At 52.6% G+C, this 115,343-nt stretch carries 100 protein-coding genes and 5 pseudogenes (2 of these 105 only partly in view); 38 read left to right on the top strand and 67 right to left on the bottom strand.

Going from position 1 to position 115,343, the window contains the following annotated elements:
* Positions 1-111, bottom strand: partial view of an O-acetylserine/cysteine exporter gene (gene eamA, locus SOM82_RS09975; protein ID WP_320459457.1) — the beginning only. Its footprint begins 789 nt before the window's first position; only the first 111 of its 900 coding nucleotides appear in the window; its start codon is at positions 109-111; the stop codon falls past the left edge of the window.
* 191 nt (positions 112-302) lie between these two features.
* Between eamA and ydeE the strand changes: the two genes are divergently transcribed.
* Positions 303-1,496, top strand: a complete 1,194-nt coding sequence (gene ydeE, locus SOM82_RS09970) for an efflux MFS transporter YdeE (RefSeq protein WP_320459456.1) — start codon at positions 303-305, stop codon at positions 1,494-1,496.
* A 33-nt stretch (positions 1,497-1,529) separates the two neighbouring features.
* Here the strand turns inward: ydeE and zinT are convergent, their stop codons facing one another.
* The 8 genes from zinT to SOM82_RS09930 form a co-directional block, all read right to left on the bottom strand.
* Positions 1,530-2,171 carry a metal-binding protein ZinT gene (zinT, locus tag SOM82_RS09965; RefSeq protein ID WP_320459455.1) on the bottom strand — a complete coding sequence of 214 codons (642 nt, stop codon included), beginning with the start codon at positions 2,169-2,171 and terminating at the stop codon, positions 1,530-1,532.
* A 77-nt stretch (positions 2,172-2,248) separates the two neighbouring features.
* Positions 2,249-2,947, bottom strand: coding sequence for an urea ABC transporter ATP-binding subunit UrtE (urtE, locus tag SOM82_RS09960; RefSeq protein WP_154125407.1), 699 nt, complete (start codon positions 2,945-2,947; stop codon positions 2,249-2,251).
* Between the two features lie 9 nt (positions 2,948-2,956).
* Entirely contained in the window at positions 2,957-3,754 is a 798-nt protein-coding gene (urtD, locus tag SOM82_RS09955; protein WP_154125406.1) for an urea ABC transporter ATP-binding protein UrtD, read from the bottom strand.
* Complete coding sequence (gene urtC / locus SOM82_RS09950) at positions 3,754-4,827, bottom strand: urea ABC transporter permease subunit UrtC (protein WP_320459454.1); 1,074 nt, start codon at positions 4,825-4,827, stop codon at positions 3,754-3,756. The genes urtD and urtC overlap by 1 nt, the downstream gene beginning before the upstream one ends.
* Entirely contained in the window at positions 4,827-6,401 is a 1,575-nt protein-coding gene (urtB, locus tag SOM82_RS09945; RefSeq protein ID WP_320459453.1) for an urea ABC transporter permease subunit UrtB, read from the bottom strand. The genes urtC and urtB overlap by 1 nt, the downstream gene beginning before the upstream one ends.
* 21 nt (positions 6,402-6,422) lie before the next feature.
* Entirely contained in the window at positions 6,423-7,694 is a 1,272-nt protein-coding gene (gene urtA / locus SOM82_RS09940) for an urea ABC transporter substrate-binding protein (RefSeq protein ID WP_320459452.1), read from the bottom strand.
* 248 nt (positions 7,695-7,942) lie between these two features.
* Complete coding sequence (locus SOM82_RS09935) at positions 7,943-9,046, bottom strand: cobalamin-independent methionine synthase II family protein (protein WP_154125402.1); 1,104 nt, start codon at positions 9,044-9,046, stop codon at positions 7,943-7,945.
* A 160-nt stretch (positions 9,047-9,206) separates the two neighbouring features.
* The gene (locus tag SOM82_RS09930) at positions 9,207-9,605 is read right to left on the bottom strand and encodes a rhodanese-like domain-containing protein (RefSeq protein WP_320459451.1); all 399 of its coding nucleotides are present in this window, start codon (positions 9,603-9,605) and stop codon (positions 9,207-9,209) included.
* A 73-nt stretch (positions 9,606-9,678) separates the two neighbouring features.
* Between SOM82_RS09930 and ftrA the strand changes: the two genes are divergently transcribed.
* Entirely contained in the window at positions 9,679-10,701 is a 1,023-nt protein-coding gene (gene ftrA / locus SOM82_RS09925; protein WP_320459616.1) for a transcriptional regulator FtrA, read from the top strand.
* 174 nt (positions 10,702-10,875) lie between these two features.
* On the opposite strand, the gene SOM82_RS09920 is transcribed toward ftrA, so the two are convergent.
* Complete coding sequence (locus tag SOM82_RS09920) at positions 10,876-11,253, bottom strand: hypothetical protein (RefSeq protein WP_320459615.1); 378 nt, start codon at positions 11,251-11,253, stop codon at positions 10,876-10,878.
* 192 nt (positions 11,254-11,445) lie between these two features.
* Here SOM82_RS09920 and SOM82_RS09915 point away from each other — a divergent pair, with 192 nt between their 5' ends.
* Positions 11,446-11,676 carry a DUF2554 family protein gene (locus SOM82_RS09915; RefSeq protein ID WP_320459450.1) on the top strand — a complete coding sequence of 77 codons (231 nt, stop codon included), beginning with the start codon at positions 11,446-11,448 and terminating at the stop codon, positions 11,674-11,676.
* On the opposite strand, the gene SOM82_RS09910 is transcribed toward SOM82_RS09915, so the two are convergent.
* Complete coding sequence (locus tag SOM82_RS09910; protein ID WP_320459449.1) at positions 11,677-13,641, bottom strand: peptidase U32 family protein; 1,965 nt, start codon at positions 13,639-13,641, stop codon at positions 11,677-11,679. It lies immediately after the preceding gene.
* 80 nt (positions 13,642-13,721) lie between these two features.
* Positions 13,722-14,249: a helix-turn-helix domain-containing protein gene (locus tag SOM82_RS09905; RefSeq protein ID WP_320459448.1), complete on the bottom strand. Its 528-nt coding sequence runs from the start codon at positions 14,247-14,249 to the stop codon at positions 13,722-13,724.
* A 92-nt stretch (positions 14,250-14,341) separates the two neighbouring features.
* On the opposite strand from SOM82_RS09905, the gene SOM82_RS09900 reads away from it, so the two are divergent.
* Entirely contained in the window at positions 14,342-15,508 is a 1,167-nt protein-coding gene (locus SOM82_RS09900) for a benzoate/H(+) symporter BenE family transporter (protein WP_501083562.1), read from the top strand.
* On the opposite strand, the gene SOM82_RS09895 is transcribed toward SOM82_RS09900, so the two are convergent.
* Positions 15,488-16,360: a helix-turn-helix domain-containing protein gene (locus tag SOM82_RS09895; RefSeq protein ID WP_320459447.1), complete on the bottom strand. Its 873-nt coding sequence runs from the start codon at positions 16,358-16,360 to the stop codon at positions 15,488-15,490. The two genes, SOM82_RS09900 and SOM82_RS09895, sit on opposite strands and share 21 nt — an antisense overlap.
* Before the next feature lie 171 nt (positions 16,361-16,531).
* Here SOM82_RS09895 and SOM82_RS09890 point away from each other — a divergent pair, with 171 nt between their 5' ends.
* Positions 16,532-17,428 (top strand): DMT family transporter, encoded by an 897-nt coding sequence (locus SOM82_RS09890; RefSeq protein ID WP_320459446.1) that lies wholly within the window; start codon positions 16,532-16,534, stop codon positions 17,426-17,428.
* 32 nt (positions 17,429-17,460) lie between these two features.
* Here the strand turns inward: SOM82_RS09890 and SOM82_RS09885 are convergent, their stop codons facing one another.
* The 3 genes from SOM82_RS09885 to tehA all read right to left on the bottom strand — a co-directional run bounded on the left by SOM82_RS09885 (position 17,461) and on the right by tehA (position 19,952).
* Positions 17,461-18,135: a DUF3313 domain-containing protein gene (locus SOM82_RS09885; RefSeq protein WP_320459445.1), complete on the bottom strand. Its 675-nt coding sequence runs from the start codon at positions 18,133-18,135 to the stop codon at positions 17,461-17,463.
* A 219-nt stretch (positions 18,136-18,354) separates the two neighbouring features.
* Positions 18,355-18,951: a tellurite resistance methyltransferase TehB gene (tehB, locus tag SOM82_RS09880; RefSeq protein WP_154125392.1), complete on the bottom strand. Its 597-nt coding sequence runs from the start codon at positions 18,949-18,951 to the stop codon at positions 18,355-18,357.
* Positions 18,948-19,952, bottom strand: a complete 1,005-nt coding sequence (tehA, locus tag SOM82_RS09875; RefSeq protein ID WP_320459444.1) for a dicarboxylate transporter/tellurite-resistance protein TehA — start codon at positions 19,950-19,952, stop codon at positions 18,948-18,950. Before tehA ends, tehB begins: the two co-directional genes overlap by 4 nt.
* Before the next feature lie 122 nt (positions 19,953-20,074).
* Between tehA and ydcK the strand changes: the two genes are divergently transcribed.
* Entirely contained in the window at positions 20,075-21,055 is a 981-nt protein-coding gene (ydcK, locus tag SOM82_RS09870) for a YdcK family protein (RefSeq protein ID WP_320459443.1), read from the top strand.
* On the opposite strand, the gene rimL is transcribed toward ydcK, so the two are convergent.
* The 4 genes from rimL to SOM82_RS09850 form a co-directional block, all read right to left on the bottom strand.
* Positions 21,050-21,589 (bottom strand): 50S ribosomal protein L7/L12-serine acetyltransferase, encoded by a 540-nt coding sequence (rimL, locus tag SOM82_RS09865; RefSeq protein ID WP_320459613.1) that lies wholly within the window; start codon positions 21,587-21,589, stop codon positions 21,050-21,052. The genes ydcK and rimL overlap by 6 nt on opposite strands.
* A gap of 52 nt (positions 21,590-21,641) precedes the next feature.
* Entirely contained in the window at positions 21,642-23,297 is a 1,656-nt protein-coding gene (locus tag SOM82_RS09860) for a glucan biosynthesis protein D (RefSeq protein WP_320459442.1), read from the bottom strand.
* Between the two features lie 305 nt (positions 23,298-23,602).
* A complete protein-coding gene (locus SOM82_RS09855) occupies positions 23,603-24,376 on the bottom strand; it encodes an ABC transporter substrate-binding protein (protein ID WP_320459441.1) in 774 nt (257 codons plus the stop codon).
* 11 nt (positions 24,377-24,387) lie between these two features.
* Positions 24,388-25,557, bottom strand: a complete 1,170-nt coding sequence (locus tag SOM82_RS09850) for a pyridoxal phosphate-dependent aminotransferase (RefSeq protein WP_154125905.1) — start codon at positions 25,555-25,557, stop codon at positions 24,388-24,390.
* 444 nt (positions 25,558-26,001) lie between these two features.
* On the opposite strand from SOM82_RS09850, the gene ompC reads away from it, so the two are divergent.
* Together ompC and SOM82_RS09840 are read left to right on the top strand one after the other, a co-directional pair.
* Positions 26,002-27,138 (top strand): porin OmpC, encoded by a 1,137-nt coding sequence (ompC, locus tag SOM82_RS09845; protein ID WP_320459440.1) that lies wholly within the window; start codon positions 26,002-26,004, stop codon positions 27,136-27,138.
* Positions 27,139-27,251: 113 nt separating this feature from the next.
* The gene (locus SOM82_RS09840) at positions 27,252-28,118 is read left to right on the top strand and encodes a LysR substrate-binding domain-containing protein (protein WP_320459439.1); all 867 of its coding nucleotides are present in this window, start codon (positions 27,252-27,254) and stop codon (positions 28,116-28,118) included.
* Here SOM82_RS09840 and SOM82_RS09835 read toward each other — a convergent pair.
* The gene (locus tag SOM82_RS09835; protein WP_320459438.1) at positions 28,081-29,589 is read right to left on the bottom strand and encodes a carboxylesterase/lipase family protein; all 1,509 of its coding nucleotides are present in this window, start codon (positions 29,587-29,589) and stop codon (positions 28,081-28,083) included. The two genes, SOM82_RS09840 and SOM82_RS09835, sit on opposite strands and share 38 nt — an antisense overlap.
* A 42-nt stretch (positions 29,590-29,631) precedes the next feature.
* Positions 29,632-30,975, bottom strand: coding sequence for a 2-oxoadipate dioxygenase/decarboxylase HglS (gene hglS, locus SOM82_RS09830; protein ID WP_320459437.1), 1,344 nt, complete (start codon positions 30,973-30,975; stop codon positions 29,632-29,634).
* A gap of 271 nt (positions 30,976-31,246) precedes the next feature.
* Here hglS and SOM82_RS09825 point away from each other — a divergent pair, with 271 nt between their 5' ends.
* Together SOM82_RS09825 and SOM82_RS09820 are read left to right on the top strand one after the other, a co-directional pair.
* Positions 31,247-32,170 (top strand): LysR substrate-binding domain-containing protein, encoded by a 924-nt coding sequence (locus SOM82_RS09825; RefSeq protein WP_154125382.1) that lies wholly within the window; start codon positions 31,247-31,249, stop codon positions 32,168-32,170.
* A gap of 289 nt (positions 32,171-32,459) precedes the next feature.
* Complete coding sequence (locus SOM82_RS09820) at positions 32,460-34,844, top strand: membrane-bound PQQ-dependent dehydrogenase, glucose/quinate/shikimate family (protein WP_320459436.1); 2,385 nt, start codon at positions 32,460-32,462, stop codon at positions 34,842-34,844.
* Positions 34,845-34,884: 40 nt separating this feature from the next.
* On the opposite strand, the gene SOM82_RS09815 is transcribed toward SOM82_RS09820, so the two are convergent.
* From SOM82_RS09815 to SOM82_RS09805, 3 genes are all read right to left on the bottom strand, one after another.
* A complete protein-coding gene (locus SOM82_RS09815; RefSeq protein ID WP_320459435.1) occupies positions 34,885-36,576 on the bottom strand; it encodes a methyl-accepting chemotaxis protein in 1,692 nt (563 codons plus the stop codon).
* Between the two features lie 158 nt (positions 36,577-36,734).
* The gene (locus SOM82_RS09810) at positions 36,735-37,853 is read right to left on the bottom strand and encodes an S-(hydroxymethyl)glutathione dehydrogenase/class III alcohol dehydrogenase (protein WP_320459434.1); all 1,119 of its coding nucleotides are present in this window, start codon (positions 37,851-37,853) and stop codon (positions 36,735-36,737) included.
* Positions 37,854-37,882: 29 nt separating this feature from the next.
* Positions 37,883-38,158 (bottom strand): metal/formaldehyde-sensitive transcriptional repressor, encoded by a 276-nt coding sequence (locus tag SOM82_RS09805; RefSeq protein WP_032610935.1) that lies wholly within the window; start codon positions 38,156-38,158, stop codon positions 37,883-37,885.
* Between the two features lie 450 nt (positions 38,159-38,608).
* On the opposite strand from SOM82_RS09805, the gene SOM82_RS09800 reads away from it, so the two are divergent.
* Together SOM82_RS09800 and SOM82_RS09795 are read left to right on the top strand one after the other, a co-directional pair.
* Positions 38,609-39,058, top strand: a complete 450-nt coding sequence (locus tag SOM82_RS09800; protein ID WP_320459433.1) for an STM2901 family protein — start codon at positions 38,609-38,611, stop codon at positions 39,056-39,058.
* Positions 39,058-39,390 (top strand): DUF1493 family protein, encoded by a 333-nt coding sequence (locus tag SOM82_RS09795; RefSeq protein WP_320459432.1) that lies wholly within the window; start codon positions 39,058-39,060, stop codon positions 39,388-39,390. Before SOM82_RS09800 ends, SOM82_RS09795 begins: the two co-directional genes overlap by 1 nt.
* Positions 39,391-39,442: 52 nt before the next feature.
* Here the strand turns inward: SOM82_RS09795 and SOM82_RS09790 are convergent.
* The 5 genes and pseudogenes from SOM82_RS09790 to SOM82_RS09770 form a co-directional block, all read right to left on the bottom strand.
* Positions 39,443-39,550, bottom strand: a pseudogene (locus SOM82_RS09790) (tail fiber assembly protein); the annotation flags it as partial.
* Between the two features lie 165 nt (positions 39,551-39,715).
* Positions 39,716-41,041: an MFS transporter gene (locus SOM82_RS09785; RefSeq protein WP_320459431.1), complete on the bottom strand. Its 1,326-nt coding sequence runs from the start codon at positions 41,039-41,041 to the stop codon at positions 39,716-39,718.
* 24 nt (positions 41,042-41,065) lie between these two features.
* On the bottom strand, positions 41,066-42,046 hold the full coding sequence (locus tag SOM82_RS09780; RefSeq protein WP_320459430.1) for an NAD-dependent epimerase/dehydratase family protein: 981 nt from the start codon (positions 42,044-42,046) through the stop codon (positions 41,066-41,068).
* Positions 42,047-42,221: 175 nt separating this feature from the next.
* A complete protein-coding gene (gene cybB / locus SOM82_RS09775) occupies positions 42,222-42,752 on the bottom strand; it encodes a cytochrome b561 (RefSeq protein ID WP_320459429.1) in 531 nt (176 codons plus the stop codon).
* 80 nt (positions 42,753-42,832) lie between these two features.
* Positions 42,833-43,018 (bottom strand): hypothetical protein, encoded by a 186-nt coding sequence (locus tag SOM82_RS09770; RefSeq protein WP_320459428.1) that lies wholly within the window; start codon positions 43,016-43,018, stop codon positions 42,833-42,835.
* A 214-nt stretch (positions 43,019-43,232) separates the two neighbouring features.
* Here SOM82_RS09770 and SOM82_RS09765 point away from each other — a divergent pair, with 214 nt between their 5' ends.
* Positions 43,233-43,511 carry a hypothetical protein gene (locus SOM82_RS09765; RefSeq protein ID WP_320459427.1) on the top strand — a complete coding sequence of 93 codons (279 nt, stop codon included), beginning with the start codon at positions 43,233-43,235 and terminating at the stop codon, positions 43,509-43,511.
* A gap of 12 nt (positions 43,512-43,523) precedes the next feature.
* Positions 43,524-44,021, top strand: coding sequence for a DUF4225 domain-containing protein (locus SOM82_RS09760; RefSeq protein WP_320459612.1), 498 nt, complete (start codon positions 43,524-43,526; stop codon positions 44,019-44,021).
* A 2-nt stretch (positions 44,022-44,023) separates the two neighbouring features.
* Here the strand turns inward: SOM82_RS09760 and SOM82_RS09755 are convergent, their stop codons facing one another.
* Positions 44,024-44,335, bottom strand: a complete 312-nt coding sequence (locus SOM82_RS09755) for a hypothetical protein (RefSeq protein WP_320459426.1) — start codon at positions 44,333-44,335, stop codon at positions 44,024-44,026.
* A gap of 458 nt (positions 44,336-44,793) precedes the next feature.
* Between SOM82_RS09755 and gap the strand changes: the two genes are divergently transcribed.
* Positions 44,794-45,795, top strand: coding sequence for a type I glyceraldehyde-3-phosphate dehydrogenase (gap, locus tag SOM82_RS09750; RefSeq protein ID WP_320459425.1), 1,002 nt, complete (start codon positions 44,794-44,796; stop codon positions 45,793-45,795).
* Positions 45,796-45,900: 105 nt separating this feature from the next.
* Positions 45,901-46,827: an alpha/beta hydrolase gene (locus SOM82_RS09745; RefSeq protein ID WP_320459424.1), complete on the top strand. Its 927-nt coding sequence runs from the start codon at positions 45,901-45,903 to the stop codon at positions 46,825-46,827.
* A 99-nt stretch (positions 46,828-46,926) separates the two neighbouring features.
* On the opposite strand, the gene aldA is transcribed toward SOM82_RS09745, so the two are convergent.
* Entirely contained in the window at positions 46,927-48,366 is a 1,440-nt protein-coding gene (aldA, locus tag SOM82_RS09740; protein WP_320459423.1) for an aldehyde dehydrogenase, read from the bottom strand.
* A gap of 197 nt (positions 48,367-48,563) precedes the next feature.
* Positions 48,564-49,358: a YdcF family protein gene (locus tag SOM82_RS09735; RefSeq protein WP_320459422.1), complete on the bottom strand. Its 795-nt coding sequence runs from the start codon at positions 49,356-49,358 to the stop codon at positions 48,564-48,566.
* Positions 49,359-49,604: 246 nt separating this feature from the next.
* On the opposite strand from SOM82_RS09735, the gene SOM82_RS09730 reads away from it, so the two are divergent.
* From SOM82_RS09730 to SOM82_RS09720, 3 genes are read left to right on the top strand one after another with little or no spacing between them, the layout of a single operon-like run.
* Positions 49,605-51,257 (top strand): MFS transporter, encoded by a 1,653-nt coding sequence (locus tag SOM82_RS09730; protein ID WP_414672102.1) that lies wholly within the window; start codon positions 49,605-49,607, stop codon positions 51,255-51,257.
* Positions 51,258-51,302: 45 nt separating this feature from the next.
* On the top strand, positions 51,303-52,385 hold the full coding sequence (locus SOM82_RS09725; protein ID WP_154125369.1) for an HlyD family secretion protein: 1,083 nt from the start codon (positions 51,303-51,305) through the stop codon (positions 52,383-52,385).
* A complete protein-coding gene (locus tag SOM82_RS09720; protein WP_320459421.1) occupies positions 52,382-53,812 on the top strand; it encodes an efflux transporter outer membrane subunit in 1,431 nt (476 codons plus the stop codon). Before SOM82_RS09725 ends, SOM82_RS09720 begins: the two co-directional genes overlap by 4 nt.
* A 500-nt stretch (positions 53,813-54,312) precedes the next feature.
* On the opposite strand, the gene hrpA is transcribed toward SOM82_RS09720, so the two are convergent.
* Positions 54,313-58,215 carry an ATP-dependent RNA helicase HrpA gene (gene hrpA, locus SOM82_RS09715; protein ID WP_320459420.1) on the bottom strand — a complete coding sequence of 1,301 codons (3,903 nt, stop codon included), beginning with the start codon at positions 58,213-58,215 and terminating at the stop codon, positions 54,313-54,315.
* A 202-nt stretch (positions 58,216-58,417) separates the two neighbouring features.
* Here hrpA and azoR point away from each other — a divergent pair, with 202 nt between their 5' ends.
* Complete coding sequence (gene azoR, locus SOM82_RS09710) at positions 58,418-59,023, top strand: FMN-dependent NADH-azoreductase (protein WP_320459419.1); 606 nt, start codon at positions 58,418-58,420, stop codon at positions 59,021-59,023.
* 85 nt (positions 59,024-59,108) lie between these two features.
* Here the strand turns inward: azoR and SOM82_RS09705 are convergent, their stop codons facing one another.
* From SOM82_RS09705 to tssH, 18 genes are all read right to left on the bottom strand, one after another.
* Positions 59,109-59,795, bottom strand: a complete 687-nt coding sequence (locus SOM82_RS09705; RefSeq protein ID WP_320459418.1) for a hypothetical protein — start codon at positions 59,793-59,795, stop codon at positions 59,109-59,111.
* A gap of 20 nt (positions 59,796-59,815) precedes the next feature.
* Entirely contained in the window at positions 59,816-60,310 is a 495-nt protein-coding gene (locus SOM82_RS09700; RefSeq protein WP_320459417.1) for a type VI secretion system baseplate subunit TssE, read from the bottom strand.
* Positions 60,303-61,118 (bottom strand): type VI secretion system accessory protein TagJ, encoded by an 816-nt coding sequence (locus SOM82_RS09695; protein ID WP_320459416.1) that lies wholly within the window; start codon positions 61,116-61,118, stop codon positions 60,303-60,305. Before SOM82_RS09695 ends, SOM82_RS09700 begins: the two co-directional genes overlap by 8 nt.
* Positions 61,119-61,138: 20 nt before the next feature.
* Positions 61,139-61,939: a TagK domain-containing protein gene (locus tag SOM82_RS09690; RefSeq protein WP_320459415.1), complete on the bottom strand. Its 801-nt coding sequence runs from the start codon at positions 61,937-61,939 to the stop codon at positions 61,139-61,141.
* A 5-nt stretch (positions 61,940-61,944) separates the two neighbouring features.
* A complete protein-coding gene (locus SOM82_RS09685; RefSeq protein ID WP_154125361.1) occupies positions 61,945-62,205 on the bottom strand; it encodes a PAAR domain-containing protein in 261 nt (86 codons plus the stop codon).
* Positions 62,206-62,334: 129 nt separating this feature from the next.
* Positions 62,335-65,010, bottom strand: coding sequence for a type VI secretion system Vgr family protein (locus SOM82_RS09680; protein ID WP_320459610.1), 2,676 nt, complete (start codon positions 65,008-65,010; stop codon positions 62,335-62,337).
* Between the two features lie 183 nt (positions 65,011-65,193).
* Positions 65,194-69,006, bottom strand: a complete 3,813-nt coding sequence (gene tssM / locus SOM82_RS09675; protein ID WP_320459414.1) for a type VI secretion system membrane subunit TssM — start codon at positions 69,004-69,006, stop codon at positions 65,194-65,196.
* A gap of 14 nt (positions 69,007-69,020) precedes the next feature.
* Positions 69,021-70,373, bottom strand: a complete 1,353-nt coding sequence (tssL, locus tag SOM82_RS09670) for a type VI secretion system protein TssL, long form (RefSeq protein ID WP_320459413.1) — start codon at positions 70,371-70,373, stop codon at positions 69,021-69,023.
* Entirely contained in the window at positions 70,373-71,719 is a 1,347-nt protein-coding gene (gene tssK, locus SOM82_RS09665; protein ID WP_320459412.1) for a type VI secretion system baseplate subunit TssK, read from the bottom strand. Before tssK ends, tssL begins: the two co-directional genes overlap by 1 nt.
* 3 nt (positions 71,720-71,722) lie before the next feature.
* Positions 71,723-72,247: a type VI secretion system lipoprotein TssJ gene (gene tssJ / locus SOM82_RS09660; protein ID WP_154125357.1), complete on the bottom strand. Its 525-nt coding sequence runs from the start codon at positions 72,245-72,247 to the stop codon at positions 71,723-71,725.
* 125 nt (positions 72,248-72,372) lie between these two features.
* A complete protein-coding gene (locus SOM82_RS09655; protein WP_154125356.1) occupies positions 72,373-72,858 on the bottom strand; it encodes an Hcp family type VI secretion system effector in 486 nt (161 codons plus the stop codon).
* 145 nt (positions 72,859-73,003) lie between these two features.
* Positions 73,004-74,494 (bottom strand): type VI secretion system contractile sheath large subunit, encoded by a 1,491-nt coding sequence (tssC, locus tag SOM82_RS09650; RefSeq protein ID WP_414672105.1) that lies wholly within the window; start codon positions 74,492-74,494, stop codon positions 73,004-73,006.
* Positions 74,495-74,523: 29 nt separating this feature from the next.
* Complete coding sequence (gene tssB, locus SOM82_RS09645; RefSeq protein ID WP_154125354.1) at positions 74,524-75,057, bottom strand: type VI secretion system contractile sheath small subunit; 534 nt, start codon at positions 75,055-75,057, stop codon at positions 74,524-74,526.
* Between the two features lie 150 nt (positions 75,058-75,207).
* A complete protein-coding gene (locus SOM82_RS09640; protein WP_320459411.1) occupies positions 75,208-75,792 on the bottom strand; it encodes a fimbrial protein in 585 nt (194 codons plus the stop codon).
* Complete coding sequence (locus SOM82_RS09635; RefSeq protein WP_320459410.1) at positions 75,777-78,371, bottom strand: fimbria/pilus outer membrane usher protein; 2,595 nt, start codon at positions 78,369-78,371, stop codon at positions 75,777-75,779. Before SOM82_RS09635 ends, SOM82_RS09640 begins: the two co-directional genes overlap by 16 nt.
* Positions 78,372-78,459: 88 nt before the next feature.
* A complete protein-coding gene (locus SOM82_RS09630) occupies positions 78,460-79,227 on the bottom strand; it encodes a fimbria/pilus periplasmic chaperone (RefSeq protein WP_320459409.1) in 768 nt (255 codons plus the stop codon).
* Between the two features lie 59 nt (positions 79,228-79,286).
* Positions 79,287-79,835, bottom strand: coding sequence for a fimbrial protein (locus SOM82_RS09625; RefSeq protein ID WP_320459408.1), 549 nt, complete (start codon positions 79,833-79,835; stop codon positions 79,287-79,289).
* Between the two features lie 108 nt (positions 79,836-79,943).
* A complete protein-coding gene (gene tssH, locus SOM82_RS09620; RefSeq protein WP_320459407.1) occupies positions 79,944-82,583 on the bottom strand; it encodes a type VI secretion system ATPase TssH in 2,640 nt (879 codons plus the stop codon).
* A gap of 450 nt (positions 82,584-83,033) precedes the next feature.
* On the opposite strand from tssH, the gene tssF reads away from it, so the two are divergent.
* Genes tssF through SOM82_RS09580 form a run of 8 tightly spaced genes read left to right on the top strand, consistent with a single transcriptional unit; the run spans position 83,034 to position 92,019 of the window.
* A complete protein-coding gene (tssF, locus tag SOM82_RS09615) occupies positions 83,034-84,917 on the top strand; it encodes a type VI secretion system baseplate subunit TssF (RefSeq protein ID WP_320459406.1) in 1,884 nt (627 codons plus the stop codon).
* Positions 84,914-85,930 carry a type VI secretion system baseplate subunit TssG gene (tssG, locus tag SOM82_RS09610; RefSeq protein WP_320459405.1) on the top strand — a complete coding sequence of 339 codons (1,017 nt, stop codon included), beginning with the start codon at positions 84,914-84,916 and terminating at the stop codon, positions 85,928-85,930. The genes tssF and tssG overlap by 4 nt, the downstream gene beginning before the upstream one ends.
* A gap of 52 nt (positions 85,931-85,982) precedes the next feature.
* The gene (locus tag SOM82_RS09605) at positions 85,983-87,011 is read left to right on the top strand and encodes a type VI secretion system protein TssA (protein WP_320459404.1); all 1,029 of its coding nucleotides are present in this window, start codon (positions 85,983-85,985) and stop codon (positions 87,009-87,011) included.
* Positions 87,011-88,030, top strand: a complete 1,020-nt coding sequence (locus SOM82_RS09600) for a fimbrial protein (RefSeq protein ID WP_320459403.1) — start codon at positions 87,011-87,013, stop codon at positions 88,028-88,030. Before SOM82_RS09605 ends, SOM82_RS09600 begins: the two co-directional genes overlap by 1 nt.
* A gap of 14 nt (positions 88,031-88,044) precedes the next feature.
* Positions 88,045-89,397: a GlcNAc-transferase family protein gene (locus SOM82_RS09595; protein ID WP_320459402.1), complete on the top strand. Its 1,353-nt coding sequence runs from the start codon at positions 88,045-88,047 to the stop codon at positions 89,395-89,397.
* Entirely contained in the window at positions 89,391-89,927 is a 537-nt protein-coding gene (locus SOM82_RS09590; protein WP_154125345.1) for a hypothetical protein, read from the top strand. The genes SOM82_RS09595 and SOM82_RS09590 overlap by 7 nt, the downstream gene beginning before the upstream one ends.
* 1 nt (position 89,928) lies before the next feature.
* Positions 89,929-91,548, top strand: coding sequence for an OmpA family protein (locus SOM82_RS09585; RefSeq protein ID WP_320459401.1), 1,620 nt, complete (start codon positions 89,929-89,931; stop codon positions 91,546-91,548).
* The gene (locus SOM82_RS09580) at positions 91,549-92,019 is read left to right on the top strand and encodes a DcrB-related protein (protein WP_154125343.1); all 471 of its coding nucleotides are present in this window, start codon (positions 91,549-91,551) and stop codon (positions 92,017-92,019) included.
* Positions 92,020-92,059: 40 nt separating this feature from the next.
* On the opposite strand, the gene SOM82_RS09575 is transcribed toward SOM82_RS09580, so the two are convergent.
* Entirely contained in the window at positions 92,060-92,614 is a 555-nt protein-coding gene (locus SOM82_RS09575) for a LuxR C-terminal-related transcriptional regulator (RefSeq protein WP_501083561.1), read from the bottom strand.
* A 562-nt stretch (positions 92,615-93,176) separates the two neighbouring features.
* On the opposite strand from SOM82_RS09575, the gene SOM82_RS09570 reads away from it, so the two are divergent.
* Positions 93,177-93,347, top strand: a complete 171-nt coding sequence (locus tag SOM82_RS09570; protein WP_320459399.1) for a YnfU family zinc-binding protein — start codon at positions 93,177-93,179, stop codon at positions 93,345-93,347.
* A 144-nt stretch (positions 93,348-93,491) separates the two neighbouring features.
* Here SOM82_RS09570 and SOM82_RS09565 read toward each other — a convergent pair whose 3' ends face one another.
* Positions 93,492-93,707 carry a cold shock domain-containing protein gene (locus SOM82_RS09565; protein ID WP_154125341.1) on the bottom strand — a complete coding sequence of 72 codons (216 nt, stop codon included), beginning with the start codon at positions 93,705-93,707 and terminating at the stop codon, positions 93,492-93,494.
* Between the two features lie 302 nt (positions 93,708-94,009).
* Here SOM82_RS09565 and cspH point away from each other — a divergent pair, with 302 nt between their 5' ends.
* On the top strand, positions 94,010-94,222 hold the full coding sequence (cspH, locus tag SOM82_RS09560; RefSeq protein WP_154125340.1) for a cold shock-like protein CspH: 213 nt from the start codon (positions 94,010-94,012) through the stop codon (positions 94,220-94,222).
* Here cspH and SOM82_RS09555 read toward each other — a convergent pair.
* The 5 genes and pseudogenes from SOM82_RS09555 to SOM82_RS09535 all read right to left on the bottom strand — a co-directional run.
* Positions 94,219-94,460: pseudogene (locus SOM82_RS09555) on the bottom strand (phenylacetic acid degradation protein PaaY); the annotation flags it as partial. The gene cspH and the pseudogene SOM82_RS09555 sit on opposite strands and share 4 nt — an antisense overlap.
* Complete coding sequence (locus SOM82_RS09550; RefSeq protein ID WP_320459398.1) at positions 94,457-94,777, bottom strand: YdbL family probable chaperone protein; 321 nt, start codon at positions 94,775-94,777, stop codon at positions 94,457-94,459. The pseudogene SOM82_RS09555 and the gene SOM82_RS09550, both read right to left, overlap by 4 nt.
* Positions 94,778-94,784: 7 nt before the next feature.
* On the bottom strand, positions 94,785-94,976 hold the full coding sequence (locus tag SOM82_RS09545; protein ID WP_154125338.1) for a YnbE family lipoprotein: 192 nt from the start codon (positions 94,974-94,976) through the stop codon (positions 94,785-94,787).
* Positions 94,973-97,612 carry a YdbH family protein gene (locus SOM82_RS09540; RefSeq protein ID WP_320459397.1) on the bottom strand — a complete coding sequence of 880 codons (2,640 nt, stop codon included), beginning with the start codon at positions 97,610-97,612 and terminating at the stop codon, positions 94,973-94,975. Before SOM82_RS09540 ends, SOM82_RS09545 begins: the two co-directional genes overlap by 4 nt.
* A gap of 684 nt (positions 97,613-98,296) precedes the next feature.
* The gene (locus tag SOM82_RS09535) at positions 98,297-98,677 is read right to left on the bottom strand and encodes a hypothetical protein (protein WP_320459396.1); all 381 of its coding nucleotides are present in this window, start codon (positions 98,675-98,677) and stop codon (positions 98,297-98,299) included.
* A 614-nt stretch (positions 98,678-99,291) separates the two neighbouring features.
* Between SOM82_RS09535 and SOM82_RS09530 the strand changes: the two genes are divergently transcribed.
* Positions 99,292-100,281 (top strand): 2-hydroxyacid dehydrogenase, encoded by a 990-nt coding sequence (locus SOM82_RS09530; protein ID WP_320459395.1) that lies wholly within the window; start codon positions 99,292-99,294, stop codon positions 100,279-100,281.
* Positions 100,282-100,334: 53 nt separating this feature from the next.
* Here the strand turns inward: SOM82_RS09530 and dcp are convergent, their stop codons facing one another.
* Positions 100,335-102,374 (bottom strand): peptidyl-dipeptidase Dcp, encoded by a 2,040-nt coding sequence (dcp, locus tag SOM82_RS09525; protein WP_320459394.1) that lies wholly within the window; start codon positions 102,372-102,374, stop codon positions 100,335-100,337.
* Positions 102,375-102,528: 154 nt separating this feature from the next.
* On the opposite strand from dcp, the gene ydfG reads away from it, so the two are divergent.
* Both ydfG and SOM82_RS09515 read left to right on the top strand, forming a co-directional pair.
* Positions 102,529-103,275 (top strand): bifunctional NADP-dependent 3-hydroxy acid dehydrogenase/3-hydroxypropionate dehydrogenase YdfG, encoded by a 747-nt coding sequence (gene ydfG / locus SOM82_RS09520; protein WP_154125334.1) that lies wholly within the window; start codon positions 102,529-102,531, stop codon positions 103,273-103,275.
* Positions 103,276-103,365: 90 nt separating this feature from the next.
* Positions 103,366-104,052: a GntR family transcriptional regulator gene (locus SOM82_RS09515; RefSeq protein ID WP_154125333.1), complete on the top strand. Its 687-nt coding sequence runs from the start codon at positions 103,366-103,368 to the stop codon at positions 104,050-104,052.
* Between the two features lie 44 nt (positions 104,053-104,096).
* Here the strand turns inward: SOM82_RS09515 and SOM82_RS09510 are convergent, their stop codons facing one another.
* Positions 104,097-104,528 carry a universal stress protein gene (locus SOM82_RS09510; RefSeq protein ID WP_154125332.1) on the bottom strand — a complete coding sequence of 144 codons (432 nt, stop codon included), beginning with the start codon at positions 104,526-104,528 and terminating at the stop codon, positions 104,097-104,099.
* Positions 104,529-104,815: 287 nt separating this feature from the next.
* Between SOM82_RS09510 and ydfZ the strand changes: the two genes are divergently transcribed.
* Positions 104,816-105,019 carry a putative selenium delivery protein YdfZ gene (gene ydfZ / locus SOM82_RS09505; protein WP_154125331.1) on the top strand — a complete coding sequence of 68 codons (204 nt, stop codon included), beginning with the start codon at positions 104,816-104,818 and terminating at the stop codon, positions 105,017-105,019.
* Between the two features lie 44 nt (positions 105,020-105,063).
* On the opposite strand, the gene SOM82_RS09500 is transcribed toward ydfZ, so the two are convergent.
* The 4 genes and pseudogenes from SOM82_RS09500 to SOM82_RS09485 form a co-directional block, all read right to left on the bottom strand.
* Positions 105,064-106,527, bottom strand: a complete 1,464-nt coding sequence (locus SOM82_RS09500; RefSeq protein WP_320459393.1) for a mannitol dehydrogenase family protein — start codon at positions 106,525-106,527, stop codon at positions 105,064-105,066.
* 347 nt (positions 106,528-106,874) lie between these two features.
* A pseudogene (locus SOM82_RS09495) lies at positions 106,875-107,042 on the bottom strand (DNA polymerase V subunit UmuC); the annotation flags it as partial.
* Positions 107,002-107,151 (bottom strand): annotated as a pseudogene (locus SOM82_RS09490) (transposase); the annotation flags it as partial. The pseudogenes SOM82_RS09495 and SOM82_RS09490, both read right to left, overlap by 41 nt.
* A gap of 78 nt (positions 107,152-107,229) precedes the next feature.
* Entirely contained in the window at positions 107,230-108,582 is a 1,353-nt protein-coding gene (locus SOM82_RS09485) for a YncE family protein (RefSeq protein WP_320459392.1), read from the bottom strand.
* A 504-nt stretch (positions 108,583-109,086) separates the two neighbouring features.
* Here SOM82_RS09485 and SOM82_RS09480 point away from each other — a divergent pair.
* Complete coding sequence (locus SOM82_RS09480; protein ID WP_320459391.1) at positions 109,087-109,431, top strand: S24 family peptidase; 345 nt, start codon at positions 109,087-109,089, stop codon at positions 109,429-109,431.
* Positions 109,432-109,433: 2 nt separating this feature from the next.
* Complete coding sequence (umuC, locus tag SOM82_RS09475) at positions 109,434-110,696, top strand: translesion error-prone DNA polymerase V subunit UmuC (protein ID WP_320459390.1); 1,263 nt, start codon at positions 109,434-109,436, stop codon at positions 110,694-110,696.
* Between the two features lie 226 nt (positions 110,697-110,922).
* Here umuC and SOM82_RS09470 read toward each other — a convergent pair.
* Together SOM82_RS09470 and umuD are read right to left on the bottom strand one after the other, a co-directional pair.
* Positions 110,923-111,030 (bottom strand): annotated as a pseudogene (locus SOM82_RS09470) (Y-family DNA polymerase); the annotation flags it as partial.
* Positions 111,031-111,032: 2 nt separating this feature from the next.
* Complete coding sequence (gene umuD, locus SOM82_RS09465) at positions 111,033-111,452, bottom strand: translesion error-prone DNA polymerase V autoproteolytic subunit (protein WP_320459389.1); 420 nt, start codon at positions 111,450-111,452, stop codon at positions 111,033-111,035.
* Positions 111,453-111,755: 303 nt separating this feature from the next.
* On the opposite strand from umuD, the gene SOM82_RS09460 reads away from it, so the two are divergent.
* Positions 111,756-111,920 (top strand): YnfU family zinc-binding protein, encoded by a 165-nt coding sequence (locus tag SOM82_RS09460; protein WP_320459388.1) that lies wholly within the window; start codon positions 111,756-111,758, stop codon positions 111,918-111,920.
* 157 nt (positions 111,921-112,077) lie between these two features.
* A protein-coding gene (locus SOM82_RS09455; RefSeq protein ID WP_320459387.1) for a GH36-type glycosyl hydrolase domain-containing protein crosses the window boundary here: on the top strand, positions 112,078-115,343 show its beginning. 5,317 nt of this gene lie beyond the right edge of the window; only the first 3,266 of its 8,583 coding nucleotides appear in the window; its start codon is at positions 112,078-112,080; its stop codon lies beyond the right edge, outside the window.

Here is a 115,343-nt window from a genome sequence, read left to right as displayed (position 1 = left end):
ACCGGCCAGCATCAGCGGCGGCATGTTATGCAAACCCACCTTGATGACCACAAAATTGAGTCCCCATACCACGACCACCAGCAACGCCAGTAGCCCGTCTTTACGCGTCATACTCAGCCCCGATTATTAAATTTATGTAAACCAATTCAAGGTAACGAAAAAAACAGCGGAGGAAAAGATCATTAATAATGGCAGTCAGGCGAAGCACTTACGGATAAATTAGGTGCTATACAAGCCACTTATGTCGTGATACTCCTGATAAGACACAACAAAAAAAGCATAAGCATTTGTCGGGCAGGAACATGAAATCATCTCTCAGGCGCTCCACCGCAGCGCTGCTGGCGTCGTCATTGTTATTAACCATCGGTCGTGGCGCAACATTACCGTTTATGACCATTTATCTCACCCGTGTTTATAACATGAGCGTCGAGAATATCGGCTACGCCCTGACGGTGGCGCTAACCATTGGCGTGGTTTTCAGCATGGGATTTGGCATTCTCGCGGATAAATTCGACAAAAAACGCTATATGCTGATTTCGATTTTGGCCTTTATCGCCGGTTTTGTGGCCATCCCGCTGGTGGATAATGTCACCCTGGTGGTACTGTTTTTTGCCCTGATCAACTGCGCGTACTCCGTGTTCTCCACCGTGCTGAAGGCCTGGTTCGCCGATGTGCTGACGCCGGGAGAAAAAGCGCGGGTCTTCTCACTCAACTACAGTTTTCTGAATATCGGCTGGACGGTGGGCCCGCCCATTGGCACGCTGCTGGTGATGTACAGCCTGCAACTGCCGTTCTGGCTGGCAGCCTTCTGCGCCGCGCTGCCGCTGGTTTTTATCCAGGTGTACGTGCAAAAGAGTATTGCGGCAGACAGTGACAACGTCACTGTTCCGTGGCAGCCCTCGGTGCTGCTGCGCGACCGGGCGCTGTTCTGGTACACGCTTTCCGGATTACTGGCCTCCTACGTGGGCGGTTCGTTCGCCAGCTGTATTTCTCAGTATGTGTTGGCTGCGGATTACGACAGCGACTTTGCGCAAAAAGTGGTGGCGGTCGTGCTCCCGGTCAACGCCGCCGTGGTGGTGTCGCTGCAGTATTTCATTGGCCGTAAAATCTCCGCCAGCAATATTCGCCCGCTCATGGCGCTGGGAACGCTCTTCTTCCTGCTGGGTCTGGGTGGGTTTATGTTCTCGGGCAGCAACCTGGTTTACTGGGGAATCGCGTCGGCGGTGTTCACCATCGGAGAGATAATATATGCGCCAGGCGAATATATGTTGATTGATAACATCGCCCCGCCGGGGATGAAAGCGAGCTATTTCTCCGCGCAGGCGCTGGGATGGCTGGGCGCGGCCGCTAACCCGATGATCACCGGCATCATTCTGACCCATCTGCCGCACTGGTCGCTGTTTGCCATTATGATGGCGGCGATTGTGATTGCCTGGCTCATGATCTTGCGCGGAATGAGCGTAAAATCGTGGCCACAGGCTGCGAAAACCGCATAAAAGAAAAGGCGAGAGATTCTCGCCTTTTTGCTTTTAGTGGTGAAGCATCTCGTCCACGACCTGCGCTTTATACATCTCATTAGGATAATAGGTCGGCCAGTTATCCATCTCTTTCAGCAAGGCTTCATGCGACGTATTGCCCATAAAAATGTGGAAATGCGCTGACTGGCGCGGGGCGATGGTGTGATCGCTGAACTGGACAAATTTCGGGGCTTTAGAGCCGGTATCTTTACACTCAAACAGATAACGCACGCCTTTTTTACCGGAAGCATAGGTCAGGATCTGATAGCCGCTGTAATCATAGCGGCAGCTCGCCACCGTTTTACCGGAGCGGAATTCCATCACGTTATTTTCAATGGCGATGGTATCGACAGTGGTCTCGTACCCTTTGCGGTAGTACGCCTTGACCTCATCGAACGATTTGGCGGGATCCTTTTGCGCTTTCTGTTTAAATACCGGGTCCAGCGAGCCATCCACCAGGAAAGGATAAACAGACTGCCAGATGCCATCCCAGTCGGAAAGTTGACGATCTTTCACATCTTTATCTGCAAAAACCCCGTTCGCCGCTTTCTCTTCAGCCTCGGTCATCTGATGGCCGTGCGAGTGGGCGAACAGTTGACCGCTAATCAGCAGCATTCCCAGAGTCATTGCAAATTTTCCACTATGTGCAGCCAAAATAAAATCCTCACTCCGTTTAAGAAAGTGAGGATGTTATAATATAACATATCGGAAAACAACCGCTTCGATCGCCATTAAATGGCCACCAGCGCGCGAACCCCCTCTTGCTCCATATGCTCTCCGCGCCCGCGCTGAATAATGCTGCCACGCGACATCAGCAGATAGTTATCCGCCAGTTCGGCGGCAAAATCGTAGAATTGCTCCACCAGTAAAATCGCCATATCTCCGCGACTGGCAAGCTGACGGATGACCACTCCGATCTCTTTAATCACCGAAGGCTGAATCCCTTCCGTCGGTTCATCGAGGATCAACAGCTGCGGGCGACTCGCCAGCGCGCGGCCTATTGCCAGCTGCTGCTGTTGCCCCCCGGAGAGATCGCCTCCGCGCCGGTGCTTCATCTCTTTCAGTACCGGGAACAGTTGCCAGATATCGTCCGGCACGCTTTTCGCCTCCCGGGCCGGAAAGCGCGACAGGCCGAGCAGCAGATTTTCTTCAACCGTTAAACGCGGAAAAATCTCGCGCCCCTGCGGCACATAAGCCACGCCGGACTGCACGCGGTGATGCGGCTTTGCGTGGGTGATCTTTTTTCCCTGCCAGACTATCTCGCCGCTGCGCGCCGGGATCAGCCCCATCAGGCATTTCAGTAACGTCGTTTTACCCACGCCGTTACGCCCCAGTAAACAGGTGACCTCACCGCCTGGCGCATCAAAGCTCACGCCGCGCAAAATATGGCTGCCGCCGTAATACTGATTCAGTTCGTTAACCTGTAGCATCAAGGCTCCTTAGCGTCCCAGATAAACGTCGATAACCTGCTCATTCGCCTGCACTTCCCGCAGCGATCCCTCTGCCAGCACGCGCCCCTGGTGCAGAACCGTGACGTGATCGGCAATGGTTTCGACAAACCCCATATCGTGCTCGACCACCATCAGAGAGTGTTTTCCCGCCAGAGTGCGAAAAAGCTCTGCGGAATACTCGGTCTCGGCGTCCGTCATCCCGGCGGCAGGCTCATCGAGCAACAGTAAATGTGGCTCCTGCACCAACAGCATGCCGATTTCCAGAAACTGTTTCTGCCCGTGAGAAAGCATGCCGGCGCGCCGATCACGCTCGGCGCTCAGGCGCAGCAGCGATAACATCTCGTTGATGCGATCCCCCTGCTCAGAGGTCAGCCGGGCGCGCAAACTCGCCCACACTGATTTATCGCCTTTCATCGCCAGCTCCAGGTTTTCCCATACCGTCAGCGCTTCAAACACCGTGGGTTTCTGGAACTTGCGACCGATCCCCTGACGCGCAATCGCGGCCGGATCCAGACCGGTCAAATCAATGGACTGATCGTAAATCGCCCGGCCACTTTGCGGCCGCGTTTTACCGGTGATCACGTCCATCAGCGTGGTTTTTCCGGCCCCGTTTGGACCAATCACACAGCGTAACTCTCCGACGCCGATATTCAGCGACAGATCGGTGAGCGCCTGAAAACCGTCAAAATTGACGTTGATCGCCTCAAGCTGAAGAACGGGATCGGTCTGTTCCCGAAAGCGGTCTCCGGGTAGCTGGCGGGTAAAAAGGCCTTCTGCTGGCTGCATTATTTCTCTCCCTTACGAAAAAGCCCGTACACGCCGCGCGGTAAAAACAGCGTAACGGCGATAAACATCGCCCCTAAAAACAGCTGCCAGTATTCCGGCATGGCGACGGTGAAATAGCTTTTCGCGCCGTTGACCAGCGCCGCGCCTATCACCGGCCCGACGAGCGTTCCGCGTCCGCCTAATGCCACCCAGATCGCCGCTTCGATGGAGTTGGTGGGCGACATTTCGCCGGGGTTGATAATCCCCACCTGCGGGACATACAGTGCGCCCGCCAGCCCGCACATCACCGCGGAAAGCGTCCAGACCAGCAGTTTGAAGCCGCGCGGATCGTAGCCACAAAACGTCAGCCGGTTTTCGGCGTCGCGTACAGCCGTCAGAATGCGGCCAAATTTGCTCTTTGCCAGCGCAAATCCGACGGCAAGCGATGCCGCCAGCACCGCCACCGTTGCCAGAAACAGCCCGATGCGCGTTGAGGTCGCCGTGACCGAAAAACCCAGCAGCGTGGTAAAGCCGGTAAATCCGTTATTGCCGCCGAAGCCGGTTTCATTGCGAAAGAACAGCAGCATTCCCGCATAGGTCAAGGCCTGGGTCATAATAGAAAAATAGACTCCTTTGATTTTCGAGCGGAACGCGAACCAGCCGAAGACCAGCGCCAGCAGGCCGGGGATCATCACAATCAACACCAGCGCCCAGGCGAAGTGCTGCGTGCCCCACCAGAACCACGGCAGCTCGCTCCACGAGAGAAACGACATAAACGCCGGTAGCCCTTCACCCGAGGCCTGACGCATCAGGTACATCCCCATTGCGTAGCCCCCCAGCGCAAAGAAAATCCCGTGACCCAGCGACAGCATCCCCGCATAGCCCCACACCAGATCGAGTGCGACAGCGACAATCGCATAGCAGAGAATTTTGCCGATCAGCGTCAGCATCCAGGTGGAGAGCGCCAGCGGATGGCTGGCGGGCAGCAGCGCCAGGAACGGCAGCACCAGCAGGATCGTGAGGATCAGGCTGATGAACAGCTGCGTCGTGCGCGGCGCTTTACGCGCCAGCGTTAAGGTCAATGGCTGGCTCATCAGTCTGTTACCCTCCCTTTCAACGCGAACAGCCCCTGAGGACGTTTCTGAATAAACAGAATTATCGCTATCAGAATCAGTATTTTGCCCAGCACCGCGCCCATCTGTGGTTCAAGAATTTTGTTGAAAATGCCCAGTCCAAAGGCGGCGGCGACGCTGCCTGCCAGCTGACCGACTCCGCCCAGCACCACCACCAGGAAAGAGTCAATGATGTAGCCCTGTCCCAGTTCCGGCCCGACGTTACCGAGCTGCGACAGCGCCACGCCGCCCAACCCCGCAATTCCCGAGCCCAGCCCAAAAGCCAACATGTCGACGCGCCCGGTCGGCACACCGCAGCAGGCGGCCATGCTGCGGTTTTGCGTCACCGCGCGCACGTTCAGGCCCAGTCGGGTTTTGTTGAGGATAAGCCAGGTAAAGAACAGTACCAGCAGCACAAATCCCAGCACCACAATGCGGTTCCACGGCAGGATCAGGTTGGCATAAACCTGTACCCCGCCCGACAGCCACGCCGGGTTAGCCACCTCCAGGTTTTGCGCGCCAAACATCATGCGCACCAGCTGGATGATCATCAGACTGATGCCCCAGGTAGCCAGCAGGGTCTCCAGCGGACGGCCATACAGATGACGGATCACCGTGCGTTCCAGCACCATACCGGTGGCGGCGGTCAGCAGAAACGCCACCGGCAGCGCCACAACCGGATAAAACGCCAGCCACTGCGGCATGAACTGGGCCATCGCCTGCTGGACTATCCAGGTGCAGTACGCCCCGAGCATCAGCATCTCGCCGTGGGCCATGTTGATCACCCCCAGCAGGCCGTAGGTGATCGCCAGACCGAGCGCCGCCAGCAGCAGGACCGAACCGAGCGACAGCCCCATAAATGCCTGCCCCAACAGATCGCTTATCAGCAGGCGATGCTGGATTTTACGCAGGCTGTTTTCTGCGGCCTGTCGCACCTGCGCATCCGGTTCCGTCTGCGTTTGGGTATAAGGCATCAGGCGAGCCTGCGTTTCGGGATCGGAAGAGTCGCCCAACAACTCAACGGCCTGCAAACGGACCCCGGCCTGAGGGCTGACCAGCTGCAGATTTGCCAGCGCCACTTGCAGCGGCTCGCGCACCTGCTCCTCTTTTTCTTCCGCCAGCCGTTGCTGCAGCATAGTGAGCATCGCAGGCGTGGCATCGCGCTGTAATTTCCGCGCGGCATCGCCTCTTATTGTGACGTTGTCACTTATTAGCTGATGGGTCGCCAGTGCGGTTGAAGCCAGATTGCGCAGGCGGTTGGTCAGACGTACCGCCTTCGCTTCACCGTTGAGCCGGGGGCTGTCCCCCAGGCTCACCATTTCCCCCTTCACGCGGGTAAACGCGTGTTTTTGCGCATCGGCAAACAGATTCTCCTTTTGCAGCGCCTGTAGCAGCGGCAGACGTACAGGATCGGGCGCAACGGCCCACTGTTCCAGCAATTCGGTTTGCTGACTGCGACTGGCGGCGACAAAGCTGTCCGCATCCGTCGCCTGCGCCATCCCTGGCAGCAGACCGGCAAGCCAGACAATTGCGACAATTATGCGCATGGCGTTCATGGCTTTTCTCCGTACATCAGGTTAGTTACTGGCCGTTTTCATCGGTTGCTCAGGCTTTTTGTCATTACCCGGAATGTACGGACTCCACGGCTGGGCGCGAACCGGTTTATCGGTCTGCCAGACGACGTTAAACTGACCGTCACCTTCGATTTCGCCAATCATCACCGGTTTATGCAGATGGTGATTGGTTTCATCCATGGTCAGCGTAAAGCCCGACGGCGCTTTGAAGGATTGACCCGCCATGGCGGCCCGCACTTTATCCACATCGGTGGTTCCGGCCTTCTCAACCGCCTGCGCCCACATATGGATCCCGACATAGGTCGCTTCCATCGGATCGTTCGTCACAACGGTATCGGCATTCGGCAGCTTATGCGCTTTGGCCCAGGCTTTATACGACGCGACAAAGGTCTGGTTGGTCGGGTTATCGACTGATTCAAAGTAGTTCCACGCCGCGAGGTTTCCCACCAGCGGTTTGGTATCTATTCCGCGTAACTCCTCTTCGCCCACCGAGAAGGCCACGACCGGCACATCCGTGGCTTTCACGCCCTGGTTGGCCAGCTCTTTATAGAATGGAACGTTGGAGTCGCCGTTGATGGTCGAAACGACCGCCGTTTTTCCGCCAGCGGAGAATTTCTTGATGTTGGCCACAATGGTCTGGTAATCGCTGTGCCCGAACGGGGTGTAGACTTCTTCGATATCTTTATCCTGCACACCTTTTGAATGCAGGAACGAACGTAAAATCTTGTTGGTGGTTCGCGGGTAAACATAGTCTGTGCCGAGAAGGAAGAAGCGTTTGGCGCTGCCGCCGTCTTCCCCCATCAGATATTCCACCGCAGGAATGGCCTGCTGATTGGGGGCCGCGCCGGTGTAAAACACGTTTGGCGACATCTCTTCGCCCTCATACTGCACCGGGTAGAACAGCAGGCCGTTCAGCTCCTCAAAGACTGGCAGGACCGATTTCCGCGAGACCGATGTCCAGCAGCCAAAGACTGCCGCCACTTTATCCTGGCTTAACAACTGACGGGCTTTTTCCGCAAACAACGGCCAGTTAGACGCGGGGTCAACCACCACCGGCTCCAGCTTTTTGCCCAGCACGCCGCCTTTGGCATTGATCTCATCAATGGTCATCAGCGCCACGTCTTTAAGCGGGGTTTCCGAGATCGCCATGGTGCCGGACAGCGAGTGCATGATCCCGATTTTGATCGTGTCAGCGGCCTGTACGCTAAAACTCATCCCCATCGCCACCATCGTGGTGGAGAGTGCAAAAGCTTTGATTAAGGTACGACGGTGCATATTTTCACTCCTGAAAAGAAAGCTGCGCGAATACGTCCTCTACCGCGTGGACGCAGAAAAAAGCGAAACGTCAATGACAGGATTCATCAGAGCAAAAAGGATGCCAGAACGTAAAAGATATGATTTTTTAGGGCGTTAGCAGGAGTATGAAAGGAAATTCCGCAGTGGCAACGGGTCAGAGACAGGTGAAGAACGACTCAGAATGGCACAGCGCTGCATTATTTAAGTGCAACGCTGTGCGCGGTTAATTACCAGACTTCATCTGCGATCTGTGTGACCAGACGGACTTTATCCCACTGCTGGGTTTCGCTGAGGGTATTGCCCTCCTCGGTGGAGGCAAAGCCGCACTGCGGGCTCAGGCAGATCTGATCTTTCGCCACAAATTGTGCCGCCTCTTCCAGCCGCGCTTTCACCCCTTGCGGATTTTCCAGCTCGCCATTTTTAGTGGTGATGAGACCCAGGACCACCTGCTGTTTACCCGGACGCACAAAACGTAACGGTGCAAAATCGCCGCTGCGGTCGTTGTCATACTCCAGGAAGAAGGCATCCACGTTCACCGTACCAAACAACACCTCGGCGACCGGCTCATAGCCCCCTTCTGAAATCCAGGTGGAACGGAAGTTGCCGCGACAGACGTGCAAACCAATGGTCAGGTCGTCAGGTTTCCCTTCCAGCGCTTTATTCAGTACGCGGGCATAGGTGAGCGCCAGTTGGTCGGCATCATCACCGCGCTCACGAATTTGACGACGCTGATCGTCGGAGCACAGATAAGCCCAGACCGTGTCATCCAGCTGCAGATAGCGACAGCCCGCCGCGTAAAATGCCTGGATCGCATCGCGCCAGGTGGTGGCCAGGTCATCAAAATAGACATCCAGATCCGGATAAACCGTGGCGTCGATATCTTTACGCCCGCCACGGAAGTGCAGCACGCTCGGGCTTGGAATGGTCATTTTAGGCTCGGCGTTACCGCTGATGCTTTTCAGATAGCGGAAATCTTCCAGCATAGGATGGTTACCGAAGCCCAGTTTACCGGTGACGCGCACGCCGTGCGCTTTGGTCTGCACGCCGTTGAACTGGATGCCCTGGTTTGAATCGTAACGCTCAACCCCTTCCAGACCATCGAAGAAATCAAAATGCCACCAGGCGCGGCGGAACTCGCCGTCGGTGACCACATGCAGCCCGCACGCGCATTGCTGTTCGACCACGTGGCGAATGGCGTCGTTTTCAACCGCACGCAGCTGACCGGCATCGATCTCACCGCTGGCGAATTTCTGGCGCGCCAGTTTGATCGCGTCGGGACGTAAAAAACTGCCTACCACATCGGCACGGTACGGGGCGTGTTGTCGCTGCATGTTTATCTCCTTTGCCGCCAGCAATTGATTGCCAACAGTGATAATTCATAAATTGAACTTATAGACTTCTGGATGGCTATACGTCCAAAAAGATGTCATATCAACGGCATGGCGGCAAACGAGAAAATTTCATGACAGATGAAATTTATTCATGTTCGGGTTAATCATCCGTCGCAAAAGCGAAATTTTCATCTTCCCAGCCGGTGATCCCGCCCAGCATAATTTTGACCGGTAAACCCAGCTGCGCCAGCTTCAGCGCCGCTCTGTCCGCCCCGTTGCAATGCGGCCCGGCGCAGTAGACGACAAACAGCGTATCTTCAGGCCACTGCGCCATCTTTTCCGCCGTCATTGCCGACCACGGTAAATGAATCGCGCCCGGCAGGTGGCGGCGAGCAAAGTGCTCCGGGCCACCAACCACATGCAATAAAATGAAGTCCTGCTCATGATGCGTTAAGGCGTGATGAACGTCGGCACAGTCCGTCTCGACGCTTAACCGGCGCAGAAAATGGGCAGCGGATTCTTGTGGCCCGGCAACGGGAAATTCGGTGACATAACTCATGGCGCTTTCTCCTGGTGGGTGTTTGTGTTAACAGTACTTTATCCAGAAATTTAGCCAGTGAATGTCAGCAGTTATGCCAGAAAACAGCAAAAAGATGACAAACTTACAACAGGTTCCTCCTCCACGGGTCGTGGTACTGGCCTATGACGGTCTGTGTACGTTTGAGTTTGGTGTGGCGGTGGAAATTTTCGGCCTGCCGCGACCGGAGATGGGCGATGACTGGTACCGCTTCAGCGTTGCCGCGGTGGACAATGGCGAACTGCGGGCGACCGGCGGCATCAGAATAGTGGCCGACGGGGATATACGTCTGCTGGATGACGCCAGTCTGGTGGTGATCCCCGGCTGGCGTGGCGTCGATGCGGTCGTACCGCCTGCATTATGCGACGCGCTCTGCCGGGCTCACGCGCGCGGCTGCCATCTGCTCTCGATATGTTCCGGGGTGTTTGTGCTGGCCGCCACCGGATTGCTGGATGGCCGCAAAGCCACGACGCACTGGCGTTATACCGAAACCCTGAAAACGCGTTATCCGAAGATCAACGTGGTGGAAGATGTGCTGTACCAGGATGAAGATACCCTGCTGACGTCGGCGGGCAGCGCCGCCGGAATCGACCTGTGCCTGCATGTTGTCCGCCGGGATTACGGTCTGGACGCGGCCAACCGCGTGGCGAGACGTCTGGTGATCCCGCCCCACCGGGACGGGACGCAAACGCAGCAGGTCATTCGCCCGGTTGCGCAGTTGAGGGAAAGTCAGCGATTCGGCCAGTTGTTTGATTTTCTCCATCAGCATCTGACCGTTAACCACAGCGTCAGCTCGCTGGCCCGCCGTGTGGGGATGAGCCAGCGCACTTTTTTACGCCGCTTCGCCGATGCGACGGGCACGACGCCATCGCGCTGGATCATTACCGAACGCCTGCTGCGGGCAAAAGAGTATCTGGAAAGCAGTCGGTTGAGTATCGACAGTATTGCAGAGCAGACCGGATTCGGGCACGCCGCCACTCTGCGGCATCACTTCCGCCAACAGTTTGCGTTATCGCCAGCGCAATACCGAAAACACTTCCTTGTCTCAGGCGCTCAGGACTTAGAAAGGCTGGGGTGAGGCAAAAAAAAACCGCCATTATCTGGCGGTCAATGCTTGCATGGATAGATTTGTATTTTGGTATCTACGTTCCCGGCATTCCATGACGGGTAGCGGATCGGCAATAAAACTAACATTCGAAAGGTAAACCAGGAGTAAACGACAGACTAACTGATGAGCGATATCCGCTCCTGGTCAGGAGTGAATTTTATGGGTCGAAGTGTTGATTTGCAGATACTGCATTAATCCGTGACTGGCGCTTTGAACGGCGTTTTCATTCACGGCTTCAAGATAAAAGAGCCGCGAAACGGCGTAGGGTGCTTTCTCGGCAGGAAAAACCGCATACTCGAAATGCTGGCCTTTTGCCGCGTTCAGACAGTCCAGAAGCCATTGTCCACCGCTGATTTGCGTGGTGTGGCAGGCGACGCGCCCGTAATCACTGGTCAGGTAAGAGCCGACGCGCGTTTCTGCGGCCTGCAAATATTCTGCTTTCGGCTGGTGGTGGGTGTAACCAATGTAAGCCGCCGCGGCTATCGCAACGCCTGAAATGGCAAAAGAGAACACTTTTTTCATTTGCATAACCTCGTCCCTGGTTAAAAGGCCATTGTATCGGCTTCTTACCGGGAAGGTTATTATCCGGATGCAGACTTGACACGTCTCGGGGGTATTCCCTGACAAACTCTTTGCGATAGTTTAAAAGTGCGAATAATAACTCAAGGAAACTATTGGCATCATAGCGGCGAAAAGTCATCAGGCGGTGAAACAATGGTTAAGAAAGGGTTATCTCTCATCATGCTGATTTGCGCATTATTATCCGGGCAGTTAATGGCCGGGCAAAAAGGACATGAATATTTGTGGGTGAAAAATGTCGACCATCAGCTTCGTCATGAAGCTGACAGCGACGAACTGCGGAGCGTGGCGGAAGAGTCTGCGGATGGCTTGCGCGAGCACCATCACTGGCAAAAATCGCGCAAACCGGATACCCATTTTCGCTGATTACACGCCCTTGCGCTTCGGCAGGGTTTTCAGCAGATCTTCAGGACTTACAGACGCCACGACGCTGCCGGGTTGGGGCATTTTGAAAATGTGATTTTTCATTTTACCTATCACGTGCATTTCACACGGGCGGCAGTCGAACTTCAGCGTCAGAATCTCATCCCCGTTGACCAGCTGCATGGGGGTCGCTTTCCAGCTTTTGATATTGCCTTTGGCCTGTTTCGGACACAGGTTGAAGGCAAAACGCAGGCAGTGCTTGGTGATCATCACCGGAACATCGCCCTTCTCTTCATGCGCTTCATAGGCAGCATCAATCAGCTGAACGCCATACCTGTGATAAAATTCACGCGCTTTATGGTTATAGACGTTTGCCAGGAATGAGAGATGGGTGTCCGGATAGACCGGCGCCGGCACGGAAACCGCTTTACGGCTGCCGCGGGGATAGTTCGCCAGACGCGCGGCATCGAGCATATCGGCCGTTTCACGGCGGAACTGGTTCAGCAGACTGTTCGGAACAAACAGCGCGTCAGCCAGGTTCAGCTCAACGCTGCGCGGATAATACAGGGTCTGCCCCAGCTTCGCCACGCCGTCCTTCAGGCTGGAGAGCGCCTTTTCAGCGTTGTTCGCTACCTCAAACTGGCCATCCAGCGTGTGCGTCACGCTAACGCCATCTTCGCTGGTCATCGTCAGGATCAGCTGTTCTTCCCAGCCACCCAGTTCGATATCCACGGCAATACGTCGCTCGCTGGACGTTTTCAGCAGCGCCTGCTGCCAGTTGTGATCGAGGTTGCGATTCAACGCCGCATTCGGACGCGCTTTGTAGAGATCGGCGGGCATTTCGTTAGGCCACACGCGGTACTGGTTCGCACCGGTTTTTTCTACCGTATTCGCGCGGAAACCGACAATTTCGCGCTTGATCATGACGTTCAGGCCATCGCCGTTGGCCAGCGTCTCCGTCACCTTCACATCCAGATAATCTTTACCCACTTTCAACACTTCTCCGACCGGCAGGCCGATAAATTTCGGCGAATCGAACGCGCCGATATCATCTTTACGCGCATTCACGAAATAATCCGTGCTGCCGCGATGGAAGGTTTTATCAGTGGACGGAATAAAGAAGTGCTCGGTGCGCCCGGCGGAGGCCCGCGCCAGGTCGCTGCGATCCTCGATAATCGCATCCAGCATCTGGCGATAATGCGCGGTGATATTTTTCACGTAGCTCATATCTTTGTAGCGCCCTTCAATCTTGAAGGAGCGCACACCGGCGTCGATCAGCGCCGCAAGATTCGCCGTCTGATCGTTGTCTTTCATCGACAGGAGATGCTTTTCAAAGGCGACGACGCGGCCCTGATCGTCTTTCAGAGTGTAAGGCAAACGGCACGCCTGCGAGCAGTCGCCACGATTGGCGCTGCGCCCGGTCTGCGCGTGCGAGATATTGCACTGGCCGGAATACGCCACGCACAGCGCGCCGTGAATAAAGAACTCAATGGTCGCGTCGGTGGCCTGATGAATATCGCGGATTTGATTCAGGTTCAGTTCGCGCGCCAGCACAATCTGAGTGAATCCGACATCGGAGAGAAACTTCGCTTTTTCAACGGTACGGATATCGCACTGGGTGCTGGCGTGCAGCTCAATCGGCGGGATATCCAGCTCAAGTACGCCCATATCCTGCACAATCAACGCATCGACCCCGGTCTGATAAAGATCGGTGATCAGACGCTGCGCAGGTTCAAGCTCATCATCATGAAGAATGGTGTTCAGGGTCACGAACACTTTCGCACCATAGCGGTGGGCGAACGGCACCAGCGCGGCAATATCGCTCAGGCTGTTGCTGGCGTTATGTCGGGCGCCAAAGCCTGGGCCGCCAATGTACACCGCATCTGCGCCATGCAGGATTGCCTCACGGGCAATTGAGGCGTCACGAGCCGGGCTTAAAAGTTCAAGATGATGGGATTGCAGGCGCATACTTCGTCGTTATCCGTTATGGTCAAAATGGCGGCTATTGTAGTCAGAAGTCTGCGTCAGTGAAACCGTTTTGCGCAGCCTCAGCGGGGATAGTGGATCAGAGAATGGAAATGGACGGTCTGGCCGCTACTGTTGCGATAGGCGTGGGGCTTATCACCGGCAAAACGCACGCCAGAATCGGCAAAAAGGGTGCGCCAGACGCCCTCAATACACATCTCCAGCTCGCCGCTAATCACCACCACATGTTCAATGACGCCTGCTTCATGTGGCGTCGATTCGCTCAGCGCGCCAGGGGCCAGCGTAATCGAGAAGTGATCAAACTTCAGCGTGTCATCCCACGGAAACAGCGGCTTGACCACCATCGCCTGTTGCTGAGGATCAAACACCGGCTGCGGCTGCGTTTCAGGGGTGATAAATGCGGAAAAGGGGACGTTCAGACCGGTCGCGATTTTCCACAGCGTAGAAACCGTCGGGCTGGATTCGTTACGCTCGATCTGGCCCAGCATCGCTTTTGATACGCCCGTCTCATCGGCCAGCTTCGATAAACTCCAGCCGCGCCCCTGCCGCTCTGTTTTCAGGGTTAACGCAAGATGTTCAGTGATATTCATGGCTCCTCCCGTTGCGGTCCAGTGTACCACTTGTACGCTATAGCGCACAGTGCTACATTTCTCCGGACGCTATAACGCACAACGGAGTCACCATGCGCAGTTCAACCCCACTTTTCCCGGCGATACTGGCCGGATTTGTCGCCGTGCTGGTGGGATATGCCAGTTCCGCCGCCATTATCTGGCAAGCCGCGGCAGCAGCGGGCGCCACGCCTTTACAAATCGCAGGCTGGATGACCGCCCTGGGGCTGGGGATGGGCGTCAGTACGCTCGCGCTTTCGCTCTGGTATAAGGCCCCGGTGTTAACCGCATGGTCTACCCCCGGGGCCGCGCTCCTTGCGACCAGCCTTCAGGGCGTTACGCTGGCTGAAACCATCGGCATTTTTATCTTTGCCAACGGCTTGATTGTGCTCTGTGGCCTGACCGGGCTTTTTGCCCGTCTGATGAAAATTATTCCTCACACGCTGGCAGCCGCCATGCTGGCCGGCGTGTTGCTGCGCTTTGGCCTTCAGGCCTTCAGCCAACTCGAGGGACACTTTTTGCTGTGCGGGAGCATGCTGCTGGCGTGGTTATTCGCCAAAACCTTTGCCCCCCGCTATGCCATTGTCGCCACCCTGGTGGTGGGTGGAGTCGTCGCCTGGGCAGGAGGTGACGTTGTCACAGATAAATTGCGTTATACCGTGGTCATGCCCATCTGGATCGCCCCGCAATTCACCCTGACCACGCTTATCAGTGTGGGTCTGCCCCTGTTTCTGGTGACGATGGCTTCGCAAAATGCCCCAGGCTTTGCCACGATGCAAGCATCCGGTTATCCGGTCGCCGTCTCCCCACTGATCACCTTTACCGGCGGACTGGCGCTGTTGCTCTCGCCGTTTGGCGTCTTCTCCATCTGTATTGCGGCCATCACCGCAGCGATTTGCCAAAGCCCCGATGCGCATCCTGACGCCGGAAAACGCTGGATTGCCGCCGTCGCGGCAGGCGTTTTTTATCTGCTCGCGGGGATTTTTGGCGGCTCGATTACCGCACTGATGACGGCGCTGCCGTTGAGCTGGATCCAGACGCTGGCGGGCCTGGCATTACTTGGGACGATCGGCGGAAGTCTGTATCAGGCACTGCAACATGAACACGAGCGTGACGCCGCGCTGATCACTTTCCTGGTGACCGCCAGCGGAGTGACATTGCTGAGTATCAGTTCGGCATTCTGGGGGCTGATTGCCGGTGGGATCGGTTATGCGGTGTTTTCACGCTTTCGCCGCGCGTAGCTGCGACGGCGTCAACCCGATAACGGCTTTGAAACGATGGCTAAAATGGCTGGCAGAACTGAACCCGCAGGCCAGCGCGATCTCGGTTAACGGTTGTTGCGTCAACTCCACCAGCCCTTTGGCCTTTTCCATGCGCTGCTGCATCACGTACTGATGGGGTGCCATACTCATTGACTGGCGGAACATTCGGGCGAAATGGTATTCGCTCAGCGCGGCAACCGCCGCCAGGTCGGCGAGGGTTAATGGCTGCGAAAGATTTTCTTCGATGTAAGCCAGCACGTTGCGCAGCACGAACGGCGAAAGGCCGCCTGTCACGACCGGCAGTTTCCACTGGACGCTCGAATAATGCTGAATCAGGTGCGTCAGCAGTAGCGTACTGGCGGTACTTAACGTCAGCTGGTTGGCCTGTTGCTGCCAGTCGCAGCCGAGCAAAAACTGGCGGTAGAGCAGCGCAATTTTGGGGTCGCTGGCGAAGGTTTTCTCATCGAGCGCTATCGACGCCGGGCTTTTATCCCAGATTTTTTCGCCTGTGTCGCGCAGATGTTCATCGGTGCAATAGAGATGCACAAACGACAAATCATCGCGGATATCCCAGCTTGATTCGCTCTCTTTCGGCATCAGACAGAAACGATCCGGCCCGCCGCCGTTTTTCCAGCCGCTGGCCGTTTTGTGATAACTCTCGTAGCCATCGGCGACGTACAAACTGAGAGTGTGATGGTTACTTTTGACGGTGACCGTATCGTGCTTGTTGTACCACGCGGCCAGCTGAATGCCCGTGTTGAGCGCGACGGTTTCCCGCAGCACGGCATTTTGTTGACGAAGCGTTTCAAAGGTGTCGTAAGCGCGAGACATAACAGGTAGCTGGCAAGTGAACAGACCCACAGTTTATGAAGTGTTGCCCCCTGATACCAGCCATGCGGCAACAAAAATGCGCAAGATTATGCAAGTCGGCAGCAGGATGCTGAAAGCACCACGGCGGGCGTTCGGTCACACTTCCCTTTTGTCGTTTGAGAAGAGAGTAAAATGAACGCACTTTTGTATGGGCTGGTGGTGCTGATTTGGGGAACCACCTGGATCGCGATATTTTTGCAACAGGGACCCGTGGCTGCACCCGTCTCCATTTTCTGGCGCTTTGCCGTCGCCAGCGCCACGATGATGATGGTCCTGCTGGCGCTGGGACGTCTGCGCAAGCTGGTGCTGCGCGATCACCTGTTCTGTATGGTTCAGGGCTGTTGCGTCTTTTGCTTTAACTTCTGGTGTTTTTACACCGCTGCGGCGTATATCAATACCGGTCTGGAGTCGGTCATTTTTTCGATGGCCGTCATGTATAACGCCATCAACAGTTTTATCTTCTTTGGGCAACGCCCGCCTGCCCGTTTCTGGACCGCCGCGTTCCTCGGTCTGCTGGGGATTATCACGCTGTTCTGGGACGATCTCCTGACCAGCGGCTGGAGCCCGGAATTGCTGCTGGGTATCGGCCTGTCGGCGCTGGGAACATACGGTTTCTCGCTGGGAAATATGATTAGCCTTCGCCACCAGCGCAATGGGCTGGAAACGATGACCACTAACGCGTGGGCGATGCTTTACGGCACGCTGGTGATGGGCGCCATCGCGCTGATTCGCGGCGACAACTTTATGCCGGAATGGACGGTCAGCTATATCGGAGCCCTGCTTTATCTGGCTATTTTTGGCTCGGTGATTGCGTTCGGCGCTTACTTTACGCTGGTCGGCCGCATTGGTGCCGGTAAAGCCGCTTACAGCACCCTGCTTTTCCCGCTGGTGGCCCTGACGATTTCGACGATGTATGAGGGCTACGTCTGGCACATGAATAGTGTGGCAGGATTGCTGCTGATCTTAACGGGGAATATGGTGATGTTCACCCGGCCGGAAACCTGGTTCAGGCGACTGCGGACGGCGTAAAAAAACGGCGGTGCGAAACCGCCGGTTTTCTATTATTTTTTGGTGCTGTTGACATCAAACATGGTGGCATCCGTCGCCATGTCATCAACCACCTGTTTCAGCGTCGCCACCGTCATTGGCGCATTTTCATTGCTGAGTTCTTTACCTTCGCCTTTACGCACAACCTTGATCACCGGTTTACCGGTCGCCGCATCGATCAGCTCACCTTCAAAAAAGAGATGGGTATCCATCGTGCGATGACCGGTCGCCATTTGCGTTCCTGCCACCACCAGTGCAACCGGGACCACTTCATAGAATTGCAGCCCTTCTTTCTTCGAACTCACGCCGGTAACGGCCCCGCGGAAAATCAGGCTACGTGGGCCAGGTGTCGCCACCAGCGGTTTGGTTTGACCAACAGCGGTTTTCATTTTGTTGTTGGTGTAGGCCAGCAGATCGTCCAGCACCTTTTGTCCGACCTGGGTGGTCGGCTTCGGCACCGGATAATAGGTGATTGGATTCCAGACGATGTTGTCGTAATTAGACGGTTTGTAGGATGGATCTACCCAGCGTAGCGTTGGTTTACCCGTCGCTGACGTCGTTTGCTGCAAGCCTGAATAATCTTTCAAAAAGCCCGAGTATTGATCGGGCTGCGCCACTTTGGACGCACAGCCTGCTAAGACCAGCAGGCCAGAGAGCGCTGCAACTTTAAAAAAAGTTTGAGTACGCATGGTAAGGGATCCCTGTAATGTGCAGATATGCATCTGAAGTTATAGCAAAAGCGCAGGGACTTTGTTGTGACAAAAAGGGTGCTCGTCGCATAATTACAAAAATTGGTCATTCTGAATAGTCACGCGCAGTGATTTTATGAGTATTTAATGTCCACCTTCCTCACAAACAAGGGGCACACGGCCCCCTTAATCGTATAGCTCAGGTCTGCAGACTACCCGTTAAGCGGGTTTACGCGCCAGCAGAGTGGCGAAACGCAGTTTGATGCGATTCCCGTTGGCGTCGGTGCGATGTAACTCGCCGACGTCTTCATTGTATTTCAGAGGCTCCCAGCCTTCGTAATAGCGGCTCAGTTCGCCACTTTTAAACGCGAACGGGAAACCTACGGTACACGGGTAATCGTCCGTATCCATCGCCGCTACAATCAGGTTATATCCGCCCGGTTTGGTGCAGCGCTGCATATTGGCGATCAGCCCCGGAATGGTTTTGGCTTCGAGGAACATCATCACCACCGTGGAGAGAATAAAATCATACTCTCCGTCAAAGCTCAGGCTGTTGAGATCCTGGATGGCGGTCTGCAGGTTTGAGATCCCCTCTGCCGCTTTGATACGTTCGATATTATCAATGCTCATGGGATTTTTATCCCAGGCAGTGACGTCATACCCGTTTGCCGCCAGCCACAGGCTATTACGCCCATTGCCGCAGCCCAGATCCAGCGTTTTGCCCGGCTTCACGATCCCGGCGCTGTAGACAACGTCTGAATGAGTGCGGGTCAGACCATATTTCTCGGTAAAATAGTTTTCATCGAAGCGTGTCATTCTTTTTCCTCAGTACGCATTAGCGTGGCTTTATCTGAACGAACTAATAACTTCCCCTGCATCAGCAAGATCACGGTGCGCACCAGCAGGAGCGCAATGATGCAGTTGGTAAAAATAAACAGCGGAATCGCAATAACGTGGAAAATCCCCGACGGGGCGCTCTGCCCCAGATGCAGCCCGGTCGTTGCCAGAGCGGATACGCCAAACGAGAAGCTCCAGAACGAGGCATTGAACGGCTGCGAGAGATACCAGGGCATCAGGCGCAGCGTAAACAGCAGCTGCAGCAAACCGTAGCCAAACAACATTTTGGCGAAGGTATCGGCTTCCCCGCCGTTGACGCTTAGCCAGGCGCTGCATGCCACCAGCGCGGGCGCAAGCTGAATGCCGAGCGATGTACGCAGCGTAGACGGTAACTCACCCGCACTGCGCAGACGTTGCAGGATCACCGGCTCCAGGCTGAGCCAGGAAAAGACCCCCGCCCCCAAAAACAGCAGCCCGGCATCATGAAAGCCCAACGCCCCGCAGGCCATGGCGCTGATAAAATTATTCGCCACCGTCGGCAGATACAGCCCCGGCGTTGTGGCCTCTTGCGGATGCTTGCCGCGCCACAGCCCGGCGCTTTGCCACGAGGCATAGCCAAGCTGCACGACCACACCCAGCGTAAAGAGCACCAGCGAAACCGGACGACACCACGGCACAAATCCAATCGCCACCAGCATGGTGGTGGCCGGGAAGAGACTGACAAAACTGCTCATCACCGGATGGCGCATCTCTGCCAGTACACTGTGCGGAAACCGCACGGCGCGGGTAATCGTCGCCACGGTGAGTAAAAACCAGATGATGACCGCCAGCGCGACAAGGCTCTCCCCCGGCCAGGGTGAAACCGGCCAGAGGGTGCTGGCATAGCGCCAGGCGAACCCCATGCCAATCGTCCCCAGCACCATTCCAAAGTAGCCGAAAGGTAAATGAAGAGCCTGTTGAGATGGGTGACTTTTACGCATTAATTTTAAACTATAAATAATATTTGAAATGCTAGTTTAAGAGTTTTCAGGGCCGGTTGCCAGTACTTCGAAAGGCGTAAAGTTTGCTACGTTTAATCATGACGACCAGAAGAGGCATCGTAATGACTAAATACCGACTTAGCGACGAAACTCGCTTTTATCACTGGCAGAACGGGGAGAATAAAGCGACGGTCACGTTGTACCAGATCGTTGCGGCGCGTGATTTCAGCGACGTCAAAGCGGGTACAAAAGGCGGCTGGCTGGAGGATGAAAGCGCCCTTTCTCAGGACGGTGACTGCTGGGTTTACGACGAAAACAGCGTGGTTTTCGCCGGCGCGCAAATTCGCGGTAATGCGCGAATTACCCGGCCGTGCGTCATCAGCCATGGCGCGAAAATCGCTGATAACGCTCTGGTAGAGGAAGCGCAGATCAGTCATGAAGCCCGTTTAAGTGACAACGTCACGGTCAGGAATTCAGAAGTACGCGGTCGTTGCCATTTGTTTGGCCAGGCCCGAATCCTCGATCAGAGCACCATTATTGCGGCAATCGGACTCACCGCCGATCGGGAGCAGATCCTTAAAATCTTTGATAACGCCACCGTCAGACACTCCCGCGTGGTTCATCAGGCGCAAATCTACGGCAACGCCACTGTGGATTATGCCTTTATAGAACACCGGGCGGAAGTGTTTGAGAACGCCCTTATCGACGGTAATGAGATCAACAATGTCTGGGTATGCGACTGCGCCAAAGTCTATGGCAACGCTCGTCTGGTGGCAGGCCTGGAGGACGATGCGATCCCGACGTTACGCTACAGTTCACAGGTGGCAGAGAACGCCGTGGTGGAGGGGAATTGTGTCATCAAGCATCATGTGCTGATTGGCGGGCACACCTGGCTAAAAGGCGGCCCAATCCTGATTGATGATAAGGTGGTTATCCAGGGACGCGCCCGAATCAGCGGAGATGTGCTGATCGAGCATCGTATTGAGATTACCGACGATGCGGTGATTGAAGCCTTCGCGGGCGAGAGCATTCATCTGCGTGGCGAGAAAGTCATTAACGGAGAACAGTGCATCACCCGCACGCCGCTGCTGGGCACGCTATAAACGGATAATTTTCGCGTAGCTGTTCACATCGTGAAAATCGCCGTTAAGATACTCGGCCTCTTTGAGACAGCCCTCCAGAACAAAACCGTTGCGCAGCGCCACGCTGTTGCTTTGGCTATTCGCCACCCGGCATTTGATAACGAAACGACGAATCTCACCCCGCCCGACGTAATACCGCATAAACGCCTGCAATGATTGCGAAAGGATCCCCTGCCCCTGGCTGCCTTTATCCAGCCAATAACCAATGTAACCGGTCTTGTTGGTCGGCTCGATGGAATTGAACGAGAGCACGCCTTTCAGCGCTTGATCCTGATAAATCAGGAACATTTTCGCGTAGCCACGCTGATGCAGCATCTGATTGCTTTGCGCATTGCGTCGCGTATCGTCCTCGGAACCGACATACTGCGCCCAGTCAAAGGCGGTCTGAAGCCAGCTTTTATTTTTGATGACCAGACTGTGCAGTTCGCTGGTGAAACGCTCATCAATGGCGCGCAGCTCAATGCGGTCGCTAACAGGGATGATTTCGGATGCTATTGTGGTCATGGTGCTTATCCTGGCCCTCTCCGTGCGAAGAGGGCCTGAAACGTTAACGCATCACGCGGTCGTCAACATAGTTGCGTTTATCCGGCGCTGGCGGGAAATACTGATACAGCCAGGTTTCACTGATCGCATCTCCCTGACAACGCAGGAACATACGCATCTCTACCGGGTCGGTGGAATCGTTAGTGGGATACCAGTCGAAGAGTATGCGATACCCGTCGAAAGGTTCGACGTAGAGGATTTCGACCTGTTTTGCTTCACCGTTAGAGAGCGTGATGACAGGCTCGATACCTTTTGGCGCCGCAGCTTTCAGATCGCCACCGACAAAATCGATCGCAAACCGACGGGCCCACGTTTTCGGATAATTTTCGCCCGGTGCCCAGCCTTCCGGGAATCCACCCATTCCGGTACGGGTAGCGTAGACGTTCGCCAGCGGCGAGCGTACCGGCGGCTGCGCGCTCCAGTACAGACGGTATTTGAACTCCAGTTCGTCGCCCGCTTTCACGGTTTTTTCTGGCTGCCAGAAACACACCACATTATCCAGCGTTTCGCCGGTGGTGGGGATCTCCATCAGCCCGACGCTGCCTTTCCCCCAGTTATTGCGGGGTTCAACCCACAGGCTCGGACGCTTGTTGTACCAGCCCATGATGTCCTGATAGTGGGAGAAATCGCGATCCAGCTGCAGCAGGCCAAAGCCTTTCGGGTTTTTATCCTCAAAAGCATTGAACTGTAATTTTTGTGGGTTATTCAGCGGACGACAGATCCATTCGCCGTTGCCACGCCACATCGACAGGCGGTCGGAGTCGTGGATCTGCGGGTGAATGGTGTCGCACATGCGGCGTTCATTATTGCCGCAGCTGAACATACTGGTCATCGGCGAAATGCCGAGCTGCTTGATATCTTTACGCGCATACAGGTGGTTATCCACCTCCATGATCACCTGGCTCTTCTCGCAGCGGATCACGAACTTATAGGCGCCGGTAATACTTGGGCTATCGAGCAGCGTATAAACGGTAAAGGTGGTGTCGCCAGGCTTGACGGTTTCGAACCAGAACGACGTGAAGTCCGGAAACTCTTCCGGGGTGTCCGTAAAGGTGTCAATTGCCAGACCGCGCGCGGAAAGACCGTACTGATAAGTATCATCCACGGCGCGGAAATAGCTCGCGCCCAGGAATGAGACAATATCGCGGCGGGCCAGCTCTGGAGCTTTGAAGGCGCGGAAACCCGCAAAACCTAAATCACTTTGGCCCTGCAGTTGTTTGGTGTCCACACCCGCGTCGTGATAGTTGAACAGCTCCGGACGGAAGTGGATCTCACGCGCCTGCGAAGTGGCGGGATCCAGAGAGAACATGCGGACACGGCGGCGGAAACCCATGCCCATATGGAAGAATTGCACGTCTAACTGACGGTCTTCGATGTTATTCCACAGGGACTGCTTCGCATCGTACTGGATGGCGTTGTAGGCCTGCGGCGTCATGGTCGCCAGCGTGTTCGGAAGCGGACGAGGTGCGCCGCCCCACGGGGTTTGCGCCAAATCGTGCGCCATAGATTGCAGTACAGAGAAGTCAAAAAGACGACTCTGGCCGTCCGCAATCTCTGAATCTGCGGCAAACGCCGCGCGGGAAAAGAGCGTTGAGAGTCCGGCGGTACCGCTCAGCGCAGCCATTGCCAGCGAGCCTTGTAAAAAACGTCTGCGATTCATGCCTGAAAAAACGTCCTTATGGTCGTGTGAATGAGTTTCGCGGGCGGCGAAACGACGGCAAGAAAGAACGCACAGCCTAAACAAAAACGGTTAAGAATCCAATTGTTGGGCGGCGATTATCTGAACAAAGCGAGAAATATTTTCTGTCGAGGGGAATGAGCTGAATTGGCGGTAAAGTTATGTATATGGCTTATTGATTTTGCTATGCCGTGAGTCTGCCAATGCGCGAGCATCGCAACGTCAAACGGGTCAATAAAAAGCCCCTGATGGACATCGGCATCAGGGGCGAATCAGGCGCAATATTATTATTTTACGCTGACATCGATACCCGGAAAATACTTCTGAGCCAGTTTATCGATCGTTCCGTCAGCGCGGACTTTTTCAATGGCCGAATCGAGCTGTTTTTTGGTGGCCTCATCGCCCTTACGCAGCCCAAATCCGATCCCGCTGCCGAGGATGGTATCGTCCGACACCGGTTTGCCGATAAAGCCAAACCCTTTCCCCTGCGGCTTGCTAAGGAAACCTGCCTGTCCCGCCGCCGACATCACCAGCGAGGCGTCAATGCGGCCGTTCAGCAAGTCACTCCATGCCATATTCTGATCTTTATAAGACACCACGGTGACACCGTGCTTTTCCCAGTGCTCTTTTGCGTAGGTTTCCTGAATGGAACCCTGCAATACGCCAATGGTTTTACCTTTTAACCCTTCCGGGGTGGCTTCCACACCGCTGCCCGCTTTACCCACCAGCTGGGAAGGAATGCGGTAAATTGGCTGGGTGAAATCAATGCTCTGGCGACGCTGATCGGTAATGTTCATCGCGGAATTGATGGCATCGTATTTTTTGGCCATCAGACCCGGGATCAAGGCATCGAAAGAGGTTTCAACCCAGCTGCATTTCAGTTCCGCGGCTTTGCAAATCGCATTGCCGAGCTCAATGTCAAACCCTTCCAGTTCGCCTGAAGCATTCCGGCTTTCAAACGGTGGGTATTCTGCTTCCAGGCCGTAGCGTAACTCGGTCGCGGCAAAGGAAGAAAAGGAACACAGCAATCCCATGCCGACAACTAACGCGTTAAATTTCATAGCAAAACTCCTTAGCGTGGTTTAACCCGACACAGGGCCTGGGCACCTGCCCGTAATGTTGCCTCGTCTTTAGCAAAAGAGAGGCGGATCAATTTGTTATCCGTCCCGTCGGTATAAAACGCCGAGAGCGGGATAGTCGCGACACCGGATTCAACGATCAGCCGTTTAACCATCTCACTGTCGCTCTCGTCGCTGAAGTGGCTGTAATCCGCCAGCAGGAAGAACGAACCGGCGCTCGGCAGCAGCCTGAACGGGGATTCAGCCAGCAGCGTTTGCAGCAGATCGCGCTTACGCTGATAAAATGCCGCCAGCGACAGCCAGGTCTGGGGATCGGCCATATGCTCAGCGAAGGCGTATTGCATTGGAGTATCGGCAGAAAACATCAAAAATTGATGCACTTTGCAGATATCGTTCATCAGTTCAACGGGAGCCACACAATACCCCACGCGCCAGCCGGTGACATGATAGGTTTTTCCGAATGATGAAATGATCACGCTGCGTTCGGCCAGCTGCGGATGTGTTGCCATGCCGTGATGCGGTTGCCCGTCAAACACCACATGCTCGTACACTTCGTCAGACAAAATAATGATGTCTGTGTGGCGCGTGATAGCGGCCAGCTGTTGCAGGTCGTCCGCTGAAAACACCTGTCCACTTGGATTGTGCGGTGTGTTGACAATGATCATCCGGGTGCGGGCGGTTATCGCGGCGCGAACCTCATCCCAGTTTACGGCAAAATCCGGAACCGTCAGTTTAATCGCCACGGGCGTCGCGCCCTGCAGGCGGACAATAGGCGCATAGCTATCAAAAGAGGGTTCGAAATAGATAACCTCATCTCCGGGATGCACCAGCCCACTTATCGCCGAATACAGCCCTTCACTGGCGCTGGCCGTAATCAACACCTCACTGTTGGCGTCATATTGCGTGCCGTATAGCGTGGCAATCTTATCCGCGATACGCTCTTTGAGCGGTTGTAAACCGGTCATGGACGCATACTGGTTATGGCCAGATTCCATCGCGCGCGTCACGCCGGCAATCAGCTTAGGATCACAGGAAAAGTTAGGTGCGCCCTGAGAAAGATTAATGGCGTTGTGTTGAGCAGAGAGCTGGCCAATCACGGTAAAAATCGTCGTGCCTACGTCAGGCAGTTTAGAGCGGGTTTGCACCGGAGTACGCAGTGTCATCATCAATCCTTTCTCGTGGATGTTGCATAACGATTCAACAAGAAGGCACTGATGGCGACAATCGAATTGTTGTCATATCAGCCATGATCAAAACGCATGGCTTGAGGTGTTGCAGTCGCAAAGTTGGTTTGAAAAGGATTTCAATTTTTAGAGAAAAACCCAACCACAGATCACAGTATTTGAATAAATCCTTGCCTGCATCATAAAAAAATAATTAATCCGTTCGACTATTAAATAAAAATATATAAATACAAGGAATGAATTATCAAAACTCATAACTGGATATAATCATCATTTCAGTTCGTTAATGTCGAATTAAATACTAACATTTTAAAAAATCATTCTGTTTGCTGAAACAATCTAAAGAATATTAGGATCCATTTGACTCACGAGATGGATGGAAGTTCATTTCCAATCATAATAAAAGCGTTTTAAGGAATAAAAATGAAAAGAAAAGTTTTGGCAATCGTCATCCCGGCACTTATGGCGGCAAGCGCTGCTCACGCAGCTGAAATTTATAATAAAGACGGTAATAAACTGGATCTTTACGGCAAAGTCGATGGTTTGCATTATTTCTCTGACAACAGCTCTGCCGATGGCGACCAGACCTACATTCGTCTGGGCTTTAAAGGTGAAACACAGATCAACGAGCAGCTGACCGGTTACGGCCAGTGGGAATACAACGTTCAGGCGAACAACACCGAAAGTTCTGAGAACCAGTCCTGGACGCGTCTGGCGTTCGCGGGCCTGAAATTTGGCGAATACGGTTCATTTGATTATGGCCGTAACTACGGCGTGCTGTACGACGTGGAAGGCTGGACCGATATGCTGCCAGAGTTTGGCGGTGATACCTCCGCACAGACCGACGTCTATATGACCAACCGCGCGAACGGCGTTGCCACTTATCGTAACACCAACTTCTTCGGTCTGGCTGATGGCCTGAACTTTGCCCTCCAGTATCAGGGTAATAATGAAGACGAAGGCAACGGCAACGAAGGCACCAATAATGGCCGTGATGTTCGCCACGAAAACGGCGACGGCTTCGGTATCTCTTCTACCTATGACTTCGGTATGGGCTTCAGCGCTGGCGCGGCTTTCACCACGTCTGACCGCACCAACGCACAGCAAAACAGTAACAGCCCTTACATTGCTGACGGCGACAAAGCGGATTCCTGGGCAACGGCTCTGAAATACGACGACAATAATATTTATCTGGCGGCGATGTATTCCGAAACACGCAACATGACAGTATATGGCAGCAATTCTGCTGGCAATACTGGCGGCGTAGCAAATAAAACACAGAACTTTGAAGGCACCGCTCAATATCAGTTCGACTTCGGTCTGCGCCCGGCGGTTTCTTTCCTGGTGTCTAAAGGTTACGATTTAGCTTACAACGGTGTAACTACCGATAAAGATCTGGTGAAGTATGCCGATATTGGCGCAACGTATTACTTCAACAAAAATATGTCTACCTACGTTGATTATAAAATCAACCTGTTGGATGAAGACGATGTGTTCTATAAAGACGCTGGCATCGCTACCGATGATATCGTTGCATTAGGTCTGGTTTACCAGTTCTAATAATTTACTTCTCTCAAACCCGCCATCTGGCGGGTTTTTTTTCGCTCATTGACAGGCTCCGCAAGGTGTTGTGTGATGGATGACATGATAAAAACGCATACCTGGAGTGTTTTATGTCGCGCCGTACGTTTCCACACAATGCTGTTGACGCGTTTCTGGTGACTGCCCGTCACCTTAATTTGACGCACGCCGCGAAAGAGCTTTGCCTCACCCAGGGAGCGGTAAGTCGTAAAATTGCCACGCTGGAATCCTGGCTCGGTTTTTCCCTTTTTGAACGTCACGCCCGCGGGCTGCGGCTCTCCTCTCAGGGAAGCGCCCTGCTTCCTGATCTACAATCCGCTTTCGAAAATCTGATTACGGTGGCAGAGCAGGCGCGCGCGCAGCAGACCGTAGTGCGTCTGAAAGTTCCCACCTGCGCCATGCGCTGGCTGGTCCCGAGACTCCTTCAGGTCGAGCGCGAACAGCCTGAGCTGCAAATTTCGCTGACCACCACCACCGATCACACCGTCAATTTCAAAACAGAATCCTACGACGCCGCCATCGTGTTCGGCACGCATTTAAGCGCAGGCGATCTGCTGTTTGAAGAGGCGCTCACGCCGGTGCTGAGTCCGCTGCGTATGAATACCGCGCTGGAATCGCTGACGTTTCTGCATCCTACCCGGGACAAAACCGACTGGTCACTGTGGCTCTCCAGACAGGCAAATCCCGCGCCGATCATGCACAAGAATCAGCATTTCGATACGATGGATTTGGCGATTACCGCCGCAATGCAGGGCCTTGGGGTGGCGATAGCAGATGAAACGCTGGTAGCCGAAGATATTGATGCCGGACGTCTGGCACGGCCTTTTGACACCAGCGTCAAAACCGGGGCCAGCTACCGGCTGGTCATGCGCGAGTCGCGGGCCAAGGCGGCCGGACTCGCCGCATTTCGCGCCTGCCTGCTCAATCCAGGCTCACGTGATGTTTCATCACCCGCTTAAACAGGCTCATTCTGGCACGCATAAACCGGTTTTCAAGCCTGAAACCTGCATGTTTATTCAGCCCGATACGTAACACCACATCGCGCCCTTTTCGACAGGCGGGCCATCGTACCGGACCGGGTAACACATCACTTTTTCGGCTCGCATGCCGGGCAAAACTGACCCAGTAATCAGCCACCTGAGCGCAAAAATCAAGATCCTGTTGATTAACATACTGCCGCGAGGGTTCAACATGACCCAAAGTATCAAAGACATACGGAACTTCGTTGCCGTGCCACGCGCCGTTGAGATAGGTTGCGTGTTCCGCCTGGGCCACATAATCAAACCAGTAGCGCCAGCAGGGTTCACCGGCTCGCTGCTGGGCCTGCATCACCACAAATCCCATGGTGGTAAACGCCATATCACGACAAACCTGCCGCCCCAGCTCTTCGTCCCCTTTGACGCCCGGATAAAGCAGTTTGATCAGACCGAGACCTAAGCGCCGCTCGCGGCGGAGCTTCTGGATTTGCCCGGCCAAATCAATACCAAACACGCCCAGTACGCTTGCCTCGTCGCTGTTCGAACCAATCATGACCGGAACGGGATGCTGACGCGCAGAGAAAAAGCGATCCAGCATCGGTTCTGGCAGGACGCAGTCACCGACGATGGGCGTTGGCGCGATATTAAGCGGAGCCTCCAGAGACCAGAATGCCGCAGCCGGGATCGCGCGCAACTGCCCGGCAGTGGCGTCATTAAGGCCGAAATGCGCCGCCAGCGCCTCACCTTTTTCCAGTGCCTGTTCGCGCGGCGTATCGGGCAACGTATACCCACTCTGCACAATCGCCTTGTGAAACAGCCCTTCAGACAGAGGTGACGTCAGCAAGGACAACACGCTGCGCGCGCCTGCGGATTCACCAAACAGCGTGATATTCGTCGGATCGCCACCAAAAGCGGCAATATTGTCGCGCACCCATTCAAGCGCCGCGATTTGATCGAGCAGCGCAAAATTATGCACGATGCGCTTTTCTTCTCCCGCCAGTGCGGGATGGGCGAAGAATCCCAGATGGCCCAGTCGATAATTTATCGTCACGATGACCACATCGCGACGCGCAAGGGCTTTACCCTCATAGGGCGGCAGCCCGCCTGCGCCGATGGTGAAGCCCCCACCATGCAGCCACACCATCACCGGCAGGGGATCATTGCGTTTAACCGGTGACCAGACATTGAGATAAAGACAATCTTCCGAGAACCGCCCCGGATCGCCGCCACCCAGCGCCTGACAATATTCACTGCTCTGCCAGCTGGAGGCTGAAAACGCCGTCGCTTCCCGCACTCCACGCCACGATTCAGGCGGTTGCGGCGAGCGCCAGCGCAGCTCGCCAACGGGCGGTGCGGCATAGGGGATCCCGCGCCAGACATGCACATCATCATCCGTTAAACCGATGAGCGCACCCTGGCGGGTTTCAATAACAGGGGTCGGAGAATTTTCCATATCAGCCTTCTTTTTCCGTTACACCCCCGCAGAGTAACTTTTTTAAAGCAAACCGCAACGTCGTTTACTGCGATCTTCGGCCTGCTGATACAGCGTAAATTCGTCATTAACCGGACAGCCCAGCGCCACTTCAAACTCTTCCCGGCTGGCGTTCCCGTGGCTACGCGCCTGGGTTTCGTTCCCGAGATTCGACTGGAAAATTCCCGCGGCGCTCACCGGCAGGAAATCCTCATAGATAATGGGCTGCGCGACAACCCAGCCGCGTTCAATCAACGGTTGCGGATCGTCGCCTGGACGGAAGGCCTGACGATGCGCTTCCCCCGCTGGCGTCAGTCGATAGCGAAAATAGGCCAGGCCCTGACGGCGCAGGAACATTTCGCTGTCCGGGAAAGTCTGAAACACCTCCCGCAAATGCAGTTGATGGGTAAGATTATCCTTACCCGTGCCCGCCTCACCCAGCAGACGGTCGTACAATTCGCGTCCTTTTGGCGTTAATGCCACCCCGCGTTGTTCAATCTCCCCGAATCGGGCGGTATGCGTGCCTTTATGTTCTCCGGCGAAAAGCACCGGCTCTTCCAGCGCTTTGAAACTGGTCTGTCGCAGCAGAATCGGCACTTCCCGACGCGGCGGCCCTTCTATCAGCACTTTGGGTTCTATACCGTATTTCGGCATCAGCTCCTGAACCCGGTCAATATCCAGCGTACGCGGTGTCAGGTGGTTGATATGACAGCCCGGGAAACAGACCACATCGGCAATGAGACGATGTTCATCGTGCAGTGCCTGATAAGTTTCCTGATCAACGGTGGCGTGGCGATGCCAGCGAAAAGTCTCCAGCGCTTCCTGAACAAATTCGCGTGCCTGAGCGGGCGTCAGTTGCCCCTCGCTCTCATGCAACGCAATCAGTTCCAGACAGCGTGGGGTAAAGATTGCACGACGGGCAAGGATATCTGCGGCGCGCTCGCGCAGAGCGACATTCTCGATCAGATCGAGTCGCAGTAACGAAGTGAAGACACGGAAAGGGTTACGGGACAGCGCGGCATCGTCGATTGGCCGAAACGCCGTCGAATGGACCGGCACACCCGCCTGCGATAGATCGTAGTAGCTGACCGGGTACATCCCCATGATGGCGAACATTCGGCGCAGCGTAGCCAGCTCCTGAGCGCTCCCCACGCGGATAGCGCCGTGACGCTCAACGTTCAGACGCGCCAGCTCATCCGCATTGGCCAGTTGTTCATGCAAGTGGGGATTATTTTCCAGTACCGCCAGATTCACATCCGCGACCAGTTCCAGCAATGTGCCGTATTGCGGAACTTCCTGCTGGTACATCGCTGACATTGCCTGCGAAAAGTGTTCCCGAATATCATCAGCCGTGATGGTGTTCGCCATGATGTCATGCCTCCAGTGAATAATACCTGGAGTGTAGAGAAGGCCGCTCTCCTCGGGGGGAAGAATTTACGATTTGTGATCCTGGCAGGTAACTGATTATTCCCTGTACTTTTCAAGGGGAACCAGAAACAGACCCCACCCAGAGAATAGCCAGTTGATGAAATTTACTTGTAACTCAAATAGATCAAATGTTAATAATATTTTGCTATCAGGTTATCAAAATTAAACTTCTTCCCTTGTCACCCATACGGCTCTGTTCTTAACATCGCATATGGAAAAAAATGGTTTGTTCAGTCAGCGCATACGCTTGCGCCATTTGCACACTTTTGTGGCCGTCGCTCAACAGGGAACGCTGGGGCGTGCGGCTGAAACTCTTAATCTCAGTCAGCCCGCCCTGTCGAAGACGCTGAACGAACTGGAACAGCTAACAGGAACACGCCTGTTCGATCGCGGACGCCTCGGCGCGCAGCTCACCCTGGTCGGCGAGCAGTTTCTGACTCATGCCGTAAAAGTACTGGACGCCCTGAATACCGCGGGTCAGGCGCTGACCCGCAAAGAAGATCAGGCCACCGACGTGGTGCGCATTGGCGCATTGCCCACTGCCGCGCTGGGGATCCTGCCCGCTGCAATTGGTCAGTTTCATAAACAGCAAAAACACACCACGTTGCAAGTGGCGACCATGAATAACACCATGCTGCTCGCCGGGCTGAAATCCGGGGAGCTGGATCTGGGGATTGGCCGGATGTCCGACCCGGAGTTAATGGGTGGCCTGAGCTATGAACTGTTGTTCCTGGAATCACTGAAACTGGTGGTTCGCCCCCATCATCCGCTTTTACAGGATACGGTGACCCTGAGCCGGGTGATGGAGTGGCCGGTTGTGGTCTCACCAAAAGGCACTGTGCCGCGTCATAACGCCGAGGTGATGCTCCAGATGCAGGGCTGCAAACTGCCGTCGGGCTGTATTGAAACCCTCTCAGCCTCGCTTTCGCGCCAGCTCACCGTCGATTATGACTACGTCTGGTTCGTTCCGTCCGGAGCAGTAAAAGAAGATTTACGTCAGGGCACCCTGACTGCGCTGCCGGTGGCATCGCCCGGCGCCGGCGAACCCATTGGGATCCTGACGCGCGTAGATACCCCGCTCTCCCCGGCGGCGCAATCACTCCTGAGCGCCATCCGCAAGTCGATGCCAATCTGATTTCACCCTGCCTTTCTCTTTCCTGCCCGTCGCGCTGACGGGCGGTTTATCTGCTTTAATCAAATAATGCGAAATTTATTATTAACAATTGCGCAAAACAATTTAACAGTTTTATCATAGTCGCGAATTCACCAAATGGTTCACACCAGTCTTTATCATGTGAATTTTAAGACCGTTAAAACGGTAATAAACGTATAAATCAACATTTAAACCGTATTCAATTATCCATTTGGTACATACGCAGCACTGCGCAGTCCGGAAGAATACGCGCTCTTTTAAGGAGACAGAAATGGCATTTGGCAGCGCGCCACGCGGGGTAGCAAGGCTCCTGCAGTGGCTCCTGATCGCACTGATGACGATCATCGGTCTGGCGATCGGCGGGTTGGGCCTCAAGCTCGCCACCGTAGGCGGAAGTCTTTACTTCCTGATCATGGGCGTGGTGATGGTGATCTCCGCCTTTTTAATCTTCACCAACCGCACCAGCGGTATTCTTCTGTATGCCATCGCATTTATCGCTTCATTATTCTGGGCGGTAAGCGATGCGGGCTGGGATTTCTGGCCGCTTTTCTCACGCCTGTTTACCCTGGCGGTACTGGCATTTTTGTGTGCCATCGTCTGGCCTTTCCTGCGCGCGGCAAACCGCGGCGCACCGGTGAATAAAACGCCGGCATTTGCACTCGCGGCGGTTCTCGCCGTTGCGATGCTGGTCAGCTTCGGCTGGATGTTTAAGCCGCAAACGCTGGTCAGCGCCAGTGAACCCGTTCCGGTTAAACCTGTCGCGGCTGGCGAGCAGCAAAAGAACTGGGAGCACTGGGGCAACACCACCCACGGCGATCGCTTCGCCGCGCTCGATCAGATTAATAAGCAGAACATCAGCGAACTGAAAGTGGCCTGGACGGCGCACACGGGAGATATCCCGCAAAGCAACGGCTCCGGCGCGGAAGACCAGAATACGCCGCTGCAGGTTGGCGACACTCTGTTCGTCTGCACGCCGTACAGCAAAGTGCTGGCGCTGGACGTGGATTCTGGTCAGGAGAAGTGGCGCTACGATTCCAAAGCCACCGCCCCTAACTGGCAGCGTTGCCGTGGCCTGGGCTATTTCGAAGACCACAAAGAAGTGACAACGTCACAAACAGAAACGCAGCCAGCTGCCTGCTCTCGTCGTTTGTTCCTGCCAACCACCGATGCGCGCCTGATTGCCATCAATGCTGATAACGGCAAAGTATGTGAAGACTTTGGCGATCATGGCATTGTCGATCTCAGCGTCGGGATGGGTGAAATCAAACCTGGCTACTATCAGCAGACCTCAACGCCTCTGGTGGCCGGCAATGTTGTCGTGGTCGGTGGGCGCGTGGCGGATAACTTCTCCACGGGTGAACCGCCAGGCGTGGTTCGTGCCTATGATGTGCACACCGGTAAACTGGCATGGGCGTGGGATCCGGGTAATCCGAATCTGACCGGTCTGCCACCGGAAGGTCAAACCTATACGCGCGGCACGCCAAACGTCTGGTCGGCGATGTCTTATGACGCGAAGCTGAACCTGATTTATCTGCCAACCGGCAACGCGACGCCAGATTTCTACGCGGGTGAACGTACCGCCCTGGATGATAAATACAGCTCCTCGATAGTCGCCGTAGATGCGACCACCGGTCAGGTGCGCTGGCATTATCAGACCACTCACCACGACCTCTGGGACTTCGATCTGCCTTCTCAGCCGCTGCTGTACGATCTGCCGGACGGTAAAGGCGGTACTACGCCAGTGCTGGTGCAAACCAGTAAACAGGGCATGATCTTCATGCTCAACCGTGAAACCGGAGAACCGGTGGCGAAAGTGGAAGAGCGCCCTGTTCCGGCGGGAAATATTCAGGGCGAACGCTACTCTCCGACTCAGCCGTATTCTGTCGGCATGCCGATGATTGGCAACCAGACGCTGACTGAATCCGACATGTGGGGCGCGACGCCAGTCGATCTGCTGCTGTGCCGTATTCAGTTTAAAGAGATGCGCCACCAGGGCGTCTTTACCCCTCCGGGTCTTGACCGCTCTCTGCAGTTCCCTGGCTCTCTCGGCGGCATGAACTGGGGCAGCGTCTCCGTTGACCCGAACAATGGCCTGATGTTCGTCAACGATATGCGTCTGGGGCTGGCCAACTATATGGTTCCGCGCGCGAACGTAGCGAAGAACGCCAGCGGCATTGAGATGGGTATTGTTCCGATGGATGGCACACCGTTTGGCGCGATGCGCGAACGTTTCCTGTCACCGCTGGGCATCCCGTGCCAAAAACCGCCGTTTGGTACTATGTCTGCCGTCGATCTGAAAAGCGGTAAGCTGGTGTGGCAGGTTCCGGTTGGTACGGTAGAAGATACCGGCCCGCTGGGTATTCGTATGCATATGCCAATCCCAATCGGGATGCCAACGCTGGGTGCATCGCTCTCGACGCAGTCTGGTTTGCTGTTCTTTGCGGGCACACAGGATTTCTATCTGCGCGCATTTGATACCGCCACCGGGAAAGAGATTTGGAAGGATCGTCTGCCAGTGGGCAGCCAGTCGGGACCGATGACCTACGTCTCACCCAAAACGGGCAAACAGTACATCATCATTAACGCGGGTGGCGCACGCCAGTCGCCGGATCGGGGTGATTACATTATTGCCTACGCTTTACCGGATAAAACGTAAACCACACTAACAACAAGGGGCCTTTCGGCCCCTTTTTTTATCAGAACGTTTCCCAGTTATCACCGCTGTCGGCGACCGCCGGACGTAGCGGAGAAAGCGGTGCGACGGCTGCCGGTTTGCTGTTTTTGGCCGTGTTGACGCCGTTCAGGCGAAACGCGCCAACCGCTTCTGTCAGACGCGCACCCTGCTCTTCCAGAGAGGCCGCAGCGGCTGAGGCTTCCTCCACCAGCGAGGCGTTCTGCTGCGTCACTTTATCCATCTCTGAAATAGCCTGGCTCACCTGCACAATTCCGCGGCTCTGCTCGTCCGACGCCGCCGCGATTTCCAGCATGATATCGGTGACGCGCTTAACCGCTTCAACGATTTCATTCATGGTGTTTCCTGCGGCCACCACTTCACCGGAACCCTGGTCAATCAGCGTGACCGACTCGTTGATCAGGCCTTCGATCTCTTTAGCTGCGTTGGCGCTTCGGCTTGCCAGAGTCCGCACTTCGCTCGCCACGACCGCAAATCCACGCCCCTGCTCGCCCGCGCGTGCGGCCTCAACGGCAGCGTTCAGCGCCAGAATATTGGTCTGGAACGCGATACTGTTAATCACGGCGGTGATTTCAGAAATTTTCTTCGAGCTGGTGGAGATATTGCTCATGGTTTTCACCACGCCCGACACCATCTGGCCGCCACGGCTGGCTTTGCCGGAAGCGTCTTCCGCCAGCTTGCTCGCATGATGGGCGTTATCGGCATTTTGCTTCACGGTCGCCGTGAGCTCTTCCATGCTGGCCGCGGTTTGCTCGATGGCGGCCGCCTGTTGTTCAGTACGGGAAGAAAGATCGGTGTTACCCGCAGAAATCTCGCTGGTGCCACGATAAATCTCTTCCGCGCCCTGACGAACAGTGCCCACGGTGTTGACCAGCGAGTGCTGCATCGTCTGCAGATCATGGGTCAAACGACCGATTTCACTGCGCCCGGTCAGATCATCCGCCAGGGTTAAGTCCCCTTTGGCAATCAGTTCGATACGGCGAGCGGCACGTTGCAGCGGATGGATAACGGTCCGGCGCAGCACCACAAACGTCATTGCTGTCAGAACCAACGCCAGGGCAAAAGCGCCAACCATAAACATCAGGCCCAGTTGGGTACGGGTATGCGCTTCAGACGTCAGCGCGTTCGCGCGGTCGGTGCGGATCTTAATCGCCTTCAGCAACACTTCGTTGTATGCATCATCAAGCGGGCGGGCAGATTCATTCTCATGATTAATAATGGCTTCGAACATGCCGTTTTTGGCATATTTCAGCATCGGCTGAAGCCCGGAGATATAAGCGTCAAAACGCGCTTTCAGATCGCCGTCCAGCGCTTCGTCGGCTGGGGTGCGAACCGAACGATTCATGTAAGCAGCAAAGCTTTCCTGCGACTGCTTAATGCGCGTTTCGGCCTCGGCGATGTTCTGTTTCATCGCGTCCATCTCGGCGATACGACTGGCAGCACCGGCATGGATCATATTGATTCGCGCGGTACGTAGATGGTTCGAGCTGTTAGACAGCCCCGTGCGGACCTGAATTTCTGACGTGACATCCTGCTGGTCGGTGTCGGCTTGCAGCAGGAAATATCCCGCCAGACCCGAACTCAACGCAAACAGTAAAATGATGCCACCGAGAATTGAGGAAAACAGCGGAACCAGCCGGATATGATGCAGGAAGCTGAGCGTTTGCGGGCCCCGCATCGTTTTTGTGTTGTCCATGACCGTCGACTCTCTTATAGGTAAATGCGTATAAACACGCCTGTAAAATAGTCATCGGCACGGCAGAGGATTAGCTTACGGCTAAAATCGCCGCATCGGTCACACTTTAGAGAAGAATATACAAAAAATGCCAGCGGCAAAAACCGCTGGCAGAATAATTAGTTGCTGCCGAAATGTATGACGGTACGGATGGATTTCCCTTCGTGCATCAGATCGAAGGCTTCGTTGATCTGGTCCAGTGGCAAACGATGGGTGATGAACGGATCGAGATTGATTTTTCCGACCATGGCTTCTTCTACCATGCCTGGCAGTTGGGTACGGCCTTTCACGCCGCCAAATGCGGAGCCGCGCCAGACGCGACCGGTCACCAGCTGGAATGGACGGGTTTTAATTTCCTGCCCGGCACCGGCAACGCCAATGATGATGCTCTCGCCCCAGCCTTTGTGGCAGCACTCCAGCGCTGAACGCATGACATTGACGTTACCGATACATTCAAAACTGAAATCCACGCCGCCGTCGGTCAGCTCAACAATCACGTCCTGAACCGGCTTGTCGTAGTCTTTCGGGTTGATGAAATCGGTCGCCCCCATTTCACCGGCCAGTTTAAATTTCTCCGGGTTGGTATCCACCGCCAGGATGCGCCCGGCTTTCGCCTGCACCGCGCCCTGAATAACGGCCAGACCAATTCCGCCCAGGCCAAAAACGGCCACGGTATCGCCTTCTTTCACTTTCGCCGTATTGTGTACAGCACCGATACCGGTCGTGACACCGCAGCCCAGCAGGCACACTTTATCCAGCGGCGCTTGCGGGTTCACTTTTGCCAGAGAGATTTCGGCGCACACGGTGTACTCACTGAACGTACTGGTGCCCATATAGTGATAGATCGGCTCACCGTTGTACGAGAAACGAGTAGTCCCGTCCGGCATCAGGCCTTTACCCTGAGTGGCGCGAACCGCCTGGCAGAGGTTCGTTTTTCCGGATTGACAGAACTTACACTCGCCGCACTCGGCGGTGTACAGCGGAATAACGTGGTCGCCTGGCTTCAGGCTGGTAACACCTTCCCCCACTTCAACCACCACACCGCCGCCTTCGTGGCCGAGCACCGCGGGGAAGACACCTTCAGGATCGTCCCCGGAGAGGGTAAACGCATCGGTATGGCACACGCCGGTATGGGTAATTTTGACCAGCACTTCGCCTTTTTTAGGCGGTGCCACATCAATTTCGACGATTTTCAGCGGCTGGCCGGGGCCAAATGCGACAGCTGCACGTGATTTCATATTGCTTTCCTTTATGTGATGCCAGTGTTTTATTTTAGATAAGAGCGGAGCAAATGACCGACTTCCGCCATACGAACCGCTCGCTGATCCGCGGTCGTTTCGCCAGTGACCAGCTCATCTTTGAGGTGAATTTCGACCATCTCGCCCATCAAACCGTTGGCTGCACCGCGTACAGCCGCAATTTGTTGCAGGATGGCAAGGCAGGGTTCGCCTGACTCCAGCGCACGTTCAAGGGCGTCGACCTGCCCCCTGATACGGCGTACGCGAGTCAGAACGCGTTTTTTGTCTTCGGGTGAATGAGGCATACGCCCTCCTATACTGTAGGGGGGTATAGTACTATTTAAAACGACCGTTTGTACACATTATTTTTTTCATGTTTATCAGGTAGTTAATCAAATAAGCGGAAAGACACTATCGGACATAAAGAGACTTTTTAGTGTCCCCACATTGCCCCCAGATGCCAATTTGCCCCCAAATACCCCCTCACATTGCCGGATTTTCATCAAATCCCTGCGTCCTGACAGCGTTGACCACATGGGGGGCTCTCCAAATGCAGGTGGCGAACCAACAGCCAACAGTAATGAAATTGTTTTCATGAAAACTATACACTCTACCTATGGCACGTTTAGTCATTAATAACCCTTCCAATTAAAAGCCTATTTAGCGAGACTTTTAGGCATTCAACAAAAAATGAGAGTTATAACAATAGCGACTCCTGGTAAAATAAGCGCCAGACCGCATAACGGAGTGAGTATATGGATACCACTGAAGAACTAAATGGAACGTACTTCTACAGAGGACACCCTGACCTGTCCAAAGCAGAACTATTAAATGTCATCTTCCTGGAAGAGTTCTGTACAGAGTTGGGGATCGATTCGGTTTCCGGTGCAGTTATTCTCTCCGGTCAACCGTGGTTAGGCACAAGAGCGAAGCCCAAAGGGGCAACATTGGGAACAAGTGTTGTCTCAAAGTATGCGCGAATTATCATGCGTGATGCTCGAGTTCCTTTTGGAATTCAGATTCCAACACCCGTTGGTATCAGGATGCAGAAAACTAACAAACTTGCCGCTGTCATTGCTCGTTATGTTCCCTGGTTGGGTTGGGCTTCACTGTCAATAAGTCTCTACAGAGTTTCTAACCGCACAGAGCGAAAATACAACCTCATTGCCAGACCGAAAGATCGCATACAGTGGACATCCTTCTGATGACGGCAATCACCGATGAGGTTTTATCCCTGTTTCGTGAGGAGATTCCTGGTTATCTGGACCGCCACTGGAAAGAAATTCCTTTAGAGCTGAATTCTGACCTGTTCGATTGTCCTCGTGACGACCTGGAGGATGCTATAGGGAAGTATAAAGAGCGGTTCAGTATCAGCCTTGATAATCTGAACTGGTCTTTGTATTTCCCGTGGGAGTACACACCCCGCCTCCAACGATGGTTTAAACTCAAACGGGATGATGTGGAGTTTTCACGGTTACCGCTCACTGTCCGGATGTTTGCAGAGTCAGCAGAAGCGGGTAAATGGTTATATGGATAAATACTGATGAAGCCCGCGCTATGCGGGCTTTTTGTTGCCGGTCGGTATCTGATACTGGTGGCCATTCAATGTCTGGCGCCGTGCTGGTCTCAACCCGGTTAACAGCTACCCGATACGTTTTCCGGGCGTTAAGCTGTGCAATTTCTGCATCGGTTGCTACGGCGTGATAGCAATCGTAGCCTCATTCAGGCACTGCGGTTTTTCCGCATCAGCCTGTTGAAAAATATCTCCTCTACTATGCAGGATGGCGCATACCAATGAAAAGCGAAATGGCGAGGGTTTCCCTTCGCCATTTTTGATCGTGTACCCGTCTATTCAGACCGAATTAACGTCGCAGCGGCAAGCCCGCCGTCTCTTTCGCTCGCAGCACCGTCAGGAAAGTTATCAGCGCCGCGCCCATCACGTACCAGGCCGGAGAGAAAGGATTGCCGGTCGCCGTTATCAGATACGCCGAGAACCACGGGGTGATCCCCCCGAAGAACGCAACGGCGACATTATACGCAATCGCCATGCCGCCATAGCGGATACTGGTCGGGAACAGTTCAGCCATTGCCGCACTGCATGCCCCGTCAAAGGCGGCAATAAACGCCCCCAGCAGCAGCATCGCCAGCACGGCGGAGAGCATATCCCCCCGAGCCATCACCATCATTGCAGGATAAGTAAACAGGATAAAACCCGCACATCCCGCCAGCATCAGCGGCTTGCGACCAAATTTATCCGAGAGATATCCCATAAACGGGACCATCAGGGCAATCGCAAACAGACCGATGGTGGTAATAGCATAAGAGTCGAGCTTCGAGTAATGCAGTTCGGTGGAGAGATAGCTCGGCATAAAGGTCTGTAACGTCCAGTGCCCTACGGCCTTGATCACCACAAACCCGACGCAAAACAGGAGCGCGCCCCAGGCGGTAGTCACGGCGGTACGCAGCGGCGAGGCTTCGGTTTTGCCGCTTTTCACCATCTCCAGAAACTCCGGGGTATCCTCCAGGTGTTTTCGCAGATACAGTCCCACCAGCCCCAGCGGACCCGCAATCAGGAACGGAATTCGCCATCCCCAGTCATTCATCGTTGCTTCGCCGAGCGTGGCAGTGAGCAGGAATACCAGCCCGGATCCCGCCACAAACGCCATAAAACCGAAATTATCAATCCAGCAGGTGAAATACCCGCGCCGTTCAACAGGCGCATATTCCGCCAGGAAGGTTGTCGCTCCGGAGCTTTCTCCCCCGGCGGCAAATCCCTGAATCAGACGCGTGATCACCAGCAAAACCGTGGCGGCAATACCAATCTGGGAGAATGTCGGCAACAGTCCCATAACGAAGGTCGCGCCGGAGGTCAGCAGGATCACTGTCGCCAGGACCTTCTGGCGGCCAATGCGATCTCCGAGCGAGCCAAAATAGAGCCCGCCAAGCGGACGCATAATAAAACCGGCACCAAAGACGGCAAAAGAGGAGAGCAATGCGACCGCCGGGCTACCGGCCTGGAAAAATTGCACGCCGATAATCGCGGCCAGTGTGCCGTAGAGGCCAAAATCGAACCACTCAACAAAATGGCCAATTCCGGTGGCAAACAGCACTTTACGTAATTTTCGCACGACTGAGATCTCGCTGGCGGGTTTCACACTATCGAGTGACTGCTGAGCTGAGTGGTTCATACTCTCTCCTTAGCATTATGCCGGTTAACGGCGAGTCATGCGCAGTGCGGCTTGCGCGATCATATCAGGAAAGGTGAAACGCGGCTGGTAGCCGAGTTCGTTTTTGATTTTCTGATTACTGGTTTTAAACCTGACCGCCCTGCCCGGCAGGGTGACATTGATCAGCGGAAGCCCGGTCGCCTGAGCCATCAGAGGCAACATCTCATCAAACGCCACCGGCTCATCAGGACCAAGATTAAAAATAGCGTTAGCCGCCCGGGGATGGGACATCGCCAGCATGACTCCCTCGGCGGTATCGCGAACATCAGCGATGTGCATCAGGTAAGGCAGGTTATCTTCCTCACCGTACTGAACAATCATTGCCGGACCGCCCAGTTCGTCGCGGATCTGCTGGAGTCTTTTTGCGCCCGTTTCATTGCCAAAAGCGCGCATCTGGCGGATTTTTCCTTCGAGGAAAAAACGCGGCCCGGAGAAGAAACTGTCAGGATCCAGCAACTCATCCGTGGACTGCGTATGCGGAAAGCGCAGAATGACCGTCTCCAGTCCCTGCTGCTGATAAAACAGCACCAGATCCTCAGCCAGTTTTTTAGTCAGCCCGTAAAACGACACCGGGTTGCGCGGATGATCTTCAGTCACAGGAAGAAACTGCGCGCGCACTTCAGGATAGACTTCCCCGCTGCTGGCAAAAACGAACCGCTTCACCCCTGCCTCTTTTGCAGCTTCCAGCAGCCAGTGGGTTGCAGTCACATTCGCATGAAACATGGCGGCATTGTCCGCAGGGTGCCATGACATCATTGCCCCGATGTGCAACACAATATCGGCCCCTTTCATGGCATCGTTTAGCACCGCGGATTTCTCAAACTGATACTGCAGATGCTGATAATGCGCATGCTCGATTCTCGCTGGCGCAAGGTCAATCCCGGTGACAATGTGTCCATCGACTAATAACCTGGCGGCAAGGGTGTGCCCAATTCTCCCGGCCGAACCTGTCAGTACAATCTTCATCGCTATCCTCACATGTGTTTCTATTATAGATATACCATCTATACCGATTGAGCGAATAACACACAGGGAGTGATAAAAAAATGTGATATCACGCGATTTCAACGGGCAAAAAGGTAGTGAAGATCACAAAAAACCCGCTGACAGGCAGCGGGTTTGGGGAAAGCAACAGTGTCGATCAGGAGCGTTTTTTCGGCATCATGCGCAGCAGCGTATTGTCCTTCCAGTAATAGTGGTGCAACAGGGCCGCAAAGGCATGCAAACCAATAACAAAATACCCAAGATTAGCCAGGGTGACGTGCCATGATTTCAGCATATCGACCAGATCAAAATTGGCTTCTGCCGCATGCGGCATTACCAGCCCGAAAGCGAACCAGTCGTTCCCGCGGTTGTACATCATCACAAGCCCAATCAACGGTAGCGCGATAAACAACAGATAGATAATCAGATGCCCCAGATGCGACATGCCCGTGATCATCGGTTTAGGTTTTGGCTGAATCGGCGGCGCCGGAAACTTGAGACGCACCAGCAGGCGGGCAACCATCAACACCAGGATGGAGATGCCACAAGAAACGTGGATCATGTTGATGACCGGACGCGCGGTACGTGGAAAGAAACCGCGAAATTCCATGGCGCAGTACGCCACAATCACCAACAGAAACACCAGCCAGTGAATGCCAATTTGCAGGCCGGTATATTTATTACGCATATGATTTCCTGAAAAAAAACCGTGAATCCCCAACATAACGGGCTTTCCTTAAAAATTCATTAATTTTTCTACATTGATTTTTAAAGGCAATCCATATCGGCGACAGACTTAACAATCAACAGGTTAAGCAGGACAGCGTACCAGCCATGTAACGGCGATTCAGAACCCTTCATGACGACCTGCAATCGGCAGGACATCAGTAGCAGGCTAAGCCAGACAGACAGCCATACGGAGTCGCGAACCGGGAACAGGCGTACAAAAATCACTCATCGAATGCGCTTAAAAAACGTTCACTACGGAGTGTCATCTAAAAGTATTTAGCGCAAAATAAAGGATAAGGGGATCAGAACTCATAATGTCACATCAAATAAATTAGGACTCTAGCTTGTTCTAACATCCTAATTATTAATACGTTATCTTATTAAGGCTAACTAACTGATAGTATTAAAATTCCACAATGGAATATTAATAGGTACGATCATGGATTTTACAACAAGCTCAAAAAGTAATTTAAATTATTATTTAACAATGGCAAAATTAGAATCAAGCAATTTACAAAAAATTACTAAAAACTCTGGACTAAGGTATTTAAAAAATTCATTCATTAGAAATAAATTTGAATCTGAAATCAAAAACTTCATAGATTGGAATTTAGAAGCCATAAAAAAAACAGCGTCTGACGATGAAAGAAAAGAGTTTCTATGGAATATTAAACAGGAGGCTATAAATATTGAACGGCAGGATAGCCAGCTTCGATAAAAAACTGCAAAAATTCATACTTCTATTATTGTAAATCATGAAAAAGGAGTATGGAGCTATGTAATTGATGGTGTTGGCGTTGTGTTGAGTAGCATGCAGATTGTGGCTGGACTTGGTGTTTTATCCGGTTCGGTTATGACTGGTAATATTATTGGCGCGGCATTTGGCTCTATGATGATTTTACATGGAGCAAATGGGGTTCAGGAGGGGGCACTCAATATGATAAAGGGTCGGGATGATACTGTTGGAATGCTCAAACAAGGATACATAGCTGTAGCATGCTTTGGCGGATTTTCATCAAAAACTGGAATGATAACCTACAGTGCAATTGATTTGTTATTGTCGGGTTATGGCCTGGCCAGACTGGCAATTAAACCCGACACATGGAGGTTATTCCGTTACATTAGTAGTGATTATACTCATGGTTTTACAGAAATGAGCAAATTTGACTTATCAATAGAAATATATAATAACACACTAGCTATTAAATCGATCAATGACAGCCAGTAACATTATTCCTCATTCAAAAAACGGGCGGCTTTTAGGCCGAGTTTAAAAGGTGTGGTTATATATATGACGGCAGCGATAAAAAGCATAATCAGTGTCGCTACCGCTATTTCGTTGCTGTCATCGTGTATACAGATGTAGAACCAGAAACAAACAAGTAGAGTATAAATTAACGACAAACTATAGAATACGCGCCTTAACCCTTTCAATTGATAAATGAAAGTATTCTTAGGATCCTTTTCTCTGTATTCGATAAAGAATCCCATTTCTTTATCTGTAAAACCAAAACTTCTCATTTTTTGTTCAATGTCATCCATGGCTAACCTCGCTGAACTATTTAAAGCACGATGATATTACTTACCGGATTAGAAGCAAAATAATCATCCACCAGAATTATTTCTCGCTTATCACTCTTGCAATGCACAGAAGCACAACAATTTAGCACCTGTAACACAGCTTATCTGAGCCAAATGTGCAGCTTGTGTATACGACATATTGCGACATAAGCCAGTCATGCAGAACCTCTCTTTTCTTTAGGCAAACGATAGACTCCGGCAGTTGAATCTCCTGTTATACCCGTAAGGTATATGATGGAAGAAAATTATTTACACGCCTGTCAGTTACGCCAAAGGTATATAAAGTAGTCACTTTTCCTGGTGGTTTATCAAAAGCTTCGCTCACTCATGAAGCATCTTCAATTGCCTCGCCCGCCGGGATGGTCTAAGCCTGGATAAGTTCAAACTGTCGCATCGTTCAGTTCATACAGGAGCACACCATGAGTAAAATTGGCATTAATGGGTTCGGTCGTATCGGTCGCCTGGTGTTACGTCGTCTGCTCGAAACTCAGGACAGCAACAGTGTCGTTGCGATTAACGATCTCACCTCACCAAAAGTCCTCGCCTACCTGCTTAAACATGACTCCAATTACGGTCCCTTCCCGTGGAGCGTGGATTTCACCGAGGACTCTCTGATTGTCGATGGCAAATCGATCTCCGTTTACGCCGAGAAAGAGGCCAAACATATTCCATGGACATCGGCTGGGGTCGATCTGGTTGTCGAGTGTACCGGCTTCTATACCTCAGAGGAGAAATCCAAAGCCCATCTGGAAGCAGGCGCGAAAAAAGTCCTTATTTCCGCTCCTGCGGGAGAGATGAAAACTATCGTGTTTAACGTTAACGACGATACCATTGACGCCAGTGATACCATCATTTCAGTGGCGTCCTGCACCACTAACTGCCTGGCCCCGCTGGCGAAGGTGTTGCATGATGCTTTTGGCATCAGGGCCGGGACCATGACCACTATCCACGCGTACACCGGGACGCAGGCACTGGTCGATGGCCCGCGGGGGAAAGATCTTCGCGCTTCCCGTGCAGCCGCTGAAAATATCATCCCGCATACCACCGGCGCGGCGAAAGCGATTGGTCTGGTGATCCCGGACCTGAGCGGTAAGCTCAAAGGCCATGCTCAGCGCGTGCCGGTTAAAACCGGGTCGGTGACCGAACTGGTCTCCATTCTGGATAAAAAAGTGACGGTTGAGGAGATCCATAACGCGCTGAAAAAGGCGACCGACAATAACGACTCCTTTGGCTACACGGACGAAGAAATTGTGTCGTCTGACGTCATTGGCTCGCATTTTGGTTCGGTGTTTGACGCCACCCAGACCGAAATCACCGATGCCGGCGATGTACAACTGGTGAAAACCGTCGCCTGGTATGACAACGAATACGGGTTTGTGACCCAGCTGGTCCGCACGCTCGATAAATTCGCCGCGCTGTAATCACATCCAGCGGGCAGCCTGTCTGTCCGCTGGATGTGAATCCCTTCCGGTTTTCCCTTTCGGGCCTGTGCTATAACCAGAGGTTTGACGTAAGGGAGTGCAGTAATGGAAGTCTTGAGCCGCGAAACCCTGGAAAAAATGATGCACCTGGCCGTCGCCCGTTCGGTGACGTTCACCGTCTGGCCTGAAGGCGACGCGCCAGGCGCGCGCACCAGCGACGCTGTGTTTACCCCCGAACCACGCCATACCGGTACCTCGGAATACGATCGTTCTGTGACCGGCGTTCGCGCCCCGGAGATAACCGTATACGCGCCTGAAAAACCGAACGGCGTGGGTATTCTGGTCACGCCGGGCGGCTCCTATCGTCGGGTGGTCCTCGACAAAGAAGGGAGCGCGCTGGCCCCGTTTTTTAACGCGCGGGGCTATACCCTGTTTGTCATGACGTATCGCATGCCTGGCGACGGGCATCAGGAAGGTGCGGATGCGCCGCTGGCCGATGTGCAACGTGCTTTTCGCTGTATCAAGGCTAACGCGAGGGAGTGGAAAATCGACCCGGCGCGCATCGGAGTCATGGGCTTTTCCGCGGGTGGCCATGTGGCGGCGAGCCTTGGCACGCGCTTTGACGAGGCTGTCTATGCGCCCATTGACGCTGCTGATGAGCTGGATGCACGCCCCGCCTTTATGGCGCTGGTCTATCCGGTGATCACGATGCATGCGGATATCGACCATCCGGGTTCACGTCATGAGCTGATCGGTGATAATCCCGGGGAAGCGCAAATCCGTCATTATTCGCTGGAAGATCGCGCCAGCAGCCAGACTCCGCCGACATTCCTGCTCCACGCCGTTGATGACCCGGCAGTAAAGGTCGAAAACAGTCTGGCGATGTTTAGCGCATTGCGCCGTTCAGGGGTGTCGGTTGAGATGCATCTTTTCGAACGCGGTAAACACGGATTTGGCATCCGCGATGCGCAGGGCTTACCTGTCGCAGTGTGGCCGGAGCTGATGATGAACTGGATCGCGACCAAAGTCTGAGCAGGCATCGCGGCGGTAATGTATGAGAATGAGTACATCCGGCTGATAATTTGCCCCTTTGTCCCTCTCCTGACCGGAGAGAGACAGAGGCGGTGACTATCAGGATTGCAAATAGACCACCTGCGTTTGCAGATACTCATGCAAACCGTGTTTTCCGTCCGCGCCCCCAATCCCGGATTTACGCCAGCCGGCGTGGAACCCCTGCATCGCTTCGAAGTTTTCGCGGTTGATGTACGTTTCGCCGAATTTAAGCCCCTTGATCGCTTTCATCGCCACGTTCAGATCCCGGGTGTAAATTGAGGACGTCAGGCCGTAATCACTGTCGTTCGCCATCGTCAGCGCATCTTCAAGCGTATCGAACGCCACAACCGGCAGCACCGGACCAAACGTCTCTTCATGCATAATGGTCATCTCCTGGCGCACGTCCAGCAGTAGCGTCGGCGGATAATAGTAGCCCTTTCCGCCAACCGCTTTGCCGCCCAGCACCACTTTGGCCCCTTCCTGCACCGCACGCGCCACTTTCTGCTCTACTCGCTCAAGCGCGGCGGCGTTAATCAGCGGTCCCATCGCGATGTCGTTTCGCTCAGCCGGATTACCAAACTGAACCGCTTTCATGGCCTCGCCCAGACGATTGACAAAGCGATCGTAGATCCCTTTTTGCACATAGACGCGCTCAGCACAGTTACAGACTTGTCCGGTGTTGATGACGCGGGAATCGACAATCGCTTTTACGGCCAGCTCCAGATCGGCATCGTCCATGACGATAGCAGGCGCTTTGCCGCCCAGCTCCAGGCACACTTTAGTGATATTTTTTGCCGCCGCGGTCATGATTTTCTCGCCCGCCGTCACGCTGCCAGTCATGCTGACCATCGCCACTTTCGGGTTGCCCGCCAGCTCCTGACCCACGGTTTCGCCGCGCCCCAGCACCAGATTAAAGACCCCTTTTGGCAGGCCAACGTCGTCAACGATTTTGGCGAAGGCGATGGCATTATTTGGGGTGAACTCGCTCGGTTTGATCACAATGGTATTGCCGGTCAGCAGCGCTGGCGCCAGCTTGCGCGCGATAAGGAAGAACGGGAAGTTCCACGGCAGGATACCGGTTGTGACGCCCAGCGCTCGTTTAAAGACCAGAATATTTTCGCCAGGACGATCGCTTTGAATGATTTCACCTTCATAGCGACGCGCCCATTCGGCCATATAGTCGATGTAATCTGCGGTGAAATTGACTTCAACCTCAGCCAACTGCTGAATTTTTCCGCCTTCGGCGACAATCAACGCACTGATTTCGCTGGCATGCTCGCGGATCCCGGCTGAGATTTTGCGTAGCCAGTTTGCGCGTTCAATGGCCGGGAGCGCTTCCCAGGCGGGCTGTGCGCGGTCAGCGGCGTCTATCGCCTTGCGGGCGTCTTCGGCACGCCCATCGGGAATACGGGAAATGACCTCTTCGGTCGCCGGATTGGTGACATCAATCCAGGCGTCACCCTGCCAGGCAACAAACTGTCCATCAATATACATAGGATGTTGTACGGGTACTGTCATGACCTGCTCCTGTAATTGCACTGTTTTCAACAAGTAAAATCATTGTTAAAAACTACAGTCAGGCGCGGACTTTCCTATGATGGCACACTGCTTTTGTGAGATATCGCATAAAAAAAGCGCACCAACAAAACAATTTAATTACAACTAAGCAACATGAAATGCCCGTTTGCGATAATGGCAGCGCAAACGGGCAGCGGTCAGAGAAGAGATCGGCTCACCAGCGCCTCGGTCAGAATGGTGTCCTGGCGCAGGATCTGCCAGGCGGCGTCCACTTCCGCAGGAATATCAACGTGAACGATAAAATCACGCCCTGCCGGACCATAGCCATTGAGGTCATCGCGCAGGCGCGGCAGTTCACCCAGCAGCAGCGAGAGATACCGCTCCACCGGCCACAGCCCCTCGCCGCCGCCATGGAATACCAGCCCATCCTCGCTGTTTTCCATCCGGGGGATCAGCCCGGGATGGCTTATCCAGTGCACGGCATCCGGCTCATCACGACAGACCCGGGCAAATGTCGCCATAGTGCGGCGCTGCATGGTGGGATCCTGCGCTACCAGCACGCGTGCCGCCGTCGGGAAATGTTGCTTTAACATCGCCCGGCTGAAGCGCGCGTTTTCGCCGCAGTTGGTGGACTGATCTTCGATAAGCACCTGCTCGTCTGGAATTTTCCAGAACGTACATGCGATATCCGCGAGTATGGCCGCTTCGGCACGCCCGGTGGTCGAAACGGTGTTGTAACGTGGGTGGCGGGTCGTGGCGGCGTACAGAAATGTCGTCGAATGACCGATGCCACCGCTAATCAACAGCGGCACGTGCTGCTCGGACGCCACCCGACAGGCGGCGTCAATGGTGGGGATCACCGCGTTACCGGCAAGAATGACCGCGTCAATCGGCTGTTCAGCGCCGCGCTCTTCCTGGGCCAGCCATTCACCTACGGTATTGACGGCTGCCAGCGTCGCCTCGGGCAGACAGGGAAAAAGGACCATTGTCATTGTTACCTCCTTACAACAGGTTATCTTCAGAGTAACGCTTACCCGTTCGCAGAACAGGGGATCTCTCCGAAAGCCGGAACGATCATCATCATCCGGCAGAAAACCTTTTCGGTCGATTTTTTCCCTTAAGATACAATCAACATTTGATTATGCGACTCTTTTCATATTCACTTGAATTATGATTTGCGTCAGACGTAGAATCATTAGCCCACTAATTATTCGATTTTTGCAAAGGTAAACCCCGTTATGCGCCTGCCTCAACGCGATCCTTATGCTCCTCGCGAGTGGCAGCCACACGAAAAACCCGCGCTGTTAGGTTCGCCTTCTACACCGATCCACAGCATGCCAAAACGCGTAGCTTACGGCGTGGTGGGTTTGCTGGTCTGCCTGACGGGCGCACTCGGCAATGCTATGGTGGCCGCCAACCTGCAAAATCTGCAGGGAACCTTCGCCGTCTGGTCAACGGAAATCGCCTGGCTGCCCGCCGTCTACGTGATGACCAACGTCTCAATCAACCTGTTGCTGGTGAAGTTCCGCCAGCAGTACGGATTGCGCGCCTTTACCGAAGGCTTTCTCGTTCTGTATGTTCTGGTGACGTTCTTCCACCTCTTCGTTAACGATTTAAGCTCGGCGCTGATGGTGCGCGCCGCACACGGGATGGTGGCGGCAGCGTTGAGTTCACTCGGAATTTATTATCAGATCCAGGCCTGGCCCGCGAAACACCGCCTGAAAGCCCTGACCATCGGCATCACCGGCTCGTCGCTGGCGATCCCGATGGCGCGACTGTTTTCAACCGAACTGTTGCAGCTCGACGAATGGCGCGGGCTCTATTTCTTTGAGCTGGGACTGGCGCTGGTGTCACTCGGCTGCGTTATTGCGCTCAAACTCCCGCCAGGCGACAGGCGCAAAGTGTTCGAGAAAAAAGATTTCATCACGTTCTTCCTGCTGGCGCCGGGAATGGCGTTACTGTGCGCCGTACTGTCGCTGGGCCGCCTCGACTGGTGGTTTGAAGCGCCGTGGATTGGTTGGTCACTGGCGCTCTCGCTGGTGCTGATCGTCTCGGCTATCGTTTTTGAGCACAACCGCAATAACCCCCTGCTCAACACCCGCTGGCTCTCCAGCGGCAGCATTTTGCGCCTGGGGCTGATTATGCTGCTGATCCGCATTGTGCTGGCGGAGCAAAATACCGGCGTGATCGGCTGGCTACAGTATGTGGGGTTGCAGAACGAACAGATGACCCATCTGGCGTGGTCGATCTTCGCCGGTATTGTCTGCGGCATCGTCGTCAGTTGCCTGACCATCAAACCCACCAGACTGGCCTGGCCGATCGTCACCTCGCTGGTGTTAATGATTGTTGCCTCGCTGCTCGACAGCCAGTCCAACAACCTCACCCGCCCGGATCAGCTGATGCTTAGCCAGTTTCTGCTCGGCTTTGGCAGTGCATTTTTCCTCGCGCCGGCGATGCTGGCCGGGATTGGTGGCGTGATTGCCGACCCGCGCAATTTAGTCAGTTTTTCGGTGCTGTTTGGAATGAGTCAGAACGTTGGCGGCCTGCTGGGTTCAGCGATTTTGGGCACATTCCAGACCTGGCGTGAGAAGTACCACTCCAGTCTGCTTGCCGACCAGCTGACCACGCTGAACCCGCTGGTGAATGAACGCCTGCAAATCTACACCCGGATGTATCAAAGTCTGATTGGCGATAGCGCCCTGCTGGGAACACAAGCCGTAACGCAGCTGCAGACCGTCACGACGCTTGAGGCAAATATTCAGGCATACAACGATACCTATTTACTGACAGCCGCCATTGCCACCGCCACGCTGGTGTGGATCCTGTGGCGTTTGCTGCGCCTGAGGATCACCGCCCGTCTGGCGCTGCGAAATGCCACCGGCACAAAATAATGGATATAAAATACTAATGGTTACCGCGTTCCCCCTGGAGAAGTTATGAGTCAGCAGGATGCCGCCAAAGAGCAGGCCCATACGCGCAATAATTTGCGTGTTGTTTCACTTTTTACCGCGGCGGCAATAGCCATTGTCGGCGTACTGGTGATCCTCTACGCCTGGCAATTGCCCCCCTTCACCCGACAGGCGCAGTTTACGGACAACGCTTACGTACGCGGCCAGACCACGTTTATCAGCCCGCAGGTTAACGGCTATATCACGGATGTGAAGGTGCAGGATTTTGTTCAGGTTAAAAAAGGCGATCTGCTGCTGCAGATTGACGACCGGATCTATCGCCAGCGCGTTCATCAGGCGCAAGCGCAGCTGGCAATGAAAATCGCCGCGCTCAACAATAACCTGCAACAGCGTAAAAGCGCCGAAGCGGTGATTGCCCGTAACGAGGCCGCGCTCAAAAATGCCCGGGCGCAAAATCTGAAGACCCAGGCGGATCTGAAGCGCGTCAAAGACCTGACCGCCGACGGTTCGCTGTCTGTCCGTGAGCGTGATGCCGCACTGGCCAGCGCGGCTCAGGGCAACGCTGATATCGATCAGGCCGCCGCGACTCTGGCGATGTCGCGCCAGGATTTACAATCTGTCATCGTCAATCGCGACGCGCTGGTCGCCGACGTCGATAATGCCAAAGCGGCGCTGGAACTGGCAGAAATCGATCTGCAAAACACCCGCATTGTGGCCCCGCGCGACGGTCAGCTTGGCCAGATTGCCGTGCGTCTCGGGGCTTACGTCACCGCCGGAACGCATCTCACCACCCTGGTTCCGCCGCAGCACTGGGTCATCGCGAATATCAAAGAGACACAGCTGGCGAATTTGCGGGTGGGACAGCCGGTGAAATTTACCGTCGATGCCTTAAACGACAAAGCCTATCAGGGCCGCGTGGAAAGTATCTCTCCGGCGACCGGGGTGGAATTCAGCGCCATTACCCCGGACAACGCCACGGGTAACTTTGTCAAAATCGCCCAGCGTATTCCGGTGCGTATCGAGGTGCTCGGCAAGCCGGAAGCCGCTGCCCTGCTGCGCCCGGGGATGTCGGTACAGGTCACTATCGACACGCGGGAGGAGAACCCATGACGCGTCGCCCCGTTGCCAGTATCCTTCTCGCCCTGTTGCTGGCCGGGTGTCAGTCCGTGGACGTGGAGCCGGCCAAAAACTCGCTGATGATTCCCGCTCAGTGGCGAAACGCGGTGGGTCCCGACAGCCCGACAGAGCACCTGTGGTGGCGTAATTTTCACGATAATGATCTCAACCGCTATGTCGATCAGGCCCTGCAAAATAACAGTGACGTGCTGATCGCGCGTGAGAGAGTCAACGAATATCAGGCACGCGTTTATGCCGCTGACGGTAGCCTGTTCCCTTCTCTGGATGCCAGCGCTGGCGGCACGCGCGCCCGCTCGCAGTCCGCCGCCACCGGCCTGCCGGTTTACAACACCCTGTATAAAGGGAGTCTGACGGCCAGCTACGACGTCGATATCTGGGGCGTCAATCGCAGTACGTCGAACGCCGCGCAGGCCTCGCTCGATGCGCAAAAAGCAGCGGCCGCGGCGGCGGATTTAACCGTCGCCTCATCGGTGGCATCAGGCTACGTCACGCTATTGTCACTGGACGAGCAGCTTCGCGTGACGCGCTCGACGCTGAAATCGCGTGAAGAGGCCTTTAATCTGGCGAAACGGCAATTTGAAACGGGCTACAGTTCGCGGCTGGAGCTGATGCAGTCGGATTCTGAACTGCGCTCTACGCGCGCGCAAATCCCGCTTTTGCAGCATCAGATTGCGCAACAAGAAAACGCGTTAAGTCTGCTCGTCGGGACCAATCCCGCCGGACTGCCGCGCAATCCACGCTTTGAGTCGGTGACGCCGTTAACCCTGCCGTCGCAGCTGCCCTCTTCGTTGCTTAACCGTCGTCCGGATATTGTGCAGGCGCAGCGCCAGCTTATTGCGACGGATGCCACGCTGGCGGCCTCGCGCGCCAGTCTGCTACCGTCGATCAATCTGACGGCGACCGGCTCCATTCAGGATCGGACCTTATCCGGTCTGCTCGACAACCCCCTGCAACTCTGGAGCGTCGGCGGCAGTATTCTGGCCCCGTTGCTCAACCGTCAGGCGTTAAATGCGCAGGTCGACATTTCCCAGTCTCAGCGCAATCAGGCGCTGTACAGCTATGAAAAAACCGTGCGCAATGCGTTTCGGGAAGTGAATGACAGCCTGGATGCTATAGCGCGTTATCAGGAACAGCTCACCGAACTATCGGCGCAACAGGATGTCGCGCAGGAAACGCTGCGCATCGCGCAAAACCGTTATCGCAACGGGTACTCCTCTTATCTGGACGTGCTGGATGCCCAGCGCACGCTATTCTCGGTACAAACGAATGTGGTTCAAGTTAAAAATAACCTGCTGTTGGCGCAGATCGATTTGTATAAAGCGCTTGGGGGCGGATGGTCTGAGCTTGAGAAGAACAAACTGGCCGGGCTTGCTGAGCATGATGTCGCTGCCATGGCATGACAAGCCGTTGGCGTGAAAGTCTGGGAGGGTTTTACGCTGGCGTGGGTGAATGGTTGAAATGGGGGCGCTCTTTTGCATGCTGAAGTGTCAACATTCAATACCCTCATGAAGTTCAGACGTGACCGCGATGGCCTGGTCCGGCTGTAAATCGTTGAGGCGTTTTCTGAAGGCCGGGGCGCCGCGCATGGACGCGCGGCGAGGGCGGATTTACAGGGATGTTACACCCGCCCGTCCCCGATAAGCCGGAAGAAATAAGACGAAAGTACCGCGCAGCGGCGATTTTCTTGCCGGGAGCCCGGGTGGTCAGGGCGGCGGCGATTGAGCCGCCCTGACACGTTCACCGGTTCTGGTGTGACAGAGACGCGATGAACGTGAAGTGAACGGAACAGCCAACTGCGCCGCATATTCCCCCTCACCCCAGCCCTCTCCCCAAAGTGGAGAGGGAGCTCAGCGTGCGTTCATTGATTCGTGGGAATACCACCACGATGAGGCACACAAAACTAAACGCTAACCTGTTCCATCGCCTGCAAAATACGCTTATCGGAAATCGGATAAGGCGTTCCTAACTGTTGAGCGAAGAAACTGACGCGCAGCTCTTCGATCATCCAGCGGATCTCCTGCACATCCTCGTCGTCACGGCGGGCGGGCGGCAGTTTATTGAGCCACTGCTGCCATGCCTGCTGGACGCTTTCCACTTTCAGCATTTGCGCGCGATCGCGATGCGGATCGACGGCCAGTTTCTCCAGTCGTTTTTCTATCGCGTTGAGATAGCGCAGCGTATCGCCGAGACGTTTGAATCCGTTGCCGGTGACAAAACCGCGATAGATCAGTCCGCCCATTTGCGCCTTCACGTCTGAGAGCGCCAGCGCCTGGGTCATATCCACACGCCCTTTCAGACGTTTGTTGATATTGAACACTGCCGTCAGGATCTGTTCGACCTGCTTCGCAATGGTGACCACCGTATCGTTGAGCTCGGCGCGTACTTTGTCATGCAGCTTCGCAAAGCCCTCTTCCGTCCATACCGGTCCACCCGCCTCGTCGATCAGCTTATCGACCCCGCAGGAGATGCAGTCATCAATCAAATCCAGCACCTTGCCGTAGGGGTTGAAATAGAGCCCGAGCTTGGCTTTATTCGGCAGTTTTTCATGCAGATATTTGATCGGCGACGGAATATTCAGCAGCAGTAAACGGCGCAGACCGCGCCACATTGCCTGCTGTTGTTCCAGCGGGTTGTCAAAAAGCTTGATGGCCACGCTGTCGCGCTCATCCACCAGCGCTGGCCACGCTTTCACTTTATAGTTACCGCGTTTTTGCTCGTAGTGATCCGGCAGATTGCCAAAACTCCAGATATGCAGACCGCTCTGCTCGATGCCGTCATCAGCGACCGCCGAGAGCGTCTCCTGCACTTTGCCTTTCAGCGCCTCTCTCAGCTCCGTCAGAGAACGCCCTTCATTGAGTTTTTTGTTTTTGTCGTCCACAACGCGGAAGGTGATTTTCAGATGATCGGGCACCTGATCCCAGTGCCAGGATTCCCGGTCAATGGTCACGCCCGTCATTCGGCGCAGTTCACGCTCAAGCGCGTCCAGCAGCGGCATCTCCAGCGGCGTGACGCGGCCCAGGAAGGCTTCAGCATAATTGGGAGCCGGAACAAAATTACGCCGCACCGGTTTTGGCAGCGATTTAATCAGCGCAATCACCAGCTCACGACGCAGGCCCGGAATTTGCCACTCAAAACCACTCTCTTCGACCTGGTTGAGCAGCGGCAGCGGAATATGGACGGTGACACCGTCGGCATCTGCGCCAGGCTCAAACTGATAGGTCAAACGCAGCTTCAGATTGCCCTGATGCCAGAAGTTCGGGTAGTCCAGCTTGCTGACCTGCTCCGCGCCTTCTTTGATCAACATGCTCTTTTCAAAGTTGAGCAGGTCCGGCGCCTCTTTGCTGGCTTTTTTCCACCAGCTGTCAAAATGGCGCGCCGACACCACATCATGGCTGATGCGCTGGTCGTAAAACTCAAACAGTGCCTCGTCATCCACCAGAATGTCGCGGCGGCGGGATTTGTGCTCCAGCTCTTCCACTTCGGCGCGTAGCCTGAGATTTTCACGGAAGAACGCGTGACGCGTCTGCCAGTCCCCTTCCACCAGCGCATGGCGGATAAACAGCTCGCGAGAGAGTGCCGGATCAATCTGGCTGTAGTTCACCTTGCGCGCGGCCACAACCGGCAGGCCGTACACGGTCACTTTTTCCGTCGCCATCACCGCGCCCTGCGCGCGCTCCCAGTGCGGTTCACTGTAAGAGCGTTTTAGCAGGTGCTGCGCGACAGGCTCGACCCACTCCGGATCGATCCGCGCGGCAATTCGGCCCCACAGCCGGCTGGTTTCCACCAGCTCCGCCACCATGGTCCATTTCGGCGGTTTCTTGAATAAACCGGAACCGGGGAAGATCGAGAAACGGGCGTTACGCGCGCCGGTAAATTCCTGCTTATCGGCGTCTTTCATACCGATATGCGAAAGCAAACCCGTCAGCAGCGCCATGTGAATTTCACGGTACTCTGCGGGTTCGCTGTTCACCGGGATCCCGAGCTCTTTCACGACCTGGCGCAGCTGGGTATAAATATCCTGCCACTCACGAACGCGTAAATAGTTGAGGAATTCGACACGACACTGGCGGCGGAATTGATTCGAAGAGAGCGCCTTCTGCTGCTCGCCGAGATAGTTCCACAGGTTCACGAACGCCAGGAAATCAGACTCTTTATCGTGGAAGCGCTGGTGCTTTTCATCCGACGCTTGCTTTTTATCGAGCGGCCTTTCGCGCGGATCCTGAATGGAGAGCGCCGAAGTAATAATCATCGCCTCACGGACGCAGCCGTGTTTTTGCGCTTCCAGCACCATGCGTGCCAGACGCGGATCGACGGGCAGCTGACTGAGCTGACGCCCCATGGGTGTCAGTTTATAGGCCGTGGCCTGCTCGTCAGTGGTGATCGCGCCCAGCTCTTCGAGCAGACGGACCCCGTCCTGAATGTTGCGTTTATCCGGCGCTTCGACAAACGGAAACGCGGCGATGTCGCCCAGGCCGAGCGCGGTCATCTGCAGAATAACGGACGCGAGGTTGGTACGCAGGATCTCAGGATCGGTAAACTCCGGGCGGGACAGGAAATCGTCTTCGGAGTAGAGGCGAATACAGATCCCCTCTGAAACACGCCCGCAGCGGCCTTTACGCTGGTTGGCCGAGGCCTGAGAAACCGGCTCAATCGGCAGGCGCTGGACTTTAGTGCGATAGCTGTAGCGACTGATGCGCGCCGTGCCCGGATCGATGACATATTTGATGCCCGGCACGGTCAGCGAGGTTTCCGCCACGTTGGTGGCCAATACGATCCGGCGTCCACTGTGGGCCTGGAACACCCGGTTCTGTTCGCTGTTCGAAAGCCGCGCATACAGCGGCAGGATTTCGGTATGACGCAGATCGCGTTTGTTGAGCGCATCGGCGGTGTCGCGGATTTCCCGTTCGCCGCTCATAAAGATCAGGATATCGCCCGGGCTTTCATTGCCCAGTTCATCCACGGCGTCGAAAATGGCCTGCAGCTGATCGCGTTCGGTGTCGTCCGCGTCTTCCACAATCGGGCGATAACGCACTTCCACCGGATAGGTACGGCCAGACACTTCAATGATTGGCGCATTGTTGAAGTGGCACGAGAAGCGTTCAGGATCGATGGTCGCCGAGGTAATGATGATTTTCAGATCCGGACGACGCGGCAGCAATTCACGCAGATAGCCGAGTAAGAAATCAATATTCAGGCTGCGTTCGTGCGCTTCATCAATGATGATGGTGTCGTACTGCATCAGCAGGCGGTCCTGCTGAATCTCAGCCAGCAGAATACCGTCGGTCATCAGTTTGACCATGGTGTTATCACTCACGTGATCGCTGAATCGCACCTTATAGCCAATGCAGCCGCCCGGCTCGGTTTGCAGCTCTTCGGCGATACGGTTTGCCACGGTGCGCGCCGCCAGACGACGCGGCTGAGTGTGACCAATCAGCCCTTTGATGCCACGACCCAGTTCCATACAGATTTTTGGCAACTGTGTGGTTTTACCTGAACCCGTTTCACCGGCGACAATCACCACCTGGTGATCGCGAACCGCTTCAAGAATCTCTTGTTTTTTCTGACTGACAGGCAGATTTTCCGGGTAATCAATTACCGGACGCGCCGCTTCGCGCAGCACAACTTTCCCTGCCGCCTGTTCTATCTCTTTGGCCATCTCCTGGTAAATGGCCTGTTGTGCATCAGGATTTTTAACCTTCTTAACCCCGTGCAGACGGCGAGCAAAACGCTGTTTGTCGCGCAGCATCAGATTTTCGAGCTGTTGCATAAGCATCGGGAAGGATAATTTTTGTTGTTCTGTCATCGTGTTAGGGGGCAGTGCTCTGCCTGGCTAAATCTCACTTGAATGATTGCTATAGAGTACCACACCGCTGCATTCACTGCCTTATTCAAAAAAATCGAACATAGGATTCGATATATTGCGCTATCCCTGCGGCAGGATTGTGAATAGAGTGTCATCAAGCAACGGGGAACCCCCCAATCCAATACAATTAAAGGAATCACCCATGAGCAAATTATTAGTTCTTAAATCCAGTATTCTGGCAGGGTACTCTCAGTCTGGTCAGCTTTCTGATTATTTCGTTGAGCAGTGGCGTGAACAGCATAGCGCTGACGAAATTACCGTTCGCGACTTAGCTGCAAATCCCATTCCGGTACTGGACGGTGAGCTGGTTGGTGCCCTGCGTCCGAGCGATGCGCCACTGACGCCGCGTCAGCAGGAAGCGCTGTCGCTGTCTGACGAGCTGATTGCCGAACTGCAGGCTCATGATGTGATCGTGATTAACGCCCCGATGTATAACTTCAACATCCCGACGCAGCTGAAGAATTACTTCGACCTGGTGGCGCGTGCTGGCGTAACCTTCCGTTATACCGAAAACGGTCCAGAAGGTCTGGTGAAGGGCAAGCGTGCTATCGTGCTTTCCAGCCGTGGCGGTATCCATAAAGATACGCCAACCGATCTGGTTGCGCCGTACCTGACCCTGTTCCTGGGCTTCATCGGTATTACCGACGTGAACTTTGTGTTCGCTGAAGGTATTGCGTACGGACCGGAAGTGGCGACGAAAGCGCAGACTGATGCGAAATCGGCCATCGACAGCCTGGTGGCTGCGTAAGATTTATCCCTCTCACCGCCCGGTGGGAGGGAGATTATTCACATCTGGTTTTGCTTGTTCGTTGAATTTTTCCCGTCCCTTATCGCTATTTATCTTTCCCACTCAACGCATCCGCATCCGCTCTCGGGAAAACGTTATAAGGCGAGAATCGCTGCGAGTAATTAACCAGTTCGACGCCGAGTAATTGCGAGTTTTTCAGTGCCAGCTGCATGTACTGCTCAATATAGTCGTCATTAAAGCGTAATGGGTCGGGAGTGCCATGCCCATAAAAGGCATCCTGTTCATACTCTTTGAAATAATCATTTGCCCACTCATTCATACTGCCTTCTCTTTTATTCAGAAAATTATTACAAATTTGCGGCATGCCCTCCTCTCTCCATTTTTTCGTTTTATCCGGATTGTAGTCATGATCAAATCCCAGCAATCCGATTCGCTGCGGGGCCAGTGTGAGCATGATCCAGTATAACCCCTGAAAGAACGAGGTATAGCCAATCTGTGTTTCCAGTTCAAAACCTTCCAGACCACCGAATCCTAACCTGTCCGCAGCCTGGTGAAGAGCCTGGGAATAGAGGGCGTGATTAATTTCGCTACGAAAGTGAACATTGCTGGGGTAATTTTCATAAGGGAAATCACCAGGGTGGATCCAGTAATCAAACTCACCGCCTTCATAAATGCGCCATGCATTGTTCAGGCAAACTTTAATATGGTCGTGATACTTTTCATCTTTAGCCTGTAATGCCGACAGGCCACTACCGATATATAAAACATCCATATGCATTCTCACATATTCTTTCAGACAGGCGTCACTTCAATACCCTCTCGCTCCCTGTCATAAGCACCTGACATGCAAAGATCAAGGGGATAAGGTTTCCAGTAAATCAGGCCGCGAATTTCAAACAGCATCTTTCCGTTTTTGTAGGGCTGGCCTTTCTCATTGTTTAAATCGCGAACAATCAGCGATTGCGGGATAATGCGTGGCTCAAAGCGCAAAATTGCATCGCGAACACTTTGTTCCAGCTCGCGCCAGTTATGTCTGTTGACAGGAGAACCTGACACGGGCGAGATACCATAATTCATCACCGACTGGGTAATATCGCTGTGTTTGACAGGGCAGAGTTCACGTTCGATATTGACGCAGTTAAGTAATTCAATGAGATCCCGCTGCACCATTCGCCGCAGCGTTCGAGCGTCGTAAAAAGACGCTTCTATGCTTTCGTGTCGCTTTTTAGGTTCATCGTCCAACAAACGATCCAGAAGCGTCGGCAAAAACTGCTGCTTTTCAGCCATGCTCAACACCACCGGAGAATTCCAGTTCCCCCATCTCCATTACTGAAAAATCCTGATTATCCGTGATCCACATTTTTCGCCCACTGCCTGTGGTCAGGAGTTCTGTCTGCGGGTTCCAGTGCGTTTCATCCCCCAGTTTGCAGGCAAGAGTCGCGTTTTCAATAACGGGATAACGAGCGGGCAAATAGCCATGCCAGCTACGTTGCGCAACCGTGATGACCGCCGGAAGCCACAGCAAATCGGTCAAATTGGCAGGGGCCCGCGTCTTGAGTGACTGAATCTGTTCAAAAGGCACCCAGCGGTAGCCGCCAGCACAAATAAATTCACAGACCGGGCCCAGGCGACCATCGCCGTCTGCAATCCAGTTGAACTTCCCTGCTTTCTCCCCTTCTCCCGGAGTGATACTGGCGAGGTCAAAGGCCTCACCGCGAAGGCGATCTGCCTCCTTTTCCTCTCCTTTGGCTGCGGCAGCATTAGCCTGCTGGAGACGATCCATCCACTCAACTGAGGCACCATCCAGCGTACTGACCACCCGTTCACCCGCCAGCACTTTTTCACGGACCATTTCACTTAAAATCAGGTTTTTGAGCAGCTCACCGTCCCGGCTTTCCCCCTCATCGGTCGTCCGCAGAATATCTGCCTGAATCAGAGCCTTATCCCATTTTCCTTCTACACACCACAGGGTCGCGAGCATCCCCCTGGCATCCCGATCGGCAGGACGTTTTTTCAGCTTATGGGAGAACATATCCTGCAGTTCATCCCATGAATACGCGCTCAGTAACTCTCTTAATCGGTTTGTGGTTAGCATTTTTTATCCGTATGAATAATTTAAAATTGTGTATCCAGATCGGCCTGATACATCTCCTGTACCAGCAGGTCCGGAAGCCTTTTTTTATTGTCATAGTGAATTTCTTCCGGGGCGAGGATCCGCAACACGTCATAGCGTTCCTTGTCGTTCTGGAAGAAAGTGTCATCGTCACGAATTTCATGTTCTTCAAACACCTTATGGATAAGCGACGGTGTTTCGAAAATACACTGTGTCACGGTAGCCGATTTCACTTGCGCCTGAATCAACTCAAAATCGAACATCCGCTCAGCAAACCGTGTCTCCCGTACGGGTATTGGCTGCTGACTTTGCGGCGTCTGAACGCCCCAAATCAGCGCTTGTCGGAACTCCTTTTCCAGCGCTTTGAGAATATCGTTCTGCTCCTCTTCCCGCTGCGGGGCAACGTGCAACATGCTGTTATGCAGGATATCTTCAAGCTCGGGTAACGGTGCGCCTTTGCCACTGTCCGCAGAAAAACCCAGCGTCTGAATCAACGTTTCATCACTTAATTCGTTTTCAATGACGATGGCGTAACGCGCGATCTGAATCAGCGTGCCCACTTCAGCCTGGCAGCGCTCTCCATATTGCAGGGCCTTTCCGTCGACATAACACGGGAGCGTGACGAGGTAGCTCACGATCTCCACGCTCCCGTTATGCAAGAGAAATGTCACTGTATCATCGTCCATCACCGCTTTCTGGCAGGCCATAAAGTGGCCGTCTACGGCACAAAAACGGTTTAGAATTTTCGCTTCCAGCGCCCACTGCTGCTGACGCTCAGGCCAGTACAGGGTCAGATAAATCATATGGATTAACCTATCAACACATTACCTGAGCCACTGCTGATCGAGGCTCCACACCCGGTGGCATCCCCGAGTCTTGCTGCCGGGCAATTGTTAATAAATACCGATCCGGACCCGGAAGCGACCGAGCTACCGCCATGGATGGAGCAACTTACTGCACTGGCCCCCTGCATAGCGGCCGGCTGGTTATTGATGGTCACATTCCCTGAGCCGCTGGTGACTGCCCCGCCGTGGCTGATGGCATCCCCGATTCGCGCTGCATTTTGCATATTTTTTCCTTCTGATCATGACGTTAAAACTCGCCAGGAGACCTGGCGAGGACGTTGTTACCTTTTCTCAGGATAGAGAATCTCAGTCGGTTGATCGGTGGATGAGCACCGTCAGCCTCCCGTGGAATCTCATTTCCTGCGCCACATAGATGGAGGACCCTCTGTCGGCTCAGGCGTTGGCGTCGGCGTCGGACTCTCCGTCGGCGTTGGCGTCGGGCTCTCCGTCGGCGTTGGCGTCGGGCTCTCCGTCGGCGTCGGCGTCGGGCTCTCCGTCGGCGTTGGCGTCGGGCTCTCCGTCGGCGTTGGCGTCGGGCTTTCCGTTGGCGTCGGCGTCGGGCTTTCCGTCGGCGTCGGCGTCGGGCTCTCCGTCGGCGTTGGCGTCGGGCTCTCCGTTGGCGTCGGCGTCGGACTCTCCGTCGGCGTCGGCGTCGGGCTCTCCGTCGGCGTTGGCGTCGGGCTCTCCGTCGGCGTTGGCGTCGGGCTCTCCGTCGGCGTTGGCGTCGGACTCTCCGTCGGCGTTGGCGTCGGGCTCTCCGTCGGCGTTGGCGTCGGGCTCTCCGTCGGCGTTGGCGTCGGGCTCTCCGTCGGCGTTGGCGTCGGGCTCTCCGTTGGCGTTGGCGTCGGGCTCTCCGTTGGCGTTGGCGATGGGCTGTCCGTCGGCGTTGGCGATGGGCTGTCCGTCGGAAGTGGCGTCGGAGGCGGCGGACCAGGTGGCAGAGGCGGTAATGGGATAGGTAAACAGATCAATCCAAATACCGGTATCAGTCCGGCGAGGCTGCTCAACGCCCCCAGACCGCCACCGCCACCGCCGCCACCGCCGCAGCAATCTCCAGGGTTGAGCTCGACAACGCCCCCCTGAATGACAACTTTACAGGAACCCACTAACTTGATGGTTGGCGCACTCAGGGTCAGTTCGCCCCCGGCACTCAGCGAGATCGCGCCACCTGCGACCATCGTCGCCGCGCCCCCGGCAGCCAGCTGCCAGGCACCACCTACGGATTCAGCATGGTATCCGCCAACGTTAATCAGGTTTGCACCGCCGACATTGGTGGCGTTCATGCCCCCAACATCCAGGGAGTTAGCCAGCCCGACCATCACGCCGCGCGACAATCCAACCTGAAGACCGTAGGTCAGACCGACCATTTTGCTGTAGCCGCCCATGACGACTTTACTGTAGTCAGTGCCGACATGCATTTTACGGCTGGCACCTATCGTTACTGCCGAGTGCGCACCAATGGTCTGGGTCTCATCATTTTTAGTGACGCGATCCATGTTGCGCTCGGCCTGCTCCCAGTAGAGCTCCTGGCCCGGTTTATCTTCAAAACGAAGACCATTGTAGTTGGTACGTCCGCCGCCAACGGTCCGGCTAATCAAACCACTTTGGGTCCGGTTTGCGGGGAGATCCCACGGCGGCATGGTGACGTTGTTGTACAAACTGCCGATGATCAACGGACGATCGGGATCGCCATTGATAAAATCGACGATCACTTCATGGCCCACACGGGGTATGTAGATCCCACCGAAGTTATTCCCGGCCCACGACTGGCTCACGCGCAGCCAGCAGGAATCGGACTCGCGGTTTTGTCCATAGCGGTCCCAGACAAAGCGAACCTTTACGCGCCCATATTCGTCAGTCCAGATATCCTCACCCGGCGGCCCAACGATAATGGCCGTTTGCGGTCCACGCGTACGCGGTCGGGGTATCGTCAGCGGATGGCGATAAATTTTACTGGTCGGCTGCACCGTAAAATCACAGTGATAGCTAAACACCGGGACATCGCTGGTCTGCGAGATCTCGCTAATGTTCAGCGCGCTTCTCAGCACCATATATTCGCGATTCGCCTTGTCCACCGGATAGCCGGTCAGAACAAAGTTGCATCCGCATACAATTCCACGGATTTCCCCTTCGCCTGTTGCTCGCGAACCTTCTGCGCCGCGCTCTTCCATGCGCACGCTGGCCAGCATCTCCCCGATGGAGGGCTGCTCGTAGTCACCGGGCCAATGGAACAGCTCCAGATTGTTATAGGTAGTGTTACGCGGTTTGCTGTCAACAGCGGAAATATCAGCCCTCGAACGCGTAAAATCATAATCATTAGTCAGCCAGCGACCGCTAACAATGGTCTCCTGATGGTGGAACTGGCTGATATATTCTTCATCCGCCTTTGGATCGTCTGGCACATAATGAATAATGTGGTAAGCCTCGCTAAAATAACGGCGATGCGCACCAACATGATCCACCAGAATAAGGCGATGCTTATGATCAGAATGTTCAAAAAACCAGTAAATGCCCCATTCTTCCATTAATCGCTCAATGAAATCAAAATCGACTTCACCATATTGCACCTGGAAATCAAGAATAGGATAAGTGGCCGACAGTCTTTTTTCGACGGGGTATGGATAATCACCAAGCACCTCGTCAATAATATCCACCACCGTTTTTTGCTGATAGATTTTAAAATCAGACGTTAACTCCGCCAGATGAAGCCAGGGGCGCAAGATGATTTCATACAGCGCCTGGTTGCTGTCCCGCCCAACGTAACGGGCTTTCTGTACCAGACCGGAAATTTCCCTTATCCCTTTGCCAACATAGCGCGTCCCGTCAAGCCCGTTCCCGTCCAGCTCAATCTGGATGGTCATCTCTTTGCCGAGCAGCGCCTTAATGTCAATATTTGACGCCGACTGCCAGGGAATCGCCGGGTTCGCAGGAGTTCTTGCCGTTATCGTCCATGTATAAAGCGTCGAGAAGGCTTCTTCCCCTTCCAGCTTTGACAGAACTAAAGCAGGCTCCCCGAGCAAATACGGCATCGCGGGACTGCTCAGGCTAATTGTTCGCGACATTTTAATACCCGATTCGTTATTGATATTTTGATACCGCAACGCACATCCCGTGCGTGCGGATTAATAAAGGCTACGCTGTGCAGCGGCTTTATTTTCTCATTTTATGATCACCTCCTGATTCGTATCAAAATGAGGTAAATATCTCTTGTTTTACAGTGTTTCCGGGCAGCGGAAGTTTTGTAACAGTTCGGAGAAAGACTGATTCTCCACAACCATGCCTGATAACGTAAAATCGACCCGGCGATTATCTATTTCAAACGAGAGTAATAAGGTACCATCGTCGGAAATATGCTGCTGCACGGCCGTATCCATCCAGTGGAAAAGTGCCCACGGACCGGTAAATGACAATGATGATTGTCCTTTCTTCGCAGCAGGTTTCACATCGACATTCACATCAGAAGCCCCTTCGCTGGCTGGCCAGTGAAATAGCCACGGGACCACAGGGCCGTGCAGATACCGGAACTGGCTGCCCGCAATCGCCATATTCAACTGCACGATGGCCGGGTCCATATTGGCCACCGACAAACTCGGGGTCATGGCTAAGTTGTTTCCAGATGACTGGCGGAAAAAGGCATTTCTGATTTGCGCCACCTGCTGGAAGAATGCCAGATTGCCCTCTTCTGATGTCCCCTTGTAGTGCCACACCGCCTGCGAGGTATCCACTTTGCTGGCCAGATTTTGTTTAAACCAGCTGTCCACCAGCCCGTCGCGCGCAAAGAAGCGCTCAAAATCCTGCGGATTGACTTCCGTCGATTCTTTGGCAAATGGATAACGATTTTCGAGCGTATCGCGGCAAACCTGGCCCAGATTGTCGTCAATATTTTTGGTGTTACTCGCCAGCGCCTGGTTTTCCACTTTTGCTGAAGCAGACGTCAGGAAAGGTCGGATAATCGACTGAAAAGGATTCGGCCACGTCTGGGCAAGAATACTCATCCGCACTTCGGTATCAGGCATTACGGGTGTATCACCGTTGCTGATGCTGTTATTGGTGACCACGAACAGGGTGTACAGCTCGCTGAGCATGGATGTCATTTGGTTGAGCTGCGAACCCGACACCGGTGTTAATGCCCCCGGAAGATTCGGGGTGCTGGAGGCCTGACCATTAACAAACTCTCTCAGCGCCCGGAAATGGTCGTCCACCTCACGTTGAGTCAATTTTTCGACGGCATAATCCGCACTGTCATTCAGTTTTTTCGCCTGACTTGTCAGCCGATTATTGGTGATCATCGCGGGCTCAAGAATATCGGGCAGGCTCTTGTCACGGGCGGCCAACGTGGTTTGCTCCACCACCTCTTTTGCCAGTTGATTCAGCGGGGAGTCAGTGGAGGCCAGGATCCGCAACACATAAATTTCTGAGGTCAGCGGTGAAACACTTTCATCTGAGCCACTGCCCAGCGACATCAGTTGAATACTGTCGAGAAAACGGGCCCAGTAGCCCGCATACTCATGAAGATAGAGTGACAGGACGCCGTTTCGCGTGGCGAGCACATTCACCGCAGCGTCAGCACGTGTTCCCATCACCCACTCATCCTCATGCTGGAGTTGAGTAACGCGATAGAGGAATTTTTTTTTTACCAGCGTCTGATACCCTGCTTTGGTAAAAAATCCCGGTATGCCATCGCGAGCCAGCGACTCGTCGTTCACCGTTAAAATCTGCTCGCTGGAATCACCTGTCATCCGGTTCAGAGTCATGGCTTCAAGAGATTGCGACAGCGGATCGGCTTTAATCCGCTGATACAATCTGACGTTTAGCGAGTGTTGCCCTAGCAGGGAACGGGCCTGCCGCACCAGCACATCATTCGTTTTTGCCCCTTCAGCCAGCCACTCACGATGGGCGAAAAGACTCTGTAGATGACTGACAAAAACGTCGCTGTCGCCCCAGGCCGTTAACTTGTCGGCATCATCCCACTGCTGGGTGATACTTTGCAGCAACCAGTCTGAGCCGGCGCGCCCCTGGCCATAAACGCCGAGGTACACTTTAAGTGCTTCATAGATTCGGTCGCTATCTTCAGACTGCAGCGCTGAATTTAACGTGGCAGTCGCCTGGTTTTGTACCGCGGGGAGTAAAAAGGTACGCAGCATATATTGGTATACTCGCCCGGAATGCGCATTGATCGCCTCGCCCACATAAAGCCCGTAGCGATAGTCCAGCGGCGGCTGTTGCCGATCCAGATCGCCAAAATCGGGCAACTGGCGAGCCATCGACAATAATTTCGGCAGCAGCGTATCCGAGGGCAGTTTCTTCAGCGTTGCCACCTGAGCCTCCAGAAAATGGGTGCTCGAACTAACAACATTCAGATAACGTGAGTTATTGCTATAGCTGTCAATGAAGCCGTTAATCAGCACCACAGCGAGAACGATCAGCGCACAATGCCCCATCAAGCGATGTAAACGAAAACGCGCTTCCTCACGGAAATTACGGGAAACCAGCCCTGCATCTTTGACGATAACGTCGGCAAAAAGATGACGCAGGAAATAGTGTTTACCCCAGACCAGCCGCGCATGTGGCGTTTCTGCCAGTTCTGTCTGTTCAATACTGCACACTGCTGCTCCGGCAGAGCGTGGCGAAAAGTAATTTTTCCAGCGCGAAACCACACTGTTGTGATTCACCAGTTCGGCGTCGGCAGTCTGGCAAGCGCTGCTAAAATAGATGCCGCGGAAACTGGCACAAAACTGAGTTTCGTCGTAACGAGAACTGAAAAATGCCTGCTGGAGAAACTCGCTGACGCCTGTACACAGCAGCTTAAAATCGAGAGGAAGCGCGTACATTGATTTACGATCCGGCAGGGAATATTCCTCCTGTTGACGCGGATGAATAAAGCTGGCAAGCCGCTGCTGAAGCGCATCCAGTTCAGTAATAATTCGGCCATGCAGCGCAGACGTATCGGTGTGAACCATTTCTCCCCAGGGGAATGTCACGCCCCACACCTGTTCCCGCGCCTCATTGGTCATGCTGCGAAACCAGGGTTCAAATCCCCGTAGGCGGTCCATTCGGGTAATAACCACATACACCGGGAAGTGGATCCCCAGTGTCTGGCGCAACTCATCAAGTCGGGAGCGAATTCGGGTGGCAAGCGACAAAATGCCTTTGCTGTCGCCCTGCATAATCTCTTCGGCAGACACCGCCACGATCGCGCCATTAATCCCGTCCCGAATGCGGTATTTATGCAGCGCTTTGAGCAGCGCCATCCATTCCTGTTTGGCAGTCTCATCGTCGCTAAGATATTTGCCGGCGGTATCAACAAACAGCGCATCATTACCAAACCAGCATTCGCAGTCCTGGGTCGGCGTGTTCTCGCGACCGATACGACTCAACTGCTCCGGCAACGGAAAATCCTGTCCGGAGGTGACAATAAGTGATGTTTTGCCAACACCTTCGCTGCCCAGCATGACATACCAGGGAACCGTCTCCGGCAAGACACCCGGCAGGATCGTTGCCCACCAGCGGCGCCACTGCGTGCGCGCTTTATTGGTCATCCCCACGGCATAACGGATTTTACGGGCAATGGCCTCGTGCTCGGTTTTGACATCATCGCGATGCGCCGCGCGCAGGCGAAAACGGTTTAACAGCGCCGGATTCGCCACAACAGCAAGCACAAACAGCCAGCTCGCATAAATCAGCGCAATTAACCAGATGATCAATATGATGGCCAGCCGCACCGACGAACGTGCCAGCGGGTAGCTTTTTCCGGCCAGCAGCCACGGCCCCATGATCCAGACGATAACGCTCGCCGTCAGTGCCAGTGGAATAAAGAATGGAATCCGCCAGTTCAGTCGCGCTACCCATATTAGTAGCACCACGATGCATAATATTCGGGCACTCACTGATGCCAGCGGACGCGTCGTTCCAAATCCTGAGAAGGGGCCGAGATACCAAATGCCTGCGGCTACGACCAGAATACAGGCCATTAGCAGCAGGAATTTCAGGCTTTGCCTTGAGAATAATCGACTTAAAAAATACATTCCGTTGAGACTCATTAATAGGTGACAAACATTTCAACACGTCGATTGCTGGCTCGACCGGTTGGATCCTGGTTGCTTTGCAGCGGCTGTTTTTCGCCAACCCCTTCAATGCGAATATTGGCCCTTGGCACGCCAGCCTTAATGAGCAGTTCTGCGACGCTGGACGCGCGTTTCTCCGACAGCACCTGGTTATTTTCAATACCCGGTCTGTGAATTGGCGTGGCGTCGGTGTGGCCGACGATCAGCACGTAACCGTTGACCCGGTGGATCTCTGTTGCCACCCGGTTAAGCGTAACGATCCTCTCCGGCCTGACGTCAACCGAACCCGAAGCGAACATGGAATCGCCGTTAAAAATGACTTTGCTTTGTTTGTCATTCTCATCCACCGACAACAGTTTTTTATCAATTTCTGCTTTCAGCAGTACCGCGAGCCGTAATCGTGCTTTCGTCATCGGTTGGGTAAATTCGAGTCGGGTCAACGCATCCATCCTGCTGGTCAGGGCATGTTCCTGAACCAGCAGATGATATTTGCACCAGACAAAGGTGCCTGCCGTGAGCAGACCGGTCAGCAACAGCGTGGCGCGAACCGGAACATGAATACGCAGCTTCTTGCGGATGGCTTCACGCAGCGGTAAACCATGAGGGGAAAGTTCCGGCCCGATTTTATCTTGCGTGTTTTGTAGCAACGCCAACAAACGCTGGCGGATCTTCATCAGTTGCCGATCGCCATCTTCGATAATGCTGTATCGACCTTCAAATCCTAGTGCCAGGATCCGTAGCATGATATCCAGCACATCGCCATACTCGTGGGGATGCATTGACAGACGCCCGGCGAGCAGAAAGAATTTGTTACCGCCGTCGTTATCGCCTTCGAAGTGGTTGAGCAGGTTACTGCGCGCCCACCCGGAAGTGATGCCCCACGGCGACGCATGGGCGGCCTCGTCCAGCGCGGTACAGAGGCAATAGCGCGCGATGGTCATCTTCTTCCACGGAATATTGACCTCTTCACAGATCACGGTGAAGACATTGATTTCGCTGTTTAAGGTGCGTTTGAGCACTTCAACCTGAGCGTTGTCGGCCACCGTAGCAGGCATTTCGCTCAACGCCCGCAGCAGCGGCTGACAGGCTTCCAGTAAAGGACTCCCGGACGCATTGACGCGCATCACGCGCTGCTGAATGCTCTCCCCTTTTAACGCGGCCTCGTTAAAAGCCACCGGCACAGTTAGCGGAGTGGGTTCACTGTCAGGTAAAGGCGCACGGGTACTCCGCTCCGGTTCCGGCTCGGTATGTTCATCCAGCAAAAACTTACCCAGCGCCTGTAAGCTCTGTTCATTGTCCTGCTCCAGAGTCGCGAAGTTATCGCTCATCAGTGACGGATCCCCCACAGCTCCAGCCTTAACTCAGGCAATTCCCCTGCAACGTGTAGCGCCAGTGCTCCGGTCTGCAAAATACGCTCCCAGAAGGGGCCGCTGCGGGAGAGTTCAAAATAGACGCTGCCCGCGTGATACGGGATTTGACGCGGAGGAACAGGCAGATTTTGCAAAACCAGCCCCGGCAAGTGTGAACGCACCAGTTCATGTAACTGCTGTGGCGCACTGATTTTGGCCTGAGAAGAAAACTGCTGAGCAAGTATATCTGCTGCCATTCGGGCATTGACTGCCAGCACCAGGCTTGAGAATGAACGCAACTCTTCTGGCATCACTGACGCCGCCCAGACACCCTGCCCCTTGTTCTGCAGCACGATCATCTGACCCGCTCTGACGAGGATCTGATTGAGAAGATCGTTGATCTCTTCCACCAGCGGTCGGATAGAGCCATAAAGCCCGGCGTGATGGTATCCCGGTGCGGGTTTTGGACGCCGGGTGCTCACCCGAATAAAGGTGGCAAGTTCTCCTGCAAATTTCGCCAGCTCCTGATACAGCGTAATAGGCGGTAATTCCGGAATATGGCGCAGGTGATCGAGCACGGGCTCGTACTTATTAAAAATTTGCAACAGCAGATAGTCGACAATTTCTGCACTGGCACTGGCCTTACCATCACTGTTAGCCAGTCGATTTGCCAGCATGTCAGCGCGGATCTTCACCAGACCATTAAGGTGCGTCAGCCACTCTGTCAGCAGTGGGCTGGCGCTGTAGCCTGTCACGGGAGGAATATAATCCTGAGAATGCAAGAGTACGCTGCCGTCCGGTTGGATAGCCTTAACACGCGTCAGCGGGAGTCCGATCCAGGATTCCGTCATTTCTGTTTCTGCGATCAGCCGCATACGCAAGCGCCCCAGTTGCACTTGTCTGGCCCCCTGACGAATGGCATTGGTATCATGCAATTCAGCGTCATAGGCGCAAAAACGAGCCAGCGAGCCTCTGTCATCAGCGTCGAAAATGGTCTCATCGCTGTTATCAATGCGCAGCGGGACAGCCAGCCAGATAATTTTACCCAGATGTTCAGGGGCGATAGTCAGCGGCTCCGGCAGGGCCGCATGGCCCGGAATATCAAAAGGTGTACCGTCCGGGAGCACACCTTTGCAGGTGCGCAAAACCAGTTTTCCGTAGGCCAGTGCCTCGTTATCAATATCGTATTGAGCAAATCCCCAGAAAAATGGCGTAATGGTCGATGCTCTTTTGTGCGCATAATATTCGAGGTAGCGTTCTTGCTGTTGAAAGAGCTGTGGACGCAAAAACAGCCCTTCGCTCCACACGACTTTATTAGTTCTCACGGGTCAATTCACTTCTTCAATAATGGAAACAGATAATTGGTCAACGGAAACCACAACGTTCAGCGGCTCATCTGAGCTGGGAAGAATGCGTCGATACCATGGTTTCTGCTTTTGTTTCGGCAAGGCATATAGCGCATTCCATTGCGCATCGTTAATATTGCGAAACGCCGCTACCACCGCCAGATATCTCACCTCTTTCTCAGTGGTTAAATCCATGGTTCTCGACGTTCCTGGCTTCAGGATAATCTGTCTGCGTTGCGTGATATCCGATTTAAGCTCTGGGTTATTACCCTTTACAATCGTAAAATAATCGCTGCTCGTGAAATTATCGTCTGCAGTCAGGGCATAGATAAATAATTCGACAGGGGCCGCTCGCCCGTGAGTATCGGGGTTACTTTTCTTTCCTGCATTTATCGTCAGCTTGATGTTTTTCTCACCCGTGACATGTTGATTATCAGTACTGCACGATGACAGCACTAACATCATAAATAACAGTTGTGTGTAATGTATTATTCTACGTCGATTCACAAAACAGCCCTGTAAAAATAAAAGATATCCGCAATACTTTGCCTGCTTACAGAAAAATATTGCGCGATAACCTTTGCAAATGAAGGCTTACTCAAAGAGTAAGCCTTCGGTCTTCATGCTAATAATTAACCGTGCAGGTTAGCTTTCACATCATAAGTAGCAGAAATAACACCAGACTTATGACCTTCCGCATTCTGGGTCACGTAGTCCTGAGTCATTTTGGTGAAGGAGAATGAAACCACTTCACGTGGACGAGTTTCATCTTCCAGAGAGCCAGCCATTTGCACCTTGGTGATAATAGCGTCGACAAATTTAATTGTCAGATATTCCAGCGGATCGCCGCCGGCTTTACGCACAACGAACTGGATATTCTTAATGTGTTTACCGGTCAAGCAATAGCTCAATAAATTTGGGCTAGCTTTGTCGGTATAGTGGACAAATGTAAAATCGTCCACAGATGCGCGACCGGAACCACCACCAGAACCACTGTGCATATTAGAATGCTGTGCTACATCCCAGTTCCATGAAAGAACCTGAATTTCATTTTTATGCACGGCATCCGGAGACTCACCCTCGATACCTTCAATCTTAATAAACATATCCTGTGCCATAACATTTTCTCCAGCACTAAATTTTAATAACAACTATACGTATACTTTCTGTTAAGAAAGTACTTTCCCTTTTGTAATGATTTTCATCACTTACACTCTTTCTAAATTTCCGCCTTCTTTGGCATTATTCAGAAAAAATTCTTTATCAGGCACCTTCTTTCACGGATGGTAATTTGGCAACCATACGTAAAGAGACCGTTAAACCTTCCAGCTGGAAATGTGGACGCAGGAAGAATTTAGCCTGGTAGTAGCCTGGATTACCTTCGACATCTTCTACGACCACTTCCGCAGCCGCCAGCGGACGGCGAGCTTTCGTTTCAAGAGTCGAGTTAGCCGGGTCACCATCGACATAGTTCATCACCCAGTCATTCAGCCAACGCTGCATTTCATCACGCTCTTTGAAAGTGCCGATCTTGTCGCGAACGATACACTTCAGATAGTGAGCAAAGCGCGAGCAGGCGAACAGATACGGCAAACGAGCAGAAAGATTGGCGTTTGCTGTCGCATCTGCATCGTAGTATTCCGCTGGTTTTTGCAGCGATTGAGCACCAATAAACGCCGCATAATCGGTATTTTTACGGTGAACCAGCGGGATAAAACCATTCTTCGCCAGTTCTGCTTCACGGCGGTCTGAAATAGCAATTTCAGTCGGGCACTTCATATCCACGCCGCCGTCATCAGTCGGGAAGGTGTGGCTCGGTAAACCTTCCACGACACCGCCACTCTCGACGCCTCGAATCAACGTACACCAGCCGTACTCTTTGAAAGAGCGGTTGATATTCACTGCCATCGCATAGGCGGCGTTAGACCAGACGTACTTGCTGTGATCCGCCCCGTCAGTGGTCTCTTCAAAATGGAAAGCATCCACTGGATTGGTACGAATACCATAAGGCAGGCGCGCCAGAAAACGTGGCATCGCCAGGCCAATGTAGCGTGAATCCTCACCCTGGCGCAGGGAGTTCCAGGCGGCATATTCCAGGTTTTGGGTAAAGATTTTGGTCAAATCGCGTGGATTTGACAGCTCTTGCCAGGACTCCATCTGCAGCACAGCCGGAGACGCACCAGAGATAAACGGCACATGCGCAGAGGCGGCGATTTTGCCAATCGATGCCAGCAAATCAACGTCCGGCGCGGTGTGATCGAAGAAGTAATCTGCCACCAGGCAACCATAAGGCTCACCACCGAGTTGACCATACTCTTCTTCGTAGATTTTCTTGAACAGCGGACTTTGATCCCAGGCGATGCCTTTGTATCGCTTCATGCTGCGACGCAGTTCGTCCTTGGACATATCCATAAAGCGCAGCTTCAGTTTTTCGTCAGTTTCGGTGTTGTACACCAGATACTGTAAACCGCGCCATGCACTTTCAAGCGCCTGAAATTCCTGATGATGCAGGATCAGGTTAATCTGCCCGGAGAGCTTTTGATCAATTTCAGCAATGATCGATTCGATGGCTTTATAGGCATCATCGGAAATCGTCAGAGTATTACTCAGTGCCTGTTCGGCCAGCGTCTTTACCGCACCTTCGACTGCCGCACGGGTCTGCTCAGTTTTAGGCTTAAACTCTTTCGCTAAAAGTACATTGAAATCGCTGTATTCCGCCGTCGATTTCGATGATTTTTCGCGTTGCGCATCCATCACGGACATAATCTTTCCTTCGTCTCTAATCAGTCTTCGGGCTGAGCTTCAGCGAACCCGGTTTTTGCTTTTGGTGACGCAGCCAGCGTATTCAGCAGCGCTTTATCTTTTAGCAGTTTCATTACCAACTCTTCTGCGCCAGCCTTACCATCCATATAGGTTTGCAGGTTAGCCAGCTGAGTACGCGCTTCCAGCAGCTGCGATAATGAATCCACCTTACGAGCGATCTCATCCGGCGAGAAATCGTCCATACTTTCGAAAGTGATATCGACCATTAGTTGACCTTCACCGGTTAACGTATTTGGCACTGCAAAAGCGACACGTGGTTTCATGCCTTTCATGCGTTCGTCAAAATTATCGATATCAATATCCAGGAATTTACGGTCAGCCACCGGTGGCAGTGGATCGAGCGGTTTACCGGAAAGATCAGCCAATACGCCCATCACAAAAGGTAATTCGACCTTTTTTTCACTGCCATAAATTTCCACGTCGTATTCAATTTGCACGCGGGGCGCGCGATTTCTCGCAATGAATTTTTGCGAATTGCTTTTACTCACAGCCATGGAGACCCTTTATATAATAGAATTGCGCTGAAATAATATTATTTTTTATCGAACAAAAAAATATATTTTGTCCAATCAATACTCCCCCAGCCATTCAGCGCATGGCAATAGCCGGGGGAATACTTATTAGTTAAATATATCCAAACTATCTTATTTATAATTCACAACAATTGCAGCAGAGGTATTCAGCAATCCTGCACTTACCTTTGAGCTTCCGGCTGCATAATAACTGGCAATAAACTGGTGCGTGACATCACCAACGACGCTCACATCATAACTTTGACTACTGGCAGGATCGTTGATAATCATTTGCTGCTGACCGCTGTTCCGTAAACGGACTTCCACATTCTGACTATATTCAGACCCGGTGGTATTTAACAGATTGCTGGTTAATGTATCAACACCGACGGAAGTGCTGGCAAAATAAAGTGATATCGCTTTATTTGTCGGGCAATCTTTTAACGTTATCGCAAAGAGCTGGCTTCCTGCTTCCGCGCCATCATGATCTAACGTGTTCGTCGAAATTACCGGTAAAGAAACCGTTTCATTCTCCGTTCCATTGTTAATACTTAGCTCACAGGTCTTTTCCAGATAATTACCCTTAAACTCAACATCAACCTTACAACTATCCTGAGTTCCGCAAGGCTGAGCTAACGTCAAGGGTGATACTAAAAGTAACGCCATCGCGTTTGTTTTTCGCGCCTGAAATATTTGGCTCATTAATTGCGATAACATGTCGCCTCCATTTGCACGATGTTATTTTTCTGACTGGCGTTAACTTTATTCTGGTTATTCACCCGAGGGGTAACACGGCATTTATCTTTTCCTGCAACCACCCACAGATTGCCGGAAGCCGGATCCCATCCGCGTACAAATGCCATACCCCCCTGGCCCGTCATTCCCTGACTGACGCCTTTATCATCCAATAACTCACTTCCTGCCGGAATAAATTCGCCTTTCTCATCACGGATAGTCAGAACCATAGGTACACCCTCAATGGTCTTCATATCTACAGCGATAATCGCACCATCGCGTGGGATGACAGTGCGCTGGCTCTCCATGACGTCAACACTATCGGGTACTGTTTTATAATCAAGTGCGACGCTATTTTCACGATATGGCGTTAGCGAAGGCATAATCGCGTAACCACGACGATCGATTTTAGCTCCCTCACCGTTAAATACTTTTGCTCCGGTCGCACCCGGTGCGCCGACAATGGCGAAAGGCGAATCCCCGACTGAAGGACCCAGGGTAATCCCTCCTTTGTGAGCAGCAACGCTGCCGCTCGCGGAAAGAGATAGCTGACGCGATGAGCCACTGTTATCAACGCCTGCTGTCATGCCAAACTGACCCAACTGGCCGCGGTAGTTCATGTTGCCCGACACCGATTCACGAGAATCATCGTCATACGCTTTTTCCAGCGATGTTCCCACGCCGTAGGTCAACTCGCTCTGCTCACCCTGGCTTCCGTTAGCATTGAGCTGGAAGCGATCGCTCTTCGGATTTGAGTGGCTGTAGGTCGAATAGAGCGAACTGAACAGTGGTTTGCTATTGATTCCACTACTGAGCGGCACGTTAATCGACGCCATAACAGAGTTTTCATAATCTCCGTCTTCATCACTGGTACGCATCGCGGTCAGCGCTAGCGAGAAATAGCGTAGCGTTTTCGACCAGGTCACTGAGTATTGCTTCGCCGTAGAATCATCACTCCAGTAGGAATACAGACTGCCGGTCAAACTCAGCGTGCTGTTATCCCATAACGTCTGAGAGACACTTGCCGTAACTCGCGACTTGGTCCGGTAATCAACGTCATAATCGTCGTTCGTACGCCCATCACGCGCAATACTCGCATCGCGCAGTGAGTAGTACCCTTTGCTGGAATAACGATATGCCGCCATCGTAAAGTTGGTCGCCGTTTCGGCCATAAATTTCGTAAAGGCGACACTATAACTATTGCCGCTTGATTCTTTGCCGTCCTCGACTTCTGCCCAGGCACGAATCAGGTCAAACGATACGCCACCGAGAACAGTGTTGATCGCATTACCAATCGACATCGCGTGGTAGTGCTCCGAAACCTGCGATCCGCTGTAGATGGTATAATTATTGCCAATACCATATCGCATGATTAACTGTGCAAGCTTAGGTTTCTCTTTCAAAGAGTCATCATTCATTTCGCCTACAGCCAGATCGAAATTTCTGACGCCTTTATGCAGCAGCATCGGTGGTGCTGAAAAAGGAATATTACTGATGCGCGTAGACCCGTCTGCTTCAGTAATCGTCATCTGCAGGTCGCCGCCATACCCCATTGCACCGATGTCGGTTAACTCAAAGGGGCCCGGAGGGACGACTGTCTGATAGACGGTCATACCATGCTGAGTAATAGTGACTTTGGCGTTGGTTTCAGCCGTACCGCGAACAATCGGAGAGTAATTGCGTAACCCTTCCGGCAGCATTCTGTCATCAGACTGCAACTGCGCCCCGCGCAGATTAAAACTGTCGAAAAGATTACCAGAGGTATTACTGTCCCCCAAAGTCAACTGACTTTTCAGAGGAGTGATATCCGTTGCTGCGTAAGTCGCCAGGCTGTCGGTATGCAAATGGTGATCGTCTTTCGACCAGCCACTGTTCGAGCGGTGACGTAATCGCCAGCCAGCCATGTTGAACCCGGCAAGTAAACCAATGTTGCTGGTGTAATCATCGCTGCGATCGTCACCATTATCCGGTCCAGTCGACAGGGCATAGACGTTCGCGTTGTAATCCAGGAAACCTGCTGTGTTCCCTTCTACCCAACGCGCAGGATCGACATATCCGCGCGGATAGACAACCTGATTGACTTGCGGAACACTGATGCTCAGCTCAAAGTCACCGCTGTTGTAATAGCTCTGACTGCCTTTAATCAGCTCGTTTAGTCGATAGGACTTTCCTGCATCCAGAGTCACCCCTTCTCCGAGTTTAATTCCCAGCTGGGTTAACTCTTCGTGTGTAAAACTGGGCTCTGCATTGGTTTTTCCTTCCACAGATACGAAGCGGATATCGTGACGTCCACGCATTTCGCCATTAACGACCACATTCAGCGAATGAACGCCGGGAGAAACAGGGTTACCCTCGCGGAACTGCGAAACGTTGATGCCCGGGCCATGAATGAAGCTAGGATCAAAGTCCATCTGTTCAACATTTGAAGATTCTCCACTGGCACTTTCGGTTTGCTGTGCCCAAACCTTGGGGATCATCAGCAGAACACAAGTCAGGGACGCCAGCGTCCTGACAGGGACACTCAACATCTTCTTTGGCGTTATATCTTTTACGAGTTTCACTTTTTATCCTTAAATCGGAAGCCCTGTGCGCTCATTGAAATTTCTGTGTAAAACAGAAATTCATTTCCTTCTTGATATAATGAACGGGTTATTCAGATACTTTTTCGGTGTACCCTTTACCAGCCTGATTTATCAGAGTCTTTTCAACCGGAGAGCCATAATCATTCAATAGTTTTACGGTAATCTGAGTGACACTACCGGTTGCCGCACTGCCATTATTGGCATACCAAGTTTCCGTAGCCCCAGGGGCAACCATATCCATATTCATCTCGTATTTCTTTCCATCCTGCGTGAATGTGCCGGTATCAAAAGAAAAGAAATATCCGGTTGGGTTAGTGATGCGAATTCCAGTTCCTTTTTTACTGTCGCGAGCGATATCCCATTTCAGACGTTTAAACGTATCCACGCTGTTCTCTTTAAGCGTATCCGGACGCCAGAAAAGTTTAATTCGTGTACGAAATGCCAGTTCAAGATGGTTTTTGCTTTTATCAGCATCTTTTGATACAGGTGGAATTTCCAAAAGGTTAAACCAAAATAATGACTCCCGGTCCTGCGGCAAAGACATCCCGGTATAGATTAATCGCAGGCTTTGCCCTTTACCCGGCTCAACACGGTACACAGGAGGAGTGATAATAAAGGGGGTTTTTACACGATTAATATCTTCATTGGCTTTTCCGTCATCAATCCACACCTGCACTAAAGCAGGCAACTTCCCTTTATTGTTAGTTCTGACACTCACTTCCCGTTCATTACCGGGAAAAACAATGCGTGTACCTGCAATAGTTACACCGGCCATACTGGTCGTGGATGCACTTAATAAAGCTGACAATAAAAGAAATTTTTTAATTAAAGACATGAGCACACCTTATTGAAAAAAACGACAGGCTGAAGGCTAGCCAACAGCCTGTCGGAATATTATTTGTACGCCAGCGTATATTGTACTTGTGCTGTGACATCACCTGCTGCCGTCGCACCGGTCGCGTAATAACCGCCAACATAAGTCATGGTCGCTTTTTGGGTCGTTGAATCAACAGGGAAGAAGGAACCGGTTGTCCCTAATGGCAATTGGGTACTGGCATCAGTATCATACAGACGAACCTCAACATTCTTAGCAGCATTAGTCGTTGCGCTGTTAGTCAGGTTCTGAGTCGTTGCATCGAACCCAGTACTATTTATCGCTTCAAAGTGTGCAGCAACCTGGGTAATAGTCGCTGGGCAATCTTCCGCAGTAAGACTAAAACGCGTGGTTCCAGCCTCGTCACCGGCTTTTACCAATGACTGGACAGACAGCGTTGGCAAAGTCACCTGCTTCTCTTCATCACCCGATACGATGCTGCACGTTTCAGCGATCAGTTTACCATTAAATGTTACCGTCCCTTGTGTCACCGCAGAATCACCCGCAAATGTGTATGCAGAGATCATTGAAAGCGCGATTGCGCATGCCGTCGTTTTTAATTTAGACATTTCTATTCCTTAGATATTATCACATTACTAATTATTGTGGTTACTTATTAAAGCCATTTTGAATTTATTTGCCCATCATAATATATGAAAAGCAAACAGACTCACCGGTTAAAACGTCACGCTGAATTTACCTTCAGCATCACTGTTTAAATACAGCACCTGCCCATCATGGTCTTTCTTGTGTGATAAAACATATCGTCCCATCTCCGGCATGATACTTTTCTCAACCACCTGAATAAGCGCACGGGCCCCCGTTTGCGCAACGGCACACTGAGAAATAATAACATCCAGCAATGACTCTTCATATTTCATTTCAATACGATAATGCTCGTAGAGGCGTTGAGATATTTTTTCAAGTTGTAAACGCACTATCGCCTGGAGTGTCTCCTGCTGTAGAGGCAAATATGGAATAATTTCCAAACGTCCCAAAAATGCAGGAGGGAATGTTTTGAGCAATTCCGGCTCTAGCAACTCCAGTAGCCCTTCACTTTCGGGTGCGGTCTCTGGGTCGATATACAATTGAGTAATTAACTCACTGCCCGCATTGCTAGTCATTAGCAACGTGGTATTTTTAAAATCAATATAGCGACCTTCACCATCCTCCATCCAGCCTTTATCAAATACCTGGAAAAAAATCTCATGGATATCAGGATGCGCTTTTTCAATTTCATCCAGCAAAATAACACTGTAAGGTTTACGGCGAACGGCCTCTGTCAGTACACCGCCTTCACCATATCCCACATATCCAGGAGGCGCGCCCTTGAGTGATGAAACCGTGTGGGCCTCTTGATACTCGCTCATATTAATCGTGATCAGATTCTGCTCACCACCATAGAGGATTTCAGCCAAGGCCAGCGCAGTTTCCGTTTTACCGATACCCGATGTTCCCACCAACATAAAAACACCTACTGGCTTGTTCGGGTTCCCGAGACCAGCACGGGATACCAGGATCCGTTCCGCAATCTGCTGAAGCGCATGAGACTGACCGATAACCCGCTCTTGCAGACGCTGGGGAAGCTCTGCCACGGCTTTATAGTCATCCTCAAGCATCTGTCCGGTCGGGATGCCCGTCCAGTCAGAAACAATTGATGCCACTACATCGGCATTCACTTCTGCCTGAACCAGAGGCGTTTTGCCGCGAATGTCGCGCAAAGAATTTTCCAACTGCTGCAATGTCTCACGGTTGGCATCAGCACCGGATTCAACTTGTTCACCGGGTTCGTCGAGGCGCTGGCGTTGGGCCAGAATCGCTTCCACGCAGAGTTTTTCCTGCTCCCAGCGCTGGCAAAGTGCCTCTTGTTTTTCAGCAAGGCTTGCGAGTTTTGCGTCCAGATCTTCATCTGACCGTAACGTTTCTTTGCCATAATGCTGTGCTTTTTCAATCCTTTCCCGCTCTGCCTGGATATCGTTAATTTCGGCTTTCAGCAGCTGGAGTTCCACCGGCTGCATATTTTGTGCGGTCGATACTCTTGCACAGGCAGTATCAAGTAGGCCAATTGCCTTGTCAGGTAACTGGCGAGCGGGAATGTAACGATGCGACAGACGAACCGCAGTTGTCAGCGCTTCATCCATGATCCACACGCCATGGTGTGCTTCCAGTGTTGGCACCAGTCCACGTAGCATAGATACCGCAGTAGCCTCGCCTGGCTCATCGATCTGCAATACCTGGAAACGGCGCGTCAACGCCGGATCTTTTTCGATGTGTCGCTTAAACTCGCTCCAGGTCGTTGCGCCAATGGTGCGCAATTTTCCTCGAGCCAGTGCTGGCTTAAGCAAATTAGCTGCATCACCGGTCCCTGCTGCACCGCCTGCGCCCACCAGGACGTGCACTTCATCGATGAACAGTACGACCGGGGCAACAGATGACATCGCCTCATCCAATACGGCCTTCAATCGCGCTTCAAATTCACCTTTCATACTGGCCCCGGCCGACAGTGCTACCACGTCGAGCGTCAGCAGACGAACCTGAGATAAAGCTGGTGGGACTTCGCCGCTGGCTATCGCCAGCGCAAGTCCTTCTACTACCGCTGTCTTGCCAACGCCCGCCTCACCGGTCAACAGTGGATTGTTCTGCCGCCGACGCAGGAGAATATCCACCATTGTGCTAATCTCCTGGCTACGTCCAATCACTGGGTCGATTTTGCCTTCCCGTGCCAGCGCAGTAAGATCAGTGGCATATTGTGCAAGACTTGCGCCACCTGATGTTGAGACCGATCCGCTAGCCTCTCCGGGTAATGCATCGGAGCGGGTAAAGTCGTCTGCATCCAGCGATTCGCTGGAGTTGCGCAGAATGAATTGCATATCGTTGGTCAGATGATCCAAGGCAATGCGATCCAGCCCTGGGATCATGGCCAACAATTCGCGACGTAATTCCATCGTGGTCAGCATGGCAATCAGCAGATGTCCGCTACGAATACCTGTTGCCGCACATTCGAGGCTGGAATATACCCAGGCACGCTCGATTGCCAGTTCAATGCAATATGAAAAATCAGCAATACTACTTGCACCCGTCGGCAACCGAGACATTGCTCGCTCCAGATCTCGCTCAAGTTGAGCAACATCTACTTCGAATTGCCGTACAATGATTTTAAAATCATTGTCAGTTTCCTGCGACCACAGCTGATTAAACCAGTGCACTAATTCAACATATGGGTTACCTCGTAACTTACAAAGCGTCGTTGCGCTTTCAATGCTACGAAATAGAGTATTATTCAGCTTGCTAAAAAGGTTCTTCCTTGCGATGGCCAAATTTTATTTCCTTCTTATACCTACAGCTGGTACTGGCTCATGTAATTCTGACGCCAAGACCACTTCCCTTTTTCAATGCGCTTATTAAACAAGAGTTGATTATGAATACACAGATATTTTAATCACCTCACTCAACAATAAGACATTTGCCCAAAGATTCATCTTAAAAAATGAGAAGAAAAAAAACATAACCCACTGAATAACAGTGATAAATCAAAAATGAAATGTGTAGTTACAATTATACCGGCATCGTATTTGTTGTTTCTTTTGTTATTATCAAGCTTGAGGTGAAGAAGTTTGAGACAGAAGGAAGGGAGAATTTATTATGGCTAACAAGTCAATTAAAATAAAGTCCAATAATAGACTAAAATAAGCACCATCACTTACAGATTCGATTAATATATTTTCATAAATCAAACAGTCACCGTAGCGGTCCAGGGTATAACATCAGTGGAACATAAGTTTCTTGACTATTATAATAGAGAACTCACTTTCATGCGTGAAATGGCAGGTGAGTTTGCGGAAAAACATCCCAAAATAGCCAGTCGCTTGGGTATTCATGGTATTGATGTTGCTGATCCTTTTGTTGAGCGTTTAATTGAATCCTTTAGTTTTATTGCTGCAAGAACGCAGCTAAAACTGGATGCTGAATTCCCGGCATTTACGCAACGATTACTGGATGTGATTTATCCTAATTATAATGCCCCGACGCCTTCAATTGGCGTAGTGCAGTTACGCCCCAATCTCAAGGAAGGCGATCTGACCCTGGGATACGAAATACCGAAAAATAGTGCTTTCTTTACATCGATCTTCCCTGGAGAGTCCACCCGCTGTGAATTTCGCAGTGGTCAGTCTGTCCGCTTATGGCCACTCACTATTAGTGATGCCAGAATGACCTCCCTCCCCCCTGATTTGCCCAATCTGGAAAGTCACCAGATAGATCTGAATGTACTTAAAGGGACATTACGTTTGCGACTGCAGATTCAGGAAGGAATGACTTTTTCAGAACTGGCAGATCTGACTTCATTACCCATCTATCTCAGTGGCGACGAGCGGATCGTGTCACGTCTGTTTGAACTTTTGCACAGCGGCCATCAGGCAACAATTTTGCGTCATGCTACTGATGAGGGTTGGAAAGATACTGTTATTCATCGGGATGCGCTGCTGTTCGATGGTATGTCAGTCGAGAAAAGCCTGCTTCCCGTTAACTGGAACATTTTCCATGGCCATAATCTGGTGCACGAATACTTCGCCTGCCGCCAGCGATTCTATTTCTTTACTCTGAATCATCTTTCAGCGGGCATAAAGAACAACAACACCCGTGAACTTGAAATCATTATTTTGCTGAACCAGATACCGCAGGATCTGGCGGGACATATCGATGTCGAGCGTTTTCAGCTTTATTGCACTCCGGTTATTAATCTGTTCCCAAAGCGGGTTGATAAGCTCGAAGTCAAACGCAACAGCAACGAACTGCACATTGTTCCTGACCGCAGCCGCCCCCTTGATTATGAGATTCACGCCATCACCCGCGTAACAGGTCAACAGGCGGAACATAATAAGGAAGTCACTTTCAACCCTCTTTTCCAGACTCGTCATAGCGATCGCGGTAACTTTGGGCGCTACTTCTCTTTGACGCGCAGGCAGCGTTCGGGTAACCACCAGCATCAACGAAAGTATCACTCCCAGACGCTCTATAACGGGACAGAGGTTTTCCTGTCACTCGTCGATCAGCAGGAAGCTCCTTTCAGCGACGATATTCGCTACTTGTCGGTGGAAGCAATGGTGACAAATCGCGATTTGCCACGCCTGATCTCACGAACCGGGCAGTACGATCTGACGATCTCCGACGCTGCGCCTGTACATGGCGCGAGGTTTATTTCACCACCCAGTTCACCGCGTGCGCCATTTGTCGCCAGTGAATCGGCCTGGCGGTTGATCCGTCAGCTTAATTTCAACTATCAGCCCCTTTCAGATCGTGAGCATGTCGCCGGAGGGGAAGCCTTTCGTCAAATGCTGGAACTTTTTGTCGATAACACCGATCACGAAGCGCTGTCCCAAATTAGCGGGCTTGTCGGGTGCGAAACCGTCCCGGTGGTGCGCCGTTTACCGGGGAACGGGTTGTTGATGTATGGCCGTGGCGTCAAATGTACGCTAACCGTCGATGAGGAGAATTTTTCTGGTGTCAGCCCCTATCTCTTTGGGCTGATACTGGAGAACTATCTTGCCCGTCACGCCTCCATTAACGTGTTTACCGAGACAGAATTACGCACCATTCAGCGCGGCGTCATTGGCCGCTGGCTGCCGCGTCCAGGACGCAGAGGGGCCTTATGAGGGAAACATCTGCTTTGCCGGAAATTCTCGCCAGTTGGTGTCATGAGGATACCCCATGGGATAGCGGCTTCCTGGGGCTCATGCGTGCACTCAGCGCCCGCAAGCAAGCACTACCGGTCCCAGGAACCGCGCAGCGCCCGTCTCAAGAGTGTTATCGACTCGGTCAAACCGCGCAGATGGCCTTCTCTCCGCGCGAAATAGCCAGTCTTGACGTTAACAGTGACAGGCTGACAGTTCAGCTTTTTGGTCTGGGAGTTTGGGGCCCTCAAGGTGCCATGCCTTTACACCTGTCAGAGCTGGCATGGTCCCGTACTGAACAGCATAACGATCAAACACTCACTGATTTTATTGATATTTTTCATCACCGAGCGCTGTCTCTTTTCTGGCGGTCATGGTTTATTTCTCAGGATACGGCCTCTCTGGACAGAAAAGACGATGAGTCTTTCTCGTTTTATATTGCCAGCCTGGTGGGCCTGGATACGGCTGAACTCGGCCATTCATTACTTCCCGTTCACGCCCGCCTGGCTTCTTCTGCGCATTTGATCCGCGAAGCACGGAATCCTGAAGGGCTCACGGGGGCGTTGCACTACTATTTTGATATACCCGTCACGCTAGATGAATTTACCCCGCAGTGGATCCGTTTTGCGCCCGATGAGACAACTCAACTCGGCCAGCCTGGTGGCGCTTTACAACTTGGCGATGGGGCTGTTCTGGGCGAAACCGTACAAGATTGCCAGCATAAATTCCGGCTCACGCTCGGTCCCCTGACGCTTGCGCAATACATGCGTTTTAGTCCCTGGGGTGAGGATCTTCCGGTGCTGTGTGAGTGGGTCAGAAATTTTACAGGCTACGAGTTTGCCTGGGACGTACAACTGATTCTTCGCGCCGACGAAATGCCGGAGGCCACGCTGAATGGCAGCCACCAGTTGGGCTATGCCAGCTGGCTCACGCGCACCGATCACACAGAGCCTGTCTCTGGCATGAGTTTCGAACCGGAACATTACCTATTCTAACCACCGTGGGACATGGTCCCCACGACTGCACACGATGGAGCGAGCAGTATAAATGGATTATTACCAGCATCTTCTTCAGCCAATCCCTGGTCCTTCCCCCTGTGGTGAAGACCTTGAATACGATCCGGCTTTTGTATTGCTTCAATCACGGTTACAACCCCGGCTTGAAGCGGAATACGGTCAGTTCGTCGAAACAGCTAACCCGATTAACTGGGCAGAAATCGAACGGGACTGCAACGCTTTGTTAGCAAAATCTCGTGATATACGCCTGCTCATCACGTTGATCCGTTGCCGCCTGCGAACGATCGGTTTGCCCGCGCTTAATGAAGGTTTCCAGGCGCTGAGTGCATTATTGCAGCAATGGCCTAATGAGCTTTACCCCCTGCTGCACGATGAAGGCGAGTACGAACCGCTGATGCGCGCTAACGCGCTGAATGAACTTGAAGATCACAGCGGACTGCTTAACGATATTCGCCAACACCCCTTACCGAAAGCGGTCGGTACTCAGTGTCTCGTCAAAGATATTGAACGCGCTTTGACTATCCCGCGGGACGAGAGTGCGCTTCCCGAAGCAACCGTTCGTGCCATGCAAAATGCGTGGCGTGACAGCGGCGATGACGGTATTGCCTCACTCGTACAGGCCCGTTCTCAGTTGCAAAATCTTGCTTCATTGCTCGTGGAATCATTAGGAGATAGTGCGCCTACCTTTTTGCCACTGATTCATCTGCTTGAATTCTTTACCGGCGCCTCTGCCACGCCTGTCGTCAGCGTTCCCGAGATCGGTACGGAAACACAACCTTCGCAACCAGAATCGAATACCGACGACAACACTCCTGCGGCTCTTTCATCACCTGCGGTATTACCACCACAAGTTATGCAGCCAAAAGCGATAGACAGTCGGTCTCAGGCGTTTGCAGCACTCAGGGAGATCCAGGCCTGGTTTATTGGTGCAGAACCCGGCAGCCCCGTCATTTTGCTGCTGGATTTTGCCATCAAAACATCAGGGAAGACATTTAGTGAACTTCTGCAACTACTCCCGGTGGAGATCGTTGCCCATTTAAATAATGCGGGGAAAGAATAATGAATTATCGTATTGGATTACTTTCTGTTTGGTTGCTTTTTACCGCCAGCGCGGGGGCAAACTGCTCCCTGAGCCCTGAGTCAGGCCAACCGGCACCGCATATCTTTGAGGTGCCTGATATGACCATCAATGTGGATGCCGATCAAGCAGCCAGCACCACAAGCCCTATTAAAAGTTACGACACTGCTGTTGCGGGCTACAAGGTTGGCTATCTCGACTGCAATAACGGCGAACAGTACGGTAAAAGCTCGATTAACTTGACTGCGCAGGGAGCGGGTTATCTTTTCCCAACGAATATTCCCGGCGTTAGCCTCAAAATCATGTGGAATAACGGTACGGGGGGAGGCTATAGCACCGGACAACTCCCTACCGTGGGCAACATGGATTTTCATGGCTCTCCTCTCGGTTCGTGGGTATACGACGACAAATCGTTATACCGGATAGAGGTCTACAAAACCGCCGAAACGCTCAACCTTAATTCGCAAGGCGCGAATATTGTTATTACGCCCAATAATTATGCCTACAACTGGGTGACCAGCGATTCAATAAGCAACGCGGCGCAGATATTGCACTTTGGTACGATCCAGATCGTCAGCACCCCATCCTGCACCTTTGAAGGCAGCAAAACCGTAGACTTTGGCACTGTCACCGGAGACATGCTTAACGCCAGTGCCGAAGTCGAAAAACCACTGGATTTTGCGATTACCTGTCGTACTGATTATGGCACTTATTCCACTACCGCATCGATCTCAAGTGACAGCGCCTCAACCGATAACAGTTATATCAAAGTGAAAGACAGCAGTGGCGCAAGCGACGCACTGGCAATCCGCATTAAGGATGGCACCGGTAAAGATATGCTGCTGGATGCATCTTCAGGCGAGACTATCAGTAGTACCGTAAGTGCCCTTCCCGCGCAGTTCAAATGGAAAGCAACGCTAATGTCGCAGCCAGGGGCGACGAAACATCCTGCAGAAGGCGCATTTGTTGCTCACGCGGAAATTCTGTTGCAGGTGAAATAACACGACTCATGACCATGATGACCCCAACACAGACTCTGTTTATCAATATTGCCAGTTATCGCGACCCGGAACTGATTCCAACGCTTCGGGATATGATCGCGACGGCTCGCCATCCGCAAAATCTGCGCATTGCTGTTTGCTGGCAGCATGATGATGAAAATGTGACGTTGTTTACCGAAGCGGGAATGACGCAGACAGGTTCAGAAACCCTGGGCGATGAGTCGGTCTGGCGTTTTCTCTGGCACGGTGCGCAGATAACTATCGTTCCGGTACATTATTATCGTAGCCGGGGTGCATGCTGGGCTCGTTTTATCGCTGAGCGTTTCTTCTCAGATGAAGACTTTACGTTGCAAATTGATTCGCACTGTCGTTTCACCGAACACTGGGATCACAGCATGATCGAGATGCTCAACGGTCTCAAAATACTGAGCGCAAGACCCGTGCTCTCAACCTATCCACCGGCTTACGATCCGCTGGAGGAGGCCATCGAAAAGCGTGGTGAATTCGCCAGCCGTCTTATCTTCCGTGAATTCTCCAAAGAGGGGTTGCCTATGCTCTCCTCTACCCCTCTCAACAGTGAATCTCCGGTGAGGGGAAGCTATCTCGCTGGGGGGTTTATCTTTGCAGAAGGCAGCTTCGTGAAGGACGTTGCCAACGATCCCAACATTTTCTTCGCCGGCGAAGAAATTGCGATGGCGGCGCGCGCTTACACTCATGGCTACGACATCTACACGCCTCATAAAATCTTACTTTGGCACTATTACGGTCGTCGTAAGGAAAATAAGGTCTGGGGCGATCACAACGGCGAAGCAAAAACCAGCGGAGAAGTTGAACTGGCCTGGTGGGAACGTGATGCGATCTCTAAAAAGCGCATCCGAACCCTTTTCGGTCTGGAAGATCAGCCAGTGGATTTAGGCATTTACACTCTGGGAAACGTACGTAGTTTGTATCAGTTTGAACGCTCAGCGGGGATCGACTTTAAACGACGCGCGGTATTACCCGAAGTCATCGACAATACCAAACGCAGCGTATTTTTGCCCGATGAGTGGCCGGATGATGTGGAGTGGGCACAGCGATTAACCTCGCCATTTGTCAAATCATTGCAGCTTAAAAAAACGGATACTGACGCTGCCATAGCAACAGCCAGCTGGTGGTATTTGGGTGTTTATAGTTCGACTAATCGTCTGATGAATGAAAAGAAATTCAGTCAGGCGGAAATGACTACCGCGATAGCTGCATCCAGTCAGGAAACGTTCTCTCTTAAGGTGGATTTTAGTACCTCGGGCACGGAACATCCGGCGGTGGCGCGTCTCTGTCCCTTTGACGATCTGAGCGGTTGGGGTGCTGTGGTGGAGCAAACATGGTAACTGCTATTCACCAGGTTCGATCTATTCTTGGAGTGGATGCGCTATTGACCATGGAGGGTATCATTCCCTCCGTGTCACTGTTTCGTACCATGATGCGCCAGCGGATAGTCCAACTTGATGCTACGCTGGCTGCGAGCGATTGTCCGGAGGAACAAAAAAATCGATTTTGCGCCCTGCTTTGCCGCCGGATCGACACTCATATCGCGGACTCGCTTGCCCGTAATCATCAGCACTCCTCCGTCGAAACACTGGAACAAGAAAACTATCCCGACAGGGTTTTGGAAAGTGAATCTCAGCTCATGAATCAGCTACTTCACTCCCAACATTCACTGGTGGTGGCCTTATGCCATGAACTGAAAAGTATGCAGATCGCACGGACCAAACCTCCGACCATTGAGGTTGAGAAAACGCCGCTGCCACAGGATACGCCCGCCAGCCATCCTGAGAGGAAATCGTTGCCTGTTCTGGTCTCTTTGGCTTTCGCCATCTGTGGACTGTTTCTCTTGTGGTTCTGTCTGAAAATATACTGATATGCTGAAACTCAATTTTTACGCCTTTCTGATTCTGATGACAGCTTCGCTGTTGCTGGCAATGGGTATTTATTCCCATCTGGCATGGAATGCGCTGTTTTCTGGCCTTGCCTTACTGTTTTTAATCCTCTGTGTGCGAGCTTTCATGCAGAGCAGCCAGTCGCCCTGCGAGCCTGATTGCGATCAACCGGACCCACACATTGTTGAGAAACAAATTTATCTGGTCACGGGCCCCTATGTTAGCCAGTGGTTTTCCGCTCAGCGCAAAGAGATGCTGCAACATCCTGTCACCGGCGCACTGTGGATTGGCGCCGTCACACAAGGAGACATCGTCAGGCAGCTTTCACAGCTCAATGCAGCGCAGGAACACCTTAAGGTAACGCTGTTTTTCCCGTTTTTTCCTGACGGACATGATACAGCCGCGCTGGCGATAGAATCGCTGCGTGCATGGCAAAAAGTCCTCCAGTCAATTGTTGTCGCGGAACCCCTGCCATGCATATTTGCCCTGTATTTCCGCTGCAGCGAAGAGCGTTTTGTACATGATCCCGATCGCGCGATCTGGCAAGAAACCCTGACTGGCGAGCAAACGCTCTCAATGATGTCAGTGGAAAATCTGATTTGTCAGAATGAAGACGAGTCTGCCTTCCTGACGCAACGCAAGGCGATGCTCTTAATGCTCTGGCAGTGGATGAATGAAGAGCAGATTTTATTATCCCTTAACGCGACATTGACTCATGCTTCATCCTGCCTGACACGCGTCATGGTTGCGGATTACGGGACTGGTTTTAACCGGCACGGCGCGTGGTCTCGCTGGCTGGAGGATAATTTCGCGATTCTCCCGGCGCTGACAAATTCGAAAATTTATCCACCGCTTCCGGCGTTCCCGGCCACGGTGATATTACCGGCTGTCAGATCCATCCCTGCCCCGCCACCACCGGTACGCCACAGTCCTACTGTAGGGTTAGTATTTACCGCGACGCTATTGATTGCCGCCAGCATGCTGTATGCCCGTTATCATGAGCAACAGCGTGCCGATGACCTCACCGGTACGATAACGTCGTTGCGGGACGTTCCAGCCGAGAATATCACTCAAACGTTTACCCTTATCGACAAGCTCGGTGTGCAACGGTCATCGCTTGAAACCTGTTCGGCACATCTCTTCTTTCAGAACTGGGGATTTTCTCAGTGTGGGGGATTGCTTGATATCGCGGATAAGCAGCTGGACGAGTACAGCCACTGGACAGTCTTTTCTTCAGCCAGTTCGGCGTCTCTGTTTGCTCCCGGCAGTGCGGTGATAATGCCAGGGCGTGAAGACCGCCTGCAACCCATCGTTACGCTTATTGAAAAGAACCCGACTATCTCATTTCTGATCGTGGGTCATACGGATAACAGCGGCGACGAAAAAAACAATTTACTGCTTTCTGAACAGCGTGCGCGGGAAGTCCGCGACTGGCTGTTACATCATACCCATGCCGCCGAGCAACGGTTTGTGCTGAAAGGTGAAGGTGATTCCTACCCGCTGGCCAGCAATTTGACTCAAGCCGGTAGAGAGATGAATCGGCGGATTGAAGTCTATCCTCTACACCCGACTCCCATTAACGTTAATGAGCATAATTTTTAAATGAAAACTCCGAACTACACCATTCTCGAAGGTAATTTCCTGAGCCAGGCTCCGGTGCTCGATCGCTCAGTCAATATTCTGATGTTCAGAGATCCCGACGATAATGAGTACAACATTATGATTAACCGGGCAACACTGGAAGAGGAGCAGGAAATTGAAGCATTTTGTGAAGCGCAAATTGAAGAACTTCGCAATAAATTACCGGGCTTCCAGATGGACGGTAAACTACTGAAAAATGAGATTGGTCCGGCGCGACTACCGGTGGTGCAGATTGCAAATCAATATTTACAGGATGGACAAAAAGTACGCCAGGTACAAACGGTCATTAAACTGCCGTGGCACGCTGTAACGAATCATAATGGTCGTGAAGTATTGATTTTTACTCTTTACTCCATGCAGGAGTTTTCGGACCATCAGCGCAAGCATTATGTGCAGATTATTAATACGTTCCAGCCAAACAACTCCCTCTAATCGCAAATAAACCCATGAGTTTCATGGGTTATTACACTTATCAGAGACAGAGGGTCGATCGTTCTCGTCCCTCATTACACATAATCATTGTGGCGTACTGATAAAGCTCTGCTCGTTTCGACATACCCATTTTACGCATAGCATTTCGGCAGTGTGTATTCACTGTTTTCTCAGAGCATTCAAGAATATTTGCAATATCTTTTGGGCGATATCCCTTACCGCAGTAGCACAGCACTGTATATTCTGCACCTGAGAGCTGATGATATGATTTAATCCCCAGGCGTTGATACACCATTCTCTTATCACACTCGAAATAAGGATAGTGAGTCATCATCATAATTTTTTCTAGCTTTGCATTAATCTCACTTAGATTCAGCGTGTTACACACAAAAGGAATATCTAACGTCTGTACCGTTTGTTCATGTTTTGGATAAATTATGCTGGCAACATTCTGTCTAAAAACGATACCACACGCTTTACCCTTCACAACTTTACTATCAGGCAAGGGTTTTTCGAAACGATAGATATGAGCAAGCATCTGATAAAGACCAAACTTATAATAATAATTATCAGTATATACTTTAATATTTTCCATCGTACTTTCCATAATGAGTAAAAAACCTTCAAGAAATTCCATTTAAAGAGAGCCTCTATTACAGCCCTACCACACTCGAATCATAATCCACATCAATAAAACGAAATCATACATATCTTTATGAGATATGTTTAAAAAATACATAACATAATGTATACAATCTATTTAACGCAACTGCGTTAACAAGGTTATGATAAGTGTAGTGAAATTTAAGAAGTTATAGCCTACGCCCGTTTAATTTACCACTTATAACCCCAAGATTATAATATTATTTTATGTACAGCGCAAAATAAGAATAACACACAAGAATATATCCTATATTAAACTATAAGATAGCTCTGCCATAACGATTGAAACTAAAACGTTTCCTGTAGCACTGGATTAGCGTGAACGTCTTAGAGAGTGAATTAACAGGCGAGGAATAAGATTCAGGAGTGGCGCGGGGATAAAATCACCATTGCTCAAGACAAAGTCAGGGGAAAGGTCGATTTTTCAAAGAGTAAAATGAATACGAGCTATTTAGGGACTAACCGTGTATGGTAGCAGGCCAATCACACAGGAAATGCCTATGTCCGATCGCAAAGATGGAAAAACCCGCCGAAACTTTCTGATTAAATGCCCTTGCCCGAATTGCACGAAAGACTCTGAACACAGCTATACCCGCGTTCAAAAAGGGTCACTGCTGGTCTGTCCGTACTGCAGCACGATGTTCAAATCCAACCAAAAAGTCTAACTTCTTGCCGGACATCACTCGCAAATTAACTCACGTTCGTGTGGGTTAATCAGAGCGAGACGGATGGAAAATGATTCTCTGCGGTTCTGACTACTCAGGCTCAGGCCTTCATCGTGGTTGCAGACTCGCAGAGGTCAAAACAGGTTAGTCGCGTAAAATAACGTTGCCCGCAGCCGGACCTTTCGCACCATCTTCAATGGTGAATTCCACTTTCTGCCCTTCAAACAAGGTTTTGAAATTATCACCTTGCAGCGCAGAAAAATGGACAAAGATATCTTTACTTCCGTCAACAGGGGAAATAAAGCCAAAACCTTTATCTTCGTTAAACCATTTTACTAAACCAATATTTTTTGCAGACATATAAAGCTCCTTTTTCTGGCCTCTCGGCAGACAAAATCTGTTGTACAGGAAACGTCTGGCATTCAATGATTAGACTCAAAAGGAGGGGATATCAGCGATAACGCCTGGTGATGAGAACTGCTTAGTGAAATGTTTTCAACGGCTCTGTATAGCGAATGAACTATTCCATTAATGCACGGCAAGTGATAATAAGCAATGTTTATTTTAGCCTTCCCAATCTGGCATGTCAGGAAAATATAATACTGGCTAAATGTGTCATTACGCGTATAGTCATTCAGCATTATTTACAGCAAGGATTTTATTTGTCTCGAAAAATGACAGGAATTGTCAAAACCTTTGATTACCACAGCGGCAAAGGCCTCATTATTCCCTCCGATGGCCGCAAAGATGTTCAGGTTCATATCTCTGCCTTAAGCTCCCACGATCCAGAAGCGCTTATCCCCGGTATCCGCGTCGAATTTTGTCGCGTGAATGGGCTGCGAGGTCCAACGGCTGCTAACGTTTATCTCTCTTAGCGTGACGATTTGGGTCGCAGATTTTCATCAAACATCAGGCGTGCTCTACCCGACTCTGCCTCACTGAGCGGTTCCACCTGATACTCGCAAATCCCCTGTTTTTTCCATTCAAGCTCCTGCGCGTTCAGCTCGCGAATGGCTTTGGCGAGGGGGCAGCCAATTATCAGATGATTGGCCGGCATCTCAGCGTTGGCCTTCACAAAGCGACTGCCCCCACAATGCTGTTTTCGCCAATCACTTCTTCAGCCACTTTCCGTTAATACCTTTTACGTACTCACCAGTACGCGCCCGGGCAACCAATTTTTGCCCTGCCATTTTTGCCACTTCGTCCACCGGCAGATTATTGCTGTCGGCCAGTTTTTGATAGCTTTCGCTGCGCGCAGCGTTGATCTGGCTGACCAATGCCAGCGTTTCTGCATCCTGACGCAGCGGAGCAATATAGCCATTCAGCGTTTCGCCAACCCGCCCCTGCGCGCGCGCTTCATTCAGGGTAATGGCCTGTGTTTGAGTGCTCATCCCCAGCAGCAGTACGCCCATTGCAAAAAGTCGTTTCATGGCATCCTCAGAACAGATCGCTTCGCGATTTCAGCAGCGTTTCTACGTCTTTATCCACTTTAATATGGATCTCATGCTCAATTTTGACGTTCATGTTAATGGTGATCGGCTCTTTTGGGGCCGCCACTTCGATGCGCGGCGTGCAGCCTGTCAGCATCGCGACCATGACCACGCCCAGCGCGCCTGCCTGCTTTTTCATCGTTGTTCCTCACATTCCTTGCCTGTCGGACAGCGGGCATCCGGTAACGCCGCGTGTTGCTCAAGCCATGCCTGTAAATTGTCGCCGTAACGCAGACTGCGCCACAGCGTAAAAAGATTTTCTTCGTGGGTATAATTGAGGTTCACGGCGTTGCTTTTACCGTCAACGCGACTGATACCGCTGATTGCCGCCTGCATGGTCAACACCCCTAAATTATCTACATTGATTTTCGTCCACGAGCGAGAAATTTCCATATAGCGAAGCCAGTTAATCGCCACGCCTGCCGCCATATTGTCTTTGACAATGGCATCCGCCGTGTCTTTGTCAATTCGCAGGGTCATCGTGCCGGGGTTGGTCAACCAGCCATCTTTGATAATCCACTTTTCATTCTCCAGCCAGAACGGGAGCGCCCCGCTTACCGGGCCGGACATCGCAAACTGTTTTGGATTGACGGCGCTGATCAGTTCGCTGGAGGAAATATTTTGCACCCGTAACAGAGCAGGATCGTGCTGGGGCATCCGCAGTTGTTGCAGGGTAATTTTGCCGCCCATCACATCAGTGCTGACGTTTGTCAGCAGCAGCGGTTGCTCTTCACTCCACGGATAGTTGCCCTGCAAATCGGCCGTGATATTGCGCGCAGTAAACTGGTTGATCGCTTCGGCGATGCGTAAGGTGACCGGTCCGCGCGTGCCCAGCGACCAGGTGCCCTCGCTAAAGCGGAACGGCAGGACAAAATCCACGCCGTTGATCTGGTTATCGGGTAACCAGGCGCTGCCGTTCTTAAGGACACCGTGTCCGCCCGCTTCGAAACCCTGGTCTGCCGCCGCAGAGAAGGCCACCTGCGCGTAGAGTTCGCCATCGCGAAGATTCATTTTCCAGTCTGGCGGAACGAGCGGCTGAAAAACGGTGAGTGACTGTTTTGGCCACCAGGCCTGGCCGCGCAGCCGTTCGCCATCCCAGCGGCCGTTGACGCGTACAGGGCCAATGGCCCCCGCATGCAGATCGCCTTTAAACTGGAAGAACGTCGGTTCACGGCCATCGACGCTGAATTTTAGCGTGGACGCCGGTAATACGCTGCCGCCCGAAAACGATGTCTGCCCGGCATCCAGCGATAACGCGCCGCTAAAGTGCGGATGAGTTTCGTCGCGCTGCCAGCGCACCGGCTTATCCAGCACCAGCTGCGGCTTGCTCATCAGCATGGTTCCGTACTGCAGCTTATCGAAACCGGTCGCCAGTTCGGTAAGCTCAATCACGCTGTCGCGCCATTCGCCTTTCCCGGCGACATCCCAGCGTGCGCTCATCGGCGTGAAGTTCCCCTCTCCCCAGTAGCGCCACTGCCACAGCCCCGAGTCCGGCAAGAAGTCGTTTGCCTGTCCGTCCAGATGCAGCACGAAATTCCCCATCTCGTTTTCATGCGCTTTAAGGATCGCCTGCAGGCGACCATCAACCCCCTTTTGCGAGAGCTTTACGCCCGCCAGCGGCAAACGGATTTCATCAATATTGAGTGAGTTAATCACCCTTCCACGCGAGCGCAGCAGCGCGCCTGGCTCGAACGACAGTTGTGGATCGACGAGGCTACCCGTCAGTTGCCCTGGCAGGATCGCATAGAGGATCAGGTCGCCCTGTTTGGCCTCACCCGTAAGCTGTAGCGGCATAGTGCTGTTGTCCATGCTCAGTTTGCCCGGCCCGACGGTGAGCACCGCATTCCCCTTTCCGGCATCCCCCTGGGTTAATACATTTAACCGCCCGCTGATCGTGGCCTGTTCCAGCCCCTGCTGCCAGTTTTCAACTTTCACGCCTACGCGGCCGCTCAGCGGCAGTCCGGAAAGCGCTGCGTTCCAGCGCCCGTCGCTCACGGTCAGTTGATCGGCCGTGAGTTGCCACGGCAAATCGAGCAGTGGATCGGGGTCATCACGAGACATCACCACCAGCTGGCCCCGGTTTTCCTGCCAGTCGAGTTCGGCATCCACCAGCGCTGACAGCTGTGGCACGTTAAAGGTGGCCTGAGCGTGCCCCTTCACCGGCGCACCGTCCGGTATCACTGGCAGGGTGAATTCGCCCGTCAAAGCGATCGGCTGGGGGCTATTTGGCAGGCGAAGCTCAAACTCGCTCAGAGTCAGCTTTTGTCCGCGAAGGCTTCCGCGCACCTTCACCTGTTCGCCCTGATAGATGATTTCCTGCGCCGATGGCGTCAAAGAGACATTGAGTTTACCCTGCCACTGCTGCCATGGAGATAACGTTAAGCGATCGACCGTCAGCCAGGTATTCGGCAACAGCGACTGCCATTCGGCGAGCGTTTTTGGCGCAGTATTGGCGTGTTCCGCTTGCGGTAATTGACTTAAGCAGGCGGTATTGAGATCCAGCTCACCCACGTCCAGCTTCCAGCGACTGGGATGAGAGACGGTGGCAATTTTCACTCGGGCAATTTCACAATCCTCAACCAGATAGCGAAGATCGGGAATCACAATATGGTTGCGATGCACACGCGGGCTCTCTTCAAACGCGATACGGGTCCCGACTGGCAGCCAAATCCCGGCAAGGGTTGGCAGCCACTGGGCAAGCGTCATCAGCAGCGTTAGCGGCAAAAGAATGAACAATAGCAGTAGCGCAATTGCGGCTTTGTATTTACCCCTCATGGGCAGTTAATATCCTGATTTAGCGAAAAAATAAGCCGACAGTGCCCGTCATTGTGGCATGTTTAGCCAGTCAGTTGAAGTAAACGCCCGTTTTAAGGATAGATGTTTTGGCTGCAGATGGTGAAGTTTTAACAATAAATCATTCATATAGTCACAATAATTCAATGGGTTATGCTATACATTCATGCACCGAATAAGAGTGGGCAGCATAGACAGCGCACGATGCAGGTTTTCCGTGAGCGATTACCGATCGCCACAATGAGTCACCAGAAAACGTCCCTTTTGTGTCGCTGCTTATAATCAGGCAACGAGTTGCTTTATCAGGGCTCAGTAAGCGATGTTCGCGACAGCTCTTCAAGGCGAGCAGTCTGAAAAATGGATATATATTCATCAGCAATCATAACGTTAAAGCTAAATCTTCAAAGTTTGCTTATGATATTTTGATCACACAGTATATAGACCATAATAAGTGAAATTGGGCTTACTGAATAACGACAGTAATTTCATTCTGAAAGGATGTACAAAACCATTATAAGAACGTTCTAAAAACCTTGCCACATTTAAAACCAAAGACAATATTTCGGTTAAATATATATTCCTCTCCTCGTTATAATCGTTATTATCATTTAACAAAAAGCCCCAAAGCGGGGCTCAATATTATTATCAGTTACCAGGATTCATTTTTTAATGATTTGCCACCAGCGTTGAGCTTGCAACTTTTGGTTTTAATGAATACATTCCGCCGTTAAGAGGATCGACTAATAACCAGCCCATCAGGCCTCCGAAAACAATGTTCCCGCCAATATACCAGCCATTTACAGAGTGAGTAATTGGCAGCGTATTCGAACCGTAACCCTCTTTGTTAAACGTGATTTGATAATCTTTCCCACCAAAATAGCTGCCATCTGATTTATCCAGTACGACGTTCTGCGGGGTGGTACCGGAAGTAATGAGCATTCCATTTTCGTCTTTAATTTCAAATTTAGCACCTTGAGGATTACTGTTAACCTGTACAGTTTGCGCGTTATCACCGACAATAGTTGCGCAACCGGTCAATCCAAACATCCCTAAAAAAAAGCACAAGACAATAAATTTTTCACAAACACCTACTGTCCTAATAATATTTAGCCGAGATTAGCGGTCAGACAGTAAATGCCATTAATGTATACAGCAATGCGCAAGATCAAATAAAAAATTCGGAAAGAGGCATGATTCTTCGTTGACGGTTCTACTGGATAAGATTTCGACTGCGTTGCATATTTTTTCGAAAATAACGCTTTCTTAACATATTTAGCCATTAAAACGCTCTTTGCTCTTGTTTTTCATTCTCTGTGTCAATCCTGTCGTATCGAAACTTGTTATGCTCTCCCATCAGATGTTAACCCTTTCATTGCCCAGCATTTAGCTATGGATTTAACCACCTAATTTATGGGGCTAATCAGGATTAGACTGGCAGTCTCCGCAAAAACTCAGGGAGCATGCTAACCGCAAATGCTGGCGGCAAAGCCCCAGAAGTAAATGCATACATAAGAAAACTGTTTAGTTTGAATATCATAGAAATTATGGTTACAGATGCTCTAAAATTATTCATAGAACTTATTGAATTCAATAATATTTTATAAATTGTAAGATTATTTTAATCATGCTAACGTGAATGCAAAATCACTGGAGAAAGTCTTATGAAACTCGCGGTATATAGCACAAAGCAGTACGATAAAAAGTATCTGCAACATGTTAACGAGCCTTACGGATTCGAACTTGAATTTTTCGACTTTCTGCTTACCGAAAAAACCGCTAAAACGGCCAACGGATGTGAAGCGGTGTGTATTTTCGTCAATGATGACGGCAGCCGCCCGGTCCTGGAAGAGCTGAAAAAGCACGGCGTGAAATACATCGCGCTGCGCTGTGCGGGTTTCAATAACGTCGATCTGGATGCAGCCAAAGAGCTGGGTCTGAAAGTAGTACGCGTACCGGCCTATTCTCCGGAAGCGGTCGCGGAACACGCCATCGGCATGATGATGTCGCTGAACCGACGTATTCACCGCGCCTATCAACGCACCCGTGATGCTAATTTCTCTCTTGAAGGTTTGACCGGCTTTACTATGTACGGTAAAACCGCCGGGGTCATTGGTACCGGTAAGATTGGCGTTGCCGCCCTGCGTATTCTTAAAGGTTTCGGTATGCGCCTGTTGGCGTTTGATCCGTATCCGAGCGCGGCCGCGCTGGAGCTGGGCGTTGAGTACGTCGATCTCCCGACTCTGTTCTCGGCGTCAGACGTGATTTCTCTGCACTGTCCGCTGACGTCGGAAAATTACCATTTACTCAACCAGAGTGCGTTTGAGCAGATGAAAGACGGGGTGATGATCATCAACACCAGCCGTGGCGGCCTGATTGATTCGCAGGCGGCAATTGAAGCCCTGAAAACGCAAAAAATCGGCGCGCTGGGGATGGACGTTTACGAGAACGAACGCGATCTGTTCTTTGAAGACAAGTCCAACGACGTGATTCAGGACGACGTATTCCGTCGCCTCTCAGCCTGTCACAACGTTCTGTTTACCGGGCATCAGGCATTCCTGACCGCCGAGGCACTCATCAGTATTTCTGAAACGACGCTGGATAATTTGCAGCAGCTGGCAAAGGGCGAAGATTGTCCAAACGTGCTGGCATAATGTGTGACATTAAAGAAAACCGGGCAAGTGCCCGGTTTTTTCATATAAAAAGCTTATTCACTCAGCCCGCGGTTTTTGAGCATCGGTTCAATGCGTGGGTCGTGGCCGCGCCACTCACGGTATAACGCTTCCAGATCGCTGCTGTTCCCGCGCGACAAAATCGCTTCGCGGAATTTTTGCCCGTTTTCACGCGTTAACCCGCCCTGTTCGACAAACCACTGATAGCCATCGTCCGCCAGCATTTGCGTCCACAGATAGGCGTAATACCCCGCCGCGTAGCCGCCGCCGAAAATATGAGCGAAGTAGCTACTGCGATAGCGGGGTGGTATCGCGGGAAGATCCAGCCCCTCTTTTTGCAGCGCTGCCTGTTCAAAGGCGTCAACATCAACGACCGCCTCCTGCGCGCCAATACTATGCCAGTTCATGTCCAGCAGCGCAGCACTGAGCAGCTCCGTCATGTCATAGCCTTTATTAAACTGGGTCGCATTGAGCATTTTCTCACGCAGGGCATCCGGCATGGGTTCGCCGGTCTGATAATGACGGGCATAGTGAGCAAAGACCTGCGGATGGCTGGCCCAGTGTTCATTGATTTGTGACGGGAATTCGACAAAATCACGAGGCGTATTGGTGCCGGATAAGGTGGCAAAACGCTGATCGGCAAACAGGCCATGCAGGGTATGGCCAAATTCATGGAACAGCGTGATCACGTCATCCCAGGAGAGCAGCGCCGCCTGGCCATTGGCCGGTTTTTGATAGTTACAGACGTTATAAATGACCGGGCGCGCGGCCAGCTCATGCGACTGCTCCACGAAATTGCCCATCCATGCCCCGCCGCCTTTGGAATCTCTGGCGAAGAAATCACCGTAGAACAGCGCCATGCCTTCCCCGGTATGGTCAAAAATTTCCCAGACGCGCACATCCGGATGATAAACGGGAAGATCAAAACGCTCGACAAAACGAATTCCAAACAACTGGCTCGCCGCCCAGAACACGCCATCACGCAATGTGGTATCGAGGGCAAAATACGGCTTGATTTGCGACTCATCCAGCGCGTATTTCCCCAGACGAACACGCTCTGCGTAGAAGGCCCAGTCCCAGGCCTGCACGCTAAAACCGCCCTGTTCGTCGTCGATCGCTTTTTGGATATCCGCCTGCTCAAGCGCGGCGCGCTCACGGGCGGCCGGGACGATGCCGCGCATAAATTTCAGCGCCGCTTCGGGGGTTTTCGCCATCTGATCGGCTGTGCTCCAGCTGGCATAGCTTTCGAATCCCAGCAGCTGTGCCCGACGCGCTCGCAATTGCGCCAGGCGACGAACAAGCTCACGCGTATCGTTTTCGTCCCCTTTTTGGGTGCGGAACCAGCCCGCTTTAAACAAATTTTCTCGCGTTTGTCGGTCCTGCAAAGACGCAAGCGCCGGTTGTTGAGTGGTATTCAATAACGGGATTAACCAGCGCTCAGCCAGTCCTTTTTCAGCGGCGGCCTGCGCAGCGGTGGCGACCTCATCAGCAGATAATCCCTCCAGCTGATGCGCATAATCCACCACCAGCCCACCCGCTTTATCTGCCGCCAGAAGCCGCTGGTTAAACTGACTGGTCAGTGACGCGGCCTCAGTATTGAGGGTTTTCAGCTCGGCTTTCTGCGCATCACTGAGTCTGGCACCCGCCAGAATAAAGTGCTGATGCATCTCTTCCACCAGACGACGCGGCTCGGCATCCAGCGATTCGCGCGCCTGCCACACCGCATCGACGCGGGAAAACAGCGCGTCATTGAGCCAGATGTCATTCGATAATCTCGCCAGCTCGGTAGAGAACGCTTCGTCGAGCTCCTGCAAATAATCGTTGGTATGCGCCGACGTCATGGCAAAGAACACACTGCTGACCCGGGCAAGCATCGCGCCGCTTTTTTCCAGCGCCAGAATGGTGTTATTGAAATCCGGCGCGGCAGATTCGGCAATAATGGCCTCTGTATCGGCATACTTCTGGCGTATCGCCTCGTCAAACGCCGGACGATAATGGCTGTCTTCGATAAGATCGAAGCGAGGCGCCTGATAAGGCAGCAGGCTGATTTCAAAAAACGGATTAGCAACCGACATCTTTTACTCCTGGCATAGTGTTATGCCCCCAGAGTAGGACAGCCAGCAGTGGCCTGCAATCCTCTGCATACGTTGGGTAACAAAAGTTGCCTTAACGAGGAGCCAGATGGCGTGCTATGGTTGTAAAACACAAAAAGCGTTGAGGAACAGTGAGATGATAATTTTAGTTACCGGGGCAACGGCGGGTTTTGGTGAAAGCATCACGCGTCGCTTCGTCGCCAATGGGCACAAAGTGATTGCAACGGGTCGCCGTCAGGAGCGTTTGCAGGAGCTGAAAGAGGAGCTGGGCGATAGCATTCTGACCGCGCAGCTCGACGTGCGTAATCGCGCCGCAATTGAAGAGATGATTGCTCATCTGCCCGCAGAATGGCGTGCCATTGACGTGCTGGTCAACAACGCCGGTCTGGCGCTGGGTCTGGAGCCTGCGCATAAGGCCAGCGTCGAAGACTGGGAAAACATGATCGATACCAATAACAAAGGCCTGGTGTACATGACTCGCGCAGTCCTGCCTGGCATGGTGGAGCGTAACCGCGGTCACGTCATCAATATCGGCTCAACGGCCGGTAGCTGGCCTTATGCCGGCGGTAACGTCTACGGCGCAACCAAAGCCTTTGTTCGTCAGTTCAGCCTGAATCTGCGTACCGACCTGCACGGCACGGCGATCCGCGTCACGGATATCGAGCCAGGCCTGGTGGGCGGCACCGAGTTTTCTAACGTCCGTTTCAAAGGTGATGATGCCAAAGCGGGCAAAACCTACGAAAACACCGAAGCCCTGACCCCGGAAGATGTCACCGAGGCCGTCTGGTGGGTGGCGACGTTACCGAAACACGTCAATATCAATACCGTTGAAATGATGCCCGTCAGCCAGAGTTTTGCCGGTTTAAGCGTTCATCGCGGATGATTTTCCCATACCCGGCCTGCTGGCCGGGTATGGGCTGCCCCTCGAAAGAATGGTAGTATGATCAGGTTAACTCTCTGAGAAATCACAACCATGGCCGCTGAATCGCAACTCAATCCCACACAGCCTGTTAATCAGCAAATTTACCGCATTTTGCGTCGCGATATCGTGCATTGCCTGATCCCGCCCGGTACGCCGCTATCCGAAAAAGAAGTGTCGGTGCGTTTTGACGTTTCTCGTCAGCCGGTTCGCGAAGCTTTTATTAAGCTTGCCGAGAACGGCCTGATCCAGATTCGCCCGCAGCGCGGCAGCTACGTGAATAAAATCTCGCTGTCACAGGTGCGCAATGGCTGTTTTGTCCGCCAGGCCATTGAATGCGCCGTGGTGCGCCGTGCGGCTTCCCTGGTAGACGATCATCAGTGCTATTTGCTGGAACAGAATCTTCATCAGCAGCGTATTGCGATTGAGCGTAAACAGCTCAATGACTTTTTCCTGCTCGACGATGAATTCCATCAGAAGCTGGCGCAAATTGCGGATTGCCAGCTGGCGTGGGATACCATTGAAAATATCAAAGCGACTATTGACCGGGTGCGTTATATGAGCCTCGATCATGTCTCGCCGCCAGAAATGTTGTTACGCCAGCATCATGATATTTTTGCCGCGCTCGAAAAACGCGATGGCGAGAGTGTGGAAAAGGCGATGACGTTGCATCTTCAGGAAATTGGCGAATCGGTCCAGCTTATTCGCCAGGAAAATAGCGACTGGTTTAGCGAAGACTGATCTTTATATTGCATCCCGGTAGTGACCGGGATGCAGGAAAATGATTAACGAACCACTAATACCGGGATTTTTGCGTAGCGAATAACAGATTCTGCATTAGAGCCCAGTAAATGTGATGACATTCCCGGCGTTTTCGAACCAATAACAATCACCTCGTAGTCATCTTTATTGCTCATGGCGATGATTTCGTCGCGCACATTGCCAAAGCGCACTTCGATACGAATTTTGTCCGGCGCAATATCAAATAACCGTTTTAATTCGTTCATTTTTTTCTCTGACTCGGCAATCATAAATGTCTCAAACTTTTTAATATCCGAGGCAAATCCGCGCAGCAGGGAGCGACTGCTGACAGGCAGGATATTCACTAACGTGATGGTGGCATTATCCGACCTGGCCAGAAACTCCGCATGACGCACCGCTTTGTCACTCAGGTTCATCTCAAATACATCAACAGGCATCAAAATCTTCTTATACATAAGCCTTTTCCTCTTTCCGATTCAGGCGTCTATTATCTGCATTAAGAGTGACACCCGTATCTGAAACGGATATTAAACGGTCCCTGGTAGAAACTATCAATTAATGAAAACAAATGTCTGCTTTGTCAATTACCGTCTGAGGGGGTCAATACGGTTAAATTTTCAGGAAAAAAGTGTGCGTTTGATCAAAAACAAAAAAATCTTCTCGCGGGAGGCGTATTTATGTCTTCCGTCAGCGGCACAGCTGTTATATCGCCGCGATGTGGTGTTAAAGAGGAGAAATAACCATGATGACTTACGATCGTAACCGCAATTCCATTACCACCGGCAGCCGCGTGATGATTAGCGGCACCGGGCACACGGGTAAAATCAGAGCAATCCACAGCGAAGGCCTTGATGCCGCGCAGGTTCGCCGCAACAAAACGGTGGAAGTGGAAGGCTGTGAAGGGAAATTTGCGCCGGTTGAACTGATTCGTCTGGGTATGCACTAAGGGCCTGAAATCGCATGCCGCCGCGAACGGCGGCATGAAAGGGATTAATACTGTGCAGCGTATTGAGCGACGGTGGATTTCGCCCCCTGCTCCAGCAAGGTCATGTAGGCTTTCATGACCGCCTCTACAAAGGTCGCTTCCAGCGGTAGCTCTTTGCCGAAAATCGCCTCGATACCCAACAACGCATGAACGCGGCGTTCTCCTTCCTGACTACCGTTCACCGCCGTCTGAATGTCGGCCAGCAGCGGATCGCAGACTTCAATCGCCTTCCCGCTCTCATCCACCCCACCCACATAGCGCATCCAGCCCGCGATGCCGAGCGCCAGCAACGGGAATTGACGCTGATGCATCAGGTGCCAACGCACAGAATCCAGCATACGTTGTGGCAATTTCTGACTGCCATCCATCGCAATTTGCCAGGTACGATGACGCAGAGCCGGATTGCTGTAGCGCGCAATCAGCAGATCGGCATAGCGAGCCAAATCGACGCCTTTCACCTTCAGAGTCGGAGCCTGTTCCTGGAGCATTAAGGCGTGGGCGGCCTGACGATAGTGCGCATCTTCCATGCAGTCATTGATATGCTGGTAGCCCGCCAGATAGCCGAGATACGCCAGGAAAGAGTGACTGCCATTTAACATGCGCAGCTTCATCTCCTCGAACGGGATAACGTCTTTCACCAGTTCCGCGCCTGCTTTTTCCCACTCCGGGCGTCCGGCAACAAAGTTATCTTCAACGACCCACTGACGGAAAGGTTCGCAGGCTACGCCAGCCGGATCGCGCACACCCGTGATCTGTTCGATTTTATCCAGCGTTTCCGCTGTCACCGCCGGGACAATACGATCGACCATTGTCGACGGGAACGTCACGTTCGCTTCAATCCAGTCGGCAAGTTCGCTGTTCACCGCTCGCGCATACGCACAGGTGACGTTACGCATGACATGGCCATTTTCCGGCATGTTGTCGCAGGACATGACGCTGAACGCCGGTAATCCAGCGGCTTTACGTCGTGCCAGCGCCTCAACAACCACACCCGGCGCCGATGTTGGCTGATGCGGATTTTGCAAATCGGCGGCGATCAACGGGTGATCGAGCATCAGCTGGCCGGTTGCCGGTGCATGGCAGTAGCCTTTTTCGGTAATGGTGAGCGAAACAATCGCCACCTGCGGCTCGCACATGGCCGCCAGCACGGTTTCCAGGCCGTCCACACTGGCGTGAATGGCTTTTTTTACTACGCCAACCACGCGCGCAGTCCATGCGTCGGCAGACATTTCAGCCACCGTGTAGAGATTATCCTGTGCGTTCAGATCGGCAATCTGCTGTTCGCCGCCAATCAGGTTAACTTCACAGTAACCCCAGTCGCTGCCTTGCTCTGCCGCCAGGATATCGGTGTACACCGCCTGATGCGCGCGATGGAATGCGCCAAACCCTAAATGAACAATGCGTGTCTTCAGGTTGTCGCGATCGAACTGAGGCAGCGTGGCTTTCGCCTTTAATAACCGGTTTTCCATGATTGTGACTCGTCAGATAAATAATGAAGCCAGATTTCGCTGCCCCTCATAAGCAGGTGGCAGCGCCTGATTACTACACCAACTAGAATGGTAGATGGCAGTAAAAATAACTGGTCTTCACCATACCGATCTGGGCTGTGCGGATATTGATTTATATTAACTTTCACCCAACTGGTGTGATATGAATTGAAAGTTGTGTGACAACTTTCAAAAAGCGGTCAGCAGGTTGGTGGCTACCCGAACGATTTGCTTATGAATATTGGCCGAATGTGTAGCCTCTTTTGCATGGTGGCGATTACCGATTTTACCGTGCAACGGGCAGGCCAGAATAACGGATAGTGTAAGCGGGTGATCGCATCTCGCGATGCCTGGTTCCCATAGTCAATCTCATTATCTTCATGGGGACTGGTGCGCAGAAAGGCACTGACAAAAGCGCAGAATGGATGTTCGCTGCGCAGTTTGTCTGCCGCTCGCTCGGCGCAGATAGCCTGGTGCATCTGACTGTTCTTTGTTACTGGAAGAGTCCGCCCCGTACTTCTTTATCCAGTCGTAAAGACTGTGAGTGTTGATATCGAGACGTGTTGCAACGCTGGAAACAGAATGGCCACGATCAACAACCTGTTTTTACTGCTCATGTACGCCTCTCTTTCAGCCATCTTAAATGACTCTGAGGTGTCTGATAAATCTGTGGCGATTCAGCCGTTATTTTTGGGGGGTGATTTTCGTCACTGAGCCTGTTTGAGCTTTATCTCCGGTCGTACCATACATAGACACCAGATAAACGGCACCATCAGGCGCGGCGGTCAGGTGGTTTGGCGTATCATCCATCGGGATATTAGCGACCAGTTTGCCGTCCTTGTTCAGAACAGCAACGGTTCCGCCTGCACGCGTGGCGGCGAAAACCTGCGACGTCACAGGATCCCAGACGACAGATACCCCCCCGGCACCAATGTAAGTATCCGCGAGAACCTTACCGTCCGCATCAAGAACCACGACGTTGTTCGTCTCCTGGGAAACGACGTAAAGACGGCCAGTCTCCGGATCGCGAGCGATGTCAGTTGCGCCTTGCGCCTGAGGTATTTTCACCGTCGTACTCTTGCCCGTTTTGAGATCAATCCAGCCCACCCAAGGTGTATCGCGGCTGACGCCGTAGAGTTTCCCACCGGCACTGTCGAGGGCAAGGTCTGTACTGTAAAACGGGTCGCGGCCGCGGTTCGTCACGAACTCCATCTGACCGATATGTTCCAGCGTTTTTGTATCATATACCTCGATAAAACCGGTCAGCGCTGCGCTGACATAAGCCCGATTGTGGGCTTCATCAATGATCACGTCGCGTGGATGTACGACCGCCCCCTCCGGAAAGACTTTCACGACGGAAAGGTTTTTTGCGTCATAGACGGTCACCGTCTCGGCAAGCGTGTTCGTCGTCCAGACATGATTATTGACATTATCAACACCGACCCCGAAGACACCAATCTGCTCACCCTTTTTGTCTTTAGGCAGCGTAGCCTCCGCTTCGACAGCCAGCGTTCCTGCGTTCAGTCTCATCAGGCGGCTACCCTCCTTCGGGCCGCGTGCGGAGGTCACGAACAGCTTCCCGTCGGCCGAAACTGCCGACTGGTAAGCCCGCTCACCGACGGGAATTGTTTGCAGCCTGAAAGCCTCAGTATTTTTCGGGGGAACAACCTGGGACAATTTCAACATGACCTGCGAAACACTCGCGGGATTTTGCGTGACAACAGTGAGTGGATGAAGGCCTGTTGCGGCATCGGTCGGAACGGTTAGCGGAATAGTCAGGTTTCCCTTCTCGTCGGCGGTCAGTGGTTTCGGTGTCAGGACTTCAGCACCATTGAGCATGGTGACAGTCGCGCCCGCCTGAAGACTCTTAATCGTTATAACCGTTTTATCTCCGGGCTTAACAGGAACGTCCCGTGACCCGGCACGGATACTGCCAGGAAAGGTCGTGGTGGCGGTAGCCCACTGGCTATCGGCGTATGCCGTTGACATCGCAATGGCCGAGGCCAACAGCACTAAACGGATCGAAATTCTTCTCATCTTATCTCCATAAATTGTATTGATACTGCATCTCAACGCAGCCACACGTTATTCCCCATGCGATGAGTCTTACCTTCCGCCATGAGAAATATGTCTTTTTATAAGCGCATTAAACATACCACGTCGATGTAAATAATTATCATTACTATTTTGAGTGGCATTTTAAATGCGGGGCGTTTGATGTATTGCGTGTGAACTCGCTGGAGATTTTCCAGTAAGGGAGGTGGCATTGTGCCAGAAGCGGAAGCTACAGCATGTCAGGTCAGGTATCAGAAGGCAGGATAAAGCTTGTCAGTAACGCTAACCTTTGCTCGCCGGCAGACATTGAACGGCGCGGTTTTTTGCAAAAATACCCGGAATGGCACGTCTTGCTTCTGAGCAAGAAACCGATGGTTTAAATTATCAGCCACTTCAAGCGCTTCCAGAGATCGCTTGACAAGATTCTTGATCCCTCTTCATATTAAGTAGTACTGTATATAAATACAGTTAAACAGGATCGACATCATGCAGTTCACCCGACCACCTGAGATTGCTTCTCCGATCATGCTCCCTCTCTTCTCTGAGAGAGTACCCTGTGGCTTTCCTGGCCCTGCGCAGGAGTATGTTGAGGACAGGCTCGATCTCAACACATTATTGATAAAACATTCGAGTGCGACTTATTTCATAAAAGTTAGTGGCGAGTCTATGCATGATGCCGTCTCAGGTGAATTCACTGTAAAAAAACTTCGCACTCGTCCTGTTGTACAGTTAGTACCTCACAATCATGATGATGACCCCATTTCATCTCAACATGTAGATGAACCAGAATTATTTGGGGTGGTAGTCTTTAGTATTAAAGCACATAAATAATTATGTTTGCCCTCGTCGATGTAAATAGTTTTTACACGTCTTGCGAGACGGTCTTTCGCCCAGATTTAAAAGGAAAACCTATTGTCGTCGTTTCTAATAACGATGGCTGCATTATTTCTCGCTCAGAAGAAGCAAAGTCCCTTGGTATAAAAATGGGGGAGCCTTTTTTTAAAATAAAAAATAACACATACAGTTCCAGGATTCATGTATTTAGCTCTAATTATGCACTTTATGCCGACCTCAGTGAGCGCGTTATGCAGACGCTGACTGAAATGAGTCCTTCCATCGAAATTTATTCAATCGATGAAGCCTTTGTTAATTTATCGGGAGTGATAAATTGCATGCCCTTAAGTCACTTCGGTCATGAAATGAGAAATAAAGTATTTAAAAATACAGGTTTAACTGTGGGAGTTGGTATTGCGCAAACAAAAACATTAGCAAAATTAGCTAACCATGCAGCCAAGAAATGGCGTGGCACTGGTGGCGTTGTCGACCTATCAAATATTGATCGTCAGCGCAGATTACTGGCACTTATCTCGGTTGAGGATGTCTGGGGCATCGGTCGGAGAATCAGTAAAAGACTTAATTCAATGGGTATTAATACAGCACTTGACCTGGCTGAAAGCTCATTGTGGGTAATCAGGAAGCACTTCAATGTTGTGCTTGAAAGAACCGTTCGAGAACTTCGTGGTGAGCAATGTCTTGAACTGGAAGAATTTTCACCAACAAAACAACAGATCATCTGCAGTAGATCCTTTGGCAATCGCATAACTCAGTACTCAGATATGCACCAGGCCATTTGTGCCTATGCTGAGCGGGCGTCAGAAAAACTACGCAGTGAGCGCCAATTCTGCCGTTTCGTTAGTGTTTTTATTCGAACCAGTCCACACGCAGATAATGAAATATACTATGGGAATCAAGCTTCCATGAAGCTATTGACTCCGTCTAATGATACCCGTGACATTATAACTTCAGCCACGAATTCCCTGGGGAAGATATGGATTGATGGCCATCGATATATGAAGGCTGGTGTTATGCTGGCTGATTTTTTCAGTAATGGAGTGGCTCAGCTAAATCTATTTGATGACAATACCCCAAGAAAAAATAGCGCAGCTTTAATGGAGACTATCGATAAGCTGAATAACTCTGGAAAAGGAAAGATCTGGTTTGCAGGTCAAGGCATCGAAAAAACCTGGGCAATGAAGCGTGAGATGCTTTCTCCCGCTTATACAACCCGATATTCAGACTTACCTGTTGCGAAGTGAAATTATTTTGTTCTGTTCCCTGTGATTAATGACGCCATAAGGATGTGCCAAAGGAAAGATTATGCCGACTGAACTGGCTTCCATCGGCTCCAATGAGCAATGGAAAGCCCTCAGGAGCAGCCAGCCAGATTCAGGTCTTTTGTTGCAAATACAAGCCTCATATCACGCCTCAGACCATCAGTAATAAGTAATGTGAACAGCACAGGATTAATTAACGTTTCTCACCATTCAGATCGTTGCTGGAGACCACCACCACGGGTTTGCCTTTTATATCCGGGCGGAACACCGTTTCACAAGACGTATAAAAGCTGTTGACGTCGGCTAATGCAAACATCGTCATTTATGTGACTTCACTGAAAATGTCACCACACCAAATATTTCCAGCTCTTCAGCATTCTGAAAGGTGATGGGCGAGTAGTTGTGATTGTGCGGGACTAACTGCAAATACGGATGCGTGCGCAGTTCCTTCACCGTAAACTCACCGGCCACGGCGGCAATGACAATATCTCCATGGCGGGCCGACAATGACCGATCCACAACCAGAAGATCGCCGTCGCCAATGCCAGCGCCCGTCATAGACTCTCCGCTCACTTTAATAAAATACGTGGCACCAGGATGGGCTATCAGGAGCGTATTAAGATTAATCCTCTCTTCAACATAGTCCTGAGCCGGGCTGGGAAAGCCACCGGGTACCCGCTCAGTAAAAAGTGGCAGGGAGACCGGTGGGACACTCTCTGTAGGAAGGATGAATTGCATGATACTGCACCTCTGTAACTGTGTTTATATACAGTATCTAAAATTAACGGCGAAGATCAACAGGTCACGTGCGGCTTAATCTGAACACATTGAAGTCAGAAGAGATTTAGTTTTTCAGGGAGCACGCCAGGGTATTGTGTACGATGATTCTCCGCCAACACAACACACGCGAAAGCATCCCCTCTGGCGATGATCTGCAGAAATTTTGTCGCGATCGTGCCGCTAATTCCCGCTAAAATTCATCGGATACTTATTAACCACTTCGTGATAGGATGAAGCTCATTCATTGAAAGGTTCATCCTCATGTCTCTTATCGATTATGCAATGAAGCTTATCGGTGGTGCATCGACCACCACTGTCACCTGCCCTGTTTGTGGCCAACGGTCATCTCACCCCACCTCTAAAATTCGGCTGAAGCAGGCCATGCTGTGCCCTGGCTGTAAGGCGTTGTTCGTTACACCGCGCTGATCTCTGTCGCGCGCCCCGCCAAAATATCGGTGTTCTATACTTAAGAAAGATACCAGCAGCTGTTAAATCCCTGATGCCCCACACCCATCCTGAGAGAACGTTTCTGATCTGATTTCGCAACTGCTCCTGCGCGTTCATGTCGCACCAGAGCAATTCTATGAATATGAATCTTAAAAAGTGGCGGAGCCGCTCCCGTTCACTGCCGCCGACACCCGAGCTGTTACCGCCGCTTCAGGCCAGCGAATCCTCGGTTGAAAACAGTTTTAAAGCAGAGCTGTTTTCGACCGCTCAGATGGAGCGCTACGGGCAAAAGCTGGCGCGTTCGCATAAATTGTCCCCTGACAAATTGCCCTATTACCTGCTTAAACGTCTCGATAATAATGAAGCGGTAATAACGCAAAACTGCTACGTGCTCAATGCCGGCAAAAAAGCGAGCATTATGCCCGCCGGTGAGTGGTTGCTGGATAACTACTACCTGATTGAAGAGCAGATCCGCATCGTTCGCCAGCACCTGCCAAAGAACTTCGGCAAAGGCCTTCCGGCACTGACATCGCCGCATTGCTGTCCACGGATTTATGATATCGCCGCCGAAGCCATTGCTCACGGAGACGGACGCTGGGACGCCACGAACCTCACCAGCTATATCACCGCCTATCAACGGGAGACACCGCTGACGCTGGGAGAGGTGTGGGCGCTACCCGGCATGCTGCGGCTGGCGTTAATTGAGAATCTGCGTCGGGTCAGTATCGACGTCGTCAAAGCCCAGCAGGAGCGAAATCTGGCCGATAGCTGGGTCACCCGGATTTTTGAATGTGCGGAAAATACCCCTGCCGATTTAATCATGGTGATCGCCGATATGGCGCGGTCTCGCCCGCCGCTGAGCAGCGCCTTTGTAGCTGAACTGGTGCGCCGTCTGCAGGGGCGCGGCACTATGCTGGCGCTGCCGCTGACCTGGATTGAACAGCGTCTGACCGAACAGGGCGTCACAACCGATATTCTCATTCACCGTTTCAATCAACAGCTGGCCGCCAGCCAACTGTCGGTAAGCAACAGCATCGCCGGTTTGCGGTTACTGAGTGAGACCAACTGGGCTGATTTCGCCGAAGCCATGAGCGTGGTGGAACAGACGTTGCGTGGTGATCCCGCAGGAATTTACCCGTTGATGCACTTTGATACGCGCGATCATTATCGTCACGTCATTGAGGTGCTGGCCCGGGATAGCCACTTTAGCGAGCCCGAAGTGGCCCAGCGCGTGCTGACGCTTGCCCTGCAATCGGCCCCCGACACGCCCGGCGCCCATATTGGTTATTATCTGATGGGTGAAGGACGTCAGCAGCTGGAAGTGCTGTTGTCGGCTGATGCCTCACGTCTCATCCGCCTGCGGCACAGTTTCAACCAGATCCCGCTGGTTTCCTGGCTTGGCAGCCTGAGTCTGCTGACCACCGCGACAACCGCCGGGATCTTGCACGCCACGGGGCAACAGGGAATGGGCTGGCTGCTGATACTGCTCGCGATACCGCTGATTGTGGCGATCAGTCAGCTGATGAGCGACCTGCTGAGTGAGGCAACCACCCGTTTTCGCACTCCGCGCCCGCTGCCGCGGATGGATTTTTCGACCGGGATCCCACCGGCAGCCGCGACCATGGTCGTCATTCCCTGTCTGCTCACCCATCGTGAAAGCATCAGCAAACTGATTACCAGCCTTGAAGTTTGCTGGCTGGGTAATCAGAACGATCATCTCTGTTTTGCGCTGTTAACCGACTTTGCGGATTCGGTGCAGGAAGACAGGCCGGAACACCGCGAGCTCCTCGAACGGGTCATTTCACAAACCCAGGATCTCAACCGACGCCATCCGGCCAGCCGTCCGCGTTTTTATCTGCTCCACCGCGCACCAGAGTGGAACTCGACTCAGGGCGAGTGGATGGGGTATGAGCGTAAACGCGGTAAACTGGCGTTGCTCAACAGCTGGTTGCGCCATCCCGCAACACAGTTTTCGACCGTCGCCGATATGCCTGCCGACCAGCTCCCGGTGGGTATTAAATACGTCATTACCCTCGACAGCGATACCCTGCTGCCGCGTGACACCGCGCACAAGCTGGTTGCCACCATGGCGCACCCGCTCAACCGGCCAGAGTACGATCCTGTGCGTCAGCGAGTGGTGAAGGGCTACGGAATTTTACAGCCGGGGCTGGCAGAGGAGATGCCTCGCAACGGGCAAGGGCGCTACGCCGCCATGCGCAGCGGTATTGCGGGGAATAATCCGTATTCGATGATGTCCTCGGATATCTATCAGGATCTCTTTGGCGAAGGGTCGTTTGTCGGTAAAGGGATTTACGATGTCGATATGTTTGTCCTCGCCACGCAAAATACCTGTCCCGAAAATCTGGTCCTCAGCCATGATTTACTGGAAGGATGTTATGCGCGATCGGGACTGTTGAGCGAAGTCTTACTCTACGAACAGTATCCGAATAATTATCTGTCAGACGTCGCGCGCCGCACCCGGTGGATCCGCGGCGACTGGCAGCTATTGAACTGGCTCAAACCGCGGGTCCGCAGAGCAGATGGCTCAGACGGTAAAAACCCGTTATCCGCCCTCTCTTACTGGAAATTATTCGATAACCTGCGCCGCAGCCTGGTGGCGCCGTCCCTGATGGCGCTCCTGTTTTGCACGCTGCTGTGGGTGCCCAATCCCGCTTACTGGCTGGGCGTTCTGGCGCTGGTATGGCTATTGCCAACCGTGCTGGCCGTCGCCTACGATCTTCTCAATAAACCGACCCGGCGCCCCATCGGGCAGCATCTGCTGCTGGTGGTTGCCAGTGCCCTGAAGCGACTTTCCCGCGTCGGGCTGAATGTGATGACCCTGCCGCATGAGGCCGGATACTCGCTGTACGCCATTGCCGTGACGCTATGGCGTCTGGGATTCAGCCAGCGCAACCTTAACCAGTGGGCCAGCTACAGTCCTGATAATGACCAGGCAAAAACCTCGCCGATCCGCTTTTACCGGGCGATGTGGGTGAATATCGCCAGCGGGGTGGCATTAAACGTGCTGACCGCGCATTACGCGCCGCTATTTTCAGTTATCGCGTTACCCGTCAGCATCGTGTGGTGCCTGGCACCGCTTCTGCTGAGCTGGATGAGCCGTCAGCCCGCCCATCACACGTTTTCGCCCAACAAAGAACAGAAACAGCTGTTGCGTCAGACGAGCCGCGAAATCTGGGCATTTTTTGAGACCTTTGCCACCGCCAAAGAAAACTGGCTGCCACCGGACAACTATCAGGAAATACCGCAGCGGGTCGTCGCACACCGCACCTCTCCCACCAATATCGGCCTCTCGCTGATGGCTAACCTGACAGCCTGGGATTTTGGCTATATTCCGTCTGGCGAAGTGTTACAGCGCGTGACGCTCACCCTCGATTCGCTGGA

The organism is Lelliottia sp. CFBP8978, from assembly GCF_034046055.2.
Classification (GTDB): domain Bacteria; phylum Pseudomonadota; class Gammaproteobacteria; order Enterobacterales; family Enterobacteriaceae; genus Enterobacter.
The sequence above is the reverse complement of the archived record's forward strand: the minus strand, read 5'-3'. Positions and strand labels throughout refer to the sequence as shown.

Bases quoted from the DNA above. Each gene is read 5' to 3' on its own strand.
- SOM82_RS09485 (WP_320459392.1), bottom strand. From the start codon at position 108,582: ATGAGAAGAATTTCGATCCGTTTAGTGCTGTTGGCCTCGGCCATTGCG.
- SOM82_RS09510 (WP_154125332.1), bottom strand. From the start codon at position 104,528: ATGTATAAGAAGATTTTGATGCCTGTTGATGTATTTGAGATGAACCTG.
- SOM82_RS09915 (WP_320459450.1), top strand. From the start codon at position 11,446: ATGGTTAAGAAAGGGTTATCTCTCATCATGCTGATTTGCGCATTATTA.
- SOM82_RS09685 (WP_154125361.1), bottom strand. From the start codon at position 62,205: ATGCAAAATGCAGCGCGAATCGGGGATGCCATCAGCCACGGCGGGGCA.
- SOM82_RS09885 (WP_320459445.1), bottom strand. From the start codon at position 18,135: ATGCGTACTCAAACTTTTTTTAAAGTTGCAGCGCTCTCTGGCCTGCTG.
- tehA (WP_320459444.1), bottom strand. From the start codon at position 19,952: ATGCGTAAAAGTCACCCATCTCAACAGGCTCTTCATTTACCTTTCGGC.
- tssC (WP_414672105.1), bottom strand. From the start codon at position 74,494: ATGGATGCGCAACGCGAAAAATCATCGAAATCGACGGCGGAATACAGC.
- ydcK (WP_320459443.1), top strand. From the start codon at position 20,075: ATGACTAAATACCGACTTAGCGACGAAACTCGCTTTTATCACTGGCAG.
- SOM82_RS09530 (WP_320459395.1), top strand. From the start codon at position 99,292: ATGAAACTCGCGGTATATAGCACAAAGCAGTACGATAAAAAGTATCTG.
- SOM82_RS09460 (WP_320459388.1), top strand. From the start codon at position 111,756: ATGTCTCTTATCGATTATGCAATGAAGCTTATCGGTGGTGCATCGACC.
- SOM82_RS09720 (WP_320459421.1), top strand. From the start codon at position 52,382: ATGACGCGTCGCCCCGTTGCCAGTATCCTTCTCGCCCTGTTGCTGGCC.
- urtA (WP_320459452.1), bottom strand. From the start codon at position 7,694: ATGCACCGTCGTACCTTAATCAAAGCTTTTGCACTCTCCACCACGATG.
- umuD (WP_320459389.1), bottom strand. From the start codon at position 111,452: ATGCAATTCATCCTTCCTACAGAGAGTGTCCCACCGGTCTCCCTGCCA.
- urtB (WP_320459453.1), bottom strand. From the start codon at position 6,401: ATGAACGCCATGCGCATAATTGTCGCAATTGTCTGGCTTGCCGGTCTG.
- SOM82_RS09575 (WP_501083561.1), bottom strand. From the start codon at position 92,614: ATGGAAAATATTAAAGTATATACTGATAATTATTATTATAAGTTTGGT.
- SOM82_RS09585 (WP_320459401.1), top strand. From the start codon at position 89,929: ATGCTGAAACTCAATTTTTACGCCTTTCTGATTCTGATGACAGCTTCG.
- SOM82_RS09480 (WP_320459391.1), top strand. From the start codon at position 109,087: ATGCAGTTCACCCGACCACCTGAGATTGCTTCTCCGATCATGCTCCCT.
- SOM82_RS09825 (WP_154125382.1), top strand. From the start codon at position 31,247: ATGGAAAAAAATGGTTTGTTCAGTCAGCGCATACGCTTGCGCCATTTG.
- dcp (WP_320459394.1), bottom strand. From the start codon at position 102,374: ATGTCGGTTGCTAATCCGTTTTTTGAAATCAGCCTGCTGCCTTATCAG.
- tssM (WP_320459414.1), bottom strand. From the start codon at position 69,006: ATGTATTTTTTAAGTCGATTATTCTCAAGGCAAAGCCTGAAATTCCTG.
- SOM82_RS09640 (WP_320459411.1), bottom strand. From the start codon at position 75,792: ATGTTATCGCAATTAATGAGCCAAATATTTCAGGCGCGAAAAACAAAC.
- ftrA (WP_320459616.1), top strand. From the start codon at position 9,679: ATGCCAGAAAACAGCAAAAAGATGACAAACTTACAACAGGTTCCTCCT.
- SOM82_RS09935 (WP_154125402.1), bottom strand. From the start codon at position 9,046: ATGCAGCGACAACACGCCCCGTACCGTGCCGATGTGGTAGGCAGTTTT.
- SOM82_RS09745 (WP_320459424.1), top strand. From the start codon at position 45,901: ATGGAAGTCTTGAGCCGCGAAACCCTGGAAAAAATGATGCACCTGGCC.
- SOM82_RS09910 (WP_320459449.1), bottom strand. From the start codon at position 13,641: ATGCGCCTGCAATCCCATCATCTTGAACTTTTAAGCCCGGCTCGTGAC.
- SOM82_RS09765 (WP_320459427.1), top strand. From the start codon at position 43,233: ATGGATTTTACAACAAGCTCAAAAAGTAATTTAAATTATTATTTAACA.
- hglS (WP_320459437.1), bottom strand. From the start codon at position 30,975: ATGGCGAACACCATCACGGCTGATGATATTCGGGAACACTTTTCGCAG.
- SOM82_RS09535 (WP_320459396.1), bottom strand. From the start codon at position 98,677: ATGTTTGGATTGACCGGTTGCGCAACTATTGTCGGTGATAACGCGCAA.
- SOM82_RS09755 (WP_320459426.1), bottom strand. From the start codon at position 44,335: ATGGATGACATTGAACAAAAAATGAGAAGTTTTGGTTTTACAGATAAA.
- SOM82_RS09725 (WP_154125369.1), top strand. From the start codon at position 51,303: ATGAGTCAGCAGGATGCCGCCAAAGAGCAGGCCCATACGCGCAATAAT.
- SOM82_RS09840 (WP_320459439.1), top strand. From the start codon at position 27,252: ATGTCGCGCCGTACGTTTCCACACAATGCTGTTGACGCGTTTCTGGTG.
- SOM82_RS09550 (WP_320459398.1), bottom strand. From the start codon at position 94,777: ATGAAACGACTTTTTGCAATGGGCGTACTGCTGCTGGGGATGAGCACT.
- urtD (WP_154125406.1), bottom strand. From the start codon at position 3,754: ATGCAGCCAGCAGAAGGCCTTTTTACCCGCCAGCTACCCGGAGACCGC.
- SOM82_RS09780 (WP_320459430.1), bottom strand. From the start codon at position 42,046: ATGAAGATTGTACTGACAGGTTCGGCCGGGAGAATTGGGCACACCCTT.
- SOM82_RS09515 (WP_154125333.1), top strand. From the start codon at position 103,366: ATGGCCGCTGAATCGCAACTCAATCCCACACAGCCTGTTAATCAGCAA.
- SOM82_RS09705 (WP_320459418.1), bottom strand. From the start codon at position 59,795: ATGGATGTTTTATATATCGGTAGTGGCCTGTCGGCATTACAGGCTAAA.
- SOM82_RS09895 (WP_320459447.1), bottom strand. From the start codon at position 16,360: ATGTCTCGCGCTTACGACACCTTTGAAACGCTTCGTCAACAAAATGCC.
- umuC (WP_320459390.1), top strand. From the start codon at position 109,434: ATGTTTGCCCTCGTCGATGTAAATAGTTTTTACACGTCTTGCGAGACG.
- SOM82_RS09905 (WP_320459448.1), bottom strand. From the start codon at position 14,249: ATGAATATCACTGAACATCTTGCGTTAACCCTGAAAACAGAGCGGCAG.
- SOM82_RS09805 (WP_032610935.1), bottom strand. From the start codon at position 38,158: ATGCCTCATTCACCCGAAGACAAAAAACGCGTTCTGACTCGCGTACGC.
- SOM82_RS09590 (WP_154125345.1), top strand. From the start codon at position 89,391: ATGGTAACTGCTATTCACCAGGTTCGATCTATTCTTGGAGTGGATGCG.
- SOM82_RS09890 (WP_320459446.1), top strand. From the start codon at position 16,532: ATGAACGCACTTTTGTATGGGCTGGTGGTGCTGATTTGGGGAACCACC.
- SOM82_RS09655 (WP_154125356.1), bottom strand. From the start codon at position 72,858: ATGGCACAGGATATGTTTATTAAGATTGAAGGTATCGAGGGTGAGTCT.
- hrpA (WP_320459420.1), bottom strand. From the start codon at position 58,215: ATGACAGAACAACAAAAATTATCCTTCCCGATGCTTATGCAACAGCTC.
- tssG (WP_320459405.1), top strand. From the start codon at position 84,914: ATGAGGGAAACATCTGCTTTGCCGGAAATTCTCGCCAGTTGGTGTCAT.
- SOM82_RS09920 (WP_320459615.1), bottom strand. From the start codon at position 11,253: ATGAAAAAAGTGTTCTCTTTTGCCATTTCAGGCGTTGCGATAGCCGCG.
- SOM82_RS09815 (WP_320459435.1), bottom strand. From the start codon at position 36,576: ATGGACAACACAAAAACGATGCGGGGCCCGCAAACGCTCAGCTTCCTG.
- SOM82_RS09785 (WP_320459431.1), bottom strand. From the start codon at position 41,041: ATGAACCACTCAGCTCAGCAGTCACTCGATAGTGTGAAACCCGCCAGC.
- SOM82_RS09860 (WP_320459442.1), bottom strand. From the start codon at position 23,297: ATGAATCGCAGACGTTTTTTACAAGGCTCGCTGGCAATGGCTGCGCTG.
- SOM82_RS09690 (WP_320459415.1), bottom strand. From the start codon at position 61,939: ATGATTTATCTGACCCTGTACTGGCCTGAGCGTCAGCAGCAGTGGGCG.
- ydfG (WP_154125334.1), top strand. From the start codon at position 102,529: ATGATAATTTTAGTTACCGGGGCAACGGCGGGTTTTGGTGAAAGCATC.
- gap (WP_320459425.1), top strand. From the start codon at position 44,794: ATGAGTAAAATTGGCATTAATGGGTTCGGTCGTATCGGTCGCCTGGTG.
- SOM82_RS09595 (WP_320459402.1), top strand. From the start codon at position 88,045: ATGATGACCCCAACACAGACTCTGTTTATCAATATTGCCAGTTATCGC.
- SOM82_RS09570 (WP_320459399.1), top strand. From the start codon at position 93,177: ATGCCTATGTCCGATCGCAAAGATGGAAAAACCCGCCGAAACTTTCTG.
- SOM82_RS09855 (WP_320459441.1), bottom strand. From the start codon at position 24,376: ATGAAATTTAACGCGTTAGTTGTCGGCATGGGATTGCTGTGTTCCTTT.
- SOM82_RS09540 (WP_320459397.1), bottom strand. From the start codon at position 97,612: ATGAGGGGTAAATACAAAGCCGCAATTGCGCTACTGCTATTGTTCATT.
- SOM82_RS09850 (WP_154125905.1), bottom strand. From the start codon at position 25,557: ATGACACTGCGTACTCCGGTGCAAACCCGCTCTAAACTGCCTGACGTA.
- SOM82_RS09800 (WP_320459433.1), top strand. From the start codon at position 38,609: ATGGATACCACTGAAGAACTAAATGGAACGTACTTCTACAGAGGACAC.
- SOM82_RS09500 (WP_320459393.1), bottom strand. From the start codon at position 106,527: ATGGAAAACCGGTTATTAAAGGCGAAAGCCACGCTGCCTCAGTTCGAT.
- urtE (WP_154125407.1), bottom strand. From the start codon at position 2,947: ATGCTACAGGTTAACGAACTGAATCAGTATTACGGCGGCAGCCATATT.
- tssL (WP_320459413.1), bottom strand. From the start codon at position 70,373: ATGAGCGATAACTTCGCGACTCTGGAGCAGGACAATGAACAGAGCTTA.
- SOM82_RS09810 (WP_320459434.1), bottom strand. From the start codon at position 37,853: ATGAAATCACGTGCAGCTGTCGCATTTGGCCCCGGCCAGCCGCTGAAA.
- SOM82_RS09820 (WP_320459436.1), top strand. From the start codon at position 32,460: ATGGCATTTGGCAGCGCGCCACGCGGGGTAGCAAGGCTCCTGCAGTGG.
- ydeE (WP_320459456.1), top strand. From the start codon at position 303: ATGAAATCATCTCTCAGGCGCTCCACCGCAGCGCTGCTGGCGTCGTCA.
- SOM82_RS09545 (WP_154125338.1), bottom strand. From the start codon at position 94,976: ATGAAAAAGCAGGCAGGCGCGCTGGGCGTGGTCATGGTCGCGATGCTG.
- SOM82_RS09795 (WP_320459432.1), top strand. From the start codon at position 39,058: ATGACGGCAATCACCGATGAGGTTTTATCCCTGTTTCGTGAGGAGATT.
- SOM82_RS09835 (WP_320459438.1), bottom strand. From the start codon at position 29,589: ATGGAAAATTCTCCGACCCCTGTTATTGAAACCCGCCAGGGTGCGCTC.
- ompC (WP_320459440.1), top strand. From the start codon at position 26,002: ATGAAAAGAAAAGTTTTGGCAATCGTCATCCCGGCACTTATGGCGGCA.
- SOM82_RS09930 (WP_320459451.1), bottom strand. From the start codon at position 9,605: ATGAGTTATGTCACCGAATTTCCCGTTGCCGGGCCACAAGAATCCGCT.
- urtC (WP_320459454.1), bottom strand. From the start codon at position 4,827: ATGAGCCAGCCATTGACCTTAACGCTGGCGCGTAAAGCGCCGCGCACG.
- tssB (WP_154125354.1), bottom strand. From the start codon at position 75,057: ATGGCTGTGAGTAAAAGCAATTCGCAAAAATTCATTGCGAGAAATCGC.
- azoR (WP_320459419.1), top strand. From the start codon at position 58,418: ATGAGCAAATTATTAGTTCTTAAATCCAGTATTCTGGCAGGGTACTCT.
- SOM82_RS09580 (WP_154125343.1), top strand. From the start codon at position 91,549: ATGAAAACTCCGAACTACACCATTCTCGAAGGTAATTTCCTGAGCCAG.
- SOM82_RS09565 (WP_154125341.1), bottom strand. From the start codon at position 93,707: ATGTCTGCAAAAAATATTGGTTTAGTAAAATGGTTTAACGAAGATAAA.
- SOM82_RS09730 (WP_414672102.1), top strand. From the start codon at position 49,605: ATGCGCCTGCCTCAACGCGATCCTTATGCTCCTCGCGAGTGGCAGCCA.
- aldA (WP_320459423.1), bottom strand. From the start codon at position 48,366: ATGACAGTACCCGTACAACATCCTATGTATATTGATGGACAGTTTGTT.
- SOM82_RS09735 (WP_320459422.1), bottom strand. From the start codon at position 49,358: ATGACAATGGTCCTTTTTCCCTGTCTGCCCGAGGCGACGCTGGCAGCC.
- SOM82_RS09630 (WP_320459409.1), bottom strand. From the start codon at position 79,227: ATGTCTTTAATTAAAAAATTTCTTTTATTGTCAGCTTTATTAAGTGCA.
- cybB (WP_320459429.1), bottom strand. From the start codon at position 42,752: ATGCGTAATAAATATACCGGCCTGCAAATTGGCATTCACTGGCTGGTG.
- SOM82_RS09700 (WP_320459417.1), bottom strand. From the start codon at position 60,310: ATGGCTGAAAAGCAGCAGTTTTTGCCGACGCTTCTGGATCGTTTGTTG.
- SOM82_RS09680 (WP_320459610.1), bottom strand. From the start codon at position 65,010: ATGCCGTATTTGCTCGGGGAGCCTGCTTTAGTTCTGTCAAAGCTGGAA.
- SOM82_RS09625 (WP_320459408.1), bottom strand. From the start codon at position 79,835: ATGTCTAAATTAAAAACGACGGCATGCGCAATCGCGCTTTCAATGATC.
- tehB (WP_154125392.1), bottom strand. From the start codon at position 18,951: ATGACACGCTTCGATGAAAACTATTTTACCGAGAAATATGGTCTGACC.
- SOM82_RS09605 (WP_320459404.1), top strand. From the start codon at position 85,983: ATGGATTATTACCAGCATCTTCTTCAGCCAATCCCTGGTCCTTCCCCC.
- SOM82_RS09600 (WP_320459403.1), top strand. From the start codon at position 87,011: ATGAATTATCGTATTGGATTACTTTCTGTTTGGTTGCTTTTTACCGCC.
- SOM82_RS09695 (WP_320459416.1), bottom strand. From the start codon at position 61,118: ATGCTAACCACAAACCGATTAAGAGAGTTACTGAGCGCGTATTCATGG.
- ydfZ (WP_154125331.1), top strand. From the start codon at position 104,816: ATGATGACTTACGATCGTAACCGCAATTCCATTACCACCGGCAGCCGC.
- SOM82_RS09900 (WP_501083562.1), top strand. From the start codon at position 14,342: ATGCGCAGTTCAACCCCACTTTTCCCGGCGATACTGGCCGGATTTGTC.